General features: G+C 63.1%; 91 protein-coding genes, 5 tRNA genes, 1 other RNA gene and 1 riboswitch (1 of these 98 only partly in view). Of the genes, 60 read left to right on the top strand and 37 right to left on the bottom strand.

The genetic code is table 11. The features are described 5' to 3' along the window. Positions 1 to 47 precede the first annotated feature (47 nt). Positions 48 to 1,715 carry a methyl-accepting chemotaxis protein gene (locus G4923_RS17970; RefSeq protein ID WP_163137873.1) on the bottom strand — a complete coding sequence of 556 codons (1,668 nt, stop codon included), beginning with the start codon at positions 1,713 to 1,715 and terminating at the stop codon, positions 48 to 50. A gap of 128 nt (positions 1,716 to 1,843) precedes the next feature. Here G4923_RS17970 and G4923_RS17965 point away from each other — a divergent pair, with 128 nt between their 5' ends. The 4 genes from G4923_RS17965 to glpC all read left to right on the top strand — a co-directional run bounded on the left by G4923_RS17965 (position 1,844) and on the right by glpC (position 6,840). Further along, complete coding sequence (locus G4923_RS17965) at positions 1,844 to 2,299, top strand: YchJ family protein (protein ID WP_163137872.1); 456 nt, start codon at positions 1,844 to 1,846, stop codon at positions 2,297 to 2,299. Between the two features lie 333 nt (positions 2,300 to 2,632). Further along, a complete protein-coding gene (gene glpA, locus G4923_RS17960) occupies positions 2,633 to 4,309 on the top strand; it encodes an anaerobic glycerol-3-phosphate dehydrogenase subunit A (protein WP_163137871.1) in 1,677 nt (558 codons plus the stop codon). Beyond that, positions 4,306 to 5,586: a glycerol-3-phosphate dehydrogenase subunit GlpB gene (gene glpB / locus G4923_RS17955; RefSeq protein WP_163137870.1), complete on the top strand. Its 1,281-nt coding sequence runs from the start codon at positions 4,306 to 4,308 to the stop codon at positions 5,584 to 5,586. Before glpA ends, glpB begins: the two co-directional genes overlap by 4 nt. 51 nt (positions 5,587 to 5,637) lie before the next feature. After that, positions 5,638 to 6,840, top strand: a complete 1,203-nt coding sequence (gene glpC, locus G4923_RS17950; RefSeq protein ID WP_163137869.1) for an anaerobic glycerol-3-phosphate dehydrogenase subunit GlpC — start codon at positions 5,638 to 5,640, stop codon at positions 6,838 to 6,840. A gap of 186 nt (positions 6,841 to 7,026) precedes the next feature. Here the strand turns inward: glpC and G4923_RS17945 are convergent, their stop codons facing one another. Further along, positions 7,027 to 20,250, bottom strand: coding sequence for a retention module-containing protein (locus G4923_RS17945; protein WP_163137868.1), 13,224 nt, complete (start codon positions 20,248 to 20,250; stop codon positions 7,027 to 7,029). 738 nt (positions 20,251 to 20,988) lie between these two features. Here G4923_RS17945 and nrfA point away from each other — a divergent pair. The 12 genes from nrfA to G4923_RS17885 all read left to right on the top strand — a co-directional run bounded on the left by nrfA (position 20,989) and on the right by G4923_RS17885 (position 33,816). Next, entirely contained in the window at positions 20,989 to 22,431 is a 1,443-nt protein-coding gene (gene nrfA / locus G4923_RS17940; protein ID WP_163137867.1) for an ammonia-forming nitrite reductase cytochrome c552 subunit, read from the top strand. Between the two features lie 51 nt (positions 22,432 to 22,482). After that, positions 22,483 to 23,079, top strand: coding sequence for a cytochrome c nitrite reductase pentaheme subunit (nrfB, locus tag G4923_RS17935; protein ID WP_163137866.1), 597 nt, complete (start codon positions 22,483 to 22,485; stop codon positions 23,077 to 23,079). Then, a complete protein-coding gene (locus G4923_RS17930) occupies positions 23,076 to 23,756 on the top strand; it encodes a 4Fe-4S dicluster domain-containing protein (protein WP_163137865.1) in 681 nt (226 codons plus the stop codon). Before nrfB ends, G4923_RS17930 begins: the two co-directional genes overlap by 4 nt. Before the next feature lie 90 nt (positions 23,757 to 23,846). Further along, entirely contained in the window at positions 23,847 to 24,800 is a 954-nt protein-coding gene (gene nrfD, locus G4923_RS17925; protein ID WP_162627375.1) for a cytochrome c nitrite reductase subunit NrfD, read from the top strand. Positions 24,801 to 25,058: 258 nt separating this feature from the next. Next, positions 25,059 to 27,017 carry a heme lyase NrfEFG subunit NrfE gene (gene nrfE / locus G4923_RS17920; RefSeq protein ID WP_163137864.1) on the top strand — a complete coding sequence of 653 codons (1,959 nt, stop codon included), beginning with the start codon at positions 25,059 to 25,061 and terminating at the stop codon, positions 27,015 to 27,017. Continuing rightward, positions 27,014 to 27,568: a DsbE family thiol:disulfide interchange protein gene (locus G4923_RS17915; RefSeq protein WP_163137863.1), complete on the top strand. Its 555-nt coding sequence runs from the start codon at positions 27,014 to 27,016 to the stop codon at positions 27,566 to 27,568. Before nrfE ends, G4923_RS17915 begins: the two co-directional genes overlap by 4 nt. After that, entirely contained in the window at positions 27,565 to 28,770 is a 1,206-nt protein-coding gene (nrfF, locus tag G4923_RS17910; protein WP_163137862.1) for a heme lyase NrfEFG subunit NrfF, read from the top strand. Before G4923_RS17915 ends, nrfF begins: the two co-directional genes overlap by 4 nt. Positions 28,771 to 28,861: 91 nt before the next feature. Beyond that, on the top strand, positions 28,862 to 29,314 hold the full coding sequence (locus tag G4923_RS17905; protein ID WP_163137861.1) for an NUDIX hydrolase: 453 nt from the start codon (positions 28,862 to 28,864) through the stop codon (positions 29,312 to 29,314). Positions 29,315 to 29,666: 352 nt separating this feature from the next. Further along, positions 29,667 to 30,587 (top strand): D-alanyl-D-alanine endopeptidase, encoded by a 921-nt coding sequence (gene pbpG / locus G4923_RS17900; protein WP_139744283.1) that lies wholly within the window; start codon positions 29,667 to 29,669, stop codon positions 30,585 to 30,587. A gap of 161 nt (positions 30,588 to 30,748) precedes the next feature. Further along, a complete protein-coding gene (locus tag G4923_RS17895) occupies positions 30,749 to 30,889 on the top strand; it encodes a DUF2256 domain-containing protein (protein ID WP_163137860.1) in 141 nt (46 codons plus the stop codon). Next, positions 30,889 to 32,409 carry a cryptochrome/photolyase family protein gene (locus tag G4923_RS17890; protein WP_163137859.1) on the top strand — a complete coding sequence of 507 codons (1,521 nt, stop codon included), beginning with the start codon at positions 30,889 to 30,891 and terminating at the stop codon, positions 32,407 to 32,409. Before G4923_RS17895 ends, G4923_RS17890 begins: the two co-directional genes overlap by 1 nt. Positions 32,410 to 32,562: 153 nt before the next feature. Next, entirely contained in the window at positions 32,563 to 33,816 is a 1,254-nt protein-coding gene (locus G4923_RS17885; RefSeq protein ID WP_163137858.1) for a D-amino acid dehydrogenase, read from the top strand. Positions 33,817 to 33,870: 54 nt separating this feature from the next. Here G4923_RS17885 and G4923_RS17880 read toward each other — a convergent pair whose 3' ends face one another. Beyond that, positions 33,871 to 34,569 (bottom strand): TetR/AcrR family transcriptional regulator, encoded by a 699-nt coding sequence (locus G4923_RS17880; RefSeq protein ID WP_163137857.1) that lies wholly within the window; start codon positions 34,567 to 34,569, stop codon positions 33,871 to 33,873. Positions 34,570 to 34,752: 183 nt separating this feature from the next. On the opposite strand from G4923_RS17880, the gene G4923_RS17875 reads away from it, so the two are divergent. Next, positions 34,753 to 36,684 (top strand): amidohydrolase, encoded by a 1,932-nt coding sequence (locus G4923_RS17875; protein ID WP_163137856.1) that lies wholly within the window; start codon positions 34,753 to 34,755, stop codon positions 36,682 to 36,684. Between the two features lie 30 nt (positions 36,685 to 36,714). On the opposite strand, the gene G4923_RS17870 is transcribed toward G4923_RS17875, so the two are convergent. Next, on the bottom strand, positions 36,715 to 37,836 hold the full coding sequence (locus G4923_RS17870) for an HPP family protein (protein WP_163137855.1): 1,122 nt from the start codon (positions 37,834 to 37,836) through the stop codon (positions 36,715 to 36,717). Positions 37,837 to 38,046: 210 nt separating this feature from the next. Here G4923_RS17870 and G4923_RS17865 point away from each other — a divergent pair, with 210 nt between their 5' ends. Beyond that, complete coding sequence (locus G4923_RS17865) at positions 38,047 to 39,165, top strand: glycosyltransferase family 9 protein (RefSeq protein ID WP_163137854.1); 1,119 nt, start codon at positions 38,047 to 38,049, stop codon at positions 39,163 to 39,165. A 100-nt stretch (positions 39,166 to 39,265) separates the two neighbouring features. On the opposite strand, the gene metE is transcribed toward G4923_RS17865, so the two are convergent. Next, positions 39,266 to 41,530 (bottom strand): 5-methyltetrahydropteroyltriglutamate--homocysteine S-methyltransferase, encoded by a 2,265-nt coding sequence (gene metE, locus G4923_RS17860; protein ID WP_163137853.1) that lies wholly within the window; start codon positions 41,528 to 41,530, stop codon positions 39,266 to 39,268. A 161-nt stretch (positions 41,531 to 41,691) separates the two neighbouring features. Here metE and G4923_RS17855 point away from each other — a divergent pair, with 161 nt between their 5' ends. Continuing rightward, positions 41,692 to 42,627 (top strand): LysR substrate-binding domain-containing protein, encoded by a 936-nt coding sequence (locus G4923_RS17855; RefSeq protein ID WP_163137852.1) that lies wholly within the window; start codon positions 41,692 to 41,694, stop codon positions 42,625 to 42,627. A gap of 79 nt (positions 42,628 to 42,706) precedes the next feature. Here G4923_RS17855 and G4923_RS17850 read toward each other — a convergent pair whose 3' ends face one another. Next, positions 42,707 to 43,483 (bottom strand): siderophore ferric iron reductase, encoded by a 777-nt coding sequence (locus tag G4923_RS17850; RefSeq protein ID WP_205597171.1) that lies wholly within the window; start codon positions 43,481 to 43,483, stop codon positions 42,707 to 42,709. 65 nt (positions 43,484 to 43,548) lie between these two features. Next, positions 43,549 to 45,693 (bottom strand): TonB-dependent siderophore receptor, encoded by a 2,145-nt coding sequence (locus G4923_RS17845; RefSeq protein ID WP_163137851.1) that lies wholly within the window; start codon positions 45,691 to 45,693, stop codon positions 43,549 to 43,551. 422 nt (positions 45,694 to 46,115) lie between these two features. Between G4923_RS17845 and G4923_RS17840 the strand changes: the two genes are divergently transcribed. Beyond that, entirely contained in the window at positions 46,116 to 47,636 is a 1,521-nt protein-coding gene (locus G4923_RS17840; protein WP_163137850.1) for a sensor domain-containing diguanylate cyclase, read from the top strand. Positions 47,637 to 47,680: 44 nt separating this feature from the next. Here G4923_RS17840 and G4923_RS17835 read toward each other — a convergent pair whose 3' ends face one another. Next, positions 47,681 to 48,661, bottom strand: a complete 981-nt coding sequence (locus tag G4923_RS17835; protein WP_205597170.1) for an AraC family transcriptional regulator — start codon at positions 48,659 to 48,661, stop codon at positions 47,681 to 47,683. A gap of 186 nt (positions 48,662 to 48,847) precedes the next feature. Here G4923_RS17835 and G4923_RS17830 point away from each other — a divergent pair, with 186 nt between their 5' ends. Further along, positions 48,848 to 49,588 (top strand): SDR family oxidoreductase, encoded by a 741-nt coding sequence (locus G4923_RS17830; protein ID WP_111912918.1) that lies wholly within the window; start codon positions 48,848 to 48,850, stop codon positions 49,586 to 49,588. 85 nt (positions 49,589 to 49,673) lie between these two features. On the opposite strand, the gene G4923_RS17825 is transcribed toward G4923_RS17830, so the two are convergent. Then, positions 49,674 to 50,573, bottom strand: coding sequence for a LysR family transcriptional regulator (locus G4923_RS17825; RefSeq protein WP_163137848.1), 900 nt, complete (start codon positions 50,571 to 50,573; stop codon positions 49,674 to 49,676). A gap of 101 nt (positions 50,574 to 50,674) precedes the next feature. Between G4923_RS17825 and G4923_RS17820 the strand changes: the two genes are divergently transcribed. From G4923_RS17820 to G4923_RS17810, 3 genes are all read left to right on the top strand, one after another. Beyond that, the gene (locus G4923_RS17820) at positions 50,675 to 51,313 is read left to right on the top strand and encodes an NAD(P)-dependent oxidoreductase (protein ID WP_163137847.1); all 639 of its coding nucleotides are present in this window, start codon (positions 50,675 to 50,677) and stop codon (positions 51,311 to 51,313) included. 404 nt (positions 51,314 to 51,717) lie between these two features. Next, on the top strand, positions 51,718 to 52,746 hold the full coding sequence (locus G4923_RS17815) for an isopenicillin N synthase family dioxygenase (protein ID WP_163137846.1): 1,029 nt from the start codon (positions 51,718 to 51,720) through the stop codon (positions 52,744 to 52,746). Positions 52,747 to 52,872: 126 nt separating this feature from the next. Further along, a complete protein-coding gene (locus G4923_RS17810) occupies positions 52,873 to 54,036 on the top strand; it encodes a trans-sulfuration enzyme family protein (protein ID WP_163137845.1) in 1,164 nt (387 codons plus the stop codon). Between the two features lie 117 nt (positions 54,037 to 54,153). Here the strand turns inward: G4923_RS17810 and folD are convergent, their stop codons facing one another. Beyond that, entirely contained in the window at positions 54,154 to 55,011 is an 858-nt protein-coding gene (gene folD, locus G4923_RS17805; RefSeq protein WP_005326697.1) for a bifunctional methylenetetrahydrofolate dehydrogenase/methenyltetrahydrofolate cyclohydrolase FolD, read from the bottom strand. 203 nt (positions 55,012 to 55,214) lie between these two features. Between folD and G4923_RS17800 the strand changes: the two genes are divergently transcribed. The 4 genes from G4923_RS17800 to katG all read left to right on the top strand — a co-directional run bounded on the left by G4923_RS17800 (position 55,215) and on the right by katG (position 58,377). Beyond that, positions 55,215 to 55,291, top strand: a tRNA-Pro gene (locus G4923_RS17800). A gap of 36 nt (positions 55,292 to 55,327) precedes the next feature. Beyond that, positions 55,328 to 55,404: transfer RNA gene (locus tag G4923_RS17795), tRNA-Arg, on the top strand. A 49-nt stretch (positions 55,405 to 55,453) separates the two neighbouring features. Then, a tRNA-His gene (locus G4923_RS17790) sits at positions 55,454 to 55,529 on the top strand. A gap of 670 nt (positions 55,530 to 56,199) precedes the next feature. Continuing rightward, entirely contained in the window at positions 56,200 to 58,377 is a 2,178-nt protein-coding gene (gene katG / locus G4923_RS17785; RefSeq protein WP_163137844.1) for a catalase/peroxidase HPI, read from the top strand. A 226-nt stretch (positions 58,378 to 58,603) separates the two neighbouring features. Here katG and G4923_RS17780 read toward each other — a convergent pair. Both G4923_RS17780 and G4923_RS17775 read right to left on the bottom strand, forming a co-directional pair. Continuing rightward, positions 58,604 to 58,691: transfer RNA gene (locus G4923_RS17780), tRNA-Ser, on the bottom strand. A gap of 240 nt (positions 58,692 to 58,931) precedes the next feature. Further along, a complete protein-coding gene (locus G4923_RS17775) occupies positions 58,932 to 59,387 on the bottom strand; it encodes a type III secretion system chaperone family protein (protein WP_161507131.1) in 456 nt (151 codons plus the stop codon). Positions 59,388 to 59,546: 159 nt separating this feature from the next. Here G4923_RS17775 and G4923_RS17770 point away from each other — a divergent pair, with 159 nt between their 5' ends. Next, complete coding sequence (locus G4923_RS17770) at positions 59,547 to 60,884, top strand: flavohemoglobin expression-modulating QEGLA motif protein (protein ID WP_163137843.1); 1,338 nt, start codon at positions 59,547 to 59,549, stop codon at positions 60,882 to 60,884. A 54-nt stretch (positions 60,885 to 60,938) separates the two neighbouring features. Here G4923_RS17770 and G4923_RS17765 read toward each other — a convergent pair whose 3' ends face one another. Then, complete coding sequence (locus G4923_RS17765) at positions 60,939 to 61,520, bottom strand: thymidine kinase (protein ID WP_163137842.1); 582 nt, start codon at positions 61,518 to 61,520, stop codon at positions 60,939 to 60,941. Between the two features lie 86 nt (positions 61,521 to 61,606). Further along, positions 61,607 to 63,187 (bottom strand): Na+/H+ antiporter NhaC family protein, encoded by a 1,581-nt coding sequence (locus G4923_RS17760; protein ID WP_163137841.1) that lies wholly within the window; start codon positions 63,185 to 63,187, stop codon positions 61,607 to 61,609. Between the two features lie 85 nt (positions 63,188 to 63,272). Beyond that, positions 63,273 to 63,444: riboswitch (Lysine riboswitch) on the bottom strand. Positions 63,445 to 63,764: 320 nt separating this feature from the next. Here G4923_RS17760 and G4923_RS17755 point away from each other — a divergent pair. Further along, positions 63,765 to 64,169: an H-NS family histone-like protein gene (locus G4923_RS17755; RefSeq protein WP_163137840.1), complete on the top strand. Its 405-nt coding sequence runs from the start codon at positions 63,765 to 63,767 to the stop codon at positions 64,167 to 64,169. A gap of 71 nt (positions 64,170 to 64,240) precedes the next feature. Here the strand turns inward: G4923_RS17755 and G4923_RS17750 are convergent, their stop codons facing one another. From G4923_RS17750 to G4923_RS17730, 5 genes are all read right to left on the bottom strand, one after another. Continuing rightward, positions 64,241 to 64,804 (bottom strand): cob(I)yrinic acid a,c-diamide adenosyltransferase, encoded by a 564-nt coding sequence (locus G4923_RS17750; protein WP_106886611.1) that lies wholly within the window; start codon positions 64,802 to 64,804, stop codon positions 64,241 to 64,243. Next, positions 64,801 to 65,031: a DUF3820 family protein gene (locus G4923_RS17745; RefSeq protein ID WP_005327834.1), complete on the bottom strand. Its 231-nt coding sequence runs from the start codon at positions 65,029 to 65,031 to the stop codon at positions 64,801 to 64,803. The genes G4923_RS17750 and G4923_RS17745 overlap by 4 nt, the downstream gene beginning before the upstream one ends. 1 nt (position 65,032) lies before the next feature. Then, on the bottom strand, positions 65,033 to 65,704 hold the full coding sequence (gene queE, locus G4923_RS17740; protein ID WP_163137839.1) for a 7-carboxy-7-deazaguanine synthase QueE: 672 nt from the start codon (positions 65,702 to 65,704) through the stop codon (positions 65,033 to 65,035). A 61-nt stretch (positions 65,705 to 65,765) separates the two neighbouring features. Next, positions 65,766 to 66,455: a 7-cyano-7-deazaguanine synthase QueC gene (gene queC, locus G4923_RS17735; protein WP_234678084.1), complete on the bottom strand. Its 690-nt coding sequence runs from the start codon at positions 66,453 to 66,455 to the stop codon at positions 65,766 to 65,768. Positions 66,456 to 66,483: 28 nt separating this feature from the next. Next, a complete protein-coding gene (locus G4923_RS17730; RefSeq protein WP_205597152.1) occupies positions 66,484 to 67,128 on the bottom strand; it encodes a tRNA-uridine aminocarboxypropyltransferase in 645 nt (214 codons plus the stop codon). Between G4923_RS17730 and rrtA the strand changes: the two genes are divergently transcribed. Beyond that, the gene (gene rrtA / locus G4923_RS17725; protein ID WP_234571099.1) at positions 67,094 to 67,672 is read left to right on the top strand and encodes a rhombosortase; all 579 of its coding nucleotides are present in this window, start codon (positions 67,094 to 67,096) and stop codon (positions 67,670 to 67,672) included. The two genes, G4923_RS17730 and rrtA, sit on opposite strands and share 35 nt — an antisense overlap. A 109-nt stretch (positions 67,673 to 67,781) precedes the next feature. Here the strand turns inward: rrtA and pyrF are convergent, their stop codons facing one another. From pyrF to cmk, 6 genes are all read right to left on the bottom strand, one after another. After that, on the bottom strand, positions 67,782 to 68,480 hold the full coding sequence (gene pyrF, locus G4923_RS17720; RefSeq protein WP_163137836.1) for an orotidine-5'-phosphate decarboxylase: 699 nt from the start codon (positions 68,478 to 68,480) through the stop codon (positions 67,782 to 67,784). 151 nt (positions 68,481 to 68,631) lie between these two features. After that, a complete protein-coding gene (lapB, locus tag G4923_RS17715; protein WP_163137835.1) occupies positions 68,632 to 69,798 on the bottom strand; it encodes a lipopolysaccharide assembly protein LapB in 1,167 nt (388 codons plus the stop codon). A gap of 9 nt (positions 69,799 to 69,807) precedes the next feature. Continuing rightward, positions 69,808 to 70,092 carry a LapA family protein gene (locus G4923_RS17710; RefSeq protein WP_005327818.1) on the bottom strand — a complete coding sequence of 95 codons (285 nt, stop codon included), beginning with the start codon at positions 70,090 to 70,092 and terminating at the stop codon, positions 69,808 to 69,810. A gap of 156 nt (positions 70,093 to 70,248) precedes the next feature. Continuing rightward, entirely contained in the window at positions 70,249 to 70,533 is a 285-nt protein-coding gene (ihfB, locus tag G4923_RS17705; protein WP_005299934.1) for an integration host factor subunit beta, read from the bottom strand. 91 nt (positions 70,534 to 70,624) lie between these two features. Next, positions 70,625 to 72,295: a 30S ribosomal protein S1 gene (gene rpsA, locus G4923_RS17700; RefSeq protein ID WP_005327816.1), complete on the bottom strand. Its 1,671-nt coding sequence runs from the start codon at positions 72,293 to 72,295 to the stop codon at positions 70,625 to 70,627. Positions 72,296 to 72,388: 93 nt separating this feature from the next. Next, positions 72,389 to 73,081, bottom strand: coding sequence for a (d)CMP kinase (gene cmk / locus G4923_RS17695; protein ID WP_042649706.1), 693 nt, complete (start codon positions 73,079 to 73,081; stop codon positions 72,389 to 72,391). A 261-nt stretch (positions 73,082 to 73,342) separates the two neighbouring features. Here cmk and ribA point away from each other — a divergent pair, with 261 nt between their 5' ends. After that, a complete protein-coding gene (ribA, locus tag G4923_RS17690; protein ID WP_106886607.1) occupies positions 73,343 to 73,936 on the top strand; it encodes a GTP cyclohydrolase II in 594 nt (197 codons plus the stop codon). Between the two features lie 72 nt (positions 73,937 to 74,008). Here ribA and G4923_RS17685 read toward each other — a convergent pair whose 3' ends face one another. After that, complete coding sequence (locus tag G4923_RS17685; protein ID WP_163137834.1) at positions 74,009 to 74,920, bottom strand: LysR family transcriptional regulator; 912 nt, start codon at positions 74,918 to 74,920, stop codon at positions 74,009 to 74,011. A 93-nt stretch (positions 74,921 to 75,013) separates the two neighbouring features. Here G4923_RS17685 and G4923_RS17680 point away from each other — a divergent pair, with 93 nt between their 5' ends. Next, on the top strand, positions 75,014 to 76,234 hold the full coding sequence (locus G4923_RS17680; RefSeq protein ID WP_163137833.1) for an MFS transporter: 1,221 nt from the start codon (positions 75,014 to 75,016) through the stop codon (positions 76,232 to 76,234). A gap of 13 nt (positions 76,235 to 76,247) precedes the next feature. Here G4923_RS17680 and G4923_RS17675 read toward each other — a convergent pair whose 3' ends face one another. From G4923_RS17675 to G4923_RS17655, 5 genes are all read right to left on the bottom strand, one after another. Continuing rightward, complete coding sequence (locus tag G4923_RS17675) at positions 76,248 to 76,802, bottom strand: VOC family protein (protein ID WP_163137832.1); 555 nt, start codon at positions 76,800 to 76,802, stop codon at positions 76,248 to 76,250. Then, entirely contained in the window at positions 76,796 to 77,560 is a 765-nt protein-coding gene (locus G4923_RS17670; protein WP_025327195.1) for a hypothetical protein, read from the bottom strand. Before G4923_RS17670 ends, G4923_RS17675 begins: the two co-directional genes overlap by 7 nt. A 159-nt stretch (positions 77,561 to 77,719) precedes the next feature. Further along, positions 77,720 to 78,445 carry an oxygen-insensitive NADPH nitroreductase gene (gene nfsA, locus G4923_RS17665; RefSeq protein WP_163137831.1) on the bottom strand — a complete coding sequence of 242 codons (726 nt, stop codon included), beginning with the start codon at positions 78,443 to 78,445 and terminating at the stop codon, positions 77,720 to 77,722. A 67-nt stretch (positions 78,446 to 78,512) separates the two neighbouring features. Beyond that, positions 78,513 to 80,075, bottom strand: a complete 1,563-nt coding sequence (locus G4923_RS17660) for an AbgT family transporter (RefSeq protein WP_042650274.1) — start codon at positions 80,073 to 80,075, stop codon at positions 78,513 to 78,515. A gap of 153 nt (positions 80,076 to 80,228) precedes the next feature. Further along, positions 80,229 to 82,169 carry a putative bifunctional diguanylate cyclase/phosphodiesterase gene (locus G4923_RS17655; RefSeq protein ID WP_163137908.1) on the bottom strand — a complete coding sequence of 647 codons (1,941 nt, stop codon included), beginning with the start codon at positions 82,167 to 82,169 and terminating at the stop codon, positions 80,229 to 80,231. A gap of 169 nt (positions 82,170 to 82,338) precedes the next feature. Here G4923_RS17655 and G4923_RS17650 point away from each other — a divergent pair, with 169 nt between their 5' ends. The 4 genes from G4923_RS17650 (at position 82,339) to G4923_RS17635 (ending at position 85,672) form a co-directional block, all read left to right on the top strand. Next, positions 82,339 to 83,040 (top strand): DUF2982 domain-containing protein, encoded by a 702-nt coding sequence (locus G4923_RS17650; protein WP_111913365.1) that lies wholly within the window; start codon positions 82,339 to 82,341, stop codon positions 83,038 to 83,040. Between the two features lie 77 nt (positions 83,041 to 83,117). Next, on the top strand, positions 83,118 to 84,062 hold the full coding sequence (locus G4923_RS17645) for a LysR family transcriptional regulator (RefSeq protein WP_106886601.1): 945 nt from the start codon (positions 83,118 to 83,120) through the stop codon (positions 84,060 to 84,062). A 46-nt stretch (positions 84,063 to 84,108) separates the two neighbouring features. Continuing rightward, a complete protein-coding gene (locus G4923_RS17640; RefSeq protein WP_163137830.1) occupies positions 84,109 to 85,131 on the top strand; it encodes a response regulator in 1,023 nt (340 codons plus the stop codon). A gap of 109 nt (positions 85,132 to 85,240) precedes the next feature. Next, positions 85,241 to 85,672, top strand: a complete 432-nt coding sequence (locus G4923_RS17635) for a PAS domain-containing protein (RefSeq protein ID WP_042650276.1) — start codon at positions 85,241 to 85,243, stop codon at positions 85,670 to 85,672. 66 nt (positions 85,673 to 85,738) lie between these two features. Here the strand turns inward: G4923_RS17635 and ltaE are convergent, their stop codons facing one another. The 3 genes from ltaE to G4923_RS17620 all read right to left on the bottom strand — a co-directional run bounded on the left by ltaE (position 85,739) and on the right by G4923_RS17620 (position 88,031). Then, positions 85,739 to 86,755 carry a low-specificity L-threonine aldolase gene (gene ltaE / locus G4923_RS17630; RefSeq protein ID WP_163137829.1) on the bottom strand — a complete coding sequence of 339 codons (1,017 nt, stop codon included), beginning with the start codon at positions 86,753 to 86,755 and terminating at the stop codon, positions 85,739 to 85,741. A gap of 86 nt (positions 86,756 to 86,841) precedes the next feature. Next, positions 86,842 to 87,549, bottom strand: coding sequence for a Rossmann-fold NAD(P)-binding domain-containing protein (locus G4923_RS17625; protein WP_163137828.1), 708 nt, complete (start codon positions 87,547 to 87,549; stop codon positions 86,842 to 86,844). 74 nt (positions 87,550 to 87,623) lie between these two features. Further along, the gene (locus G4923_RS17620; RefSeq protein ID WP_025327205.1) at positions 87,624 to 88,031 is read right to left on the bottom strand and encodes a transcriptional regulator; all 408 of its coding nucleotides are present in this window, start codon (positions 88,029 to 88,031) and stop codon (positions 87,624 to 87,626) included. Positions 88,032 to 88,209: 178 nt separating this feature from the next. Between G4923_RS17620 and G4923_RS17615 the strand changes: the two genes are divergently transcribed. Further along, entirely contained in the window at positions 88,210 to 89,109 is a 900-nt protein-coding gene (locus G4923_RS17615; RefSeq protein ID WP_163137827.1) for an aldo/keto reductase, read from the top strand. Between the two features lie 76 nt (positions 89,110 to 89,185). Here G4923_RS17615 and G4923_RS17610 read toward each other — a convergent pair whose 3' ends face one another. Next, positions 89,186 to 89,464, bottom strand: coding sequence for an RNA recognition motif domain-containing protein (locus G4923_RS17610; protein WP_081805676.1), 279 nt, complete (start codon positions 89,462 to 89,464; stop codon positions 89,186 to 89,188). Between the two features lie 211 nt (positions 89,465 to 89,675). Then, complete coding sequence (locus tag G4923_RS17605) at positions 89,676 to 90,218, bottom strand: hypothetical protein (RefSeq protein ID WP_163137826.1); 543 nt, start codon at positions 90,216 to 90,218, stop codon at positions 89,676 to 89,678. 163 nt (positions 90,219 to 90,381) lie between these two features. Here G4923_RS17605 and mepA point away from each other — a divergent pair, with 163 nt between their 5' ends. The 21 genes from mepA to nuoN all read left to right on the top strand — a co-directional run bounded on the left by mepA (position 90,382) and on the right by nuoN (position 110,958). Beyond that, the gene (mepA, locus tag G4923_RS17600; RefSeq protein ID WP_163137825.1) at positions 90,382 to 91,125 is read left to right on the top strand and encodes a penicillin-insensitive murein endopeptidase; all 744 of its coding nucleotides are present in this window, start codon (positions 90,382 to 90,384) and stop codon (positions 91,123 to 91,125) included. A gap of 42 nt (positions 91,126 to 91,167) precedes the next feature. Next, complete coding sequence (locus G4923_RS17595; RefSeq protein ID WP_205597151.1) at positions 91,168 to 91,773, top strand: LemA family protein; 606 nt, start codon at positions 91,168 to 91,170, stop codon at positions 91,771 to 91,773. Beyond that, on the top strand, positions 91,770 to 92,492 hold the full coding sequence (locus G4923_RS17590) for a TPM domain-containing protein (RefSeq protein ID WP_163137823.1): 723 nt from the start codon (positions 91,770 to 91,772) through the stop codon (positions 92,490 to 92,492). Before G4923_RS17595 ends, G4923_RS17590 begins: the two co-directional genes overlap by 4 nt. Before the next feature lie 20 nt (positions 92,493 to 92,512). Beyond that, complete coding sequence (locus G4923_RS17585; RefSeq protein WP_163137822.1) at positions 92,513 to 93,130, top strand: TPM domain-containing protein; 618 nt, start codon at positions 92,513 to 92,515, stop codon at positions 93,128 to 93,130. Between the two features lie 177 nt (positions 93,131 to 93,307). After that, positions 93,308 to 93,395 (top strand) — tRNA-Ser (locus G4923_RS17580). Positions 93,396 to 93,448: 53 nt separating this feature from the next. Further along, a non-coding RNA gene (locus G4923_RS17575) (RtT sRNA) lies at positions 93,449 to 93,577 on the top strand. 510 nt (positions 93,578 to 94,087) lie between these two features. Then, positions 94,088 to 94,846, top strand: a complete 759-nt coding sequence (locus G4923_RS17570; protein WP_111912217.1) for a flagellar motor protein — start codon at positions 94,088 to 94,090, stop codon at positions 94,844 to 94,846. After that, entirely contained in the window at positions 94,824 to 95,699 is an 876-nt protein-coding gene (locus tag G4923_RS17565) for a MotB family protein (RefSeq protein WP_025327213.1), read from the top strand. The genes G4923_RS17570 and G4923_RS17565 overlap by 23 nt, the downstream gene beginning before the upstream one ends. Positions 95,700 to 95,957: 258 nt before the next feature. Further along, a complete protein-coding gene (locus tag G4923_RS17560) occupies positions 95,958 to 96,362 on the top strand; it encodes an NADH-quinone oxidoreductase subunit A (protein WP_025327214.1) in 405 nt (134 codons plus the stop codon). 29 nt (positions 96,363 to 96,391) lie between these two features. Further along, positions 96,392 to 97,066 carry a NuoB/complex I 20 kDa subunit family protein gene (locus G4923_RS17555; RefSeq protein ID WP_025327215.1) on the top strand — a complete coding sequence of 225 codons (675 nt, stop codon included), beginning with the start codon at positions 96,392 to 96,394 and terminating at the stop codon, positions 97,064 to 97,066. Between the two features lie 2 nt (positions 97,067 to 97,068). Then, a complete protein-coding gene (gene nuoC, locus G4923_RS17550; RefSeq protein WP_049832185.1) occupies positions 97,069 to 98,874 on the top strand; it encodes an NADH-quinone oxidoreductase subunit C/D in 1,806 nt (601 codons plus the stop codon). Positions 98,875 to 98,939: 65 nt separating this feature from the next. Beyond that, positions 98,940 to 99,482 carry an NADH-quinone oxidoreductase subunit NuoE gene (gene nuoE / locus G4923_RS17545; protein WP_240455366.1) on the top strand — a complete coding sequence of 181 codons (543 nt, stop codon included), beginning with the start codon at positions 98,940 to 98,942 and terminating at the stop codon, positions 99,480 to 99,482. Then, positions 99,479 to 100,846: an NADH-quinone oxidoreductase subunit NuoF gene (gene nuoF, locus G4923_RS17540; RefSeq protein WP_163137821.1), complete on the top strand. Its 1,368-nt coding sequence runs from the start codon at positions 99,479 to 99,481 to the stop codon at positions 100,844 to 100,846. Before nuoE ends, nuoF begins: the two co-directional genes overlap by 4 nt. 58 nt (positions 100,847 to 100,904) lie before the next feature. Beyond that, positions 100,905 to 103,634 carry an NADH-quinone oxidoreductase subunit NuoG gene (gene nuoG / locus G4923_RS17535; RefSeq protein ID WP_163137820.1) on the top strand — a complete coding sequence of 910 codons (2,730 nt, stop codon included), beginning with the start codon at positions 100,905 to 100,907 and terminating at the stop codon, positions 103,632 to 103,634. Continuing rightward, the gene (gene nuoH / locus G4923_RS17530) at positions 103,631 to 104,599 is read left to right on the top strand and encodes an NADH-quinone oxidoreductase subunit NuoH (RefSeq protein WP_025327220.1); all 969 of its coding nucleotides are present in this window, start codon (positions 103,631 to 103,633) and stop codon (positions 104,597 to 104,599) included. Before nuoG ends, nuoH begins: the two co-directional genes overlap by 4 nt. A gap of 7 nt (positions 104,600 to 104,606) precedes the next feature. After that, positions 104,607 to 105,149, top strand: coding sequence for an NADH-quinone oxidoreductase subunit NuoI (nuoI, locus tag G4923_RS17525; RefSeq protein ID WP_005324242.1), 543 nt, complete (start codon positions 104,607 to 104,609; stop codon positions 105,147 to 105,149). 9 nt (positions 105,150 to 105,158) lie between these two features. Then, positions 105,159 to 105,710: an NADH-quinone oxidoreductase subunit J gene (gene nuoJ, locus G4923_RS17520; RefSeq protein ID WP_163137819.1), complete on the top strand. Its 552-nt coding sequence runs from the start codon at positions 105,159 to 105,161 to the stop codon at positions 105,708 to 105,710. Continuing rightward, positions 105,707 to 106,015 (top strand): NADH-quinone oxidoreductase subunit NuoK, encoded by a 309-nt coding sequence (gene nuoK / locus G4923_RS17515; RefSeq protein ID WP_041205926.1) that lies wholly within the window; start codon positions 105,707 to 105,709, stop codon positions 106,013 to 106,015. The genes nuoJ and nuoK overlap by 4 nt, the downstream gene beginning before the upstream one ends. Further along, positions 106,012 to 107,859, top strand: coding sequence for an NADH-quinone oxidoreductase subunit L (nuoL, locus tag G4923_RS17510; RefSeq protein WP_163137818.1), 1,848 nt, complete (start codon positions 106,012 to 106,014; stop codon positions 107,857 to 107,859). The genes nuoK and nuoL overlap by 4 nt, the downstream gene beginning before the upstream one ends. 68 nt (positions 107,860 to 107,927) lie before the next feature. Next, the gene (nuoM, locus tag G4923_RS17505) at positions 107,928 to 109,445 is read left to right on the top strand and encodes an NADH-quinone oxidoreductase subunit M (RefSeq protein WP_043131693.1); all 1,518 of its coding nucleotides are present in this window, start codon (positions 107,928 to 107,930) and stop codon (positions 109,443 to 109,445) included. Between the two features lie 49 nt (positions 109,446 to 109,494). After that, the gene (gene nuoN, locus G4923_RS17500) at positions 109,495 to 110,958 is read left to right on the top strand and encodes an NADH-quinone oxidoreductase subunit NuoN (RefSeq protein WP_163137817.1); all 1,464 of its coding nucleotides are present in this window, start codon (positions 109,495 to 109,497) and stop codon (positions 110,956 to 110,958) included. A 271-nt stretch (positions 110,959 to 111,229) separates the two neighbouring features. Here nuoN and purL read toward each other — a convergent pair whose 3' ends face one another. Then, positions 111,230 to 115,123: a phosphoribosylformylglycinamidine synthase gene (purL, locus tag G4923_RS17495; protein WP_163137816.1), complete on the bottom strand. Its 3,894-nt coding sequence runs from the start codon at positions 115,121 to 115,123 to the stop codon at positions 111,230 to 111,232. Positions 115,124 to 115,272: 149 nt separating this feature from the next. Between purL and mltF the strand changes: the two genes are divergently transcribed. Next, positions 115,273 to 115,343, top strand: the 5' end (the start) of a protein-coding gene (gene mltF, locus G4923_RS17490) for a membrane-bound lytic murein transglycosylase MltF (protein WP_163137815.1). It continues 1,423 nt past the right edge of the window; the window shows 71 of its 1,494 coding nt (coding positions 1–71); it begins with the start codon at positions 115,273 to 115,275; its stop codon lies beyond the right edge, outside the window.

Here is a 115,343-nt window from a genome sequence, read left to right as displayed (position 1 = left end):
CCCCAAATTTGCCGTCTGGAAATGACGTCCAGACGGCAAAAATGTGACTAGTAACGGAAGCGGGAGACGAGTTGACGCAATTTGTCACCCGTACCGGCCAGGGCGCGGGTGGTGGTATTGGACTCCCCGGCGGCCTCGGTCAGCTCGCTGACGATCTGCTGTATGGCCACCAGGTTCTTGTTGATCTCCTCGGAGACCGCATGCTGCTCCTCGGCGGCGGTCGCTATCTGGATGTTCATGTCGTTGATGGTACTGACCGCCGTCACCATGCTGTCGAGGGAGCTGGCAATGTGGCTCGCCTCCTGCACCGTCTCCTGGCTGCGCGCCTCGCTCGCCTGCATTACCTCCACCGCCTGGCGCACGCCCCCCTGCAGCCGTTGCAGCATCTCGTTGATCTCCTTGGTGCTCTGCTGGGTGCGACCGGCCAGGGATCGCACCTCGTCCGCCACCACCGCAAAGCCGCGCCCCTGCTCACCGGCCCGGGCCGCCTCTATGGCCGCATTCAGGGCCAGCAGGTTGGTCTGGTCGGCGATGCCGCGTATCACCTCCACCACGGATCCTATCTTGCCGGTCTCCTGGGCCAGCTGCTCGATGACCCCGGAGGCGGTGTGCACCTCCTCCACCAGGCGGTTGATGCTGCCGATGGCACTGCCCACCACCTCACGGGCCGCATCGGATTCCCGCGCCGCGTCGCTGGTGGCCGTGGCTGCGTTGGAGGCGCTGGCCGCCACTTCCTGGGCGGTGGAACTCATCTCGGTCACCGCGGTGACCACCTGATCCGTCTCACGGCCATGGCCGTGCATCTGCCGGTCGGCGTGCTCGCTCAAGCTGTGCAACCTGTCCACGGCCCCCAGCAGCTGATGGCTGGTCTCCCCGACCTGGCTCACCACCGACTGGATCCGCTCCACGAAGCGGTTGAAGGCACTGGCCAGCTGGCCCACCTCGTCCTCGCTCTGCACCTTGAGGCGCCGGGTCAGATCCCCCTCACCGTCGGCGATGTCATTGAGGGCCGCCACCGCATCCGCCAGCGGCCGGGTGACCCGGTTGCCAAGCACCACTGTCACCGCCAGGGTCACCCCCAGGATCACCAGAATGAGCAGCACGCTGCTCTGCAGGGAGCCGTGCATGTTCTCCTCGCGCTCGCTGCGCAGGGCCGCCAGCTCGGTGTCGATGTCATCTATGTAGAAGCCGGTCCCCACCACCCACTGATACTTGTCGAGCACCAGGTTGAAGGAGAGCTTGGGCGCATCCCGCCCTATGGAAGGCTTGTTGGTCCAGTACTCCGAGTAGCCATCCCCCTCACGGGCCGCCTTGACTATCCCCTGAATGAGGAAGGTGCCCTTGGTATCCTTGTCCTGCCAGCGGTTCTTGCCCTCCACCTCGGGGCGGGTGGGCAGCAGCAGAGTATTGCCCTGGAAGTCGTAGACGAAGAAGTAACCGTCACTGCCATAACGCAAGGGGCGCAGGATCTCCTTCACCCGGGCACGGGCCTCCGGGCTGTCCGGCTCGGCATAGACCTTGTCGATGGCCGTCTTGGCAAGCATCAGGTAGCTGCTGAGCAGGGCCTTGCGCTCCTTGACCGCCTTGTCCCTCGCCACCACCAGCTCGGACTCCAGGTCGCTCCTGGCCACCAGGTAGTTGCTGAGGTTGACCACCAGGGCCATCAGCAGCACGGGGATGGCCCCCAGTAACAGGATCTTCTGCTTAAGTGTCATGGTGTAATCCTTTCTGCTGTTTATTCTTGATGTTCAGTTCCTACTGTATCGGCATGGGATGCTGGCCGAGGGGGGGCCGCTTTCGCTACAATCCCGCCATCTTCTATATCGACCCGATGAACCGACCCATGAGCCAATGTCCTTGCGGATCCTCTCTTTCTCTCCCCCAATGCTGCGGCGCGCTTCACGAAGGCCAAGCCGCCACCACCACCGAGCAGTTGATGCGTTCGCGCTACAGCGCCTTCGTGCTGGGGCTCGGCGACTACCTGGTCCACAGCTGGCACCCGGACTATCTGGGCCCTCTGACAGTGGAGGAGCTCTCCCGCACCGACACCCGCTGGGATGGGCTGGAGATCCTGGCCGCCCAGGGCGGCCCAGCGGATGAGAGCGGCATGGTGGAGTTCAAGGCCTGGTTTTTGGAGGGCGAAGAACGTCACTGCCTGCATGAGCGCTCCCGCTTCGTGCGTTACCAGGGGCGCTGGGTCTACACCGAGGGCGAGCAGGATCCCGTCCCTCTGCGGGTCGGTCGCAACGACCCCTGCCCCTGTGGCAGCGGCAAGAAGTTCAAGAAGTGCTGCGGCTGAGGACCTGGCCCGCGCTGCTGCAGGGCGGCCATCGCCTCCCCGCCGTCCATCAGGGGCGAGCCGCCATCTGCCCCTTCCTCTCTCTGCTCGGTTCTTTGCTCTCGACTTTCTGCTCTCGACTCTCTGCTCTATCCCGTATTCCCCTTCCCGCTTTTCTCTTTTTTGAGGTGCCGGCCCAGGTCCCGCCCTGATCGGGATGTGACTATGGTCACAGTTCGCTCATCAACCCCACCATCAGTGAGCGTTTGCGAACATTAATTTGGCCCATATCAAACATTTTAAGCCAGACAGGCGCCACACTGGCCCCATCTGGACGAGATGAGACGGGCAAGAATGAAAAGAATAACCACAGAAGTCGTCATCATAGGCGGCGGCGCCACCGGGGCCGGCATCATGCGCGATTGCGCGCTGCGCGGCATCGACTGCATCCTGCTGGAGCGGGATGACATAGCCGCAGGCACCACGGGGCGCAACCACGGCCTGCTCCATTCGGGGGCTCGCTACGCGGTGACGGATCCGGAGTCCGCCCGCGAGTGCATTCAGGAGAACCGCATCCTCAAGCGGATCGCCAGCCACTGCGTGGAGGCGACCGGCGGCCTCTTCCTCACCCTGCCGGAAGATGACATCCATTTCCAAAGTACCTTCATGGATGCCTGCGCCCTGGCGGGCATAGAGACACGCCAGCTGGATCCCCGCGAGGCGCTGCGGCTCGAACCCAACGCCAATCCGGCGATGATAGGCGCCATTCATGTGCCGGATGGCACCGTTGATCCCTTCCGCCTGGCCGCCGCAAACGTCTTGGATGCCAAAGAACATGGCGCCCGCATCTTCACCCACAGCAAGGTGCTGGGGCTGCTGCGCACTCAAGATCGGGTGCACGGGGTCAAGGCCATCAACACCCGCACCGGCGAGGCGTTCGAGGTGGAGTGCCAGGAGGTGATCAACGCCGCCGGCATCTGGGGCCAGCAAATCTGCGAATACGCCGATCTCGGCATCCGCATGTTCCCGGCCAAGGGCTCCCTGCTCATCATGGATTACCGCATCAACCAGCTGGTGCTCAACCGCGCCCGCAAGCCGGCGGATGCGGACATTCTGGTGCCGGGCGATACCATCTCCCTCATCGGCACCACGTCCAGCCGCATCGATTACAACAAGATTGATCAGCTCACCGTCGAACCCGAAGAGGTTGAGGTGCTGCTGCGCGAAGGGATCAAGCTTGCCCCCATCATGGCGCGCACCCGTCTGCTGCGTGCCTACGCCGGGGTGCGCCCCCTGGTGGCGGTGGACGGCGACGAGAGCGGCCGCAACATCAGCCGCGGCATAGTGCTGCTGGATCACAGCGATCGCGACGGTCTCAAGGGCTTCAACACCATCACCGGCGGCAAGCTGATGACCTACCGCCTGATGGCGGAGTGGGCCACCGATCTCATCGCCAACAAGCTCGGCAACTCCCGGCCCTGCCGCACCGCCGAACTCAATCTGCCCGGCTCGCGGGATCCGGAGAAGGTCTCGGCCCCCGGTCTCTCTGTGCCGGTCGAAGGCTCCGCCCAATACCGCCACGGCGAGCGGGTCATCGCCTTCTTCCGGGACAACCCCAGGGCCAACGCCCTCATCTGCGAGTGCGAGATGGTGACCGCAGGGGAAATCGAATACGCCCTGCGCGAGCTCGACGTGGACAACCTGGTGGATCTGCGTCGCCGTACCCGCCTCGGCATGGGTCCCTGTCAGGGGGAGCTGTGCGCCTACCGCGCCGCCGGTCTGATGCAGGAGTACGGCAAGGCCGATGGCCGTGAGGCCTGCGTCATGCTGCGCCAGTTCCTCGAGGAGCGTTACAAGGGGACCCGCCCCGTGCTCTGGGGGGATGCCCTGCGCGAAGCCGAGTTTACCTACTGGATCTACGAAGGGCTCTTTGGCCTGGGGGAATGGACGGCGCCCCATCTGGTGAGCGATCCCCCCTTTCCCCTCGCCCGGACCCCGTCAAGCCCATCCAGCCAAGGAGTGCAGCCATGAAATTTGACACTATCGTGATAGGCGGCGGCATGGCAGGCCTGTCGGCAGCCCTGCGTCTGGCTGAGGCGGGCCAGAAGACCCTGCTGATGGCCTCGGGCCAGAGCGCCCTGCACTTCTCTTCCGGCTCGGTGGATCTGCTGGAAAGCGAAGGCGACCCTCGCGCCGCCCTGCCCGCCTTTATGGCCGCCCATCCGGATCACCCCTACAGCAAGGTGGGGTTGACCAACATAGAGGCTAGCCTCGCGGATCTGCAGCGCCACTGCCACGAGCAGGGATTGCCCCTGTTTCGCCAGGAGCGCAACCATCAGCGGCTGACCCCCATCGGCACCCTGAAATCCACCTGGCTCTCCCCCGAGACCTGCGCCTGCGTCACAGAGGCCCCCGCCCCGGACGTCCTGCTGCTGGCGACGATCGAGGGCTTTCGCGACTTCCACCCGGCGCTGGCGGCCGCCAATCTGGCGACCCACGCGCGCTTCGCCCACTGCCGCATCCTGACCGGTGAAATTCGCCTGCCCCAGCTCGCCGCGTTCAGCCGCAATCCCCACGAGTTTCGCTCCGCCGACATCGCTCGCCTGTTTGACAAACAGCAACACGACAGGCAGGACCTGCTGACGGATCTGGCCCGCGAGATAGGCCGCATGGTGCAGGAGTGCGGCGAGCCTAGCTGCCGCCATATAGTGCTGCCCGCCTGCCTGTCGCTCGGACTGGTCGGTCCCCGCCTGGCTGAGCTGGAGGCGCGCACTGGCTGCACCATCAAGGAGGTGGCCACCATGCCGCCGTCCCTCATCGGGATGCGGATGCAGGAGGCGCTCAAGCGCCGCTTCCTGGCCCTCGGCGGCACCTTCCTCACCAGCGAGCGGGTGCTGGGCGCCCGCTACGACGGCGATCGGGTGATCGGCGTTCACAGCCAGAACGGCGACGATCAGCTGTTCGAGGCGGACCACTTCGTGCTCGCCTCCGGCAGCTTCTTCAGCCGCGGGCTGGAGTCCCGCCTTGGGGGCATTCGCGAGCCCATCTTCGACGCCGACGTCTTGAGCCTCCCCGAGCGCGACGCCTGGGCCGGTCGCCGCCTGTTCGACCACCACCCCTTCATGGGCTTCGGGGTCAAGACGGACGACCAGCTGCGAGTGCTGCGCGGCGGCAAGCCCCTTGCCAACCTCTATGGCGCCGGCAGCGTGCTGGCCCACTACGATCCCGTGCGAGAAGGTTCAGGCTCCGGGGTCGCCGTCGCCACCGGCTGGCAGGCCGCCAGTCATATCCTGGGCGCGGCCCAATGATTACTTCGTCCCATATCCCGTGTCTTCATCATCGCCGGGAGGAGAACTGACATGCTACTGGATCACGCCAATCAAACCTTCGATCAGTGCATCAAATGCACCGTCTGCACCGCCTACTGCCCGGTGGCCAAGGCCAACCCCGCCTACCCGGGCCCCAAGCAGGCCGGGCCCGACGGGGAGCGGCTGCGGATCAAGAGCCCTGAGCTCTTTGACAGCGCCCTCAAGCACTGCACCAACTGCAAGCGCTGTGAGGTGGCCTGCCCAAGCGGGGTGCGCATCGGCGACATCATCGCCAAGGCCAAGCACCAGTACAGCGGCTTCAAACCGGGGATCCGCGAGTTCGTGCTCTCCCACACCGATCTGATGGGCAGCATGTCCACCCTGATGGCGCCCGTGGTCAACTTCACCACGGGGCTCAAGCCGATGAAGCTGGCGCTGGACAAGGCGCTGGGGGTCTCCTCCCACCGCGACCTGCCCAAATATTCGCAGGGCACCTTCCGCGGCTGGTACAAGAAGCAAAAAGAGTCTCAGGCCCGCTTTGCGCGCCAGATCGCCTACTTCCACGGCTGCTACGTCAACTACAACCACCCGCAGCTTGGCAAGGAGCTGGTGCAGGTGCTCAACGCCATGAACATTGGTGTCCAGCTGCTGGAGCGGGAGAAGTGCTGCGGCGTGCCGCTCATTGCCAACGGCTTCATGGACAAGGCCAAGCAGCAGGCGGCCTTCAACATCAAGCAGATGGAGAACAGCCTGCTGGGCAACGAGATGCCGCTGCTGGCCACCTCCTCCACCTGCGGCTTCACCCTGAGGGACGAATACCCCCACCTGCTGGAACAGGACAACCGCAAGGTGCGGGATCGCATCTCCCTGGTGACCCGCTTCCTGTGGAACGAGTTCTACCGGGGCAACAAACCGGCGATGAAGCCGCTCAATCTGCACATCGCCTACCACACCCCCTGCCACATGGAGAAGATGGGGGGCGTCATCTACACCCTCGAATTGCTGCGCGCCATTCCCGGGGTCAAGGTGACCGTGCTCGACTCCCAGTGCTGCGGCATCGCCGGTACCTACGGCTTCAAGTCGGAGAACTACGAGACCAGCCAGACCATAGGTGAGGGGCTCTTTGATCAGATCAATCGCCTCTCCCCCGATCTGGTGATCACCGATTGCGAGACCTGTAAATGGCAGATCGAGATGAGCACGGCGTTCCGCTGCGAGCATCCGATCCACCTGCTGGCCCAGGCGCTGGCCTGACCGACCGGCACTCAGGTTTCAGCGGCCTGATTCAGGCCTGACCGACCCGGGTGCCCGACTGATAACAAAAAACAATCCACGCAGAGATCCGGTTACGCTGTGATCAACCCGCAGTAACAAACAGGCAGTGATAAAAAAAGAGCCGGCAATTGCCGGCTCTTTTCCATGGTGCTGTCTCCCTCAGATTCAGGGGTGCTGGATGATCAGGCTGTGCTGATCCAGCATGGACTGCAGTATGTCGTGAGAGGAGGAGCCGCTCAGGTTCCAGCCGCTCAGATCCACGTCCTTCAGGGTGATCTGCTGGGTTACCTGACCATCCCCCGCCGGGGAGACCGACAGGCTCACGTCGCTCAGCCCGCCGCTGCCTGCGGTCACAGACGCAGAGAGGTGGCCCAGCAAGCCATCCACACTGTTGTCGGTCACCCCCTTGAGCAGGTCCGCCAGATCTATCTTGTCCCCCTCCTCCGGGTGGAAGTCGGTGACGGTGTCGATGGCCGGCAAGGCCGCCGTCCCTTCATCGCCACTGCCCCACACGAAGAGATCGCTGCCCGCGCCACCGGTCAGGATGTCGTTGCCCTGACCGCCCCGGAGCATGTCATCCCCCAGGCCGCCCAGTATGCGATCGTCGCCGGTGGAGCCGAACAGCCAGTCACTCTGATCCGAGCCCAGCAGGTCATGGCCGCTCTGGCTGTGGATGTTGAGGGTCTCCTCGGCCGATCTCAGGGTGCTGCCACCCGCGCTGGATTCCGCACTCAGGGTCAGGGCATGATCCCCCGCCGTCAGACCGCTGAGGTAGAGGGGCACGGACTGATCCCCCGGCAGCAGCCAATCGCCGTTGCTGTCCGCATGACCCACGCTCTGGCCGTGCTCGTCCACCACCTGGGCGCTCCCCAGATTCTGGATGCGGATGGAGAGTTCGCCGGTTGCCGGGTTGACCACGCTGGCGCTCAGGTTGAGCGGCACCCAGGCCCCTTGCAGGGCATGGATGTCGTGGGTGCCCAGGCTGAGCTGGGGATCGTCTGCCTCTGCGGTCACCTGGATGCCAATCTGGGCGCTGTCGGTCAGGACGCCGCCCGATCCGGTATTGCCCTGATCCGAGGTGGTGATGGTCAGGTTGTCCTGTCCCCAGAAGTCCTTGGCCGGCTCGTAATGCAGGTTGCCATTGATGAGGTTGTTAAGATCATCAAGGGAGCCCACCAGGGTGATCTCGCGGCTGCCAGCCCCCTGCACCGAGACGGCGCCCGCCGCCCCGAGCAGGGTCAGCACGCCGTGCTCGACCCGCAGCACCATGGAGATGGGGGCAGTACCCGCATCCACGTCCTTCACGCTGATCCCGGAGAGGGACAGTGAACCATCTTCCTTCACCTGCATGGCGGCCGGCACCTGGGTCACAGGGGCATCGTTGACCGCCTGCACCTCGATGGGCAGCACGTCGGTGTCGACCAGGGCGCCCCCGCTGCCGGTGTTGCCCTTGTCATTGGTCACCATGGTCAGGGCATCCTGGCCATTGAAGTCCTGCTCGCCCTGATAGGTCACGCCGCCAGCCAGCAGGGCATTGATGGCATCTTGCGATCCGCTCAGCACCAGGGTATCGCTGCCGCTGCCAGTCACCGTCACCCCGCTGCCGTCCGCCAGCACCAGGGTGCCGTGCAGGACCGACAGACGCACCTCCATGGGGCTGCTGCCCGCATCCACGTCCTGTACCTGCAGGCCCTTGATGACGAAGGGGGTATCCTCCTGCGCCACCTGAGGGGTGCCCGGCAGCAGGTTGACGGGAGCATCGTTGACCGCTTGCACCTCGATGGGCAGCACGTCTGTGTCGCCGAGCGCCCCACCACTGCCGGTGTTGCCCAGATCATTGGTGACCATGGTCAGGGCGTCACTGCCATTGAAGTTGCTATTGCCCAGATAGTCGATGCCGCCACTGAGCAGGGCATTGATCTGTGCCAGGGTGCCACTGAGCAACAGGGAACCCGTGCCGTCGCCGGTCACCGTCACTCCGGCGGCATTGAGCACCGTCAAGGAGCCGTGAGTCACCGACAGACGCACCTCCATGGTGCCGCTGCCCGCGTCCACATCCTTCACCTGCAGTCCCTGGATGACGAAGGGCTTGTCCTCCTGGGCCACCTGGGGATCCGTTGGCAGCACGTTGATGGGGGCGTCGTTGACCGGGCTCACCTCCACCTGGATGGTGCCACTGACCTCGGGGCCGAGGGCGCCGTTGTCCAGGCTTTGGGCCGTTACCTTGAGATCCAGGGTGCCATTGGCATCGTTGGTCACCAGCTCCACGGCCGCCAGCTTGCCGCCCGTCGTGGTCACTTGCCAGACGCCGCCGCCCAGATCCACCACAGTGCCGGTCACCCCGCTCGGCAGACGGATCTCTGCCCCATCGGGAACCCCTTCTATGGTGACCCGCACCTGCTCCGGGCCGTTCTCGTGAACGTTGGTGGCGCTGCCGCCGGTGGCCTGGGTGTCCTTGGTCTCCAGCCCCAGGTTGAGGGTGACCACGTCCCCCTCGGTGCCGCTCGCCTTGTCCTGAATGTCGGCGATGATGACATCCCCCACCGGCTTGACGGTGACGGTGAAGCTGTCGCTGGTCTCGAGGGGCATGGTGAGCCCTTTGTCCAGGGTGAAGGCGCTCAGGGTGAGCTCCACGTTGCCGCTGAAGTTGGCGGGCGGGATCAGGGTCAGCTTGGAGAAGTCTGTGCCCACAGGCACCTGCCATACGCCACCGCCGTTGTTGACCGCCGGTGCCGACAGGGTGAAGCCGTCCGGCACGCCCTTGATCTGCAGCGCCACTATCTGCTCGGAGCCATCATTGTCGACCAGGGTCGCACCTAGCCCGCCGAGGCTGACGCTGCCATCCTCGTTGCCGCTCACATCCTTCACCGTGAGCTGGGCCGGATCATTGACCGGCAGCACCTCGAAGCTCGCATTGCCACTCCAGCTGCCGCGATCCGTCCCCGTGGTGGCACTGTCCAGAATGTCGACCTTGATGCCCAGGGGTACCTGACCGCTGAAGTGCTCCCTGGGTACGAACACCAGATCCTTGAGGCCATTGGCATCCACCACCAGGGACTGGACGGGATTCCTATTAGCATCGAGGAAATGGCCGTACTTGGCATCCACTGTCAGGGTTACCCGCTCCACCGTCTCCAGGCCGCCGTTGGCCACCGAGGGGCTGATGTCCGCGAGTTTGACCGAGAGATCGAGGTGGATCTCGGTGTCTTCCAGGTTGCTCGGCTGACCGTTCACCTCCTTCACCTGCAGGTGCAGCTCGGGCTGGCCATCTGCGCCGCCCTTGATGTCCACCTCGGGGGTGATGGAGAGGGAAACGACCTTCTCCACCGTATTGGTGTTGCCGCTCACTGTGTCGGTATTGACCAGACGCACGTTGAAGCTAAGGTCGCTGCCAGCGTAATCCTCCGGCAGGGTCAGGGTCAGCTTGTCGAGGTCACTGAGGCCACCCGGCAGCTTGATGAGGTACTCGCCGTTGACGAAGTCGAAGGTGAGCCCCTGCACGCTCACGCCGGGGGGCAGACCGGTGAGGACTATGCTGAGCTCGTCATCACCGATGTTTGCCGTCCCCAGGGTCACCATGCTCTTGAGCTGGGTGCCGAAGTTGACGCCGTGATCCTCTACCCCTGTGATGGGCTGGCTGTTGTCGAGATCGACGCCGGCCGCAAGCTGGCCAGAGTGGGTTGCACCTTTGAACTCGGCGCTGGTGGTGATCTCCCGATAAGCCGGTGCGCTGACATCCCCTTCGTTGTTGTCGCCAAGATCGATCACCTTGGCGCTGACCTTGAAGGTGGCAGTGCCGGTGAAACCATCCGGTGAACGCAGGGAGAAGCTCCCGAGGGCGCTGTTAGGCACTGTCCAGTTGCCCTGGCCGTCGTTGATCCCGCCCACCACCACGAAGCCGGGGGGCAGATCGCTGATGACCAGGTAGTCGATGACCTCATCGCTGGTCGGATCCCTGTCATCGAACACGAAGACATCTTTGAGCGGGATGTCATGACCATCCGGGCTGACCAGATCCCCACCCTGCTGCACCAGGTTGCCATCCGGTTCGACCACGGCCTGGATATCCACGTGCAGCTGACCATTGACCTCTTTGCTGACTACAACATTGGAATCCACATCCTTCTGAGTCACGGTGACATGGCTTTTGATGGTGGTGTCCCTGTCGCTGTCTTGTGGCGCCTTCACCAGCAGCTGACCGCCGCCGAGCAGGCTCTTCAGATCCGCGTCACTCAACTCCACCTTGCCGCCCGTCACGTTAAGCTGGGTCTCGGCCCCGCCCACCCGGATCCAGATCTCGTAACCCGGCTCTATGTCGGAGAGGCTGAGGTGAGTCACCTTTTCGGCGCTGTCGGTCAGGTCCGGCTGCCAGTCGAGCACGGCGAACTCATCCTCCAGACCATGGCTGGTCTTGGCATAGTCACCGGCATCGATCGCGGGCTCCACCTTGATGGTGAGCGGCACGTCGAAACGCTGGTGATCCCCGTCGTTCTCGGTCACCACCACGTGGCCGATGAGGTGGATGTCGGCGGTGCTGTTGGGGGGCGGCTGGATCTGCAGGTGGCCCAGACTCGAGACGTCGACCTGATAGGTCGGCTTGCCCTGGGCGTCGAGCCCGGCGAAGGTGAGGGTGAGCTCCTGGCCATTATCACCGAACACCTTGGCCCCTTCCGGCAAGCCTTCCAGCACCAGGTTGAGGGTTTCGGAACCATCCCTCGTCGTCTCCCCCGATTCGAGCTTGAAGTTCAGCGGCGCCTTGCCATCTTCCCCTATGGTGGTGGTGTAGCCCTTGCCATCCAGGGTCCAGCCGCTGCTGTCCAAATTAAAATGAGGCTCATCCACCACCCCGACCAGATCCACATGCAGGTTCTGGCTGCCGGTGACCTTCTCGTTGACCACTGTCTGGGTCTGACCATTGGCATCGGTCAGGGTGGCGGTGTCTTTTACCACCCCCTGGATGTTGAGATCGAAGTCGACGTTGCTGTCCTTCGGCGGCTCGAGCTTGAGCTCGCCGATGCGGGCATAGGGCACCTCGTAATAACCGTTCGCATCCAGGGTGACCGCCACGCCGCCGAGCCAGAGGGTGGCGCCGGCGGGCAGGCCGCTGATGCGCACGAACATCTGCTCGGAGCCATCAGCTGTATCCCCCAGATGGGCGAGCGCTATCTTGCTGCCCAGATCCAGCAGGCTGTCTTCCTTGCCCTGGATGTCGCGCACCGTCAGCTTGGCGTCATCCGCCTGCGGGTTGACGTTGATGATGAGATCGATGGGATCCCCAAGGGCTGTCTCCTTCCCGGTGACTACGGGGGTTTTCTCCGTGCTCACCGGCGTCACGACAAGCTTGATGTCACCGCTGTAGTCCTTGCCGGGCACGACTGTGATCTTGTTGATGTCCCCCGCAGAGACGGTATAGAGGCCGTTCGCGTCGGGCGTGAGCACCTTGCCGTTCAGGGTCAGGCTGCCCTCGCCGGACGCCCACCTGATCTGGTAGCTCAGGGTCTCTGAGCCATCGGTGTCGGTGAGCCTGGCCTGCACGTTGAGGGCGATGCCGGTGCTGTCCTCATCGGTGCTGTAGTGCTTATTCGTGCTGCCGTCATCCCAGAGCGGCTTGTCGGCAATGCCCTGCACAGTAATATCCAGGTTGCCGGTCAGCACTGAGGGTTTGCTCCCCTCGGTGACGCCGACCTGCAACTGGATCGGGAAGCGAAGCGGGTTGCCGCCATCGCTCTGGCTCGAATAGTCATGATCGGGCACAAAGGTCACGCCCTTGAGTTCGAACTTGTCGTTGGTACCGGCAACGGCTTGCATCGCCGCTGGCGGCACCTGGTACCAGGTCTTGCCACCCTGGGTGATGGTGGTGAGCGCAACACCGTTGAAATAGAAGGTGCCATGGGCATTGGCCGGGGCCTGGATCAGCAATTTCTCAACGAACTCGCCCCGATCGAAGTCGCCTATGTCCAGGTTCATGGCGATGGGAATGCCCTGGCTTGGATCCAGCGCCCCCTCATCTTCCTGCCCGGTCGCAGCAGTCACGTTAAGGAGACCAGCCTCATCCCTTATGGTCAGGGTCAGCACCCCATCATCGGTATCCCCATCACCATCCACCAGGTGGAAGTCGACCTTCTGCACCAGGGTGTTGTTGCTGTGATCTATATCCGCCCGGGCGGTGAAGCTGTAATTCCCCTCGGCGTTGATCACCAGGGTGCCTATGGTCTGCCCAGTGCTGTCTGTGACCGCAATGGTGGTGTTGCCGCTGGCGGAAATGGAGTGTTCGACCCCGTTGATGGTGACCGATTTTATCACGGCATCGTCGGCTCCCTCGCTGGCGGTAGCCAGCAGATCGCCGCTCACTTTCGCCCCCTGGTTCAGGGTCTTGCTGTAATCGTCCGCGTCAGGCACATCGTCCCGCACGCTGACGTGGCCTATCACCTCGCCGCTGAGATCCCCATCGCTGTCCAGGGCCTGCAACGGCAGCTGAATATCCAGCAGATCATCGCCCTGAGCACTGTGATCCAGATTGCCGGTCAGCTCGAAGGTATAACGGCCAGAGACATCCAGGGTCAGCTTGAAGATGAGCTTGCCCCCGCTGTCCTTGCCCAGATAGACACCCGGCTGGCTGTCGGCGCTGATGCTGACGGCCTTGCCCCCGGAGCTGAGCTGGTTGAGGGCGTTGAAGCGGGCCACATCCAGTTGCAGGGCCACCACCTTGTCGCTACCCGCATCGATGACCACCTGCCCGGTGGCTTTCTCCCCTGTACCCGCAGGGTTGGTGCCCCCGTGCTGACCAGTGCCGCCATTGAGATCCGACTCATTGACGGTGACACTCCCGATGGAGCTGATCACGGGGTTGGCGGCATCTTTGATCACTGCCGTTGTATTGCCGTTGATCACAGAGCCGTCGCTGTCGGTCACCTGGACCGGCAGGGTCAGGTTCAGCTTGTCGTCGGCGCCGTGATCCAGGTTGGTGTGCACAGTCACCTGGTAATCCAGGGTCGCCGAGCTGTGGGCCGCTATGCTGCCCGGCACGCTCGGCAGGGTCACGCTCAGCACCAGGGTGCCGCTCGCGGTCACTCCCTGGAAGCTGTGGCCATTGCTGCCCGGCACCTCCTGCCAGGTCAGGGTCTCGCCGTTGTGGGTGATGGCCTTGCCGCTGGCATCCACGACCTGACCGGAGAGAGTCAGGCGCACGTCCACCACGGGATCCGAGTCGGCGGTGATGGTCAGGGTGCCGGTGGTCTGCTGGTCGTCACCTGTCTGGTTGCTCGCGGCCCCATCGAAGCGCCCCTCGGTCAGGGTCACCCCGGTGAGGCTGAGGGTCGGCTTGTCCCCTTCCGCAACGCTGATGTTGAGGGTGCCCGAGGTGGTGTCGTTGTTGCCTGATCCCTTGTCGCTGTCGACGACGTTGACCTTGAACGGCAGCGCTGTGCTGCCACCATTGGTCTGGTGTACCCCCTCGAACAGGGTCACCTTGTAGTCAAAACCGTTGCTGGCGGCGTTATCGAGCTTGCCGCTGATTTCGACCTGCAGCACCTCGACCCGCACCCCGTTCACTTCCACATAGCCCTTGAGGATCTGGTTGCCCGGGATGCCGGCATCGCCGTCCACCAGTTCGTATTTCACGCTCTGGCCCAGGGCGGTCAGGGCCGGCTGCTCTGCGATATCGGCGAACGACACCTCGCTCACCCGATCCGAGCCCGCATCAATCTGGAACTGGCCTGTACCGGTCAGAGGGTTGCTGCCATCGAGGTTGCCCTCGTCCAGGCTCACCCCGCTGCCTGCCACGAAGCCAGGCGCATTGCCGTCCTTGATGGTCAGCGGCAACTGGGTGGAGACTCTGTCCCCGTCCTTGTCCGTGAGGGTGATGGCAAGAGGCAGGTCGAGGGACTCGCTACCCTGGTGATCCAGCTCACCGCTCAAGGTCACCTTGGTGGTGACGCTCCAGTTGCCGTTGCTGTCCACCAGATCCAGCTCGGCGCGCAGCACCTCGCGGCCGTCCGCGCTGGTGCCCACCAGATCCCCGTTGGCATCCAGGGTAAAGGTGACAGGGCTGCCGTGGCTGCTGTATTTGCCATCCAGACTGCTCTGGATCGCCGCGATATCGAACCTGAGGCTGCTCTGATCGAGGGCATCCGAGCCGTGGCTCACGGTGAAGCTCATATTGCCCACCACGGCGGCGTCGCCCTGGTTGGCCTCGGTCAGGCTGGTACCGGTCACGGCGCTGATCACCGGGTTGGCTCCATCGCCGATGGCGACGCTTAAAGAAGAGGAGACTTTGTCCCCATCACTGTCTGTGAGGGTGAAGCCCGCCTTGATCAGGCTGTCCGCACTGCCCTGATCCAGCGGCTGGTTCAGGGTGAAGACGTAGTGACCTTTCTGATCAAGCGTGAGGGTGAACACATTCTGGCCGTTGACGGCGCCGCTGATGCTGTTGCCGCTGATGCTGATGACAACTGGCTGACCGCCGCTGGTGAGCCCCTGCAGGCCCGGCTGGCTGGCATCGAAACTGATGCTGGCAAGGGGATCGCTGCCGGCGGTGATGTTGAGATCCCCGGAGAGGGTCTGGGCCGCGCTCCAGTTGCTGTCTTCGGTCAGAGTCAGGGAGACGGGGTCGACCTGGGGCAAGGCGCCGTCGGTGATCTGGATATTGAGGGTGCCGAGGTTGCTCTGGTCGCCGTCAAAGTCGGTGCCTTGCACCTGCAGCCCCAGGTTGACGCTGTTGGTGCCCACAGGTTGATCCAGCACGCCATCGAGCTTCATATGATACTTGCCATCCAAGTCCAGGGTCACGGTCAGCACCGTCTTGCCACCCGCATCCAGCAGGGTAATGGCATTGCCGTTGACCTGATAGCTGGTCGGCTTGCCGCCGCTGGTGAGACCATCCAGAGCGGGCTGGTTCCCCTCGAAGTTCAGGGACACCAGGCGATCGCTGCCCACATTGACCGGCAGTTGGCCATCCAGGCTCTGACCGGCGGCCCCTTCCTGCAGGCTGATGCCGCCGTCGATGCCGAGGCTGGGGTCGGCGGCATCGGTGATCACGGCTGTTGTATTGCCGTTGATCACAGAGCCATCGCTGTCGGTCACCTGGACCGGCAGGGTCAGGGTGAGCTTGTCGTCGGCGCCGTGATCCAGGTTGGTGTGCATAGTGACCTGGTAATCCAGGGTCGCCGAGCTGTGGGCCGCTATGCTTCCCGGCACGCTCGGCAGGGCCACGCTCAGCACCAGGGTGCCGCTCGCGGTCACTCCCTGGAAACTGTGGCCATTGCTGCCCGGCACCTCCTGCCAGGTGAGCGTCTCACCGTTGTGGGTGATGGCCTTGCCGCTGGCATCCACGACCTGACCGGAGAGGGTCAGGCGTACGTCCACCACGGGATCAGAATCCGCCTTGATGGTCAGGGTGCCGGTGGCCTGCTGGTCGTCCACCGTCTGGTTGTTTGCTGCCCCATCGAAGCGCCCTTCATTCAGGGTCACCCCGGTGAGGCTGAGGGTCGGTTTGTCCCCTTCCGCAACGCTGATGTTGAGGGTGCCCGAGGTGGTGTCGTTGTTGCCTGATCCCTTGTCGCTGTCGACGACGTTGACCTTGAACGGCAGCGCTGTGCTGCTGCCATTGGTCTGGTGTACCCCCTCGAACAGGGTCACCTTGTAGTCAAAACCGTTGCTGGCGGCGTTGTCGAGCTTGCCGCTGATTTCGACCTGCAGCACCTCGACCCGTACCCCGTTCACTTCCACATAGCCCTTGAGGATCTGGTTGCCCGGGATGCCGGCATCGCCGTCCACCAGTTCGTATTTCACGCTCTGGCCCAGGGCGGTCAGGGCCGGCTGCTCGGCGGGATCGGCGAAAGACACCTCGCTCACCCGATCCGAGCCTGCGTCCACGGTGAAGTGGCCCGTGCCGGTCAGGGGGTTGCTGCCATCGAGGTTGCCCTCGTCCAGGCTCACCCCGCTGCCTGCCACGAAGCCGGGCGCATTGCCGTCCTTGATGGTCAGCGGCAACTGGGTGGAGACTCTGTCCCCATCCTTGTCCGTGAGGGTGATGGCAAGAGGCAGGTCGAGGGACTCGCTGCCCTGGTGATCCAGCTCACCGCTCAGGGTCACCTTGGTGGTGACGCTCCAGTTGCCGTTGCTGTCCACCAAGTCCAGCTCGGCGCGCAGCACCTCGCGGCCATCCGCGCTGGTGCCCACCAGATCCCCATTGGCATCCAGGGTAAAGGTAACCGGGCTGCCGTGGCTGCTGTATTTGCCGTCCAGACTGCTCTGGATCGCCGCGATATCGAACCTGAGGCTGCTCTGATCGAGGGCATCCGAGCCGTGGTTCACGGTGAAGCTCATATTGCCCACCACGGCGGCGTCGCCCTGGTTGGCCTCGGTCAGGCTGGAGCCGGTCACGGCGCTGATCACCGGGTTGGCCCCATCGCCGATGGCGACGCTTAAAGAAGAGGAGACTTTGTCCCCATCACTGTCTGTGAGGGTGAATCCCGCCTTGATCAGGCTGTCCGCACTGCCCTGATCCAGCGGCTGGTTCAGGGTGAAGACGTAGTGACCTCTCTGATCAAGCGTGAGGGTGAACACATTCTGGCCGTTGACGGCGCCACTGATGCTGTTGCCGCTGATGCTGATGACAACTGGCTGACCGCCGCTGGTGAGCCCCTGCAGGCCCGGCTGGCTGGCATCGAAGCTGATGTTGGCAAGGGGATCGCTGCCGGCGGTGATGTTGAGATCCCCGGACAGGGTCTGGGCCGCGCTCCAGTTGCTGTCTTCGGTCAGGGTCAGAGAGACAGGGTCGACCTGGGGCAAGGCGCCGTCGGTGATCTGGATGTTGAGGGTGCCGAGGTTGCTCTGGTCGCCGTCAAAGTCGGTGCCCTGCACCTGCAGCCCCAGATTGACGCTGTTGGTGCCCACAGGTTGATCCAGCACACCGTCGAGCTGCACATGGTACTTGCCGTCCAGATCCAGGGTCACGGTCAGCACCGTCTTGCCACCCGCATCCAGCAGGGTGATGAGATTGCCGTTGACCTGATAGCTGGTCGGCTTGCCGCCGCTGGTGAGACCATCCAGGGCGGGCTGGTTCCCCTCGAAGTTCAGGGACACCAGGCGATCGCTGCCCACATTGACCGGCAGTTGGCCATCCAGGCTCTGACCCATGGCCCCTTCCTGAAGGCTGATGCCGCCGTCGATGCCGAGGCTGGGATCCATGCCGTCATTGATGGCGACCTGGAGATCGGCGCGGGTCTCGTCACCGTCTATCTCCTTGGCAGAGATGGAGAGGCCGAGGGAGAGCTGGTCGCAGCCCTGATGATCCAGCGGGCCATTGAGGGAGACGGTGACCTTGCCCTTGACGTCGCTGCCCGACTGGCTGGCGTCGAGTTCGGCTTTCAGCACCTCGACCCGGTTGCCGTTGGCATCCTGGTAATAGCCGGTCAGCAGGCGATCGCCGGTGAATTCGAAGCTGAGCACATGGCCGTCGCTGCTGAGCCCGCTGCCGCTCAGGCGAGTGAGCGTCGCGGCCTGATCGGCAAAGGCAAGGGAGTCCGCCAGCAGGGGATCGGCCTGGTGGCCGACCACGAACTCGCTCTGACCCACCACGGCGCCCTGCTGGGTGAAGCCGTCTTCCGTGAGCGAGATGGGGGCTATGGTGAAGTCCGGCGGCGTGCTGTCCACCAGTTTGACGGTGAGATTGGCGCTCACCAGATCCCCGTCGCTGTCGCGATATTCGAGGGAGAACGGCAGGCTCTGGCTGTCCTGGCCGTGATCCAGGCTCTGCTGCCAGAGGATGCGATAGCTGCCGTCATTGGCCAGGGTCAGGGTGAAGACGGTGACGCCCCCCGCGCTCGCGGTCAGGGTCTGGCCGTTTATCTGGTAGCTGAGGGCAGCGCCCTGGCTGGTCAGGCCGAGCTGCTCGAGGGCGCTCTGATCGGCGCCGAAGCTCACCTGCAGGTTGCCATCCATGCCCGCCCCCGTGTGCAGGGAGCCGGTGGCGCTCACCGGGCCCTTGGCCAGATCCGCCTCGGACAGGGTCAGGGTATCGCTCTGGCCGATGAGGGGGGCGCCATCGATCACCCGGTTCCCCGCCAGATCCGTCACCTCGGCGCGCACCTCGAAGGGGCCTTGAATGCCGGAGAGATCCAGGCCATTGAGCTGCCAGCGACCGTCGCTCCCCACCAGGGCGGCGCCGCTGTAGAGGGTCTGGCCGTTCTGGCCGATGAGGCTGATGGTGACGCGCTGGCCCGCTTCCACCTCTGTGGTGCTGCCGCTCAGGGTGACATTGTCGTGGCCCAGGATGTTCTGGGTGTCGAGATCGTCGATGTCGATGCCGGCCCGGGTATCGACGGTGACGGTCAGGGTGTCGCTGGCTCTGTTGCCGGCGATGTCCACCGAATCGACGCGAAAATCATAGGCGCCGTCGGCCATGTCACTGGGGATCTGGTATTGCCAGTTGCCGTTGCCATCCACTGTGAGCACGGTCAGAACGTTTCCGCCGAGGCTCAGGGTGACGGTGGCACCGGGCTCTCCCTTGCCTTGCAGCAGCGGCGTGGTGTCGCGGGTCAGATCGTCCACCTGGCTGGCGCCGGTGTCGCTCTCGTCACTGAGATCCAGCGTGATGGTGGTGATGGTGTCGAGCAGGGTCTGACCGGTGTCGCTGGCCCGGTTGCCGGCGGCATCCTGGGTATCGGCCACTATGGTGAGCGGACCGTCCACCAGCTTGCCGGTGACGTCACCGAAGTTGGCCTCCCAGACGAAGCCCGGCAGCACCACTGTGGTGGTGGTGAGTCGGTTACCATCCTGGTCTATCAGGGTAACGGTGACGGTCTGGCCGACCTCCACATCCTCGACAAAGCCGCGAATGATGACGCCGGTCGCCTCGTCGGCGTTGATGATGTTGTCGGTGGTCTGGGGCTCGGTGATGGTGATGCCCGCCAGGAGATCCTGATCTTCCGAATAGAGCAGCTCGTCCCCTGGCTGGGCACCCTGATGATCGGTGTCAAAGCCAGACTCCGCCAGGGTATATTCGCTGTTGAGATCCACCACCACAAAGCCGCCAGCGCTGGAGCCGACCACACCGCCACCCGTGGCGGCTGCCGCGTTACCGGCCGCGGTCTCCTCAAACAGCTCGGTCGGGTCGGCCCCCTGACGGATGGCCTCCTGCAAGCTGGCCAGCTCGGGATCCATGGCCAGGTTCGGTTCTGTCTGCGCCAGCTCGGGCTGGTCGGCGTTTGGGGTCTTCGCGGGATCGGCCAGCTCGAAACGCCCGTCCCCTTCGGTGAGCAGGCGCATTCCCGGCAGCAGCTGCATCCCCAGAGTAGCAGGGTGCAAGGAGCCATTGGCATCCATTACAAACACGGCACCCTCCACCTGGGTAACAAGAGTCGGTTTCTCTATTCGCAGCTCAGCCATACATCCTCCAACGGGTAAACACAGACAGTCCAGACCCACAAGGGTACAGGACGTCACCGTGACAGGCGGCTATTTTACCGCCTCTACGGACACAGATCCCTTCGTCATTTTCGAAAATATCGAAAGTAAATGCCGCAAACCTTCCTATTAAATTCAAAAAAGAGCTGCAATTCATGGAATAGCTCAGGATATAAGTCCGATTTTCTGCCTGAAATTAAGAATATAACCCTATTGGCACCCATTCATGCGACAGCTTCTGACCTGAACGCGCCCGACAGGCTTTCCCACTATTTCACCAGGGGAAGGCAAGACACCCCTCCCCAGCAGAAATAAAGAATAAGTATTCATTTTCGCTTGGCGGCACCCCAGGTCACAGAGGCCATTCCCCTGCTCTCCCGCCCTTTGGCACGCTCCCGCATCCCCGAGGCGATGGCCAGCCGCAGCGCATCACCATGGAGAGATGATGGGGGTAACCACCCGACTGGGCTCAATAATTCAACCTGGATCTCACTTTTTGCATTAGCCCCCCATGCCAATTGATCTAGCGCAACTCCCACAGGGATAAATGATTATCCATTTTACCCATTTGGTATTATCTCCACGAGCAAATGCATAAAAATCATTTTCTATGCAGTCATAACAATTAATCGGCCTGCCATGCCCATCGACCATGGGCACAGATGTCCACGCACCAAGATGGAACGGTCAGGCTCGGCATGGACATTTTATCTGGGAGTGATGACCGTGGGTTCACATAACAAGCCATTTCGGCCGGGTCTGGCCGCCCTGCTGCTGACTGCCCTGCTGGGCACCAGCATGCTGGCACAGGCAGACGAGGCCACCCCCGAGGGCAAGATAGAGGCGCGCAGCGAGCTGTTCGCCAAGGATCACGCCGATCAGTTCAGCAGTTGGAAAAACACCAGCGAGAGCCGGGAGCGCACCGACGCCCTGGCGGAAGATCCGCAGATGGTGGTGCTCTGGGCCGGCTACCCCTTCTCCAAGGATTACAACAAGCCCCGCGGTCACTTCTATGCCCTGACGGACGTGCGCGAGACACTGCGCACCGGGGCACCGAAAACCGCCGAAGACGGTCCCCTGCCCATGGCCTGCTGGAGCTGCAAGGGCCCGGATGTGGCCCGCGTCATCGACGAGAAAGGCGAAGATGGCTACTTCAAGGGGATGTGGGCCAAGGGCGGGCCGGAAATCGTCAATACCATAGGCTGCGCCGACTGCCACGACACCGCCTCGAAAGAGTTCAAGGAAGGGAAACCTGCCCTGCACCTCTCCCGCCCCTATGCAGACCGCGCCATGACCGCCATCGGCAAACCGTTTAAGGAGCAGGGCCGCTTCGATCAACAGTCCCAGGTGTGCGGCCAGTGCCACGTGGAGTACTACTTCAATGGCCCCACCAAGGCGGTGAAATTCCCCTGGGACAAGGGCACCACTGTCGAGCAGATGGAAGAGTACTACGACGAAATCGGCTTCGCCGACTGGACCCATGCCCTCTCCAAGACCCCCATGCTCAAAGCCCAGCACCCCGAGTACGAGACCTGGCGCGCCGGCATTCACGGCCAGAACAACGTCGCCTGCGTCGACTGCCACATGCCCAAGGTGCAGAACGAGCAGGGCAAGGTCTACACGGATCACAAGGTGGGTAACCCCTTCGATCGCTTCGAGCAGACCTGCCGCAACTGCCACACCCAGAGCAAGGAGATGCTGCAGGGGGTGGTCAAGCAGCGCAAGGATGCGGTGACCGAGATCAAATTGAAGGTCGAGAAGCAGCTGGTGCACGCCCACTTCGAGGCCAAGGCGGCCTGGGATGCCGGCGCCACCGATGCCGAGATGAAGGACATTTTGCAAGACATCCGTCACGCCCAATGGCGCTGGGACTTCTCCATCGCCTCCCACGGGGTGCAGATGCACGCCCCTGAAGTGGCGCTGCGCATGCTGGGTACCGCCCTGGACAAGGCCGCCGACGCCCGCACCAAGCTGGCTCGCCTGCTGGCGGCCAAGGGGATCAGCCACGAGATCGCCATTCCTGACATCTCCAGCAAGGAGAAGGCCCAGGCCGCCCTTGGCATGGACATGAAGCAGATGAACGGCGACAAGGCCCAGTTCCTCAAGACCACAGTCCCCGCCTGGGATGCCGAGGCCAAAGCGGCCGGACGGCTCGCACAGTAACGAGATTTGCGGGCCCGCCGAGTCGGGCCCGCAATCGGATGGAGGCTTCCTATGGGTGATTTAACGATGGATTTCTTACGACTGATGCTGATGGCGGCCATGCTGCTGACCAGCCTGCAGGGCCAGGCTGCCGAGGCGACGATCGCGCCTGCGGCCCTGCCCCAAACGCATGACGTGGCGTTCTTGCGCAGCCCCGACAAGGCCTGCACCGACTGCCACAAGGAGCAGACCGAGGGGATGCATGGCAAGCATGGTCAGGCGACCAACCCCAACAACCTAGCGCCTGTGACCTGCACCAACTGTCACGGCCAGCCCTCCCCCCAGCACAGGGAAGGGGTCAAGGACGTGATGCGCTTTAGCGACAGCTTCAATGAGAAGCAGAGCACCGGGACCTATCCCATCGCCGAGCAGAACGGGGTCTGCATGAGCTGCCACGAGCCCAAACCCCTGCGCGAGGCGCTCTGGGCCCACGACGTGCACGCCACCAAGCTCAGCTGCACCAGCTGTCACGCGCTGCACCCGGCCAAGGAACCCATGGTGGGGATAGCCGAAAAATCCCGCATCAAGATCTGCGTCGATTGCCACAGCAAGCAGCATCAAGCCAAGGTGGCCGGCCTGCAGGTCAATGCGGGCAAGGAGGCACCATGAGCTGCTCTCGTCGTGACTTTATGGCGGGGATGGGCGCGGGGGCCCTCATCATGATGACGGGGCCGACCCGCGCCCTTGCCACAACCCTCGCCCACAGCCAGACCATAGACGGGGTCCGCTATGGCATGCTCCATGACGAGACGGCCTGCATCGGCTGCACCGCCTGCATGGATGCCTGCCGGGAGGTGAACCAGGTGCCACAGGGGGTCTCGCGGCTCGAGATCCTTCGCTCCGGCCCCATAGGCACCTTCCCCGATGCCGACTACCACTTCTTTCGCAAGTCCTGCCAGCACTGCGACAACGCCCCCTGCGTCCACGTCTGCCCGACCGGCGCCTCCCATATCCGCAAGGAGGATGGCATCGTCGACGTGGCCCCGGACTTGTGCGTCGGCTGCATGTATTGCCTCGCCGCCTGCCCCTATCAGGTGCGCTTCATCAACCCGGTCACCCGGGTGGCGGACAAGTGCGATTTCTGCCGCAAGACCAATCTGGCGGCGGGCAAGGAGCCGGCCTGCGTGGCCTCCTGCCCCACCAGGGCGCTGGTGTTCGGCAATCTGGATGATCCCGATAGCCCGATTGCCAAACGGCTGGTGAAGGAGACCACCTATCGCTACAAGCAGGGGCTCGGCACCTCGCCCAAGATGTACCGCGTGCCCAAAGGGGAGATAACGTCATGACCATGCAAGCGGCATTTCATTTTTCTTCCCTTGTATGGGGATTTGTCCGATCGCCATCATCTACCGCAGTAACAGAGGGAGGAATGAACCATGTGGCATGACGCATTTCACTTCCCTTCCCTTGTCTGGGACTGGCCGATCGCTATCTATCTGTTTCTGCTCGGCATCTCCGCCGGGGCCACCAGCCTCTCTGTGCTATTGCGCCGCAAGGGGGCCGGCAGCGAGAGCGGCATCATCAAGGCGACCGCCCTGCTGGCGCCACTCTCGGTGATCCTGGGGCTCTTGATCCTCATCTTCCACCTGGCCCGCCCCTGGACCTTCTGGAAGCTGATGTTCCACTACCAGTTCGATTCTGTGATGTCCATGGGGGTCATGCTGTTCCAGCTCTATATGGCGGTGCTGTTCGCCTGGCTGGCGGTGGTGTTTCGGGCCGAGATCGAGACCCTGCGCCGTCACCTGCTGAAAGAGAAGTTCGCCTTTGTGGATGGGCTGATCGCCCTGTTGGCCCGCGTCGAGCGGCTGCTGGCGCCGCTCTTGTTGCTGCTGGCGGTGCTGCTGGGGGCCTACACCGGCTTTCTGCTCTCGGCGCTGAAGACCTATCCGCTCTTGAACAACCCTGTGCTGCCTGTGCTCTTCCTGGTTTCCGGCATCAGCTCCGGCATCGCCTCCACCATCTTGCTGGCGGTCACCCTGTTCAAGGAGCACCACCACAGCCCGGGCGTGAGCTTTGTGCATAGCTTCGAGCGCCCCGTGTTGGCGGTAGAGGTGCTGCTGCTGGTCTGCTTCTTTACCGGTCTCTACTTCGGTGGCGGTCAGAAGGAGGTGGCCATGTGGGCCGCCATCGGCAGCGGCTTCTGGGCTCAGGTGTTCTGGGTCGGGGTGGTGGGGATCGGCATGCTGTTGCCCCAGCTGCTCTCCCTGCTGGCTCCGGCCGCGCTGCGGGAGCGAAACGGCCACCTGGTGCTGGTCTGCAGCCTGACCCTGGTGGGAATACTGCTGCTGCGCTACTTCGTGCTCTATGCCGGTCAGATGACGGTTGTATAAGGGGAAATGCATGATTTGTAGCAAAAGCGACCATACGACGTCGGCTTGCAGCATGACCCTGATGGGCATGCTGCTGTCTGATGCTGCGTCATCCTCGTATGCCGGCCAGATGACGGTTGTTTAAAAGTATGATCACCAGCGCCAGCCACCCTCGGGGGACTGGCGCTGGTTTGTTTCCAAGAGTGTGGATGTTATCCCCCAGCGCCGGTGCTGTGCAGACGCTGCGGCATAACATAAACGAATGAAACTGGAGGTTGTGTGCTGGCGGAGTTCGGCTATCTCTCACTGCTGCTGGCGGCGGCACTCTCCCTGCTGCAGGGCACCCTGCCCTGGCTGGGCTTGCGCCTCGCCTCCCCGACCCTGCTGCGCTGCGCCAAGCCGCTGGCGCTGCTCAATGCCGCCCTGCTCGGGGCGGCGCTGGGGCTGCTCGCCAGCTGCTTTGCCCGGGATGACTTCACCATCAGCTATGTGGCCCAGCACGCCAACAGCGCCCTGCCCATGGGCTTCAAGCTGGCGGCCGTGTGGGGAGGCCACGAGGGCTCCATGCTGTTCTTCGTCTTTGCGCTGGCCCTCTGGGGGGCGCTGGTCGCACTCTGTTCGAAACGGGTCGATCCGCTGATCCGCGCCCGGGTGCTGGCCATCATGGGGCTGATCGTCGGTTTGTTCGCCCTCTATACCCTGATCTTCTCCAGCCCCTTTGACCGCCAATTCCCGGGGCCGCTTGAGGGGCGCGATCTCAACCCCATGCTGCAGGATATCGGCCTTATCATACACCCGCCCCTGCTCTACCTCGGCTATGTGGGCTTTGCGGTCAACTTCGCCTTCGCCATGGCGGCGCTGCACTCGGGCCGGCTGGACGGCGCCCTGGCCCACTGGAGCCGCCCCTGGGCGCTCGGCTCCTGGGTGTTTCTCACCGCCGGTATAGTACTCGGCTCCTGGTGGGCCTATTACGAACTCGGCTGGGGCGGCTGGTGGTTCTGGGATCCGGTGGAAAATGCCTCCCTGCTGCCCTGGCTGATCGGCACTGCCCTGCTCCATGCCCTCGTGGTCTGCGAGAAGCGCGGCGCCTACGGCCACGGCGTCTTGCTGCTCTCCATCTTCACCTTCGCGCTGAGCCTGCTCGGCACCTTTGTGGTGCGCTCCGGGGTGCTCACCTCGGTGCACGCCTTCGCGGTGGATCCCAATCGCGGCCTCACCCTCTTGCTGCTGCTCGGCCTGTTATTGACCACGGCACTCACCCTGTATGCCCTGCGGGCCGATACCCGTGCCCCCTACGCCCACTTCGGCTTCTGGTCAAAGGAGGGGCTGCTGGGCGCCGCCATACTGCTGCTGTCGGTGGCCTGCGCCTGCGTGCTGCTCGGCACCTTCTATCCCATGGTGTTCCAGTCCCTGCATCTGGGGTCGCTCTCGGTGGGCGCCCCCTATTTCAACGCTATTTTCGTGCCGCTGGCGCTGGCGCTGATGGCGCTCATGACCCAGATCCCGCGCCTGCGCTGGCAGGGGCTGATGGCATCCTCCCGCCTCAAGATACTGCTGCCGCCCCTGCTAGGCCTGCTGGGGGGCGGCCTGCTCAGCCTCGCTTATCGCGAGCAGGGAACCCTGGGCTGGAGCGGAATCCTCGCCAATCTGATAAGCCTCTGGCTCATCGCGAGCCTGCTGATCAATTTCTCATTCAATATCCATGGCCTGAGTGCCAACCGGCTCGGGAGCCTGCTGGCCCACCTCGGGGTGGCGGTATGCGCCCTCGGCATCGCTCAGGTGAGCCACCACAGCCAGGAGGGGGGCACAGTGCTCGCCGCCAATAAACCCTATCGCCTCGGCGCCCATGAATTTCGCTATGAGGGGAGCGAGCCGCTGATCGGCCCCAACTACACGGCCGAGCGCATCACTGTCAGCGTGCACAAGGATGGCCGGGAGGTGGCCAGGCTGGCCCCGGAGCGGCGCCACTACAGCGTGCGCACCATGAACATGAACGAACCCGGCATCCAGGGGGGCCTGTTTGGCGATCTCTACGTGGTGCTCGGCGAGAAGATGGGGCCCGATGCCTATGCCATGCGGCTGCATCATAAGCCGCTAGTGCGCTGGATCTGGCTCGGCGGCATACTGATGATGGCGGGCGGCGCCCTGCGTCTGCTGGGGCGCAAGCCGCTGCTGGCAGCCCAACCGCAGACCTCTGCACATCAAGTCGCGGGCTTGCTCCCCAAGGAGGCGCCATGAGATCCCGCCTGCGTCTCTTCCTCCCCCTGATACTGACCCTGGGCCTAGGCGCCCTGCTCTGGCTCGGCCTTGGCAAGGATCCTTACCGCCAGGACGAGGCGACCCTGGGGCGCACCCTGCCGACCTGGCAAAGCGAAAACCTGCTGGATGGGGGGATTATTGATACCGCTGAGCTAAAAGGTGAGCCCTTTGTGCTCAACGTCTGGGCCAGCTGGTGCCCGAGCTGCCGCGCCGAGCATCCTCTGCTCAGCGAGCTGGCCAAGACAGTGCCCCTCTACGGCCTCAACTATCGGGACAAGGGGGATGCCGCCCGTGTCTGGCTGGCACAGGTTGGCAATCCCTATCAGGCCGTGCTGGCGGACCCGGACGGCAAGCTGGCGCTGGAGCTCGGCGTCTACGGTACGCCGGAGACCTATCTGTTTGCCGCCGATGGCACCCTGCTCAGCCGCCACACAGGCGAGCTCACCAAGGAGGTCTGGCAGCGCCAGTTTGCGCCCCTGCTTGCCAGGGCCCGTGCACTGCCCACCCCACAGACGGAGGGGCAACCATGAAGATCCGCCCCCTCATCAACCCGTTGCTGATGGCCCTTGCCATCATGCTTGTCATGGCGCTGAGCCCGGCGGCCCTTGCCAGCGGGGTCGATACCTATCAATTCCAGCACCCGGAGCGACAGAGCCGCGCCCAGGATCTCGCCCGCGCCCTGCGCTGCCCCCAGTGCCAGAACCAAAACCTGGTGGAGTCCAACTCCCCCATAGCCCGGGATCTGCGCCTCGAGGTCTACCGCTGGGTAGACGAGGGGCAGAGCGACGAGCAGGTGATCGCCCGCATGACCAGCCGCTTTGGCGATTTCGTGCGCTACGATCCCCCCTTCAAGGGCAGCACAGCGCTGCTGTGGGGAGGGCCAGCCCTGCTCTTGTTGCTGGCGCTTGCTCGCCTGCGCGCCAGCCTGCAGCGCAAACAGCAGATTCGCATGCCGCTGATTGGCGATAAGGAGCAAGGGAACCTGGCCCAGGATCCCAGGGCCGAGCTGAACCGGCGCATCATGGCAAGGGAGCAGGCAGGTCTCTCCCCCCATGATCCCCTCTATCGGGAGCTGGCCGCCGCCCACCATGCCAATGCCACGCCCGTCGCCGAGCTGGCCCTGCGCGAGCGGCTGACCCAGGCCCCCGGCCGCAGCAGGCAGCACGCGCGCGCCCTGCTGCTGCTCGGGATAGTGGCGATAGGCACCGTTGCCGCCGGTTATGCCGCCAGCGGCCGCTATCAGGCCTGGCAGGCCTATCAGTCCCGCCCCGAGCCCCTGGCAGGGTTGAGCCCGCGGGATCTGCAGGACAAGGCGCTCGGCGCCCTGCACCAGCGGCTGCAGCGCAACCCCGCCGATCTCGAAGCCTGGGCCGAGCTCGGCCAGTTGTATCTGTATCGGGACGAGTACGACAACGCTCTGCTCGCCTACCAGCGCCTCGCCCTGCAGGAGGGGGGCGCCAGCGCCGCGACCCAGGCCGCTCAGGCAACAGTGCTCTACTACCAGGCTGGCCAGCGGCTCACCCCACAGTCGCAACGTCTGCTCGACGCCTCCTTGGCACAGGACAAGGGGGAAGTGAGCGCCCTGATGCTGCTCGCCTCCGATCACTTCCTGCACGGCCGCTACACCCAGGCTATTGCGCTGTGGCAACAGCTACTGGACGAGGAGCGCCCCCGCATCAACCGCGCCGCCCTTATCCAGGCCATTCAGACCGCCCGCATCATGGGGGGCTAACCGGGGACAGGGCTGGACGCAGAAAATGGGGCAAGGGGAGCCGAACAACCCCATAATGCAAACCGTGATTTCACGACGACAAGGTACAGGCATGATCCCCATTCGCTGCAACGCCGTCTCCGGAGTGGCGCTATCGGACATCGATGGCCAGATAAAGATACTGCTGATGAACCGGGTCAAGGGTGGCTTCTGGTGCCATGTGGCGGGCACGGTCGAGGCGGGTGAAACCGGCTGGCAGACCATAGTGCGCGAATTTGGCGAGGAGACGGGCATCAAAGTGACCGAGCTCTATAACGGCCAATATCTGGAGCAGTTTTACGACGCGGCCACCAACACCGTGATGATGGTGCCTGTGTTCGTGGTCTATTGCCCGCCCCATCAGGCTGTGACCCTCAACGACGAGCACACCGAGTACCGCTGGTGTTCGCTCGCCGAGGCCAAGGCGCTGGTGAGCTTTCCAGGGCAACAGGCGCTCTATGACCATGTCTGGCACCATTTTGTGGCGCACCGCCCCTCGCCGCTGATGAGGGTGGCGCTGCGCTGATCCGGGTCGGCTGGCATCCCCCTCGCAGCCCCTGCCGGCGCCTATCTTCCCGACACAAAGAGGATTAATGGTGCCTTCGGCCCAATGCCGCCCCGGAAGGCGCAAAAAGAGTAGCAATGATTGGTCAGAAAGGGCATATAGTGCGCCCCATGACGGGCTGAACCAGGCCAATGTGTGCGCCATGAATGGCTCATTATGAATCCCGTGAGAGGGCGCTATAGCCGTGAAATCGGTTATTTCAAGGTGAGCCATCCCATAAAATGGAAATATCGGGCCGTCAGACGTTGTGAAGCGTCAATTACCGTCATATAACTTAGCCAAATGTCCCTGTCAGTCGTAGTAGAGCCAAACCATGAACCTTCGTCCTTTTCTTCCCCTGCTGCTCGGCGCCTTCCTCCTTCCCGCCAGCATGGAAAGCGCCCATGCCAACCCGTTTTCTGCGACCTCCTCCTCCACCAACAGCCTGATAGCACCACGCACCAATCTCGCCCTGGGATCCGATGCCTTCGTGGTTGCCAACCCCAGAACCGGGGAGATCCTGGCTGAACGCAACGCCAATCGGGTGATGGCAATCGCCTCCATCACCAAGCTGATGACGGCACTGGTGGTGCTGGATGGCAACCAGCGCCTCAACGAGATGCTCACCGTCACCATGGACGATGTGGACAGGATCAAGGGCACAGGTTCCCGCCTGGCCATAGGCTCCCGCCTCAGCCGCGCCGACATGTTGCACATCGCCCTGATGTCGTCGGAAAACCGGGCCGCCTCGGCCCTGGCGAGACACTACCCCGGCGGCCGCCGCGCCTTTATCGAGGCGATGAACGCCAAGGCCCGCATGCTCGGCATGTGGAGCACCCATTTCGCCGACAGCACAGGGCTCAACCCGCGCAACGTCTCCAGCGCCCACGATCTCGCCAAGCTGGTGGCCAGCGCCTCCAGCTACCCGCTGATCCGCCAATACTCCACCACAGAGCACAGGCTGGTGCGCAACGGCAAACGCCAGATGCAGTACCACAACTCCAACCGCCTGGTGCGGGAAGGAAGCTGGCCCATCATGGTCTCCAAGACCGGCTACATCCGCGAAGCGGGTCGCTGCCTGGTGATGGACACCCGGGTCAACAATGAACCCGTGGTCATGGTGCTGCTTCACGCCAATACCACGGATGAGCGGGTGGCCGACGCCAAGAAGATCAGAACCTGGCTGGAAACCTCGGGCCGCATGACCCTGACCGCCCAGTCCACGCCCCGCACCAAGCTGTTCAGCAACCAGTAACGGTCACAGAAGGCCCCCGCACCGACAGGTGCGGGGGCCTTCTCATTGCACCTCTCTCCTCGCAAGCCGGAACGACCTCTTTCCCGTCCCACTGTGATCCCATCCTGGTTGCGCTTCGTTATGCAGGCAGAGTTCGGTCAACCCAGTGAACGAGGCGGAACATGCACCTCAAACCTCATCTACCCGAGAAAGTCTGCCCCGTCTGCCAGCGTCCCTTCACCTGGCGGCGCAAGTGGGCCCGCTGCTGGCAGGAGGTGCGCTACTGCAGCGAACGCTGCCGCCGTCAGAAGGAGCACGCCTGATGGAGCTGCGCCTCATCCTCGGGGATCAACTGAACGCCGGTCACAGCTGGTTTCGCACACCGGATCCCGCCGTCTGCTACCTGATGGCGGAGCTGCGCCAGGAGACGGACTACTGCCGCCACCATCGCCAGAAGGTGCTGGCCTTCTTTGCCGCCATGCGTGCCTTCGCCGCCGCCCTCACCAAGGCGGGTCACCGGGTCTGTTACCTGACCCTGGACGAGAGCGCCCCCTGGCCCGATTTGCCGAGCTTGCTGGCGGCCCAGATCGCCCACCATCAAGCCGAGCGCTTTGCCTGGCAGAGCCCGGACGAGTGGCGCCTTGCCAGCCAGCTTACCCAGTGGGCCGCAGGTCTTGCCATCCCGGCCCGCGAAGTGGACAGCGAGCATTTTCTCACCCCCCGGGATGGCTGGCGACGCTACCCCCACAGCCGGATGGAGTTCTTCTACCGTGCCCTGCGAAAGCAGTACAAGGTGCTGCTCGATGAGCGCGACCAGCCCCTTGGCGGGCGCTGGAACTTTGACAGCGAGAACCGCGCCAGACTGCCGGAGCGCCAGCCCATACCGGCAACCCTCACCTTTGCCAACGAGGTGAGCGACATCGATGCCATGCTGACCCGCCACGGCGTCGCCACCATTGGCACTGCGGATGCCAGCGCCCTGCCCTGGCCCGTCTCCCGGCGCCAGAGCCGCGCGCTGCTTGAACACTTCCTTGCACACTGCCTGCCCCACTTCGGCCGCTATCAGGACGCCCTGAGCGAACGGGGCTGGAGCCTGTTCCACAGCCGCCTGTCGTTTTCGATGAACAGCAAGATGCTCCATCCCCTCGAGGTGATCCGCGCCGCGCAATCCCACTGGCAGGCCAATCAGGCCACCATCACCCTGGCACAGGTGGAGGGCTTCATTCGCCAGATCCTCGGCTGGCGCGAGTTTGTCCGCGCCCTCTACTGGGAAAAGATGCCGGACTATGGTCGCGTCAATGCCCTGGGGGCCGAGCGCCCCCTGCCCGGTTTCTTCTGGAGCGGGCAGACCCGGATGGCCTGCGTGCGCCACGCGATCCAGCAGTCCCTTGATCACGCCTATGCCCACCATATCCAGCGGCTGATGGTGACCGGCAACTTTGCCCTGCTGGCGGGGATCCATCCGGATGAGGTGGATGCCTGGTATCTCGGCATCTATGTGGATGCCATCGAGTGGGTGGAGCTGCCCAACACCCGCGGCATGAGCCAGTTTGCCGATGGCGGTCTGATGGGCAGCAAGCCCTACGCCAGCAGCGGCACCTACCTGGAGCGGATGGGCCACTACTGCAAGGGGTGCCACTACGAGGTGAAGGAGCGCCGCGGGCCGGACAGTTGCCCGTTCAACAGCCTCTACTGGCACTTTTTATGGCGCCATCGGGAGAGGCTCGGCAGCCACCCTCGCCTCGCCCTGCCCTATGCCAACTGGGATGGTCAGCCAACCTCCCGGCAACAGGCAATCCTGGCGACGGCGGAGCACCATCTGCTTCACCTGGAACGACTCTGAATCGACCAGATTTCATGCCAGAAAGTGAGCAGATGACAACATTGAGAGCCAGTTAACAAAATGTGAATGGTGATAATCACCAATGATAACGACACCAGTTGAATATCCTGTGGCGGCTGATTAAGGTGGAGGCCCCAGTCAAGGAGAGACAAGATGGACATAGTGGTACTCGGTGGTGGCGTGGTCGGTGTGACCAGCGCCTGGTATCTGGCCAAAGCCGGTCACAAGGTGACCCTGCTGGAGCGGCGCGGCGGGGTGGCCCTTGAAACCAGCCATGCCAATGCGGGTCAGATCTCCCCGGGTTATGCCTCTCCCTGGGCGGCCCCCGGCATTCCCCTCAAGGCGGCCAAATGGCTGCTGCAAAAACACGCCCCCTTCACGGTGCGCCCCACCTCGGATCCCTTCCAGCTGCGCTGGATGCTGAAGATGTTCGCCAACTGCACCCCGGCAGCCTATGCGGTCAACAAGGGGCGCATGGTGCGCCTGGCCGAATACAGCCGCGACTGCATGAAGCTTTTGCGCGACGAGCTGGCGCTGGACTACGAGGGGCGCCAGCTCGGCACCCTGCAACTGTTCCGAAGCCAGGCCCAGCGCGATGCCAGCCAGCGCGACATCGAAGTGCTGGAAGAGTACGGCGTCCCCTACCAGTCCCTCGATGCCGACGGCTGTGAGGAGGTCGAACCCGCCCTGGCAAGGGTGCGCGGCAAGGTGGTGGGTGGCCTGCGCCTACCGGGGGACGAGACGGGGGACTGCTTCCGCTTCACCCAGGCCCTGGCTGACGAGGCACGGCGGCTCGGGGTGGAGTTCGTCTTCAACTGCGCCATCGACGAGGTTGAACTCGCCCAGGGGCGCGCCGTGGCGGTGCGTGCCGGCGAGCAGCGCTTCAAGGCCGACGCCATCGTCTGCGCTCTGGGCAGCTATGGCACTGGCTTCTTGCGCCCCCTCGGGATAGAGCTCCCCGTCTACCCGGTCAAGGGCTACTCCCTCACCCTGCCGATGACGGATGCCGCTGGGGCGCCGCGCAGCACTGTGTTGGATGAAACCTACAAGGTCGCCATCACCCGCTTCGATGAGCGGATCCGGGTCGGCGGCATGGCCGAACTCAGCGGCTTCAATCTGGCGCTCAACCCCAGACGCCACGACACCCTGGCCATGGTGGTGAGGGACCTCTTCCCCGAGGGGGGCGATCTCCCCCGGGCCGAGTTCTGGACCGGGCTGCGCCCCATGACCCCGGATGGCACGCCCCTGGTGGGCCCCAGCCCCATCCCGGGCCTCTGGCTCAACACAGGCCACGGCACCCTGGGCTGGACCATGGCGGCAGGCTCGGGCCAACTACTCAGCGACCTCATCTCGGGCAGCGCTCCGGCCATCAGCGACGAGGGGCTGACCCTGGCCCGATACGGCTAGCCCGCAGGGCGCAATGCCAGATGCAAGAGAGGGAGTGCCTGGCACTCCCTCTCTTTATTCATCCCTCTTCGTTGGAACTGGGCCAGCCGGTGCCAGTCCCGGCATCGACTGCCAGACCCGGGCGGGATCCGGCTCCTCAATGGCCGCCATCATCAGCTGCTCGCTCCAGCGTCTATGCAGTTGCCACAGCTGCGCCCCCGCCTCCCCCTGCCCCTTGGTGCACTGCTTGGCCACGTCCGCGGTGCGGTAGAAATAGCGCACCAGGGTGATGAGCTCGGACTCGGGCCAGCGGCAGCCAAAGTGGCGCAGCCGCTCGGACCAGAAGGCTACCTGACGCCCCTCGTGCTCCTGCTCGACCCCGTGCAGGGCGGGAATGAGATCCATCGCCTGCCACAGCGCCCCATAGCCGACGAAGCGCTCATCCAGCGCCTCCAACGCCTCGTCCAGCATCAGCAGGGTCTGCGGCCAGCTGTCGGCCTGCTCGCGGATGACCTCCTGCGCCTCGCACACCGCCGCCAACCAGTCCAGGGCCAGCCGGCAGATGATGGCCTCCTTGTTGGGAAACAGATGGTACAGCGACTTGATGCCCACCCCGGCGCGGGCGGCGATGGCGTTAGTGTTGAGGGCCGCAAACCCCTGCTCCTGCAACAGGGCCAGGGTGGCCTGCTCGATGCGGCTCGCCACCTCCTGGCTACGCAGTTGCCTGGGTTGGCGCCGCATGCACAGTTCGGCCGGCAGCACGTGTTGTGACATTCTCTTCCCCCGATGCGGTCTCCGCCCCCAAGGGGCGACTGGTTGTCATAACTACATGATGAGACAAGGTAAACACAAGTCAAAAAAAGTGCAGCAATCACTGGCATTTTTCAGAATAGCTGCAATAACCATAAGTGCTCATATCTGCAGTAAAAACTGCAATTAACCCAAGGAGAGCGCGCTATGGATAGCAAACACCCCCGTCTCAGGCTGGGCGCCATCGCCCTGCTGGTGAGTGGCCTGCTCGGCTGCCAGCAAGACAGCAGTGAGCCGCCGCCCGGCAACACCCTCTATCTCAACGGCAAGATCCACACCCAGGATGGGCAACGCAGCCAGGCCGAGGCCATGGTGGTGCAAGGGGGCAAGTTCACTTATGTGGGCTCACGCGCGGGGGCCGAGGCCTTGAAGAACAGTGCGACCCAGGTGGTGGATCTGCAAGGGAGGATGGTGCTGCCCGGCCTGCACGACAACCACATCCACCTGCTCGGCACGGTTGCGCTCGACATGTGCGATCTGGACGGCCAGAGCGTCAACCTGGATCAGCTCGCGGCCAAGGTCAGCGAGTGCCTGCCCCGCTACGCCCCGGCCCCCGGGGACTGGCTGGTGGTCAACCAGTGGTCGCCCTATGACGGCAACACCCCCACCGCCACCCATGCCACCCTGCTGGCGGCCCTGGATGCGGCGGCACCGAACAACCCGGTGATGCTGGCCGGGGTCGACGGCCATGCCGGCGGCTACAACTCACAGGCGCTAGCGCTGGCACAGGACGAAGATGGCAATGTGGTCGGCTTCAATGCCACCACCCTGGCCCCGGGCGGCGTGTTCGAGGCCTTCATCCCCTATGTGGATCTGGCGACCGGCGTGATCCGGGACGCGGCCCGCAGCGCCATTGCGGTCCCCGACACCGGGGTGCTGAGCGCGGAGGGGGAACAGGCGGAGGCCCAGTATGACAAGATACTCCCCGCCATCTCCGAGCTGATGGCGTCCCGCGGCATCACGGGGGTGCAGGATGCCTGCGCCAACGACTTCATCCGGGATCGGATGCTCAAGATGCAGGACCAGGATCTGCTGCACATGCGCGTCACCGCCGCCACCTGCTTCAACCAGGATGACTACAGCGGCAAGCTGGACATCGACGGGCACCTGGCCAAGGCGAACCAGGTGCGTGACGCCTTCGCAGGCAACCCCCTGATCAAGGCCGATGCGGTCAAGATCTTCCTCGACGGCGTGCTGGAGGGGGATCCCTTCACCAGCCCCCCCTTCCTGCCCAACGCCGGCATGCTGGAGAACTACCACAGTCCTCATCTGGCCCTGGATCCCGACAGCGGCGAGGTGAGCATCACAGCGGACAGCGAGGATGCGGGCAGCAACGGCATAGTCAACTACAAGGAGGCGGATCTGACGCGCTACGTCACTGCGCTGGATGGGGCCGGATTTGGCATCCACATGCACAGCATCGGCGATCGCAGCACCCGCGTAGCCCTCGATGCCCTGGAGGCGGCCCGCGCCAGCAACGGGGAGAGCGGCATCCCCCACACCCTGGCCCACCTGCAGGTGGTGCACCCGGACGATCAGAAACGCCTCGGCGAACTTGGCCTCTACCTCACCTTCACCTATGCCTGGACCACGCCCCAGCTTGCCTACGACATGCTGGTCAGCCCCTTCATCCAGCCAACCAGGGTGGGACAGTCCCTGAGCGAGGCCATCTACGACCCCATGGGCTATCTCCATGACGCCCTCTACCCGGTCGAGAGTTCGCGCCAGGCTGGCGCCGTGCTGGTGGCGGGCAGCGACGCCCCGGTGGACAGCCGGGACCCGCGCCCGTTCGAGAACATGGCCGCCGGCATAGTGAAGGCGGCCGGCAGCGGCGATGATTTCAGGGCCAGTCAGCGCACCTCCCTTGTCGAGATGCTGGCCGCCTACACCATCAACGGCGCCAGGGCGGTACGTCAGGAGGCGATCACCGGCTCCATCGAGGCGGGCAAGTCGGCGGACTTCATCGTGCTGGACCGGGACCTGTTCGCCCTGGTCAAGGCCGGCACGCCGGAGCAGATCGCACAGACCCGGGTCGAGCAGACGGTCTTCATGGGGGAGACCGTCTACCCCAAACCCTGAACAAAACGGGCCCCGCAAGGGGCCCGCTTCTTATGGCTCGCAGGCGGGCGCCTCCTCCGCCTGCCCGGGTTGCAGGGCCAGGGTGAAGAGGGCCGCCACCATGTCGGACTGGGTGATGATGCCCACCAGCCGCTCTCCTTCCACCACAGGCATGTGGTGCAAGCCCCCGTCGGAGAAGGCTTCTACCAGATCGTAGAGGGGTTGGTAGCGCCGCGCCGTCCGTACCTCCCGGGTCATCAGATCCGCCACCCGCAATTGCTCGAGCGCCTCCCGCCCCCTGGGCTGGCGGCTCTCCCTGTCGATCATCAGATCATGCAGGGTGATGATGCCCGCCAATCGGCCCTCTTCGTCCGCCACCGGCAACGCCTTGATCTGATGATGAGAGAGCAAATCCCAGGCCGCCATGGCTGACGCCTCTGGGGAGCTGACCACCAGATCCCGCGACATCACATCCTGACAGCGCACCGTGCCCACTCGCCCCCGCAGGGCGTGCAACTGGGCCTCCTGCAGCAGCTCCTGCAGATCCTGGCGGCTGATGTCGAGCAGCTCCCCGTGCTTGTCCAGGGCAAAGTCGATGTCCTGGGTGGCGAGCCGGGCGCTCGGCTGGGGATCCGCCGTCTGGTGACGATTGGGCGCCACCTTGCCGCCATTGGGATAACGGCGCCCCAGGGCGCGGTTGTAGAGCAGCCCCAGGCTCAGCAACAGCAGGGAGTTGAGCAGCACAGGCAGCAGCACATAACCCACCCCCAGCGCCCGGATCCCCTCGCCGCCTATGACGGCGGTCAGGGCCACGGCCCCGCCGGGCGGGTGCAGGCTGCGGGTGAGGAACATGGCGGCGATGGCCAGCATCACCGCCAGGGCCGAGGCGAGGGCCATGTCCGGCACCAGGCTGGCACTCAGTACCCCCATCAAGGCCGAGACCCCGTTGCCCACCAGGATGGACCAGGGCTGGGCCAGAGGGCTCGCCGGGGCGGCAAACAGCAGCACGGCGGAGGCTCCCATGGGGGCAATCAGCCAGTGCACCTCCAGCCCCAACCCCCACTGGCAGAGCCAGGCGGTGCCCAGCAATCCGACGAAGGCGCCGAGGGCACCGTAACAACTCTCTTTGAGGCTGGTATTGGTCGATACCGGCAAAAAATCCCTGAACTGCATCCTGCTCCCGAAGACGATAACATTTATTTCAAATGCGCAATTCTAGCCAGTAACCCCGGTCCAATACCAGCCCGCCAGGGGTTAACCACCCGGCTTATCGCCCGCTGATCCTGCCGCCACCGGCTCCACGGCACTTTTTCCTCCCTCTTAACGCTGGCTTAAGGGTCGGCTGTCACCTTGCTGCCATCCTCATGAACGGAGCCAAACGCTATGAAGACTCTCAGAGATGCCCTGCGCCGCTTCGATGGCCAGCGCCGCAGCTGGACCGCCGGGCTGGAGCGGGCCACCCTCGCCTGGCTGGCCGGACGGGGCCGCCTGCCCCCCTCACCTCAGGCGCCCCGGCGGATCCTGGTCATTCGCAGCACCCACCGCATCGGCAACAACCTCTTCCTGCTGCCCTTCCTGCAGCGGCTGAGACGGGATCACCCCACAGCCGAGATCGAGCTGGTGTGCAGCGGCGGTTCCTTGCTCCCCTTTCTCGCCGATCTGCAACTGGGGGCCATCCATCGGATCCGCTTGCAGGGCAAGCAGCTGATCGGCGCCCTTGCGGTGCTATGGCGCCTGCGCCAGCGGCACTATGACAGCGTCTATGTGCCCTTCGCCTCCAGCACGGATCACCTGATCGCCGCCTGGGTGCGGGCCGGCGAGAAGATCGGCTTTGACGACGCCAAGGGGGATGCCCTGTTCGATCAGCCCCTCCGCCCCGACAGTGGCTGCCACTACGCCCACCAGCCCCTGCAACTGCTCGGTTGCCATGGCAACCCGGCGGAGCAGATTGAGCTTGGCAGCGTGCTCCTGGCCCCCTGCCCGCCGCTGGCCGCGTTGCGGCGGGCCCACCCGGGCCACCCCCTCATCGGCTTCTTCACCGGCGCCCGCAAGGGCAAGGGGCTCTCCGCCACCCAGTGGCGGCGACTGCTCGGGGAGCTACGCCGCCACAGTCCGGATGCCCTGCTGATCCAGCTCGAAGATCCGGCTTCCCCCCAACCCCTGCTGGGGGATCTGCACTTATCCCTGGCCAGCATGAGCGAGCTGGCCCGCTTCACCCGCGGCCTCGCCCTCTTCGTCAGTTGCGACACAGGTCCCCTGCATCTGGCGGCCGCGAGCGGCGTGCCCTGCCTCGGACTCTTCACCCAGACAGACCCGGCGCGCTACGGCTGCCTCGGCGCCCAGCACCTCAATCTGGTGATCGAGGATCGCAACGCCATCCCCCTCGACGGGCGCTGGCTGGCCGAGGCGCTGGCGCGGGAGGCACCATCGCAGGGGTGGCACAGGCCGCAAAGCCCAGCACCATACCCGCAAACCGGCGCCCCCCTGCTGCTTACCCCCTGAGGGGCTTAAGGCCCTCATGCAAAAAAGAGGGAAGGCCTGCGCCTTCCCTCTCTCGTTATCTCAGTGCTCTTGCGTTGTCTGCCGAGCGGTAAGAGCCTGCTCAGGCCAGTTCGGCTCGCAGCGCCCGGGTCGCATCGACCATCACCTTGAGGGCAGCCGTGGTCTCTTCCCAGCCGCGGGTCTTGAGGCCGCAGTCCGGGTTGACCCAGAGCCGCTCGGCCGGGATCTGTCTGGCCGCCTTGCGGATCAGATCCTCAATCCAGCCCTGGCTCGGCACGTTCGGGGAGTGGATGTCGTAGACGCCCGGCCCGATCTCGTTGGGGTAGTTGAAGCGCTCGAACGCCTCGAGCAACTGCATCTGGCTGCGGCTGGTCTCTATGGTGATGACGTCCGCGTCCAGCGCCGCCACCGCCTCTATGATGAGGTTGAAGTCGCTGTAACACATGTGGGTGTGGATCTGGGTGCTGTCCACCACTGGGCTGGCGCTCAGGCGGAAGGCGCGCACCGCCCAATCCAGGTAAGCCTGATGATCCTGCTTGCGCAGGGGCAGCCCTTCGCGGATGGCCGGTTCGTCGATCTGGATGATCTTGATGCCGGCGGCTTCGAGATCTGCCACCTCGTCGCGAATGGCCAGGCCAATCTGCAGGGCGGACTGCTCGCGGCTCACGTCTTCCCGGGGGAAGGACCAGCAGAGAATAGTCACGGGCCCGGTCAGCATCCCCTTCACCGGCTTGTCGGTCAGGCTCTGGGCGAACTTGGTCCACGCCAGCGTCATCGGGGCCCCGCGGTCGATATCCCGGGTGATCACCGGCGGCTTGACGCAGCGGGAGCCATAGCTCTGCACCCAGCCGAAACGGGTGATGGCAAAGCCGTCCAGCAGCTCGCCGAAATACTCCACCATGTCGTTGCGCTCGGCCTCGCCGTGCACCAGCACGTCCAGCCCTATGGCTTCCTGGCGCTCAATCGCGTCCTTGATCTGGGCCTGGATGCCCGCCTCGTAGGCAGCGTCGTCGATGCGACCGGCCCGCCACTCCTGGCGCAGCAACCGGATGTCGGAGGTCTGCGGGAAGGAGCCGATAGTGGTGGTGGGCAAGAGCGGCAGCTTGAGATCAATGCGCTGCGCCTGTGCCCGCACCGGATAGGCGCTCTGGCGATCAAAATCGCTGTTGGTCAGGCTGGCCAGACGGGACTGCACCGCCCGCTTGTGGACCCGGCTGTCGGACTCCCGATCGACGATGGGCTGGCTGTAGGCGGTGATCTTGTCCAGATCCCCTCCGTCCAGGTAGTCAGAGAGCAGCCCCAGCTCGTAGCACTTTTGCAGGGCGAAGGCGAACCAGCTGCGGGTCTGGGGATCCAGCTCGTGCTCCAGGGTGAGATCCACCGGGCTGTGCAGCAGGGAGCAGGAAGAGGCCACCCAGAGCCGCTCACCGAGCTTGGCTTTCAGCGCTTTTAGCATCGGCGCCAGCTTGCCCAGGTTGGCACGCCAGACGTTGCGGCCGTTGATGACGCCAGCGGAAAGCACCCACTGGGCCGGCAGATGCGGCACCAGGGTCTCCAGCTGCTCGGGGGCGGCCACCAGATCCAGGTGCAGGCCATCCACCTTGAGGCTGGTGATGATGTCGCGCTGATGGGCCACCGAGCCGAAATAGGTGGTGAGCAGCAGCTTGCAGGGACCGCTCAGGCGCTCGTAGGCGTTGAGGTAGGCCAGGCGCCACTCGTCCGGCAGGTCCAGCGCCAGGGCCGGCTCGTCGATCTGCACCCATTCCACTCCCTGGGATGCCAGTTTCGCCAGGATCTCCTGATAGACGATCAGCAGGCGGTCGAGCAATTCCAGACGAGAGAAGCCGCTCTCTTTCTCCTTGCCGAGCCAGAGGTAGGAGACGGGCCCCAGCAGCACCGCCTTGACCGGCAGTCCCAGCGCCTTGGCCTCTTCGACCTCTTCAAAGAGTTGGCTCCAGCCCAGCTTGAAGCGCTGGTCGCGGCTGAACTCGGGCACCAGGTAGTGATAGTTGGTGTTGAACCACTTGGTCATCTCGGCGGCGGCGGCAGCGGGGCCGGTGGGCGCACGGCCACGGGCCACCCGGAACAGGGTGTCGAGATCGGTGTCCCCATGGCGGTGACGGACAGGCACGGCGTCCACCAGCAGGCTGGTGCCGAGCACCTGATCGTACCAGGCGAAGTCGCCCACCGGCAGCAGGTTGACCCCGGCGGTGCGCTGGGCCTGCCAGTGGCGTTCCCGCAGGCTCTTGCCCACGGCGACCAGCTCGGCCTGGGTGGTCTCGCCACGCCAGTAGGATTCCAGGGCAAATTTCAACTCGCGCTTGGCGCCGATACGGGGGAAGCCCAGGGTGTGTGCTCGTGTCATAGGTCCAATTCCTTATGCTCATTCATCTGATGGGAAACTGGATGATTTAGCCATCCAGATGTTTACACATCTAGAGTGACGAGATAAGGTGGCCTTGGCTATTGAATCCTCTTCAACTGGCTCTCAAGAAATCCTCAACTGACGCACAAAGGAGCAGTGCCATGGGTGTGCCCAACCAGTCGACCAGCCATCAGAGCACCAACGCGGGCATAGATCTCAAGCACCTGAAGACCATCAGCGCCCTGGCCGAGCAGGGTTCACTGGCGGGGGCGGCCCTCTGCCTCAACCTCACCCAGTCCGCCCTCTCCCACCAGTTGAAAGAGCTGGAGACCCGCCTCAACCTGGAGCTTTATCTGCGCAAGAGCCGCCCCCTGGTATTGACGGCGGCCGGCCAGCATCTGCTGGCCCTGGCCCGTCAGGTGCTGCCCGCCCTGGCCCAGACCGAGCGCCAGCTGCTGGCCCTGCACAGCGGCGATGCGGGCAGGCTGCACCTGGCGCTCGATTGCCACAGCTGCATCCAGTGGCTGCTGCCGCTGTTGCCGGGCTTTCGCCGCCAGTGGCCCGGGGTGGCGCTCGAGGTGGAGTCGGTGCCCGGCTTCGATGCCATCAGCGCCCTGCTCGGCGGTCAGCTCGACTTGCTGCTCACCTCGGATGTGCAGGCCCGCGGGGATCTCCACTTCGAGCCCCTGTTCGCCTTCGATCTCACCCTGGTGATGGCGCCCGATCACCCCCTCTGTCACCAGGCCCGGATAACCCCGGAGGATCTCAAACAGGAGGTGCTGCTGGTCTACCCGGTGGAGCGGGCCCGCATGGACGTGTTCAGCCGCTTCCTGCAACCCGCCGGGGTGGAGCCCGCCCGCTGCAAGCCGGTGGACAACACCTCGGTCATGCTGCAGATGGCCGCCGCCGGGCTCGGTGTCGCCGCCCTGCCGCGCTGGGCCAGCGAGGAGTTCGTGCGCCAGGGCTTGCTCGAGGCGCGCCCCCTGGGCAGCGGGATCCGCCGCCATATGTACGGGGCCGTGCGGGCCGCCGATCGGGATCAGCCCTGCCTGCAGAGCCTGTTCGAGCGCATTCGCACCCAGATGGCCGAGCAATAAAAGGGTATGAAAAAGCCGCCCCAGGGGCGGCGCTCACGCTTTCTTTTCCATGTGCCTGCTCTCTGGCACCTCAGGATCCCTAGTCGCAGCTGGCGGCCCCCTGCCGTCTCGGGCAGTTGCCACAAAGCTCCCCATCCCCTCGCCTGTAGTGCAGGCAGCAGCGCTGGCGCACATAGCCAGGGAAGGCCTCATCCCGGGGGAGCGAGGCCGGACGCCAGCCCGCCAGATGCCCGGCGGGCAGGCCGCAGGCGGCGAGCCAGAGCGGCGCATGGGCTTGGACCACCTCTGGGCTTATCTCCCCGAAGAAATCCGGCACCCGCACCAGGGCCGCCAGCAGATCGTCCGCCAGGAGCGGGCGCACGAAGCCGGGGCGTAGCCGCTGCACCTCTCCAAGCAGTGCGAACAATTCCTGCCAGTGGGCCTGCAACCGCTCACCCGCCGCCTTGATCAGGGTCTTCACCTCCCCCTTGATCATGGGCTCCGCCGGCAGGCTGAAGCCGGACACCAGCCCCTCCTGATAGCCCTGTCCCATGCGATCCAGGGCGGGCACGGCCCCCACCCGATAGACGGCCACCATGGCGAGGTAGATGGACTGCCAGCAGAGCATGCCCCAGCTGCGGGTCAGCCAGTAGGCCGCCCCCGCCTCCGGGTGCGCCTGCTGCCAGTGGCCATGCAGGGCAGCCGCAACCTCGTTCGGGGCGCCATGAGGGGGCGCCATCAGCAGAGCGGGGGACTCCCCCGCCAGCCGCCCCTTGAGGGAGGGAATGAGCCCGGCCGCCGCCGCAAACAGGGCGTCGTGATCCGCCAGCAGGGTATGCTGGCTGTGCACCGCCAGGGTGCCGAGGCCGCGAGGCAGGGCGTGCTGGCGGCCATCGGGACCCGCAGAGAGGGCATGCCCCGGCGCAGGTCCGGGGCGCAAGGTCAGAATACGTATTTGAGTCGAGCCTCCACATTGCGCTCAGCCCCGAACCAGCAGTTGTTCTGGTCGTAGCAGGAGTAGTAGGTCTTGTTAAGCAGGTTGCTGGCGCTAAGGGATGCCCCCACCCCCTTCAGGCTCGCGCTGAGGGCGGCGAGATCATAGGAGGCGGACATGTCCATCAGCAGATAATCCGGCACTGTGTCGGTGTTGGCGGCATCGAGCTGGGCCTCCCCCACGTAGCGCAAGCCGGCGCCTACCCGCATCCCCTCCAGGCTGCCGCCCGCCTGGTAGTTGCTCCACAAGGAGGCCATCTGCCTGGGCACCCAGACCGGGGTCTTGCCCTGCAAGTCTGTGGTGTCGCGGGTGATCTCCATGTCCTGGCGGGTATAGCTCAGCGCCAGATCCAGCCGGCTGGTGAGATCGGCGCGCCCTTCCAGCTCTATCCCCTTGGAGACGATTTCGCCGGTCTGCAGCTTGGGCCCGTAGACGTTGTCCGGATCCGTCACCAGGGCGTTCTCCTTGGTGATATGGAACGCCGAGATCGTGGCCGTCTTGCTCATGTCCTCGGAGAGGAACTTGAGCCCCCCCTCCCACTGGTGGCCGGTAGAGGGATCGAACGCCTTGCCGCTCTTGTCCGCCCCCGGCACCGGCTCGAAGCTCTCGGCATAGCTCACATAGGGTGACAAGCCGTAGTCCAGCTCGTAGAGGGCGCCGAGGCGGAAGGAGAGGTTGTCCTGATCGATCTGGGCCAGGGACTGGCTGGCGGCCCCCAGGTAAAGACCGCGACTGTCGGTGTCCATCCGGTAGCTGTCGTAGCGGGCGCCGCCTATGGCCACCAGCCGGTCGAGTCGCACCTGATCCTGCAGATAGACACCGGTCTGGGACTGACGGATGGTCTTGCGATCCTCATAGGAGAAGGCCAGGGCATCCGGCCGGATCTGGTTGTGGTCCGGGTTGAAGATGTCGATGGCGGGGGCAGAGTAGTCGAGGGTGTCCTGATAGAGGATACGCGCATCCAGATACTGGTAATCGACCCCGAGCAGCAGGTTGTGCTGGGCCACACCGGTCTGCACCTTGCCCGCCAGCTGGTTGTCGATGACAAAGCCCTTCGACGCCTCGTCGGTCAAATAAGCGTTGCGTGCCAGGGTGCGGTTGTCCGCCGCCAGGGCCGCGTTGTAGGTGTTGCGCTGATAGGCGGAGGCATCCATGTAGCGGGCGTTTTGCAGCACCTGCCAGTTCCCGTTGAAGTCGTGGCTCAGCTTGTAGCCGAGCAGGGTCACATCCCGGTTGTACTCGTTCCAGTTCTGGTCGCCGAGGAAGCTATCGCTGCCAAGTTGCCCCAGGGGGTTGGACTTGACCGAGCCGCTGGCCGGCACAGTGGTATAGATGCCGGCTTCGGGATCCTTCTGGTAGTAGAGGTTGAGGTTCAGCAGGGTGCGCTCGCCGAGCTGCCAGTCCAGGGAGGGTGCAAAGACGTAGCGCTCCTCCTCCGAGGTCACCGCCTGACCCTCCTTCTGGCGGGCCAGCCCCACCACACGGTAGGCGAGCTGATCGTTGATGGCCCCTGTGCTGTCGAGGGTCATCTCCTTGAGGGTGCCGGTGCCGGTCGCCAGGCTGACGCTGTGCTTGGCTTCACGCTGGGGGCGCTTGGCAATCAGGTTGACCATACCGCCCGGCGGCATGCTGCCATAGAGCACCGAAGTCGGCCCCTTGAACACCTCCAGCTGCTCTATGGCCACGGGATCTATCTGGGGTTGCAGGTTCCACTCGTTGTACTGCAGCAAGAGGCCGTCATAGAAGTTCTGGTAGTTGTCAAAGCCACGGATGTTGAACAGATCCAGCCGGTTGACCGCCCCGCCGCGCAGCTCGGTATTGACCCCGGGCACGTAGCGCAGCGCCTCGCTCACCGAGCTCACGCCACGCTGTTCCAGGGTCTCGCTCTCCACTACCGAGATGGCCTGGGGCGTCTCTATGGGGTCGAGCCGGGTCTTGGTCGCGGTGTTGCGATAGGTCTGACCCAGCACCGTCAGGGTCTCGTCGGCCAGCGCCGCGTCCTGGCTGGTGGGCGCGGCGGCCAGCACAGAGCCTGCCAACAGGGTGGAGATGGTCGCGGCGACCACGGTCAATGGGGGGTGAACAAGTTGCATCTGATCCTCGACTGCCTACTGCATGTGAATAGTAACAAATATCATTTGCATTTTATTGTTCTAATTTGCCCCGGAATTAACAATTTGGGGCATGTTGGCGGGTCAGTGACAAAGAAAGGGGGAGAGAAGGGCGCCATCTGACTTCGTGACGAGTGAAATAGAGTGCAGGGGAAGCCAAATGGAGAGGATGCGGCCTGGGGCTGGTCTGGATGCGCTTTCGCCGGGGTGGCCTCAAGGCCCCCTGCCCTGCTGGCCGAACCGGGCCGGATCAGCCCTCGCATCCGACCTTCGTTTTAGAGTTTTTGCTCTTTTTTCATCCACACCCTTGATCCGGGTCAAGCCCTGCCGACAGGGATGGCGATAGTATGCGGCCCCTTTTATCAGTCCTGTTTGAGACGATACGAGGCCAAACGATCACGCCAATGAATGACATCATCAATAAAGATCTGCACTGTCACACCCAGCTCCACGTCTCCTTCGCCGTGATAGTGCTGACCCTGCTCACCGCCCTGGTGGGGGTCAGCTGCAGCATCCAACGTGCGGCCGAGGTGAAGTATCACAAGGTGGCCGCCATGTTCGTGCACAACATGGCGACCCAGTTCATCGCGTTGCAATTCAAGCCGCTGGAGCACGTCCTCAACGAGACCGGCAGCTTTATTGACAAGCCCGCCCTGCAGGCATTCCTAGGCAACGGGCACGCCCCCCTTCGCATGACCCTGATGCAAACGTTGTCCCTCACCCCCTATGTGAAAAGCATCCTGGTCGCCGATCAGCAGGGGCATTTCAACTCTGTCCCCCACCTGCCGGTCGAGGCGGCCTTTGATGCCAGGGAGCGGCCCTGGTTCAAATCCGCTACCTCCCGCCCCCTCTTCGTCAGCTACACGGACCACTACGCCAGCAGGATTGACAAGCTGCGGACCATTTCCGTCTCCCGGCCCATAGTCGACAGGGAGGGCTTTCCCCTTGGCACCCTGGCCATGGAGCTCGATCTCGAGCAGATGAGCCACCCCCTGCGCCTGCTCAAGAGCCCCCTCAAGGGGGAGTTCTATCTCATCGCCCGTACCGGCGACACCCTGCTGCACGCCAATGTGGGCAACCTGTTTCACCGCCAGCTGGCGCCACGGCTCATCGCACAGATGACCAACGGGGCCGACCATCTCTATGACGCCGAGCACCAGACCCATGTCTACTACTACGCCTTCTCCAACCCGGACTGGTTCGCCATCTACACCGTCAGCGACGCCGAGTTCAAGGAGGCCAGCCACAGCGAATCCTATCAGTTGCAGATCGCCGTGGCGGGCTGCCTGCTGATCTGCCTGCTCTGCTGGGGCTCACTGCGCCATGCCATCAACAAGATGATCGTCGAGATCATCGCCCTGATGCGCGTCGGCCGCATCGACATGAGCAAGCCCGGAGAGCTGCTGCGCCAGGAGATCCAAAGTGCCCATCACCAGATGCAGGAGGCCGTCGCCGCCTCCAACACGGATGCCCTGACCGGCCTCTTCAATCGCCGCAGCTTCGATCAGGATCTGGCCAGCCATCTGGCTGACGGCCGCCCCTTCGCCCTCGGCATGATAGATCTGGACAACTTCAAGTCCATCAACGACCAACTGGGACACCTGGTGGGCGACAGCGTCCTCCAGGCCGTGGCGCAGGAAGGGGTGACGGTGGCCGACGGCCTGGCCAGGCTCTACCGGTACGGCGGGGAGGAGTTGGCCATCCTGATCCCGGGGGAAGACGAGGCCCAGGCACTGGCCCTGCTGGATCGCTGGCGCCTGCGGGTCCTGCAGCGTCAATGGCGAGAAGCCGGACTGGTGGTGACCTTCTCGGCGGGGCTGGGGCTGTGGCGCCATGAATCGGCCGCACAGCTGATAGCAAGGGTCGATCGGGCACTCTATCAGGCCAAGGAGGCGGGCAAGAACCGGGTTCACCCTGCGGACTGACGGGGCTGGCCGCCTGAGATCATGCAGGCGTCTCGTTGCCGAGCCTAGCGGGGCGCTATGGGCAGCCAGTACTCCATGGAGGCATCGGGCTGCTGGCCGTCAAAGCCCGGGGCATAGCGCTCCAGCTCGAAGCCATCCAACCCGCGATAGCTGGAAGAGGGCAGCCAGTGCAGGATGAACCAGTTGAGGCACTGCCCAAGCGTATCGATGGGGCCCAGGTGGCTGAGCACGGCGTACTCCTGTGCCGGCACCCTGAGGCGCGCCAGCCCGGGGCCGGGCTCGCTCCCCTCCTCTGCCGCCACCCCGGCCCAGTAAGGCAGCCGCTCCCCCGCCCCCGACACGTCCACCACCCCGAGCAGCTCGCTGGAGGACAGGCGCCCCCCCGCCTCGCGCCAGGCGCCCCAGATGGCGGGCACCGTCTGCTGAAAATCGGGCTCGCTGGCAAACAGGCCCCGGATCTCCCCCCTGACGCCGTGCAGGGCGAACCCAGGCCGGCTCTCCACCCGCACCTGCACCAGTCTGGGGGGACTGGCCAGGGGCATGGGGACCCGTACCAGGGGGGTACGCAGCCCCAGCCGCAGGCCCCGCTTGCGATAGGCCAGGGGGGAGCAGCCAAAGTGCTGCTTGAAGGCCCGGCTGAAGCTGACTTCCGAGCCAAAACCGTGGTTCAGCGCCAGATCCAGTACCCGCTGACGGCTCGAGAGCAGCGCCTCCGCCGCCAGGCTCAGCTTCAACTCGCGCACATAGTGGGCCACCGTCTGGCCGGTCTCGTGCAAGAAGACCCGCTGCAACTGCCAGCGCGACCAGCAGCTCTGCTCGGCCAGCTGCTCCAGCGACAGGGGCTGATCCAGGTGGGCGTGAATGTAGTCGAGCACTCGCTCGATGCGGGTGAAATGGGGGCGCGTCCGTGGCGCCGGGTCTGGGAAAGCGGGGGAGCTTGTCATGCTGTGGTCAGGCTCTGTGCCGGCGAAGGGGCGCATTCGCCCAAGTGGCCACATTAAACATGGCCGCCGTGCCGGGGGCAAGCCTTGTGCGGCCCCGGCAACTCCGGCGTCTGGCCGGTGGCGGCCCGGCTCCCTCTCGCAAGAGCCCTCCCCCAGGCGCCCCCCTGTCACAAAAGTGACGCCTTTCCCTGCCACATTGTTTGCAAACAATGTTGTCAATTGCCCCCAGGGGCACAGTTCAACTCGTGATATGCAGGGAGAGCCAAGATGAAGAAGATTGCCTTGATCACCGGAGCCCGGGGCGGCATCGGATCCGCCATCACCACCGCCTTGCTGGCCCAGGGGTATCGCATCATCGCCACCCACTCCAGCGTCAACAGTGCGGCGGCCCACGACTGGTACGCAGAGCAGGGCTATCACCAGGATCAGGTGCGGCTGCTGGCGCTGGACGTGGCCGACACCGCCATGTGCCGCGAGACCCTGGGCCGCCTGTTGCAGGAGGAGGGCCGGGTGGACGTGCTGGTCAACAACGCCGGCATCACCCGAGATGGCGCCTTCAAGCGGATGGCGCCGGATCAGTGGTTCGAGGTGATCCACACCAACCTGTGCAGCCTCTACAACGTAACCCAGCCGCTGTTCGACGCCATGTGCGAGCAGCGCGATGCCCGCATCATCAACATCTCCTCGGTCAACGGCCAGAAGGGGCAGTTCGGTCAGGTCAACTACTCGGCGGCCAAGGCGGGTATGCTGGGCTTCACCAAGGCGCTGGCGGCGGAAGGGGCCCGCTTCGGGGTCACGGTCAACGCCATCGCCCCCGGCTACACCGCCACCCCCATGGTGGCGGCGATCCGCAGCGACATCCTCGACAGCATCAAGGCCGACATCCCCATGCGCCGCCTCGCCAAACCGGAGGAGATAGCCGCCGCAGTGGCCTTCCTCGCCAGCGAAGCGGGGGCCTATATCACGGGGGAGACCCTGGCCATCAACGGCGGCCTTTATATGAAATAGCGCCGGGATCAAGGCGAGCGACAGAGGGCAGCTAACAGGCTGCTCTCTGTGTTTGCAAGTCGGAACGAGACAGTTGCCACCCGGCTCAGGGGCGCGCCGTTCCCCCTGGCTCGGCGAAATGGCTGCGCAGGGCGGTGATCACCCGCCGCACCTTCTCCGGGATCTCCCGCTGGGGGGTGATGGCGTGGATCTCCATGGGCGGCACCCGAAAGCCTGGCAGCAGGGCAAGCAGGCGGCCCTGGGCGAGATCCTCGCCAACCTCCCCCTCGGGTTGCAGGGAGATCCCCTGCCCCGCCAGGGCAAACTGGCGCAGGGGCAGGACGTTGTTGCAGAGCACCCTGGGTTTGAACCTCACCCTGTGCTCGCCCCCTCGCTCGTCAAGGAGCAGCAAGCCGCTCCCCAGCATGTCGCCACTGAGCCAGTCGTGAGTCGCCAGATCGGCGGGGGTGCGCGGCGTCCCCTTGCGCGCCAGGTAGGCGGGGGCGGCGCAGAGCAGCATCCGGGTCTGGCCCAGCTTGCGGGCCACCAGGGTGGAGTCCGGCAGGGAGCCGACCCGCAGCGCCACGTCGATGCGCTCGGCAATGAGATCCCGCTTCTCGTCGTCGGCGATGATCTGGATGCAGAGGCCCGGATGGGCCTGCAACAGGGGCGACAAGGCCAGCGCCAGCGGCTGGCCCGCCATGCCCACGGGCGCGGTGATCCGCACCTCCCCGAGCAGGCTGTCACGCACTTCCGAGAGGCGCAGCTCGGTCTGGTTGAGGGTCTGTTGCAGAGACTGGCACCCCTGCCACACCACCTCCCCCGCCTCGGTCAGGCTGAGGCGGCGGGTGGAGCGATGGAGCAGGATGAGGCCGAGCAGGCTCTCCAGCTGGCCTATATGCTGGCTGACCGCGGAGGGGGTCATGCCGAGGGCCTTGGCGGCCCCCGTCATGGTGCCCGCCTCCACCACGGCGGCGAAGATGGCGTAACGTCTGAGCTGATCCATTATTAATTCCAGCTTACAAGTGAATGCAATTTACAGGTGATTATTAAATCACATCCGGGGGCGTAGGATAGCCTCATTCCCACAGTGAAGGAGACGTCTCCATGAAAATTGCCCTCATAGGTGCCAGCGGTTTTGTCGGTTCAGCCATCCTCGATGAGGCCGTCAGCCGTGGCCATCACGTCACCGCCATAGTGCGCGACACAAGTAAAGTCGCCCCCCACCCGCAGATCACCACAGTGGCGGTAGATGCCCAGGACCCGCAGGCGCTGGCCGACGTGCTCAAGGGGCAGGACAGGGTGATCAGCGCCTACAACCCGGGCTGGAGTGCCCCTGATATCCATGATCAGTACCTCAAGGGCGCCAGCGCCATTGTCGAGGCAGCCAAAGCCGCCCACAGCTGGTTGCTGGTGGTCGGCGGTGCCGGCAGCCTGGAGATAGCCCCCGGCGTGCAGCTGGTGGATACCCCGGACTTCCCGACCGAGTGGAAGCAAGGGGCGCTTGCGGCCCGCGACGGTCTCACCGCCCTGCGCCGCGAAGCCGCCCTCGACTGGCGCTTCGTCTCCCCGCCGGTGTTCCTCGAACCCGGCGAGAAGCGCGGCGGCTACCGTCTAGGGGGCGATCAGGTGCTCTTTAGCGGCGACAAGCCTGCCGGGATCACAGTCGGGGATCTGGCGAACGCTGTGCTCAACGAAGCGGAACAACCGGCGCACCTGCGCCAGCGCTTCACCCTGGGTTACTGAAGAGGCTGACCGGTGCGCACCGAGCGGGCACTCGCCCTTGCTCCTTGCGCCCCACCAACAAAGGGGAGGCTGATGCCTCCCCTTTGTTCATTCGCCTCCCACGGGCACTGCGCCTTCCCTGCCCCTGACCCCAGGCGTGCTCAGGGGCAAGGCGATCGGCAGGGGCGCATTTTCTCCGTGCAATCGACAGGCGGATCCACAGCGTTCGAATTCTATTTCGACTTTTGTATATAACTAAGAATATTTTGTTGCTTCCACCTTATAACCCCGAACAGTAGCATCCCCCTCAACCCAAATGGTGCCATCGTGAGCCACGGACCCCGACGCCTGCCACGAACCACACCGCCATCTTTGTACCGGAGCCTCGGGACTGCACCCGACATCCGGCAAGTGAGGAGATGCACATGGAACATTCATCACTGCCCATCATCGACTATGCCGCGATCAATGGCACCCCCGAGGAGCGTCGCCAGATGCTGGCCAGGCTTGGCCGGGCGGCCCGCGACATCGGCTTCTTCTATCTGACAGGCCATGGTCTGAGCGAGGCGGAGCAACGGGAGACACTGGCGCTGGCGGCCCGCTTCTTCGCCCTGCCCCTGCAGGAGAAGCTGGCGGTGCAGATGGTGCACTCCCCCCACTTTCGTGGCTACAACCTGGTGAGTGCCGAGCTCACCCGGGAGCGGCCGGACAGGCGGGAGCAGTTCGACATCATGAACGAGGAGCAGGCCCTCCCCCTGGCGCAGACCGGCAAACCCTGGCAGCGGCTCACAGGCCCCAACCAGTGGCCCACGACCCTGCCCGAGATGAAGACGCAACTGCTGGACTGGCAGGAGCGGCTGAGCGACATCACCCTCACCCTGCTCGCCGCCTTTGCCGAGGTGCTGGAGCAACCGGCCGGGGTGTTCGACGAGAGCATCCAGGGCGCCCCCTATCAGCACATGAAGCTCATTCACTACCCGGGACGGGAAGCGGGAGGCAGCGGCCAGGGGGTCGGCGCCCACAAGGATCCCGGCTACCTGACCCTGGTGATGCAGGACGATCACTCGGGGCTAGAGGTGGAGACGGCGCACGGCTGGATTTCCGCACCGCCCCTGCCCGGCGCCCTGGTGGTCAACATAGGCGAGCTGCTGGAGCTTGCCTCCAACGGCTATCTCAAGGCGACCCTGCACCGGGTGCAGAGCCCGCCCCCCGGAGTCTCGCGTCTCTCCTGCGCCTTCTTTATGGCGGCGAGACTCGATGCCACAGTGCCGCTGCTCACCCTCTCCCCCGAGCTGGCGGCGCAGGCACAAGGGCCCGAGAGCGACCCGGCCAACCCCCTCTTCTATCAGGTGGGGGAAAACGTGCTCAAGGGCAGGCTGCGCTCCCATCCCGATGTGGCGGCGCGCCACTATGCTCAGCAACACAGGGTAGCGCAGGAGCCGGTACCGACCTGACGCCATCAAGGGGGATGGCAACAAGCTGCCATCCCGACCACAGGAGAGGGGCGCCGGCGCGGCCCCCTCCACAGATTTCCACACCAGAACAACAACGCCATAGCCTGGCGACCACGGAGCAAAACGATGAAATTCAAGACCATGAGCGTGCACAGCGGCCAGCGGATCGACCCCCAGACCGGCGCCCTCACCACACCGCTCTACCAGAGCAGCACCTTCAGCTACGTCAATGCCCAGGCGGGCAAGGAGCGCTTCGCAGGCCAGGCCCCGGGCTTTATCTACAGTCGCTTCGGCAACCCCACCACCGCCGAGCTGGAGCTGAAACTGGCGGCCCTGGAGGGCGCCGACGAGGCGCTGGTGGTGGCGAGCGGCATGGCGGCGGTGAGCGCCATCCTCTATGCCCTGGCCAGCAGCGGGGATGAAGTGGCCTATGTCGGCCCGCTGTACGGCGGCACAGATGCGTTCCTGAAACAGACCTTCAGCCGCGCCGGCATCACCATCACAAGTTACGACAGCGATCAGGATCTGCTGGCCAACATCAACCCCGCCACCAAGGTGATCCTGTTCGAGACCCTGACCAACCCCACCCTCAAGGTGGTGGATCCCCGGGTGGTGGTGGAAGCCGCCCGCAAGGTGGGTGCCATCAGCGTCTGTGACAACACCTTCCTCACCCCCTATCTGCTGCGCCCGCTGGAGCTGGGTATCGATCTGGTGATGCACAGCGGCACCAAGTACCTGGGCGGCCACGGCGACATCATCGCCGGTGTGGTGGCGGGCTCCCACGCGCTGATGAAGTCGGTGCGCACCGTGGCCCTCAAGCACATAGGCTCTCCCATTGGGCCACAGGAGGCCTACCTGCTGCAGCGCGGTGTCAAGACCCTGCCCCTGCGCATGGATGCCCACCTGCACAATGCCCAGAAGGTGGCAGACTTCCTCGCCGCCCACCCGGCGGTGAAGAAGGTGATCTATCCGGGCCTTGCCAGCCATCCGGGCCACGACGCCCTCGGCGCCTTCGCCAGCGGCTTTGGCGGCATGGTGAGCATAGAGCTGGAAGGGGGCTTTGCCCGCTGCGCCACACTGCTCGACAACCTGCAGCTGTTCGTGCAGGCGGTGAGCCTCGGGGATCTCGAGAGCCTGGCCTGCCATCCGGCCAGCACCACCCACGCCGCCATGGACGAGGCGAGCCGCCTCGCGGCCGGGGTCAACGACGATCTCATCCGCTTCAGCATAGGGGTGGAGGATGCCGATGATCTCATCGCCGATCTGGCGGCGGCGCTGGTCCTGATCTGACAAGGCCGCCCCTGCCCAATCGCCTCGGCAGAGCATCACGTTCGACCAGCAATAAAAAAGGGAAGGCCAGGCCTTCCCTTTCTCTCATCCATTCCCTGGTGCGGGAAGGGGCCCTGCTCAGGCGTCGTGATAATCCTGGCAGGCGCTCAGGGTGTTCTCCATCAGGCTGGCCACCGTCATGGGCCCCACGCCACCGGGCACAGGGGTGATGAAGGCGGCATGATTGCGCGCCGTTTCAAACTCCACGTCCCCCACCAGGGAGCCGTCGGCCAGGCGGTTGATCCCCACGTCGATCACCAGGGCGCCGGGCTTGACCCACTCCCCGGGGATGAAGTTCGGCTTGCCCACCGCCACCACCAGCAGATCGGCACGGCGCACCTGGGCCTCCAGATCCTGGGTGAAGCGATGGCAGGTCGTGGTGGTGCAACCCGCCAGCAGCAGCTCCAGCGTCATCGGGCGACCGACTATGTTGGAGGCACCGACCACCACAGCATGCAGACCGTGGGTCTTGACGCCAGTCGCCTCTATCAGGGTCATGATCCCCTTGGGGGTGCAGGGACGCAGCGCCGGGATGCGCTGGGCCAGACGGCCCACGTTATAGGGGTGGAAACCATCCACGTCCTTGTCGGGACGAATGCGCTCCAGCACCTGGGTGGTGTCGCAATGAGCCGGCAGGGGTAGTTGCACCAGGATGCCGTCCACCTCCGCATCCTCATTGAGCCGGTCGATCAGGGCCAGCAACTCTTCCTGGGTCGCATTGGCGCTGAGATCATAGGAGCGGGAGACAAACCCCACCTCTTCACAGGCACGACGCTTGCTGCCCACATAGACCTGGGACGCCGGATCCAGCCCCACCAGGATCACCGCCAGACCCGGTGCCCGCTTGCCCAGTGCCAACCGCTGTTGGACTTGTTCGGCGACCTGATTGCGAATCGTTTGCGCAACCTGTTTTCCATCAATGATTTTGGCAGACATCGTTCTTCACTCACCATGTGTTCAACTGCCGCGCATTGTCGCATTTTTTTGGCGCGGGTGTTAGCGGCTCTCGCCTGGCGGGCAATAAGTAGGCATTTGAATTTACTGGCGGAAAAAGTCATTGACGCTGACTTTGACGCTTGGGTATGATGCCCGCCCGTTGCCCAGTCGTACCGCCCCCGGTATGCTGGACGATGAGATTTCGGTGATTAGCGCAGCCCGGTAGCGCATCTGGTTTGGGACCAGAGGGTCAAAGGTTCGAATCCTTTATCACCGACCAGGTTCATCGAGACGTCTTGTGACGGCTCGATACAGAGCGCCCTTAGCTCAGTCGGATAGAGCAACGGCCTTCTAAGCCGTGGGTCGCAGGTTCGAATCCTGCAGGGCGCGCCATTAATGTGACTCTTCCCTCGAAGAGGAGCATTGAAGGCAGATTTCAGTGGTGGCTGTAGCTCAGTTGGTAGAGTCCCGGATTGTGATTCCGGTTGTCGTGGGTTCGAGCCCCATCAGCCACCCCATTATTGCCTGTTCGTGCTGGATCAAGCCGACAGGGGCAAGCCTGACTTGCCATGAACCGGGCATCTGATGCCCTCATCAAAACCGGCCCTGCGCCGGTTTTTTTGTGCCTGCGCCCCAGACTCACCGCCTGCCCCGACCGCTCTGCTTCCTCTTTTCTTCTCGTTGTTCCCCCTGCTCTCTCACGCTTGTCTCTTTGCTGGTCGGTCAGCGTCACGCCAACCCGCCGCGTTGCCACATCGCCTGGCCGGATCACAGAAATGATCGGAGTCATCACGGCCCCCAGCTGTATCCCTGCTCACCATGATGCAGCGCAAGCTTAAATGCCGATGGCCGTGATAAGGATAAAAACCAGACAAATGCCTTGCCTGCTTCCCTCATCAAGGGCGAGCAACCCCTTGCGCCCAGGCAGCGCTATCACGCGTGGCCGCCGCGCCTGACACCAGGGGAAGACGGGCAGAACGTAAATAGATTGTTAAACTAGATGGTCGTGATTCATCTTTTCGTAACCCATTCACTGCACAATAACGCAAAATATTGAAAATAAAGGAGTAATTGATAGCTGCCCAAGCAGCAACAGACTGATCCCCTGCCATGACCCCACACAGCGCAGTGGAAATCTTCCCATACTAGGTTGTCAGCAATGTACATGCCCTCCAAGGAGAGACTGAGATGAGTGAAGAAAGCAAATGCCCCTTCAACCACACCGCCGGCGTCGGCAGAACCAATCGTGATTGGTGGCCGAATCAGTTGCGGCTGGATCTGCTGCACCAGCATTCCCCCAGCTCCGATCCCATGGACAAAGATTTCAACTATGCCGAGGCATTCAACAGCCTCGACTACAAGGCACTCAAGAAAGATCTGGTCAAGCTAATGACAGACTCCCAGGAGTGGTGGCCGGCGGACTTCGGTCACTACGGTCCCCAGTTCATCCGCATGACCTGGCACGCCGCAGGCACCTATCGCATCACGGATGGTCGTGGCGGCGGTGGTCGTGGCCAGCAACGCTTCGCCCCCCTCAACAGCTGGCCCGACAACGTCAACATCGACAAGTCCCGCCGCCTGCTCTGGCCCATCAAGCAGAAGTACGGCAACAAGATCTCCTGGGCCGATCTGCTGATCCTCGCCGGCAACGTCGCGCTGGAGTCCATGGGCTTTAGAACCTTCGGATTTGGTGGCGGCCGCCCGGATGTGTGGGAGCCGGATCAGGACGTCAACTGGGGTGATGAAATAGCCTGGCTCGGGGTCGACCCCGATCGGGTCAAGGGCGATCGCGAGCTCGCGGCGCCCTTTGGCGCAACCCACATGGGGCTGATCTACGTCAACCCCGAAGGCCCCAATGCCAGCGGCGACTACATGGAGGCGGCCAAAGACATCCGCTCCACCTTCGGCCGCATGGCCATGAACGACGAAGAGACGGTCGCCCTCATTGCCGGTGGCCACACCTTCGGCAAGGCCCACGGCGCCGCCCCCGAATCCCACAAGGGGCCCGAGCCGGAGGCCGCACCCCTGGAAGCCCAGGGCCTCGGCTGGATGAGCGACTACGGCAGCGGCCATGGCAAGGATACCGTCTCGAGCGGGCTCGAAGTGACCTGGACCAAGACACCGGCCCTGTGGAGCAACAACTTCTTTGAAAACCTGTTCAACTACGAATGGGAGCTGACCAAGTCACCGGCAGGCGCCAAGCAGTGGGTGGCCAAGGATGCACCGGAGATCATTCCCGATGCGCATATCCCGGGCAAGTTCCACAAGCCGACCATGCTGACCACCGACCTGACCCTGCGCTTTGACCCAGAATTTGGCAAGATCTCCCGCCATTTCTACGAGGATCCGCAAGCCTTCGCCGATGCCTTTGCCCGCGCCTGGTACAAGCTGACCCACAGGGACATGGGCCCCATCGCACGCTACCTGGGACCGGAAGTGCCCAAAGAGGAGCTGATCTGGCAAGACCCCATCCCCGCCGTCAATCACCCCCTGGTCGATGACAAGGATGTGGCCGCCCTCAAGGAGAAGATCCTCGCGGCCTCCCTGACCGTCGCCGAGCTGGCATCGACCGCCTGGGCCTCTGCCGCCACCTTCCGCGGCTCTGACAAGCGGGGCGGCGCCAACGGGGCGCGCATCCGGCTAGCCCCGCAAAAAGAGTGGGCAGCAAACCAACCGGCACAGCTGGCCAAGGTGCTCAAGACCCTAGAAGGCATCCAGCAGGGGTTCAACGCCTCGGCCACCGGTGGCAAACAGGTATCCCTCGCCGATCTGATCGTGCTGGCCGGCGGCGTCGGTGTCGAGCAGGCGGCCAAACTGGCGGGCGTCACTGTGACTGTGCCCTTCGCACCGGGCCGCATGGACGCCTCCCAGGCGCAGACGGATGTCGACTCCTTTGCCGTGCTCGAACCCCTCGCCGACGGTTTTCGCAACTATCTGGGCGGTGACTACGCAGAGCTCTCGGAAGCCATGCTGGTGGACAAGGCCCAGTTGCTGACCCTCAGCGCCCCCGAGATGACGGTGCTGATCGGTGGCATGCGCGTGCTCGGCACCAACACCGGCAACTGCCACGGGGTGTTTACCGCAACGCCTGGGACCCTCTCCAACGACTTCTTCATCAACCTGCTCGACATGGGCACTGAGTGGAAACCGGCGGCAGGAGCCAAGGGCATCTACGAGGGGAGTGATCGCAAAACGGGCAAGGTCAAGTGGACCGGCACCCGCGTCGATCTGCTGTTCGGCTCTAACTCCCAGTTGCGGGCGCTGGCCGAGGTGTATGCCAGTGCGGACGGGAAAGAGAAGTTCGTGAAGGACTTCGTGGCGGCCTGGACCAAGGTGATGAACCTGGATCGCTTCGATCTCGCCTGAGGCTCACTCCCTGCATGCCGCCAGGCCTGCTTCAAGGGAAATGCGTGAGAGATGACCGGGCACCACAAGACAAAAACCCGACCATGAGGTCGGGTTTTTATGTTGGCGGCGGGTCTGGATTTAACCGGACCATCATGCCCCCTTGTCGAACCAGGGTTAGAACCGAGCCGCCCATCACCGGATAAAGTAAAAGGGCCTGTCTTGCGACAGGCCCTTTTACTTTATTTGGCGGTGAGGGAGGGATTCGAACCCTCGATACGTTGCCGTATACACACTTTCCAGGCGTGCTCCTTCAGCCACTCGGACACCTCACCAATTTGTTTCAGTCATCTGCCTGTGGCTTGCGTAGCACGCGCTGCGTGCTTTCTTGCCGATTTCATCGGCTGGCAGCCACTTGTGCACATCACCAAATTTTGGTCTGTGGTTTAACGTGTTCAGCCAACACGACATTCGCGGAGCTATTGCGCCGGAACGGGGCGTAATTTAGGGGAAAGCCCCGCCGGCGTCAACGGCTTTTTGGCTGCCGCGAACCGTTCGCACATTAAACGCGCAACTCAGTGCACAGATTCCGGTGCGACCTGGATCTCCGGCAGATTGAGGAAGCCGAGGCGTTCACATTCGGAAACCACTTCATGGGTCGCCGCCGTGGTGCTTTCGACGAACAGCAGGAACTGCTCGACGGAGAGACCCGCCTTGGTGAAGACGGTATGGCCCACGACGAGGCGCGGCAGGTTGTCATCTATGATGTCGAGGAACACCTTGAGGGACGGGTATTGCATGTTGAGACGACCCAGCTCGGCCACCAGGGGCAGCAGCGATGAGGGGCGTACCTCCAGCTCGGATGAAAACAGCAACCCTTCCTCTTCCACGAAGATCCGGCTCTCCTGGATGCCCTCGACGGACTGCAGGGAGACCATGTGGATGCCGTGGCACTGATCGCACACATAGTGCTCGATCCGGGCCTGCTGCAGCCAACGCATTATCATTTCAGAGCTGGGGATATTCATCATTTTCACGAACACAATAAGGATCAAGGGGCGCAGTCTAAACCAATTTTCCGACAACCAAAAGCGCACAGGCGGGATCACTCCTGGTCTCGCTTCTTTTTGGCAAGCGCTATGCATATACTCAGCCATTCTCGTACCGCACTCGCCTCCACAGAAGGCCCGATGACCATCCAAGAAAAGTATCGCCTGCACCTGAAATCCCTCTCGGATGAACTGCTCGCCCTGCAAAAACCCATTCGCATCCTGGATGCCATCAAATGGCCCCGCCACCTGCAGACCGAGTTTCTCGCCAAGGGCGGACGAGCGCTGCCCGCCATCGATGCCGACTTCTATCAGGCCCTTCCCCTCGATTTCGATCCCCGCAACAAATACCTGGAGCTCAAGGAGCTGAGGGACAGAATCCGCAGAAAGCTGGGGCCGCAGGATGATCTGGGCCGGATCCTGCAAGAGACGGTGGATCAGTACATGGTGGTGATCGAGATGCTGCGCCAGCGCGGGCAGCCGGACTTTCAGCGCTACAGCCAGTTGCTGTACGGCTCGGCGAGCGATCACCTGCGCGGGGATCGCAAGACTCTGAAAGAGCTGGGGGCCCGGCTGTGCGACATCTTCTCCCTGCCTGGCGCCCGCCATCTGGTGCGCCCCTACCCCAAGGAGTTCGAGGGGGAAGCGGCGGTGGCCAAACTGCAGGGCAAGCTGTCGAACTATTTCAGCGACGGCACGGTGCAAGTCAAGCTGAGCGATGGCATCGTCTCCGATGCCGCCGCCGGGGGGGATTATATCAAGCTCAGCTCCCACGCCCGCTTCTCCGAGCTGGACTTGCAGGTATTGGAGGTGCACGAGGGCTGGGTGCACGTCGGCACCACCCTCAACGGCCGCCAGCAATCCTATGCCACCTGGCTGGGTGCCGGCTCGCCGCGCATCACCGCCTGCCAGGAGGGGCTGGCTGTGCTCATTGAGACCCTCACCTTCAGCTCCTTTCCGGACAGGGCCAAGCGCATCTCGGATCGGGTGATGGCCATCGACATGGCGGAGCGCGGCGCCGACTTCATCGAGGTGTTCCGCCACTTCGTCGAGAAGGGGGCCAGCGAGCACGATGCCTACAAGATCACCCAGCGGGTGTTTAGGGGCGGCATGGTCGAGGGAGGCGCCTGCTTCACCAAGGATCTCTCCTACGTGAGAGGCTATGTGGAGACGGTCAACTTCATCCGCAGCGCCGTGCTGGAAGGGGTGCCGGAGATCCTGCCCATGCTGTTCGTCGGCAAGGTGACCCTGGACGACATCCCTGTGCTCTATCAGCACTATCTGGAGGGGCTCATCGATGCGCCCCGCTACCTGCCCCCCATGTTTCGCGATCTAACCGGTCTCTATGTCTGGTTCGGCTTCGCTTCCGGCATGTCGCTCATCGACATCGGCCGGGTACAGCAGCATTTTCGCCAGCTGTTCCACCGCCTGCCGGTGGCCGACCCCATCATAGCGCCGGTGGACATAGAGATAGACTGAGCCCTTCGTCGACAAAAAAGGGCGCCCGTGAGGCGCCCTTCTTCATGCTGTGGCTTACTTGTAAGCCCGCCCTTCCAGATAGTGCTTGCGGCAGAGCGACACATAGCGGTCGTTGTCCCCTATCTCCACCTGCTCGCCGTCACGCATTACCAACCCGGCTTCGTTCACCCGGGAGTTCATGTGTGCCTTGTTGCCACACCAGCAGATGCTCTTGAGCTCCTCGAACTTGTCGGCCAGACAGAGCAGGTGGTAGGAGCCGGGGAACAGCTCGCCGCGAAAATCTGTCTTGAGGCCGTAGGCCATGACCGGGATCTTGAGCTCATCGACGATACGGGCCAGCTGATACACCTGCTCGCGGGTCAGGAACTGCGCCTCGTCGACGATGAACACATCGATCTTCTTCTCGCCGTGGCGCGCCTTGACCATCTCGAACAGATCGCAGCTGTCACTGAACACTTCCACTTTCAGCTCCAGACCCACTCTGGCGCGGATCACCCCGACCCCGAAGCGGTCGTCGATGACCGGCGTCATGGCCAGCGGATTCATACCGCGCTCCAGATAGTTGAAATGCGCCTGGATGAGCTGGGTCGACTTGCCCGAGTTCATGGTGGCAAATTTGTAGTGCAGTGAAGCCATGGTACTGTTCCGAAACTGAATTTATGGGGCGCATGCTAACCAAAGCCCCTGCCAAAACCAAGGGGCCCGTGGGCCCCTTGTTTTATTTATGCGACCGCCAGGTCTCGCTGGAGCCGCGCTTTACGCAAATGGTAACCGGAGAAGATGATGAACCAGAGCCCGCTGACGGTGAAACCCGCCAGCACAGAGTGCATCATCCCCATCACTAGGTAACCGAGGGCGGCACCGAAGGCGATGGCGAGCGCATAGGGCAGCTGGGTCATCACGTGATCGATGTGATGGCAGCCGGCGCCTGTGGCCGACAGTATGCTGGTGCTGGAGATGGGCGAGCTGTGATCACCGAACACAGAGCCCGCCAGCACGGCGGCCAGCATCGGCAGCATCAGGCTGATGTCGCTGGCGGCCGCCATGTCACCGGCCAGCGGCAGCATGATGCCGAAGGTGCCCCAGCTGGTCCCCGTGGCAAAGGCCATGGCGCAGGAGAGGATGAAGACCACAGCCGGCAACACTTCGATCGGCAGGTTGCCGTTGGCCATGGAGGCCAGGTACTTGCCGGTCTCCACGTCGCGCACCACGGCGCCTATGGTCCAGGCGAACAGCAGTATGTTGATGGCGGGCAGCATGGCCATGATCCCCTGGGGGGCCGCCTTCATCCAGTTCTTGGCACCCAGCTTGAGGCGCATGGCCAGACCGATGGAGACCACCAGGCTGCACAGGGCGCCATAGACCAGGGAGGAGCCGACGTTGGTGTTCTCGAACGAGCCGAGCACGCTGAACGACAGGCCTTTGCCGGCCAGCACGGCGGCGCCGGAATCTATCATGAAGTAGACGGTCGCCAGGGTCAGGGTCAGGATCGGCAGCACCATGTCGATCATGCCGCCATTGCTCTCCTCCGGAGACTCCATGTCCAGGCCGATGGGACGGCCCTTGGACTCATCCCACAGCTTGCCTTCCAGCGCCCACTGCTCGTGTTGACGCATGGAGCCGATGTCGAGCTGGAAGGCAATCACCACCAGCACCATGATCAGGGTGAAGACCGCATAGAGGTTCATCGGGATCATCTCGACGAAGGCGGAGATGGGGCTCTGATCGGTCAGGCCATGGGCCGCCATTATGCCGCCCACCAGAGCGATGATGTAAGCGCCCCAGGAGGAGATGGGCATCAGCACGCAGACCGGCGCCGCGGTGGAGTCCAGCAGATAGGCCAGCTTGGCACGGGAGATCTGGAAGCGATCGGTGACCGGACGGCAGATGGCCCCCACCGACAGGCTGTGGAAGAAGTCATCGATGAAGAAGGCGAAGACCATCATGCCGGTGAGGGCCTTGGCCCCCTTGCGGGTCTTGGCGCGGCGCGCCGCCCACTCGGCGAAGGCCCGGGTCGCCCCGGAGACGCTCATCAGGCTGATGAGGCCCCCCAGCAGCAACATGAACAGGATCATGTTGACGTTGTCCCGGTTGATCGCACCGTCGACCCAGAAGATCTTGAGCACAGTGTTCAGCATGTAATGCAGGGAATCGAGGGGGGAGAACTGGTTGAGCAGCAGACTGCCGGCCACAATACCCACCCCCAGCGACACCAGGACGCGGCGGGTGATGATCGCAAGGGCGACGGCCAACAAGGGGGGAACGACGGACCAACCGGAGTCGGCGTAATGAACGATGTCCATGATCTCTTTGCACCTAAAGACAACAGGTGGAGATCTACCGAGAGGATCAAAGAAACAAAACCCAGGGCGGGCATACTCCTCAGCCCCTTCAGGTAGCGCTCCATAGTGGATGACTATGGCAGTCCTGCACCTGTTCGATGCAGAACCAGCAACCCGGTATGATGGCCTGGTCACTTCGGCGCCGACTCCTTTCATCGAGCATCGCAGGCATCACCCTCCGCTCGGTTACTCATAGGCAGCGCGCCTCTACTTAAAGGTATTCGCGGCACATTTTATCGAGCCACCGGGTGATAGCAAGTTTTTTGATTAAATTTCAAGGCTTGTGTGGCGAAAAGTGGAAAAATGGTAGTCAAATGGTTCATAAAATACGATATGGTCGATATTTTCATCTACTCAGCACTCATTCGGAAATGAACTCGCCGCAAAGAGAATAAACCGGCCGTCGTGAATAATTGCCAGACTTTATTTATCTACCTAATTAATTATTTTGGCAGACTTGACTTGATGCCAAATCCCCCTATAAATTATCGAAAAACCAGCCCTTCCCATTAATATTTCTGCTCGCGTGGTAGCCAATATGAACGAATTTTTGAAAATTCTGCTGAATATCCGTAGTCTGCGCGCAGCCTGCCGCGATTTGTCCCTGGAGCAACTGGAAGAGGGACTGCAGAAATTGTCCGAGGTGGTCGCCGAGCGCCAGCAGGATGAATCTGCCGAACGCCAGGCCCGTGAAGAACATCAGAAGAAAATTGCCGAATACGCCGAAATGTTGAAAGCCGCGGGGATAGATCCTGCTGAATTGGTGGGCACAGTTGCCACCGAAAGCACCAAGGCCAGCAAAGGCAAACGCGCTCCCCGCCCCGCCAAATATCGTTATCTGGACAATGGCGTGGAAAAAACCTGGACCGGCCAGGGCCGCATGCCCTCCACCATTGCCAAGGCAGTGGCCGAAGGCAAATCCGTGGAAGACTTTGCCATCTGATCTGAAGCACAGTCCCGCCCAATAAAAAACCTCGCCATGCGAGGTTTTTTATTGTGTCAGTGCCGGGCGTTTCAGCGCCTGTCTGCCGCCTTGACCCAGAGCACTTCCGGGGTGCCGGCAGAGACCAGCAAGTATCTGGCCACCGTGAAAAACCAGTCACTTAGCCGATTCAGATAGGGCAGGATAGCCGGGTTCACCTGCTCTTCCCGGCTCAGGCCAAGCAGCAGCCGCTCGCAGCGACGGGTCAGGGTGCGCACCACATGGGCCTGCGCCGCCGCCCGTGATCCGCTCGGCAGAATGAAATTGCGCAATACCGGCAACTGGGCGCTGTAGGCGTCAATCTGTTGCTCCAACCGCGCCGTCCAGGCCTCATTGACCTGCCACAGGGAAGCATTTTGCGCCTCGCTGGAAAACGCCAGCTCCCCGCCCAAATCAAACAGCTCTTGCTGCAGCAATATGAGTTCAGCCAATAATGCCGGCTCATTCTCGGGTATTTCGGCCATCAGCAGACCTATCTGGGAATTGAGCTCGTCAATGGCGCCATAGGTCTCGACCCGCCTGTCATCTTTTGCAAGGGAGGAGCCATCAGCCAGCCGCGTGAGGCCCTTGTCCCCTTGCCGGGTATATATTCTCATTCTGACATCCTGTTAATAATGGGAATAATCATGGATTCGAGTCCATTGAGTTTTATCTCGTACGCCAGTGCCAGGGTTTGGCCCAATGCGCCAGCCGGAAAACCGCTGCGCGCCATCCATACTAGATAGGGCTCTGGAATATCTATGATGCGTCGCCCCTGATATTTACCGTAGGGCATCTTGCCCGCCAGGGTGAGCAATACCCGCTCATCGGAGAGTCTGTCCATATCAATCGATATTCAGATATTTATGGGTCTGGATGGAGAGCCGCCAATTACGGGCGATGCAGGTCGCCATGGCCAGTTCGGTGGCCCTGGGCTTCTGGCTGATGGGCTGCAATGCTATCACCACGTCGGGACGCAGGCTGGCTGTCGCCAGCAGGGCATCGAGCTCCTCGATATGGCGCTCGGTGGCCACCGGATGCTTGATCTCGTTGGCCCGCTCCAGGGCCGACACCAGCACAGGCAAGCCCCCCTTCATGCCAATCTTGGGGGAGACGGTGACCCAGGTCTGCGCGTGGGTCAGGATCTCGCTGGTACCACTGGTTTCGATCTGCACCTGATATCCCGCCGCCAGCAGGGCCGCCGAGAGTTCGTGCAGATCGTAGAGACAGGGCTCGCCACCGGTCAACACCACATGGCGCGCCCGGTAACCCAGGGTCTCGAAGCTCCCCAGGATCTCCTCCGTGCTCATCTTGCTCCAGCCATCGGACTCGTTGGATCGGTCGAGCACCTCGCGGCGGCCCACCTCACGGGCAGGATCCACCACCCAGGTATGGCGGGTGTCGCACCAGGGGCAGCCCACCGGGCAGCCTTGCAGGCGAACGAAGATGGCGGGCACGCCGGTGAAGACGCCCTCCCCCTGGATGGTCTGGAAGATCTCGTTGATTGGGTAGTGCATCTCGGTCACGGCTTGCTGCAAAAGGCGCGGATTATACCCCAAACCCGGGAAAGAGGCAGGATCACAATCCGGTTTTCTCGCGCAAGCTGGCCATGATGCCCGCCTTGTCGCCCAGATAGCGCTGCAGGCCGCGGCTGCGCAGCTCGCAGGCGGGGCAAGTGCCGCAGCCATCCCCCTGGATGCCGTTGTAGCAGGTGAGGGTCTGCTGGCGCACCGTCTCGAGGTGGCCATAGTGATCCGCCAGCGCCCAGGTTTCCGCCTTGTCGAGCCACATCAGGGGAGTCTCGAAGCGAATGGCGCGATCCAGCCCCAGCGACACCGCCTGATTGAGGGCCTTGACGAAGTCGTCGCGGCAATCGGGATAACCGGAGAAGTCGGTCTCGCACACCCCGGTGATCAGGGTGTCGGCACCGACCTGATAGGCATAGATGGCCGCCAGGGTCAGAAACAGTATGTTGCGGCCCGGCACGAAGGTGTTGGGCAGGCCGTTGTCCTGCAGCTCACCGCTGACCGGGATGTCGTCCCGGGTCAGGGCCGAGACGGCCAGCTCACCCAGCATGGTCACATCCATCACCTTGTGGGCGGCAATCCCGATCTGCCCCGCCAGACGGCGAGCTGTCTCGATCTCTTCCCGATGACGCTGGCCATAGTCGAAGGTGATGGCGTGCACTTCATCATAGAGGGCCAGGGCCTGCACCAGGCAGGTGGTACTGTCCTGACCACCACTGAATACCACGACGGCTTTTTTCACGTTCATCACTCCTGTTTGCAATTCAGATTCAAGCGCGGCGACCTTGGGCAAAGTCATGCCACTGCCGGTTCAACTGGGTAAAGAGGTTCATCAGCGGGGCGAAGCGCTCGGGCTCCCCTTCCCACTGGGATAACAGATGGTAGCCCGCCTCCAGGGTCGACAGCGCCTCGGGAAACGGCTTCTTGCGAATGGAATATTGCCCCGCCATGGTGCCCAGCGTGATCCTCGGCAATCCCAGCAGGGCCGGGTTGCTGTGCAACATGCGATAGGCCTTGCGCCAGGTGCCATCGAGCAGGATAAAGTGCACCTCTTTGGCTTGCTCGCGGCCCTCGCGCACCTGCGCCAGGGTCAGGGCCTCATCATCGGGCCACAGCAGATAGCACTGCACCTTGGGATCGGCGAGCAGGGCATTGAGCCAGTCGGCATCGGCGAAGTGCTCCCCTACGTGAATGCGGGCATGGCTGAGGGAGGCGGCCAGCAGGACGGCCGTTCCCTTGGGGTGGGCGACCTCGCCGGGATGCTGCAGGATATGGAGCGGTGCGAGGTGGGGCACCGGCTGGATATATTCACACAGGCAGGCTTTGAGGGCTCGGGTACAGCGTGTACAGTATCGGCTCTCTCTGTCGTTGGGTTGTTTCATGTTGTCAGAAAAATCGGGGCTGCTCTGGGTCATCACGCTTTCGCTCGTCACTGCCTTGCTCTTCTTCACCGTACCTAACCACCTGCTCTCCTTCGATCGCGACCTGATCGCCCAGGGCGAAGGGTGGCGCATCATAACAGGCAATCTGGCCCACACCAACGGATGGCACCTGCTGCTCAACCTGAGCGGGCTTGCGGTGCTCTACAGCCTGTTTCGCGAATACCTGACGGGCTGGCGCCTGCCCGTGCTGCTCCTGCTGCTGGGGACGGCCGTCGGACTCGGGATCTGGTGGTGGTGCCCGCAGACCCAATGGTACATGGGGCTATCCGGCCTGCTGCACGGCCTGTTCGTGTGGGGGGCCATGCAGGATATCCGCTATCGTCGCCATTCGGGCTGGCTCATGCTGCTTGGTATCGTCATCAAGCTCGGGCTGGACTTTTACAGTGCGGGAGAGAGCCCTGTCTCTGCCCTCATTGGCGCCAGGGTGCACATAGAGTCGCACCTCATCGGCTCGGCCGCCGGCCTGTTGCTCGGTCTCTTCCCCATCGGCCTGGGTGTGCAGACCGTCAAGTCCTGATCCCCCGCAGATAAGGGCTGCCACTCATTCGCAGCAGCGCTCAGCGCCCCATCAAAACGCAACAGGCCGGATCTGCAATCCGGCCTGTTGTCATCAAGGGGTCGGCCCCTTATCGGCTGAGCTCGGCGTTGATCGCCCCCAACACGGCGGCCGGATCCGCCGCCTGGGTAATGGGTCGCCCAATCACCAGGTAGTCGGCCCCCGCCTCCACCGCCGCCAGCGGCGTCATGACCCGGCGTTGATCCCCGGCCGCCGATCCACTCGGGCGAATGCCCGGGGTCACCAGCTTGAAGTCGGTGCCGAGCAAGGCTTTCAACGCACTGGCTTCCTCGGCGGAGCAGACCACGCCGTCCAGCCCTGCCGTCTTGGCGAGGGTGGCCAGCCGGATCACCTGCTCGGCCGGGCTCACATCCAGACCCAGGGGGGCCATATCGGACTGCTCCATGCTGGTCAGCACTGTCACCCCGATCAGCAGAGGCGCCTTGTCACCATAGGGCAGCAGCGCCTCCCTGGCGGCGCGCATCATGCGTTCTCCCCCGCAGGCATGGACGTTGACCATCCAGACCCCGAGCTCGGCACTCGCCGCCACGGCCTTGGCAACCGTGTTGGGAATGTCGTGAAACTTCAGATCCAGGAACACCTCGAAGCCCTTGGCCACCAGCTGACGCACGAACTGGGGGCCAAACAGGGTAAACATCTCCTTGCCCACCTTGAGGCGGCACTCGGCCGGAGAGATCTGTTCAATGAAGGCGAAGGCATCGGCTTCGTGCTGATAATCCAGCGCGACCAGTACTTTGGGGTCTTGCATGTCACTTCCTATGGGTTGTTATGCCACATCCAGACTCGACACGGCCGACGAGCCGGTCGCAGTCTGGCATCTTGATCACTTGGGTTAGCGCCGGGTTCGGCTTGCCGCCTCCGCTCGAGGCGCGCGGGGACGGACTTTTGGTCACTAAGGGCTATTCACCATCCAGGCCACGAATAGGCTTGATGGAGCCCCACTGCCGGCAGGAGGGACACTGCCAGAACAGCGAATGGGTGGCAAAGCCGCACTGGCGGCACTTGTGGGTCGATTTTATCTTGATCTGCTCGCCGACCAGCTGCTGCAGCAGCTCCAGACTCTCCTTGGCGGGCCCCTCCTCGGCGCTGGCCAACTGGAAGCCCACCAGCTGGTAAAACCCCTTCATGGAGGGGTGGCGCCGCAGCTGACGCAGCACCAGGGCGCGGGCCTGGCTCAGGCCGTCGCGCGCCTCCACCAGATTGGCCAGGGCCAGGGTTACGCTGACACCGGCATGATCCTCCACCGCCTTCTCCAGCAGCGGGATCAGCTCCTGGGTGCGGCCAAGCTGCTGATAGCAATCGAGCAGCCTGGGCATGGCTTCGGAGGCAAAATCCATGTCCTGCTCGAACACCCGCAGCAGATCCTTGCTGGCCTCCTCGTACTTGCCCTCTTCCATCGACAGATCGGCCAATCGCAGGCTGGCCCGAGCGCAGGCAGGGTGGGCTACGAGCGCCCGCTTGAACTTGGCGATCCCCGCCCCCTTGTCACCGTCACGCAAGGCGCTCTCCGCCTGCTCGCAATAGAAATGGGAGATGGGCTCCGCCAGCTTCTTGCCCTGGAATTTCTGCAGGCGAATGGCGACCTCGATGGCCTTGTCCCAGTCACGCAGCTGTTGATGGATAATGAGCAACTGCGCCAGGGCCGTCTCTTCAAAGTCGCTGTCTTCGCACAGCTCCTTCCAGAGCGCTTCGGCCCGATCCAGCAGGCCGGCAGCCAGGAAATCCCTGGCCAGCTCCTGCAGCGCGAGCTGACGCTGCTCCCGGGTCAGCTGGCGGGCGACCAGGTTCTGGTGGATCTTGATGGCGCGATCGACCTCGCCCCGCTGACGGAACAGGTTGCCGAGGGAGAGATGGGTTTCGATGGTTTCGCTGTCGACTTCCAGCAGCTGGATGAAGAGATCCACCGCCTTGTCCGACTCGTCAGACAGCAAATAGTTGAGGCCCGCCACGTACTGGCGGGAAAACTGGTTACTCTGTTGCTGGGTGTCCTGGCGAACACTCCTGCGTCCCATGTACCAGCCATAACCGGCGGCAATCGGCAACAGCAGGAAAAGCAGTTCAAGCATCGAGGGACATTATTCCTTGGCTGGCGACCGGGCTAGCTCCAACTCACGGGATTGACGACGCATGGTGCGACTGAGGGTGCGGTTTTGCAGTTTCAAGCGCAGGAAGAGCAGACCGAACACCAGCCAGCCCAACAGGAAGCCACCGGCAAAGAAGAACCCCAGCAGCATGGAGAGGGAGAACTCCCCCTGGGCGATGAGATAGTTGAACTGCACCAGCTGGCCATTTTGCGAGCCGATGGCGAGGGTCAGTACAAACACCAGCACCAATGGGATAAGGGCCAATATACGCTTCATAAGATCTCCCTGTCTGTAGCTAATGAGAGACTGATTATCCTTAAAATCACAGGCAGACTCTAGAGCGAATGGGAAAAGACTGCGAGAAACCTGACAAATCACATATCTAAAGACGTAAAAATAAAAAAGGCATACCCAGGTATGCCATTTTCTGCATTATTCGATGATGTTCACGCGTTCGCGTAACTCTTTACCAGGCTTGAAATGCGGGACATATTTCCCGGTCAGTTCAACCTTGTCCCCTGTCTTGGGGTTGCGACCCACGCGGGGCGCACGATAGTGCAGTGAGAAACTTCCAAATCCTCGGATTTCAATCCGGTCGCCGTTTTGCAAGGTCGATGCCATCTGCTCAAGGATCTCCTTGATGGCGGCTTCGACATCTTTGGCCGGCATATGCATGCGGCTGGCAGCCAATTGTTCGATGAGATCTGATTTGGTCATAAGGTTAAATCTCCTTCCCCGATCACATGCAATTTCATTATGCCAAGATAAAAAAGGGCGGCGTGAAGCCGCCCTTTTCTTGCATCAAGGATTACTCACCCTTGGCGGCTTTGAACGCTTCCATCATGGCATTGCTGAACACAACTTCTTCTTGTTGGTTCAGGCTGTCGATGGCAACACGCTCGTCAGCCTCGTCCTTGGCACGGACAGACAGGCTTACGGTACGGTTCTTGCGATCAACACCCATGAATTTGGCTTCAACTTCGTCACCGACAGACAGCACCAGAGTGGCGTCTTCTACACGGTCACGAGCAGCGTCGGAGGCACGCAGGTAGCCTTCCACGCCGTCAGCCAGTTCGATCACGGCACCCTTGGCGTCAACCTCGGTAACCTTACCCTTCACGATAGCACCTTTCTTGTTGTCAGACAGGTACTTGTTGAACGGGTCTTCTTCGATCTGCTTGACACCCAGGGAGATGCGCTCGCGCTCCGGGTCCACTTGCAGAACAACGGCTTCGATTTCGTCGCCCTTCTTGAATTCACGTACTGCCTCTTCGCCCTGGTTGTTCCAGGAGATGTCAGACAGGTGAACCAGGCCGTCGATGCCGCCGTCCAGACCGATGAAGATACCGAAGTCAGTGATGGACTTGATCTTGCCGGAAACACGGTCGCCCTTGGCGTGAGTTTCGGCAAACAGCTGCCACGGGTTGGACTTGCACTGCTTCAGACCCAGGGAGATACGACGACGCTCTTCGTCGATGTCCAGAACCATCACGTCAACCACGTCGCCAACGTTAACAACCTTGGACGGGTGGATGTTCTTGTTGGTCCAATCCATCTCGGATACGTGTACCAGGCCTTCAACGCCTTCTTCGATTTCAACGAAGCAGCCGTAGTCGGTCAGGTTGGTCACGCGGCCAGACAGACGGGTGGTCTCCGGGTAACGCTTGGCGATAGCAACCCAGGGATCTTCGCCCAGCTGCTTCAGACCCAGGGATACACGGGTACGCTCGCGGTCGAACTTCAGAACCTTGACTGCGATCTCGTCGCCAACGTTGACGATTTCGGAAGGATGCTTAACACGCTTCCACGCCATGTCGGTGATGTGCAGCAGGCCGTCAACACCGCCCAGATCTACGAATGCACCGTAGTCGGTCAGGTTCTTGACGATACCCTTAACTTCTTGACCTTCTTGCAGGTTGGCCAGCAGGCTTTCGCGCTCGGAGGTGTTCTCGGTTTCGATCACGGCACGACGGGAAACGACAACGTTGTTGCGCTTCTGGTCCAGCTTGATGACCTTGAACTCGAGTTCTTTGTTTTCCAGGTGAGCGGTGTCACGGATCGGACGCACGTCAACCAGAGAACCCGGCAGGAAGGCACGGATGCCGTTCAGCTCAACGGTGAAACCACCCTTGACCTTGCCGTTGATGATACCGATAACGGTAGCTTGCTCTTCGTATGCCTTCTCAAGCTGCAGCCAGGCTTCGTGGCGCTTGGCTTTTTCGCGGGACAGCTTGGTTTCGCCGAAACCATCTTCGATAGAGTCCAGAGCCACGTCAACGGTGTCGCCTACGTTGATTTCCAGTTCGCCCAGGGCGTTCTTGAACTCTTCAGCAGGAATGGCAGACTCGGATTTCAGACCGGCGTCAACCAGTACAAAACCGTTCTCGATAGCAACGACGGTACCCTTGACGATGGAACCTTGACGGGTTTCAACGGCGTTCAGGGACTCTTCAAAGAGTTGAGCAAAAGATTCGATCATTGTTTGTGTCACAAATGAAACATCCACTCGCAATCCGGCACAAGCGGGGTTGTTTTAAATTATCTGCGCCATCCATGGTGCAGACGACTGACATCAGCTGGTGCTGACATCACCAAGTTGTTGCTCCGCATAGGCGAGCACCGTTGCCAGCACGTCATCTATGGTCATAGACGTTGAGTCTACCACAAGAGCATCTTCCGCGGGTTTCAGGGGGGCAACGGCGCGATTTCTGTCGCGATCGTCACGTTCCCGAATCTCGGTTAAAAGACGCTCAAAGTTAACATCAAAGCCCTTATCTTGCAACTGCTTATAGCGGCGCTGCGCCCGCTCTTCCGCGCTGGCATCGAGGAAAATCTTCACCTCGGCCTCGGGGAAAACCACAGTCCCCATGTCACGGCCATCGGCAATAAGGCCCGGCAACTGGCGGAAGGCACGCTGGCGGCGCAGCAGCGCCTCGCGCACGCGGGGGAAGACGGCGACCTTGCTGGCGGCATCGCTCACTTCCTGGGAGCGGATGGTACGGGAGACATCCTCCCCTTCCAGCACCACCTTGACCTGTCCGCCATCGACCTGGAACTGCACGTCCAGATTGGCGGCCAGGGGCACCAGCGCGGCTTCGGCGTCGAGCTCCACATCGTGGTGCAAGGCCGCCAGCGCCAGCACCCGGTAGATGGCACCGGAGTCGAGCAGGTGCCATCCCAGTTTCTCTGCCAACAGCTGGCACAGGGTGCCCTTACCGGCTCCACTCGGGCCATCAATTGTCATCACGGGGGCCATCTGAGGCATAACTTTTCTCCTGCGCACTCGGCATGTTGACTGGTTGCACACATCCCTGGCGGGATGGGGTAATGGGCGCCGATTATACCCGAATGCACCGGCGCTGGCAGTTGTCAGGGCACACAATTGCGCAAAAGTCGTCGCGATTGCGCCTATTATGACCAATCCGGTAACCCATCCCTCCTGCAAGGTTTTGTTCTTATGGTTGTTATGGACAAGGCGCGCTAAACTGGCCGCCTTTTTTAAGCAGTTGTAGTCAGGAGCAACCCTATGAGCAGCATTAGCCTGGTGGCTAAATCCAAGTTGCCAACCCCCTGGGGCACCTTCACGCTAGTTGGCTTTCAGGAAACCGGTACAGGCAAGGATCACGCCGCACTGGTGATGGGCGATATCGCGGACGGTGAGCCCGTACTGGGCCGAATTCATTCCGAATGTCTGACCGGGGACGCCCTGTTCAGCCTGCGTTGCGACTGCGGCTTCCAGCTACAGGCCGCCATGGAGAAGATCGCCAAGGCCGGTCGCGGCGTCTTGCTGTATGTCCGCCAGGAAGGTCGTGGCATAGGCCTGCTCAACAAGATCCGTGCCTATCATCTGCAGGATCAGGGCGCCGACACCGTCGAGGCCAACGTGGCACTGGGCTTTGCCGCCGACATGCGCGATTACACCATTTGTGCCGATATGCTGAAGGCCTTGGAGGTCAAGAGCCTCCGCCTGATGACCAACAACCCGCGCAAGCTGAAGGCGATGGAATCCTTTGGCATTCCGGTGGCCGAGCGCGTCCCCCTGCAGGAGGGTCGCAATCCACACAACGAGTTCTATCTCTCCACCAAGGCGAACAAGCTGGATCATCTGTTCAAGAAGTGATGGCTCGCAGCCTGGCAGCGGAATGAAAAACGCCTCCCATCGGGAGGCGTTTTTGTTGGCGTTTTCGCTGCCCTATTGATTGTCCATCAAGGCACCGTCTGGGGCTGACTCTGGATTGGCCTGTGCCAACAGGAAATCCCGCAGCGCCCGGTTGGCCATGGAGAGGGGATCTCCCCGCCGCCAGGCCACGCAGAGATCGAGGAAGATGGGCGGAGCAAAGGGGATGCCGCAAAGCGCCGTCTCCTCCTCCAGCGCCATGCGCAGGAAGGTGGTCACGGCAAACCCCTGCCGCACCACCGCTTTGAGCAGGGGGATGAGATTGCTCTCGAAGCCGATATTGGGCTCGATCCCCAAGCCCTGTGCCAGCGCCTCCATGTGCTCTCTGTGGTAGAAACCCCGCCGGAACATGGCGAGCTCCTGGCTGAAGAACTGTGGCAGCGAGACGGCGCCGGCCCCGCGCAGGGGATGCTCCTCCCCCACCACCATCAGCATCTCTTCCCGCAGCAACTGGGCTCCCTCGAGGGCCGGCGGCAAGTCGCTGGTGATAAGGATGGCCAGATCCAGGCTGCCGTCCACCATGCGACTGAGCAGCTCGCGGGTGCCCGCCTCCTCCACCCGGATCTTCAAACCGGGGTAGCTATGCTTGAAGGCCATCAGGATCGGCGGGAAGTAATAGGAGCCCATCATGTAGGGAATGCCGATGCGCACCTCCCCCCGCTCCAGTCCCTTGAGCTCGGCCATCTCCGCCTCTGCCTGGTGCATCTGCAGCAGCAGCCGCTCGGCGTGACGGCAGAGCACCTCCCCCTCAGGGGTGAGCCGCACGCTGCGATCCTGCCTGTCGAACAGGCGCAGTTCGAGCTGTTGTTCCAGCTTGGCGATGGCCATGCTGACGGCCGGTTGCGCCACGTGCAAGCCCTGGGCGGCCTTGGTGAAGGAGCCCGTGTCCCGCACCGCCAGCAGGTAACCGAGCTGTTTCAGATCCATATCAATTCCATTTATCAGACTGATAACTTAAATATATTATATTTATATAGAGCGACCCACTACTCTGCACAAAAGTCGTCGGGACAACTCCATATGATCGAAGTAGGCAGTCGCGAATGGATACGCGCCACCCTGGCCCTCAGCCTGGGCTCCTTCCTAGTATTTCTCAATCTCTATCAGACCCATCCCCTGCTGCCCCTGCTGGCACAGGTGTTCTCCGTCAGCTCCCTGTCGGCGGGATGGACCCTGGCGGGCTGCACCGCCGGGCTCGCGGGATCGCTGCTCATCTGCGCCCGCCTGGCGGACAGGTTCGGGCGTCGCCGGATCATGCTGTGGACCTTAACCTGCGCCATACTGCTTTCCCTGTGCATTCCCTGGGTGACTCGCTTCGATCTGCTGGTGTGCCTGCGCATCCTGCAGGGGGCGCTCCTGGCCGGGCTGCCTGCCACCGCCATCGCCTACATGGGAGAAGAGTTCAGCAAGCGCGCCCTGCTCTCGGCGGTGGGGGTCTATATCGCCGCCAACTCCCTCGGCGGCATCGCCGGCCGGGTGGTCGGCGGCCTGCTGGCGGGCTGGTTTGGCGACTGGCAACATACCTTCCTCGGGATCGGGCTTATCAGTCTCACCCTGCTGCCGCTGATCATCTGGTTGCTACCCGCCCAGACCCGTTTCGTGGCCGTGGTGGCGGCGCCCGGACAACTGCGCGGGGCCATCCAGAGCCACCTCGGCAACCCCTTGCTGCTGGGGGCCTATCTCATCGGCGGGCTCAACTTCATGGTGTTCCTGAACCAGTACAGCTACCTCACCTTCCTGCTGGCCAAGGCCCCCTTCTCCCTGCCGACCCAGTGGCTCGGCATGCTGTTTCTGACCTACCTCACCGGCACCCTCGCCTCCTCCCTGAGCGGCCGCTGTGCCCATCGCTTTGGGGCCCAGCGCCTGCTGCTGGCGGGGATAGCCCTGATGGCACTCGGCAGTCTCGCCCTGCTGCAGGGGACCCTTGCCGCCATCATAGGTGGCCTGCTGGTCTCGAGTTTCGGCTTCTTCCTCGCCCACGCCTGCGCCAGCGCCTGGGTCGGCCAGCATGTGGAGCACAACAGGGCGCTCGCCTCGTCGCTCTATCTGGTGGGGTATTATCTGGGGGCCAGTCTGGGGGGGCTTTACTTGCATCCCTTCTGGGAGCGGGGGGGCCTCTGGGGATTGGTGCTCGGCATCGAGCTGGTGCTCTGCGTCACCGCCGCCTTGAGCCTCTGGCTCGGCCATCTCAAGGAGCGCGCGGCGCCGCCCCTCTCCTGTCACGCCTCGTCACGCCAGTGACGGGGCCCTCAACTCACTGGCCGTCGTAATAATCCGCCGGCACCGGCACCACGGCGCCGGTGTGCAGCTCCTCGTCGATCACCTCGCTCAAAGGGCGCAGATGAAACTTGATTTGCCCCGACGGCAGCATCAGTCCCACATCAGGGTTGCGCCCGTCGTCCATGTTGGCTGTCTTGAACGCAAGCCCGGGATGCGCGGCCACCAGCGCCGGCAGTGAGGGCACCACCAGCTCTATGTGCTCCAGCCCCGCCTGATGGGCGCGGCCTGCCTTGGGGGCGGCCAGCTCGATGCAGGGGACAGTGACCTGCTGCCAGCAGACGGGCTGATGCAGGCGATAGGTGGCGATGGGGCGGCCTCCTATCATTCCCTCCACCAGCAGCACCCCATGGCGCGCCAGCGTCTCTTTCAGGGCCAGGTATTCCGGCAAGCTGGCGGCGCGGTAGCAGAGATGATCCACCACAGGGACGTCGCTCTCCCCCATGAGGGCGTGCATTTCAGTGAGCAGTTGGCAAACGAATGGGGCCATGGGCCCCAGCGTGGTATCCAGTGGATGAGACATGATCACCATTTCTTCTTGGGTTGGAACAGGACATCGAGCTCGTCCGCTTCTTTGTCCTTGATGTTTTGCAGCTCCTTCTCGCTGTGCTGCTGCAGATGCTCTTCCAGCTGGCGCATCCCCTGTCGCATGTCCTCTTCCCGCGCCAGCAGGTAAGGGTCCTTGTCGGAGACATTGGCCAGGGCGCCGAGCCCCTTGGTATAGAGCTGACGGCAGGTGCCGTACTGCCCCTGGATCTGGGCATCCATGGCCCGCTTGATCAGGTTGGCGATGTTGATCTTGAGCTGCATCAGCTCGAGGCGGCGATCTTCCTGGGCAAACCCCTGAGGGTCTATCTTGCCCTTGTTGTGCTCGACCCGCAGCACGGCCCGCATCTTCTTGGCCAGCTGCAGCATCTGGATCGCCTGACGGTCGGACTCCGGGGTCTTGAAGTGCCCCTCGTCCTGACTGCTGTAGTTCTCCTGCACGTTCTTGATCTGGGTCTGGACGTCGATGATGCGCTGCTTGACCTGGGCGTTCGGCATGACCTGCACTATGGCGCGGTAGGCATCCAGGATCCGGTGTTGCAGCAGCAGCACCATGTTCTTGGAGAAGGGCACCAGGTTGACGTTCAGCAGCACCTCCTCCGTCTCGTCCGCCACTGCCTTGTGGCGGGCGATGGCCTGGCGCTTGTCGGCTTCCGCCTTCTGTTTGTATTGCTGCACCACGTTATAGGCGATGACCAGAAACAGGAGTGCGCCAATCGACAGCAATATCAAGGTTAAAATCATAGGGTATTCACACTCCTGTCCCAATCCAATTGCGTGATCCTACAACAGCTTACCCGCATAGGGTAGCGCCCAGATCGCACCTTGCCTCACAACAACGCAAGGGAGCCGCGGCGATGGCGATGCCAGGGGCCTCATGCTCCATATCGCCCGCCGCCCCCATTACTTGAGGCAAAACCCCTTCGACTGGAGGAAGCCCAGCATGAAGGGACGCGCCTCCTTGCCAAGGATGGCCTTGATCTGTCCGCTCCAGGTCTGCACCTTGTTGTTGCTGCTGCGGGCCAGGTAGTAGTCGTGGATTTGGCTGTCGTATTGCGCCAGCAGAGCGCGATCGAGCGTCTCTGGATAGCGGTTCTCGTGCACCACCAGGGCGCGGGGCAGCCGCGGCTTCTGCTCCGGCTGCTGGGCGGGATGACCCAGGCAGAGGCCGAACAGCGGTATCACCTGATGGGGCAGTCCCAGCAGCTCGCTCACCGCCGCCGGGTTGTTGCGAATGCCGCCGATGTAGACGCCGCCAAGGCCCAGGGACTGGGCCGCCAGCAGGGCATTCTGGGCCATCAGGGCGCCGTCGATGGCGCCGATCATGAGCTGCTCCACGAAGCCGGTCTGGGCGTCCGGCACTATCTGGCTGTGGCGTTGATAGTCGGCGCAAAACAGCAGGAACTCCGCCGCCTCGGCCACGTAGGCCTGGTGTCCGGCCAGCTCGGCCAGGGTGGCGCGCAGCCCCCTGTCGGTCACCCGGATGAGGCTGTTGGCCTGGAGGAAGCTGGAGCTGGAGGCGCTCTGGGCGGCGCTCAGTATCTGATCGAGTTGCGAGGCGCTGATGGGCTCAGGGGTGAACTGACGAATGGAGCGATGGGAAAGGATGAGATCGATGGTCGGGTTCATGGTGCCTCCAAAATGAAGGTCACACTGTACCCAAAAAAAGCGAGGGGCCCAAGGCCCCTCGTCACCCTCAGGGGGCAGGATACACATAAGGAGCCTGCAGCCCGAGCGGGAAGCCCAGCGCCCAGTAGAGCAGCAGGAAGCATGTCCAGCTCACCAGGAAGGCCAGGGAATAGGGCAGCATCATGGAGACCAGGGTGCCGATGCCGGTGCTCTTCACATACTGCTGGCAATAGACCACCACCAGGGGGAAGAAGACCATCAGCGGGGTGATGATGTTGGAGGCGGAATCCCCTACCCGATAGGCGGCCTGGGTCAGCTCGGGGGAGATCCCCACCGCCATCAGCATGGGCACCAGGATGGGGCTGATGAGCGCCCACTTGGCCGAGGCCGAGCCCACCACCAGGTTGACGCTGGCGGTGAGCAGAATCATGCCGACGATGGTCACCTCCCCCGGCAGCGCCAGGGCGTGGAGCACCTCGGCGCCGGAGAGGGCCAGCAGGGTTCCCAGGTTGGAGTCACCGAACGCCTTGATGAAGAGGGCGCAGAAGAAGGCCATCACCATGTAGGAGCCCATCTTGTTCATGGTGGCGGACATGGCATCGATCACATCCTTGCCGCTCTTGAAGCTCCCCGCCACGAAACCGTAGACGATGCCGGGCAGGATGAAGAGCAGGAAGATGAGGGGCACTATGGACTTCATCACGGGTGCCGCGAAGGTGGTGAGCGATCCATCCGGTGCCCGCATCGGCGAGTCGTCCGGGGACAGGGCCAGCCCCAGCAGCACCACGGCCGCCAGCATGGCAAACCCGGCCCAGTTGAAGGCCCGGCTCTCCTGCGCGCTGTAGCGCCCCATCTCGTCGGCACTCTCCAGATCCTCGTTGAGGGGCACCTGCTTGAGGCGCGGCTCCACTATCTTCTCGGTGACAAACCAGCCCACACAGATGATCAGCAGGGAGGAGGCGCCGGTGAAGATGATGTTGCACAGGGTGTTGACCATGTAGTCGGGGTCGAGCAACTGGGCCGCCGACTGGGTGAACCCCTGCAGCAGCGCATCCCCGCCGGAGGGCAGGAAGTTGGCGGCGAAGCCGCCGGAGACCCCGGCAAAGGCCGCAGCTATGCCCGCCAGCGGATGACGGCCCGCCGCATGGAAGATGATGCCGCCAATGGGGATCACCAGCACATAGCCCGCATCTGCCGCCGTATGGCTGACGATGGCCACCAGGATCAGCATGGGGGTCAGGAAGCGCGCCGGTGTGACCTTGAGCAGCTTCTTCAGGCCGGTGTTGATGAAGCCAGACTGCTCGGCCACCCCGACCCCCAGCATGGCCACCAGCACTATGCCGAGCGGTGCAAAGCCGGTGAAGGTGGTGACCATGCTGGCGAGAAACTCGGCCAGCCCTGCCCCGGTCAACAGGTTGTTGACCACCACGGCCTCACCGGTGCGGGGATTGACCAGATCGAAGGAGAACTGGGAGCCTATCCAGGAGCCGACCCAGACGATCAGCAAGGCATAGAGGAACAACATGGCGGGATCCGGCAGCTTGTTGCCCGCCTTCTCGACCCCGTTCAGGAAGCGGTTCAACCAGCCATTGGGACTGGCCGGACGCTCGTTCACTGCGGCTTGACTCATTATGGTGATACTCCATTACCAAGGAATGAGCGCGCATACTAGCGATAACGTCTAATGAATCCCATGATATGAGACAAAAATTCGATTAATTATGTTTAATTTGGCATGTCGCGCTCCTGAAATGGGACATGCCGCACAGTGTCAGCGGTGGTATCAGGTGCTGATCAGCGGATAGTGACCAAGCTTGCAGCGGATCCCGAAGCCTGCCGCCGCCACCTCCTCCGGGGTCATGGGGGTGCTGAACAGGAACCCCTGGAAGACATGACAGCCCTGGGCCCGCAGGGCCGCCAGCTCGTGCTCGTCCTCCACCCCTTCCGCCAGGATCCCGAGCCCCAGGCTGGTGGCCATGGCCACGGTGGCTCGGATCACCGGCAGGTTCAGCCCCACCACGAAGGAGCGATCCAGCTTGATGGTGTCGATGGGCAGACGGTTGAGGTAGGCCAGGGAGGAGTAGCCGGTGCCGAAGTCGTCGATGGCGATCTTGATCCCCTGCTCGCTCAGGGCGTCGAGGATCTCGATGCAACCCTTCATGTCCAGCATCAGCACGGTTTCGGACAGCTCCAGCGTCAGCAGGCCCGCCTCGACCTCGGACTCCCTGAGCTGCTGCGCCACCTGCCCCGGCAGGGAGGCGGAGAGCTGGAAGCCGGAGAGGTTGACCGACACCGGCACCCGCACCTGCCATTGGCGCTGCCACTCCCCCATCTGGGCCAAGGCGGTGGCGAGCACCCAGCTCCCTATTTCACGGATCAGCCCCATCTCTTCGGCAAGCGGAATGAACTCCGCCGGCGAGACGTGCCCGAGCACGGGGTTGTACCAGCGCAACAGTGCCTCCAGGCCGATGAGCTTCCCCTGGGCCACGTCCACCTGGGGTTGATAGCGCAGGCTCAGCTCCCCCCGGCCGACGGCCTTGGCCAGAAACTGCTTCAGGGTCAGCTTGCGGTGCAGGCTCTGCTGCATGCTGGGGGTGAAGCGCTGCCAACGCAGGCGCCCCATCTGCTTGGCCTGGTACATGGCCATGTCGGCACGGGTGATGAGGTTGTCCCCGTCGTCCGCGTCGTCCGGATAGATGGCGATGCCGATGCTGCCGCCTATGGTGACCTCAGGCACCCCGCTCAGCTGCAGCGGTTTGCTCATCTGGGAGAGCATGAGATCAGCCACCTCCTGCGCTCGCTCGCTGGCCTGACTGAGAGGCACCAGGGCGGTGAACTCGTCCCCGCCGAGGCGCGCCAGCTCCACGTCCCGCGGGCAGATCTGCTTGAGCCGCCCGGCCACCCGCTCCAGCAGGCGATCCCCCGCCTTGTGGCCATAGTTGTCATTGACCAGCTTGAAGTTGTCCAAGTCCATGAACACCAGGGCAAAGCGCCCCCCCAGGCCGCAATAGGCCTCGAGGGACTTCATCAGGCCGTAGCGATTGAGCAGGCCGGTGAGGGAGTCGTGCCAGGCCAGGTGACGGTGTTCGAGCTCCTCGAGCTTGCGATCCGTGATGTCCCGCATGGTCAGCAAGATCCGCGCACCCTGCTGGATGTGGCGGAACTGATACTGGAACCAGCGCATCCCCTTCTGGGTCCGGCACTCCCCCTCGGCCACCACCTCCCCCACCCGGGAGAGCCGGGTGTAGAAGGCCTCGTCGTCACCGGAGAAGACCTGGGCCAGCCGGGTGATGCCGGTGCCAAAACACATGTCGAAGTGGTGGTTGCCGCTCTCGAGGGCCCCCTCGTTGTCGAACAGGCAGGCCAGGGTATCGCCAGTGGCGAGGGAGGACTCCTGATAGAGGGTGTCGGCATCGATGACCGCCTCCGTCATCATCATCTGGCGCCCGGCGAGCTGGATGCCGGAGAGGCGCAGATAGACCTGCTTCTTGACCCCCTTGGGGGAGAGGGTCCACCACTCGTTGTAACTGCGATCCTGTTGAAAATCACCGAGATAACGCTGCAACAGCAGATCGATGGCGGCGGCCATGTCGGCCGAGAAGTCGCGGGATTGCAGCTCGGCCAGGGAGCTCGCCTCCCACAACCCCAGGGCGGAGCCATTGGCCCAGTAAATGTGGTGACGCTGGATGTCATAGACCCAGATGGGCGTATGGAGCACGTCCATCGCGGTAAGCAGGCGTTCGTCTAGCGTATTCATGTTACGTGATGATTCATGCTGAAAGCTCATGGCAGAACCAGCCTGGACCCGTCTTTGGCAAACGCGTCCGTGCTGGTACAAAATCCGTTCCGACCCATAATCTGGAAACAGGCAGGTGAAAAAGGGCCGAAATCATATGAAAACGCTACATGTGATCCCCATGGTCAGAAGAAATGGGCTCACACTGGTATTGTTGGGCATGGTCATAACCATTGCTATGATTTTTATACTTTTTTTCTTTCCTGAACAACTACTAATGCCGGTCATCTTCCTCCTGCTGACTGGTCTGATGACAATTCTTGTCGGGGCGCTGAAACTGGCTGAGCCTCATTTTAGTCTCTCCCTGTGTCAGGATTGTCTGCAATATCACCATAAGTACGGTGGCTGGATCCTGAAATGGAGAAATATTCAGCGAATTGATCAACCACGTATCCATTTAGGGTGGGATCTGGTGCCCCTGCCCTACATAGGTTTGAAGATTAAGGATTACGACGATTTTTTGACGCTGATCACACCCAGGCTGGCCGTTCGCCTGCTGACCGAGCAGCGCGCCGTGCTGTTGCAGGCCATCAGCAGCGAGCGCCCCGACTGCCTCACCGGAGGCTGCGGCAGCGGGCTGCTGGGCGAGGGGCTGCTGGAGGAGAGCCGCTTTCGCTCCCCCTCAGGCCAGCAATACGATGGGGTGATCGCCATGCTGGGCAACCGCATGGCCAGACTGCGGGATCTGCTGGGTTATGATCTGCTGGTGCCGGACAACAGCCTGGACCGGCCCCCCGCCGACTTCGTCCATTTGCTCAATCAGTACCAGCGCGAGTCGAATCTAATCCAGATCAATTAAACGCCGGATTGCGCTTGCCAAGCCTGGCGACTCTTCATAAGGTCACGGGCTTGTTACAAACACCCCCTAAGCCGCTTATGAAGTACATCGAAGAGTTCTATCTGTTCGTCAAGGTGGTGCAAGAGGGCGGTTTCTCCCACGCCGCCGCCGCGCTGGGCATGCCGACCGGCACCATCAGTCGACGCATTTCACAACTGGAAGAACAGCTCGGGTGCGCCTTGCTGCACAGATCCACCCGCAAGCTGCGCCTCACCGACGAGGGGCTGCGCTATTACGAGCGCCTGTGCACGCCGCTGGCCGAAATCGAACAGGCGACCGGCGAGATCCAGGGCCAGGAGAGGGACATCAGCGGCCTCATCCGCCTCGCCGCGCCCATCGCCCTCTCCAATACCATACTGGTCGACATGCTGGCTGACTTCGGTCTGCGCTATCCCGGGGTGCAGTTCGACATCAGCCAGACCAACGATCACGCCCCTCTCTGTGATCAGGACAGGGATCTGGTGTTTTTCAACGGCGAGCTCTCCCAGACCCTGCCCAATGCCCTCTGCCTCGGTCACATCGAGTACGGCCTGTTTGCCTCCCCTCTCTATCTGGAGAAGATGGGCATCCCCTCCCACCCGGCGCAGCTGGAAGAGCACGATCTCATCTACTGCTGGCCCCACCAGCACTGGCAGCTGAGCGGGCGGGACCAGCAGACGGTGCAGGTCAAGCGGACACCACGCCTGAACGTCAACCAGACTCAGGCCGCCGTGCGGGCGGCCCGGCGCCACCTTGGCATCGTCAATGCCCCCCTGCATTATGTGCACCCCTTCCTGCAAGACGAGCAGCTGGTCGCCGTGCTGCCGGACTGGCAGTCGGGCAAGCGCCCCTTCTACATGCTCCATTGCCAGCCCCAGTTCACCCCGTTGCGTGTTAAGATGTTTGCCGATTTCGTCGAGAAATACTCCGCACGCTATCGCCATCATCAGCGGGACGATCAATTTTTGCCGGCCATGCCGCTGCCCGTTGCATCTGACGGTTGATCGCCCACACTTAGCGCAATCCTCGTTGCACAGGTCGGCTAACACTATGAATGTATTGATATGTGATGACTCGGGGTTCGCTCGCAAGCAGTTGATGCGCGCCCTGCCTGCCGGCTGGAATGTCACCCTGCATCAGGCCGCTGACGGCCTGGAAGGGGTTGAGCAGATCCTGATGGGCCACGGCGACCTGATCTTTCTCGATCTGACCATGCCGGAGATGGACGGCTATGGCGTGCTGGAGACCCTCAAGCGCGAGGGGCTGCGCAGCAAGGTGATTGTGGTCTCCGGTGACATCCAGCCGGAAGCCCACGCCCGCGTCATGGCCCTCGGGGCCCTCGATTTCATCAAGAAACCGGCCTCACCGGAGAGCCTGCTAGCCCTGCTCAGCCGCCACGGCTTGTGGCAAGCGGCTCCCCACCCGGCCGCCGCACCCGCCCTTGCCGTCGCCGGTCACGCCCCCCTCGAGAGCACCATCCAGTTCACCCCAGAGCTGCGGGATGTTTATCAGGAGCTCGCCAACGTCGCCATGGGCCAGGGGGCCGATCTGCTGGCTCGCCTGCTGGATGCCTTCGTGCTGCTGCCCATCCCCAACGTCAACGTGCTGGAGGTCTCCGAGCTGCACATGGCCCTCTCGGCCGCCGCCGAGTCGGATACCCTCTCCGCCGTCTGCCAGGGCTTCATCGGGGCCGGCATAGCCGGCGAGGCACTCCTGCTGTTTCACGATGCCAGCTTCCAGGATCTGGCACGCCTGATGAACCATCAGGGGGTGCTGGATCACAACGCCGAGCTGGAACTGCTGATGGATACCGCCAACGTCTTGATCGGGGCCTTCCTGCGCGGCTACGCCAACCAGCTCGACACCCCCTTCAGCCAGGGCCATCCCGTGGTGCTCGGTCAGCACAGGCCCATTAGGGATCTCATTCGCACCAACCAGAGTCGCTGGCGCCGCACCCTGGCCATCGAGATCAACTACCGGGTACAGGGTTATGCGGTGCAGTGCGACCTGCTGCTGCTGTTCACCGAAGACTCCATCGCCACCATGAACAACAAGATCATGCATATGCTCTAGCGGTGTTATCCCATCGTCAGCATCAATAACAAGTTCATGCATATGCTCTAACGGTTGCCAATCAGCACCTTCAGCATCAACAACACAGACTCAGGCACCAGGAGTGACCATGGAAATCCGGGAATTTCATTGGCTGATGAACATAGTCCAGAACCTGGACGTGGGGCTGGTCGTGCTCGACAAGGGCTACCGGGTTCAGGTATGGAACGGCTTCATGGAGAGCCACAGCGGCCGACTGGCCGGCGAGGTGCGGGATCAGGTGCTGTTCGACCTCTTCCCCGACGTGGACCGCGCCTGGCTGGAGCGCAAGGCGAACATGGTGTTCAAGCTCAACAACCGCGCCTTCAGCACCTGGGAGCAACGCCCCTACCTGCTGCGCTTCTCCAACTACCGCCCCATCACGGGCTCGGCACCCCACATGTACCAGAACCTGACCCTGGTGCCCCTGGCCGATTTTGGCGGCGAGGTCACCCATCTGGCCATCATGATCTACGACGCCACCGACGAGGCCATGCTGATCACGGGCCAGCGCCAGGGGTGATTCTTCGGCACAGAGACACAAGAAGGGCGCCATCAGGCGCCCTTCTTCGCTTCATGCCGATCAGGCTCAGCCGTTCAGGAACTCGGTGAAGGCATCTATCACCTCGTCGATGTCGTCATCGGTGATCTGCAGATGGGTCACCAGCCTCAGCTCCCCATAGCCGGAGAAGAGGATGCCACGCTCCTTCATGAAGCCGAGCAAGGTGGCGGGATCCCCCCGGGTCAAGCGCAGGAACACCATGTTGGTCTGCACCTCTTCCATATTGAGCGCTATGCCGGGCAAGGGGGCCAACCCCTCAGCCAGGCGTCTGGCGCGGCGATGATCGTCCGCCAGCCGGGTGACGTGCTGATCCAGGGCAAACAGGGCGGCCTGGGCCAGGATCCCCCCCTGACGCATGCCGCCCCCCAGCATCTTGCGCAGCCGTCTGGCCCGCGCGATGAAGCCATGGGAGCCCACCAGCAGGGAACCGACCGGCGCCCCCAGCCCCTTGGAGAGGCAGACGGAGATGCTGTCGAAGGGGGCTGCTATCGCCGCGACCGGCTCGCCGCTCGCCACCACCGCATTGAAGAGACGGGCCCCGTCCAGGTGCAGCAGCAAGCCGTGCTCATCCACAAAGTCGCGCATCTCGCGCAGGTAATGCAGCGGCAGCACCTTGCCATTGTGGGTATTTTCAAGGCACACCAGCCGGGTCTGGACGAAGTGGGCGTCATCGGGGGCAATGGCGGCCCGCACGTCGCTCAGGGCCAGGGTACCGTCGGCCTGCATGGAGACAGACTGCAGGGCCACCGAGCCCAGCACGGCAGAGCCCTGCGCCTCGTAGCGATAGATGTGGGAGGCAGAACCCAGCACGGCCCCTTCCCCGCGCTGGCAGTGGCTCATCATCGCCAGCAGGTTGGACATGGTGCCGGATGGCACGAACAGGGCCGCCTCTTTGCCCAGCAGTTCGGCACCTTTGTGCTCGAGCGCATTGATGCTGGGATCTTCCCCGTAGACATCATCTCCCACCTCGGCGTGCAGCATGCTCTGGCGCATGGCTTCCGTGGGTTGGGTCACGGTATCACTTCGTAAATCGATATAGCGCATGTCATCCTCCTGATGCAGGAGCATGACATTAACCAGCCGGCATCATGCTGGCAAGGGATGGGGGGCGGGAATGTGAACCCGGCGGCTCACCAGGGCAGCGGCTGGCCGTACAAGTCCACGAAGCGGCCGGAGTGCGCCAGGGTCAATGAGGCCAGGAGATCCAGCAACTGCGGCGCCACCAGGGCGGGATCCTGCAACAGGGCCGGGTCAAGCCCCTGCCGGAAGGGTTGCTGCATGGGGGTATCCATGAGCCCGGGGTGAACCGTGATGACGCCGGCGCCGGGGAAGCGTTCGGCCCACTCGGCGGCCAGGATCCTGGCCCCCATGTTGAGGGCCGCCTTGCTCATCCGGTAGCTGTAGCGCCCGACGGCCTCCAGGTTGCCCGTCCCCAGGCTGCCCGCCAGATCCGAGAGAGAGCAGAGCCACAACCGGCTCTCGGGGGTCATGAGCCGGCTCAGGCTGGCACCCAGGGCCAGGTGGGGCCAGGCATTGGCCTGCAGGCTCTCCCCAAGCCACTGGGGGCTCACCTCCTCCACCCGCCGCTCCGGCATGTGATTGAGATCGTGCAGCAGACCTATGGTGTTGATCACCACCCTCGGCAGTGTGGTGGCGTCATAGAGGGTGAACAGGGCCTCGAAGGAGAGCGGGTCCACTTCCTGCAACGGGAAATAGCAGGCGGGATCCAGCCCTTTTGGCAACTGCCTGCCCGCCAGCAACCACTCTTCGCCACGGCTGGCGAGTTCGTGGGCCAGAGCCCCCCCCAATCCGCCACTGCCCAGGATCAGATAACTCATCTGTGCGTCCTTGGATTTGTCCATTGCTTAGAGGGTATCAGAAGAATGGCGGCCTGCCGGGGACCCCGGCGGCCTCAGGCCTCTGCCAGATGACGGCCGAACTCCCGCGCCCGCGCCAGATCCAGAAAACCGTCCGCCTGCTTGTGGCTGCGCAGGAACTGGTAATAGGCGAGCAGGGTCACCAGATGCTGCTCGTCCGGCAGCGGCTGGCCGGGGAGCTTCTCCTGCACCAGCGCCCCCGCCGCCGCCAACGCGTCCCTGTCCACCACCTCGGCCTGGCGATAGAGGTAACCGCAGCCGGTGGCGAGCCACTCCAGGGAGCAGTTGGCCCCCATGGCGATCTGGTTCGCCTTGCCAAGACCGGGCTCGGCCCCTTTCAGATACTTGCGGATCAGGGCCTCACTCAGCCCCACCTTGCGGGCGAAGGCGCTGACGCTGCCCTCCCCGATCAGGCTCTGCAGCCTGGCGGCAAATCCTTCCATCACAACCCCTCCATCGTCTTTTTGGCCCGTCTCTGCGCCCGGGCCCCTGTGTCGGTCAGAACCATAGTTCGAATTCGCGAGGGGGGCATTATTGCCTTGTCCGCCAGAAGAGACCAAGATGCTGGCAGCATTGATTCTGCCTTTATTTGTCTGTCTCTTTATCCGTAGAGGAGTCACCATGTCCGTATCCCGTCTTGCCCTGCACCATCAAGGCCCCACCTTCTCCCGCCTCATCATGGGCTACTGGCGCCTGATGGAGTGGCAACTCTCCCCGGCCGCCCTGCTGGATCTGATGAAATACCACCTGGATCTCGGGGTCACCACCATAGATCACGCCGACATCTACGGCGGTTACCAGTGCGAGGAGGCCTTCGGCCAGGCCCTGCGTCTGGAGCCCTCCCTGCGCAGCCGGATGGAGATTGTCAGCAAGTGCGGCATCGCCCTCACCGCCAAGCCGGAACACGCCCTCAATCACTACAACACCAGCAAGGACCACATCGTCGCCAGCGCCGAGGCCTCCTTGCAAAAGCTCGGCACCGATCACCTGGATCTGCTGCTGATCCACCGCCCTGACCCTCTGATGAATGCCGACGAGGTGGCCGAGGCCTTCATCAGTCTCAAGCAGGCGGGCAAGATCAAGCACGCCGGTGTCTCCAACTTCACTCCCCACCAGTTCTCGCTGCTGCAATCCCGCCTGCCCTTCCCCCTAGTCACCAACCAGCTGGAGATCTCGCCGCTGCACCAGGAAGGGACGCTGGATGGCGCCCTGGATCAGTGCCAGCAACTGGGCATCAAGCCCATGGCCTGGTCCTGCCTCGGTGGCGGACGGCTGTTCAACGATCCCGCCTATGCCCCGCTGCGGGCCGAGCTCGAGCAGATCCGCCATGAAGTGGGCGCTCAGCACATAGAGCAGGTGGTCTACGCCTGGGTGATGATGCTGCCGAGCCAGCCGCTGCCGCTCATCGGCTCGGGCAAGCGGGAGCGGATCGCCGCCGCCGCGGCGGCCGAGTCCATCCAGCTCAACCGCCAGCAGTGGTTCCGCATCCGCAAGGCCGCCCTGGGTTACGATGTGCCCTGATCCCGCCGGCCACTGAGCGCGAGGCAAACAAAAACGGCATGGATTGCTCCATGCCGTTTTTCGTTATCGAGACGATTCAACGATGGCGCTGGGGGCGACCACGAGGTGCATCTGTCTTCGGTTTGGCCTGGTTGACTGTGATGGTCCGGCCACCTATTTCGGTGCCGTGCAACTCGGCGATGGCCTTCTCGGCATCCCCGTTGACAGGCATTTCAATGAAGCCAAACCCCTTGGACTGACCGGTATCGCGATCGATGATGATATCGACCTTGTCTACCTGCCCAAATTGGCTGAACACATTTGTCAGTTCGTCGGCCGTCATCCGGTACGACAGATTACCTACGTAAATCTTCATGCCATCCACTCTCGATTCAAGGTGCCTTCTCTATGCATCCACCGACCTGGAGTAAGGGCACAACCCCCCTGCCGGACCAGCCATGGCATCATACCGTGGCACTCCCTGCCTCGAGGCCCAAGTTGTTGATCTCTTGGACTATCGGAGCAGGAAAGATCAATTCGAATCAGAGGGAGTATCTGAGCTTTGCGATAAATTGTCGAGAAAATAGTCAGACTGGTTGCAGCGCGGCCAACAAGCTGCTCAGGGCGCGGCGGCTGTGCCAGGCCCGTTTAAAACCAAAGCGATAGACACCGGGGGCCACCTCATGGGTGCCTTCCCGGGTCAGCCCCAGCAAGGCGGTGGCGTCGGCCAGGGCCTCCCCATCCAGCCCCAGATCCAGGCTGAAGTCGAGCCACTGACCGTCGTGCCCCACCTTGCGATCCCGCTCTATGCCCACCAATGCCGCCCTCGGCAGGGCCAGGGCCCTGTCTTCGCCACCATTGAGCAGATAGAGGTGATGGTCGTCCCAGGCGAGCTCCGCCAACCGCCAGCGCTGCCAGTTGCGCGGCAACACCATCATCACCAGCACTATGCCGCCAAACACCAGACCGACCCAGGGCAGCAGCCCCATCTCGGGATACCCCAGCAAGAGCGCGGCCACCACAGTGCCCAGGCTCGCCAGCAACAGGCAGATCATGACCCCGTAGAAGCGCCGCGCCGGGGGCATCAGCCAGTTCACGCCCCCCCGCGATGCCAGTTCACTGACTCTCATTTCATCCTCCTCACATGATGGAAACGGCCCTGCCGCCCCGTGTTGGCCCGCATTGTGCGCGAGCCCGCCCATGGGTTGCAACCGGCGCGGCGGCGCGGATGACGACTGGCCGCCACTCTTGGTATGCTTGGGGCTGTCTGAGCCCGCCATCTTCAGGAGTCCCATGTTCGCCACTGCCCTGCTGTTCACCACCAGCGCCCTCTATGCAGAAGCCATCGGCGGCTACGCGGCCGGTTGTCTGAAAAACGGCGTATCCCTGCCGCTGACGGGACCCGGCTATCAGGTGATCCGCACCAAGCGGCTGCGCTATTACGGTCACCCCGATCTCATTCATTACCTGCAGGGCCTGGCCAACCAGACCAGGCTGGCCGGCATGCCGGATCTCTATATCGCCGATCTCGCCATGGCCCGTGGCGGCCCCTTCACCTCCGGCCATCGCAGCCACCAGACCGGCCTCGACGCCGACATCTGGTTCCGGATGGCAAACCACCCCATCAGCAAATGGGAGCAGGACGCCCCCAAGGAGTGGGCGCTGATCGATGAGCCCAGCTACAAAATGCTGCCGGGGCGCTTTGGCCCCCAGCAGCTCAATCTGCTGCGCCTCGCGGCCAGCAAGCCCGAGGTGGCGCGCATCTTCGTCAACCCCGTCATCAAGGCCGAGGTGTGCAAACGGGCGGTCGATGAACCCTGGGTCGCCAAGCTGCGCCCCTGGGTCGGCCACTTCAGCCACTTCCACGTCAGGTTGCGCTGCCCGGCGAATAGCCCGGATTGCCAGCCCCAGGCCCCCATCCCACCCGGCAATGGTTGCGATGCCGAGCTGGCCTCCTGGCTCAAGGACAAGCCCCAGTTGCCCAAGGTCTCCATGAGCTACCGTGCCCCCGTCTTACCGAAGCGTTGTGAGGGCTGACCACAAGCTGCTATGGTGAGCCGATATCCGTCAGAAATTTCAATGGAGAACAACAAGATGGCCACTTCACTCCGGCACAGGGCCACCCAGTGCCTGCTGACTTTCACCCTGCTGCTGGGATTGACCGGGTGCGGCATGAACAACATCCCCACCCTGGATGAGCAGGTCAAGGCAAGCTGGGGCCAGGTCGAGAACCAGTATCAGCGCCGCGCCGATCTCATTCCCAACCTGGTGGCCACCGTCAAGGGGTACGCCAGCCATGAGCAGGATACCCTGAAAGCGGTCACCGATGCCCGCGCCCGGGTCGGCAGCGTGCAGGTGAGCGACCCCTCCCAGCTCAAGACCTTTGAAGCGGCCCAGGATCAGCTCTCCAGCGCCCTCTCCCGCCTGATGGTGGTGGTCGAGCGCTACCCGGATCTGAAAGCGGATCAGCAGTTCCTGACCCTGCAGGCCCAGCTGGAAGGCACCGAGAATCGCATCGCGGTGGCCAGGCGCGACTACATAGAGGCGGTACGCCAGTTCAATACCGAGATCCGCACCTTCCCGGGGGTCATCTGGTCCAAGCTGCTCTATTCGGATCTCGAGGCCAAACCCAGTTTCAGCGCCAAGCCCGGTGCCGATGAGGCGCCCAAGGTCAGCTTCCAATGACCATGATGTTGCGCGCGCTGCTCCCCTTGCTGCTGCTCTGGACGGCAGCGCTGCAAGCCGCGCCGAACTTTCCGGCCCTGAGCGGACGTGTGGTGGATGAGGCGGCGCTGATGTCCCGCAAACAGGCCCACCAGCTGACCCAGCAACTGGCTGCCTTTGAAAAGCGCAGCGGTATCCAGCTGGTGGTGGTCTCCGTCGACAGCCTCGATGGGGAGACCATAGAGGAGTACGGCTACCAGCTCGGTCGCCACTGGGGCATAGGCCAGAAGGGCAAGAACAACGGCGTGCTGCTGCTGATCGCCCAGGATGAGCGCAAGGTGCGCATCGAGGTGGGCTATGGCCTGGAGGGCGCCCTGCCCGATGCCATCGCCGCCAACATCATCCAGACCCGGATCCTGCCCGCCTTCAAGCGCGGCGACATGGTGGCCGGCGTGGTGGCCGGCAGCCAGAGCATCATGAAGGCACTCGCCGGAGAGTATCAGCCGGTCGAGCAGCCGAAGAGTGACAGCGGTGGCGGCCCCTGGCTGTTTATTCTGGTGGTGATTGCGATGATAGTGCTGCACAACCTGCGTGGTGGCGGCGGTGGGCCGGGGGGACGACGTCGGGCGGCCTACATGGCCGGTGGATTTGGTGCCGGCTCCTTTGGTGGTCGCTCTGGCGGCGGATTCAGCGGTGGCGGCGGCAGTTTTGGCGGTGGCGGAGCCTCCGGTGGCTGGTAACAGGAGTAAAGAGACAAATCATGATTTCTAAACAGTTCTTCCACACGCTTCAAGCCAAGGTGCGCGAAGCGGAGCTAGAGACTGATGCTGAACTGGTCACAGTGCTGGCTCCGGCCAGCGATGGGTATCGCTACATTCCCACTCTCTGGGCGGCGCTGCTGGCCATGCTCACCCCCTTGCTGGTGTTCCAGCTCGGTTTCTGGCTCGGCTGGTACGAGATCCTGCTGGTGCAGTGGTCGGTCTGGTTGCTGCTGAGCCTGCTGTTCCACTGGACCCCCATCAAGATGCGGCTGATCCCGAAAAAGGTGCGTCAGCACAGGGCTGCACTGATGGCCCGCCTGCAATTTGTCGAGCAGGGGCTGCACCGCACCCGCGACCGGCTCGGGGTGCTGATCTTCGTCTCGGTGGCGGAGCACTATGTGGAGATCCTGGTGGATGACGGCATAGCCCAGCACATAGACAACGCGCAGTGGCAGCTGATCATCGACGACTTCGTGGTGCGTGTGCGCAACAAGGAGGTGGAGCAGGGCTTCCTCGAGTGCGTGGAGCGCACCAGCGCCATACTGACCGATGCATTTCCGGCGACCCGGGATCAAAACGAGTTGCCCGACAGCCTGATCATTTTGGACAAACCCTGAGCCGGTTTAAAAAACCGGCATTCTGTGCAAGGGATAGGCATTCGATAAAGATTCTGAAAAATAAGGGGAAAAGTGTTTGACCCCGAGTCAGCTTTCCCCTAAATTACGCCCCGTTCCAGCGCAGCAGCGCAACGAACCACGTGGCGATTGAACACGTTAAACAGCAGTCAAAAATTTGGTGAGGTGTCCGAGTGGCTGAAGGAGCACGCCTGGAAAGTGTGTATACGGCAACGTATCGAGGGTTCGAATCCCTCCCTCACCGCCAAATTGAAAGACCGACCTCAGGGTCGGTTTTTTGCATCTGGGGGCACCGCAAACCTGATGCCCATGGAGGGAGGGGGAGAACCCTCGCCGGGTTCGAGCAGAGCAGCTTGCTGCGATGAACGGCCAACGGCCGCCCCTAAGGGGTGAGCCACGCAGTGGCGAATCATCCCTCCCTCACCGCCAAATAAAGTAAAAGGGCCTGTCGCAAGACAGGCCCTTTTACTTTATCCGGTGAGGGGCGGCTCGGTTCTAACCCTGGTTCGACAAGGGGGCAGGACAGCCCCCTTGGACAGCCGCAGGGCGAGCGCCAGGGATGGCGCGAGTCAATCCCGACCCACCGCCAAATTATAAAAAACCGACCTCAGGGTCGGTTTTTTGCGTTTGAACTCCTGCGCCCCCAGAACCGAGGGGAGAAGACCGCTCTCCACCACTCCTCGCCCATCACTCTCTTTTTATCACCGACCTGTCCGCACAATCCCTTTCCACTTCACCAAGGGGCCAGGATACCCGGTTGCCCCCTTGCTGCCATGCTGGCGCCCGCCAGCCCTCATGATCCCGCGACACGGGCCGACACAGGAGGGTGGGCCCGTGCCGGTTAGCTCCCGGATATTGCTCACCGATTGTATTTCGTTTTGAAAAACTGATAGTTAAATGGCTACACTAGCCACACACAACGCATAGGGATATGGACAAATGAGTCTTATTGGTTTGCTGCTGGCCCTGGCTGCCATCCTGGGTGGCAACATCATCGAGGGGGGGCACCCCAGCGCCCTGCTCGATCTCCCCGCCTTTCTCATCGTGATCGGGGGCACAGTGGGTGCCGCCCTGACCCAATTCCCCTTCTCCGTGGTCGGCAAGACCTTCAAGCGTTTCAAGTGGCTCATCTCTCCCCTGCGCCTCGACATGCTGGAGCAGGCCCAGTTGCTGGAGACCCTGGCAGGCAATGCCCGGCGCAGCGGCATGCTGGCGCTGGAGGGGATGATCGATGACATCAAGGATCCCTTCCTGAAAAAGGGGGTGCAGATGATGGTGGATGGCTACGAGAAGACCAAGATCCACGAGGTGCTGGAAAACGAGATCGAATTCGAGCAGGAAGATCTCGAGCAGACCGTCAAATTCTACGAAGCCATGGGAGGCTACTGCCCGACCATGGGGATAGTCGGTGCCGTGTTCGGCCTGATCCATGCCATGGGGCTGCTCGATCAGCCCGACAAGCTGGGGGGCGCCATCGCAGTGGCCTTCATCGCCACCATTTACGGGGTCGGTGCCGCCAACCTGATCTTCCTGCCCTTTGGCAACCGCTACAAGGGATTCGCCCACCAGATCCGCCACTACAAGGAGATGACCCTGACCGGCATCCTCTGCATAGTGGACGGCGAGTCACAACAGCGGCTGCAAGTGACCCTTGAACCCTACCTCGGAGGTCACGGTGGCGAAAAAGAAAAAGGCTGAGGCACCGGAGAACCATGAGCGCTGGCTGGTCTCCTATGCCGACTTCATGACCCTGCTGTTTGCCCTGTTCGTGGTGCTCTACTCCTTCGCCATGGCCAAGCAGTCGGAAACCCGGGTGCTGATCCAGGGCTTTATCGAGTCTCTTGGCAAGATAGGCCTCATCTCTCTGCCCGCGGGCTCTCCCGTGATGCAAGGGGGCACCGGCATACTCGAGCCTGAGTCCAAGACCACCCCAGGTACCTCCCAGAAGGAGGAGCTGCTGGACACCCAGAGCCCGGCCGCCGCGGCCGACCCCTTCAACGAGACCATAGGCGCCTCGGAGAAGCCCAGCGCCACCGAGTCATGGCCGCACAAGACCAAGGAGCAGGATTGGGCCACGGTTACCAAGCAAAAACTGCAGCAGCAGCTCAAGAGCCAGATTGAATCCCAGGAGATCGAGGTGGAGCAGCTCGGCAGCCAGCTGGTGATCCGCATCGGCGAGAAGACCCTGTTCCCCGCCGATTCAGCCTTCCTGCAGCCCCAGTTCATCCCCCTGGTCAACAAGGTCTCCGATGTGCTGGCCGATATTCCGGGCATGGTGGTGGTCACCGGCCACACCGACAACTCCCAGGCGCCGGTGGAGCTCTATCGCAACAACTGGGAGCTGTCGGTGCTGCGGGCGGCCACCATAGTCCATACCCTGCTCACCAACCCCAAGCTGGATTCGCGCCGCGTCATCGCCCAGGGCGTGGCCGACACCCAGCCCCGCTTTGCCAACGACACCCCGGCCCATCGCCAGGCCAACCGCCGGGTGGAGATAGTGCTCTCCCAGGGCAAGGCGGCGGAGCAAGCCCTCCCCCTCCTCGCCCCCTGATGAAAAGACCCCGCCATGCGGGGTCTTTCGTTTTGTCGATTAGTTTATTTTGCAAGCGAATCAGCTGTTTTCCCCACCGCGTAAAAGCAATTGAAAATGATTCTCAAATGAGAAAATTGACCCCGCTAGCAAAACGCGATTTTCCTCCCGTTGATTAATAATTAATCCTTTGAAATGACATGTAAATCAGTATGGAACTGGCATAATACGTAGCATCCTTGTTAAGTCACATGATTAATTCGGTTAGGGAAAACTCCTATGTTTGCTGATATTGCTGTCCAGCATTGGGCCTTTGCTGTCTATGTCATTGGGGCCATCTGCATCTGCCTGACCATGATAGGCGTCGCGGCCTTGCTGGGGGGACGCGCCTATGGCCGTGCCAAAAACAGGCCCTTCGAATCCGGCATAGATTCCGTCGGCAATGCCCGTCTGCGTTTCTCCGCCAAGTTCTATCTGGTCGCCATGTTCTTCGTCATCTTCGACGTCGAAGCGCTCTATCTCTTCGCCTGGTCCGTCTCCGTTCGGGAAAGCGGCTGGGTCGGCTTTATCGAAGCCACCATCTTCATCACCCTGCTGCTGGTAGGCCTCATCTACCTGTGGCGCATCGGTGCCCTCGACTGGGCCCCGAAGAAACGCGTCCTGACTGACAAGAAGCCAGACTGATTTACCGATTATCCCTTTGAGGTTGCACCATGAAGTACACCCTGACCCGGATTGACCCGGATGCGCCCGTTGAGCGCTACCCCCAGGAACAGCGCCAGACCGTCGATGACCCGCTGGCGCAGCAGGCGACCCGCGGCATCATGATCGGGCGCCTCGAAGAGGTGCTGCAAGACACCGTCAACTGGGGCCGCAAGAACTCCCTCTGGCCCTACAACTTCGGCATCTCCTGCTGCTATGTGGAGATGTGTACCGCCTTCACCTCCCCCCATGACGTGGCCCGCTTCGGCGCCGAAGTCATCCGGGCCTCGCCCCGTCAGGCGGATTTCATGGTGATCGCCGGCACTCCCTTCATCAAGATGGCGCCTGTCATCCAGCGCCTCTATGAGCAGCTGCTCGAACCCAAGTGGGTCATCTCCATGGGCGCCTGTGCCAACTCGGGCGGCATGTATGACATCTATTCCGTGGTGCAGGGGGTGGACAAGTTCCTGCCGGTCGATGTCTACATTCCGGGCTGCCCGCCCCGTCCCGAAGCCTTCCTGCAGGCCCTGATGCTGCTGCAGGACTCCATCGGCAAGGAGCGCCGCCCCCTCTCCTGGGTGGTGGGCGATCAGGGGATCTACCGTCCCCAGATGCAGGCCGAGAAGGATCGCAAGCGGGAAGAGCGCATCCAAGTCACCAACCTGCGCACGCCGGATGAGATCTGACCATGAAACTGACTCGAGAATTCCCAAGCAACTACACCATGGCCCAGGGGCAGACGGCGGATCACGCCGATGCCCAGGTGGTCGGCGAACTCTTCGCCCACTTCGGTGCCGAGCGCTTCACGGTGCAGAGCACCCGTACCGGAGTGCCGGTGATCTGGCTCTCCCGCGATCTGCTGCTGGACGTGATGGGCTTCCTGCAAAAGCTTCCCTCCCCCTTCGTGATGCTGTTTGATCTCAGCGCCACCGACGAGCGGATGCGCAGCCATCGCCACGGCCTGCCGGGCAGCGACTTCACCGTCTTCTATCACCTCATCTCCATCGACCGTAACGCCGATGTGATGCTGAAGGTGCCGCTGATGGAGAGCGATCTGCACCTGCCCACCGTCAGCCGTCACTTCCCCAACGCCAACTGGTACGAGCGGGAAGTCTGGGATCTGATGGGCATCACCTTCGACGGTCACCCCCATCTCACCCGCATCATGATGCCAAAGAGCTGGCAGGGACACCCGCTGCGCAAGGACTACCCGGCCCGCGCCACCGAGTTCGATCCCTTCATGCTCGATGCGGTCAAGCAGGATCAGGAGCAGGACAACCTGCTGTTCAAGCCCGAAGAGTGGGGCATGGCCCGGGGCAACGAGAACGAGGACTACATGTTCCTGAACCTCGGTCCCAACCACCCCTCGGCCCACGGCGCCTTCCGCCTGGTGCTGCAGCTCGACGGGGAAGAGATCCGCGACTGCGTGCCTGACATCGGCTATCACCACCGCGGTGCCGAGAAGATGGGCGAGCGCCAGTCCTGGCACAGCTACATCCCCTACACAGACCGGGTCGAGTACTTAGGCGGGGTGATGAACAACCTGCCCTATGTGCTGGCAGTCGAGAAGCTGGCGGGGATCAAGGTTCCCAACCGGGTCGACATGATCCGGGTGATGATGGCGGAGCTGTTCCGCATCCAGAGCCACTTGCTGTTCCTTGGCACCTACATCCAGGACGTGGGGGCCATGACCCCTGTCTTCTTCACCTTCACCGACCGGCAGAAGATCTACACCATCATCGAGGCCATCACGGGCGCCCGCATGCACCCGGCCTGGTTCCGCATCGGCGGTGTGGCCCACGACCTGCCCATCGGCTGGGCCCGTCTCATCCAGGACAACCTGCTGAGCTGGCTGCCCAAGCGCCTGATGGAGTATGAGAAGGCCGCCATGCGCAACAGCATACTGCGCGGTCGTACCATAGGCGTCGCCGCCTACAACACGGCGCAGGCGCTCGCCTGGGGCACCACGGGGGGCGGTCTGCGGGCCACCGGCCTCAACTTCGACGTGCGCAAATGGCGCCCTTATTCCGGCTACGATCAGTTCGAGTTCGAGGTGCCGGTGGGCAGCAATGGGGATGCCTACGACAGAGCCACGGTGCGCATCGAGGAGATCCGCCAGAGCATGCGCATCATAGAGCAGTGCATGAAGAACATGCCGGAGGGGCCCTTCAAGGCGGATCACCCGCTCACCACGCCGCCGCCCAAAGAACGCACCCTGCAGGACATCGAGACCCTGATCACCCACTTCCTGCAAGTCTCCTGGGGCCCTGTGATGCCGGCCGCCGAGTCCTTCCAGATGATAGAGGCGACCAAGGGGATCAACAGTTACTACCTGACCAGCGACGGCTCCACCATGAGCTACCGGACCCGGATCCGGACTCCGAGCTTTGCCCACCTGCAGCAGATCCCCTCGGTGATCCGTGGCCAGATGGTGTCGGATCTCATCGTCTACCTGGGCAGTATCGATTTCGTCATGTCGGATGTGGATCGTTAAGTTCCCGCCGCGCCCACAGGAGGGCGCAACGGGACAAGAAGAATAAACGACAAAAGGTTAAGTTCATGAGCCAGCAATGTCAGTGCAAGAATACATCGTCCAACGCGGGACAGAGCGCATGCCAGAGCAAGGGGGACGGCTTCGTCCTGAGCCAGGCCGAGCGCGATGCCATAGCGCATGAGACGCACCACTACGAAGATCCCCGCGCCGCCAGCATAGAAGCGCTCAAGATAGTGCAGCAGGCCCGCGGCTGGGTACCGGACGGTGCCATCCATGCCATCGCCGCCGTGCTCGGCATCCCTGCCAGCGACGTGGAAGGGGTCGCCACCTTCTACAGCCAGATCTTCCGCCAGCCGGTAGGCCGCCACATCATCCGTGTCTGTGACAGCATGGTCTGTTACATCAACGGCCATGAGCAACTGCTGGCCGGCCTGAAAGAGGTCATGGATCTGGCCCCCGGCCAGACCTCCCCTGACGGCCGCTTCACCCTGCTGCCGGTCTGCTGCCTCGGCAACTGCGACAAGGGGCCGGCGCTGATGATAGACGACGATACCTACGGTGGGCTCGATGCCGTCAGCCTGCTCAAGACCCTGGAGGCTTATCCATGAGTTTGGCATCCTTTGGCACCGCCAACCGCATCGCCCGTGCGGCCGAGACCCATCCGCTCACCTGGCGGTTGCGGGATGACGGCCAGCCGGTCTGGCTGGACGAATACCAGAGCAAGCAGGGCTACGAAGCGGCCCGCAAGGCACTGAGTCAGATGAGCCCTGACGAGATAGTCGGCACCGTCAAGGACGCCGGCCTCAAGGGGCGCGGCGGCGCCGGCTTCTCCACCGGGGTGAAGTGGGGCCTGATGCCCAAAGACGAGAGCATGAACATCCGTTACCTGCTCTGCAACGCCGACGAGATGGAGCCGAACACCTACAAAGACCGGCTGCTGATGGAGCAGTTGCCCCACCTGCTGATCGAGGGGATGATCATCAGTGCCCGGGCCCTCAAGGCCTACCGTGGCTACATCTTCCTGCGCGGCGAGTACGTGGATGCCGCCATCCACCTGCGCCGTGCGGTGGAAGAGGCCAAGGCCGCCGGCCTGCTCGGCAAGAACATCCTGGGCTCGGGCTTTGACTTCGAGCTGTTCGTCCACACCGGCGCAGGGCGTTACATCTGCGGCGAAGAGACCGCGCTTATCAACTCCCTGGAAGGGCGCCGCGCCAACCCGCGCGCCAAGCCCCCCTTCCCCGCCGTCTCCGGCGTCTGGGGCAAGCCGACCTGCGTCAACAACGTCGAAACCCTGTGCAACGTGCCCGCCATCATAGGCAACGGCGTCGAGTGGTACCAGGGGCTGGCGCTGCCAGGCTCGGAAGATCACGGCACCAAGCTGATGGGCTTCTCCGGCAAGGTCAACAACCCGGGCCTGTGGGAGCTGCCCTTTGGCATCACAGCCCGCGAGCTGTTTGAGAACTACGCCGGTGGCATGAAGAGCGGCTATCGCCTGAAGGCCTGGCAACCGGGCGGTGCCGGCACCGGCTTCCTGTTGCCCGAGCACCTGGATGCCCAGATGTATGCCGGTGGCATCGGCAAGGTCGGCACCCGCATGGGCACCGGCCTCGCCATGGCGGTGGATGACAGCATCAACATGGTCGGACTCTTGCGCAACATGGAAGAGTTCTTCGCCCGCGAATCCTGCGGCTGGTGCACCCCCTGCCGCGACGGCCTGCCCTGGAGCGTCAAGATCCTGCGGGCCCTGGAGCGAGGCGAAGGCCAGCCCGAGGATCTCGCCACCCTGGAGCAGCTGGTCAGCTTCCTGGGGCCGGGCAAGACCTTCTGCGCCCATGCCCCCGGCGCCGTCGAGCCCCTTGGCAGTGCCATGAAGTACTTCCGGTCCGAGTTCGAGGCCGGGGTCAAGGCCCCCCATGACAATCACAAGCTGTTCAAGGGTATCCAGCCCAATCTGCTGGGCGAGCGCTGGTAATACGCCAGAACGCATCGGGCAATAGCCGATTTCACAAAACAGGTTTCAGGGAAGTTGTATGGCAACCATTCATGTAGACGGTAAAGAGTTCGAGGTAGACGGGGCAGATAACCTGCTGCAAGCCTGTCTGTCCCTGGGTCTGGACGTCCCCTATTTTTGCTGGCACCCGGCGCTCGGTAGCGTCGGCGCCTGCCGCCAGTGTGCGGTCAAACAGTATCAGAATGCCGACGACAAGCGCGGCCGCCTGGTCATGTCCTGCATGACCCCCTCCACAGATGGCACCTATATCTCCATCGAGGACGAAGAGGCGAAGGAGTTTCGCAAGACTGTGGTGGAGTGGCAGATGACCAACCACCCCCACGACTGCCCTGTGTGTGAAGAGGGTGGCGCCTGCCACCTGCAAGACATGACGGTGATGACGGGCCACAACAGCCGTCGCTACCGCTTCACCAAGCGCACCCACCAGAATCAGGATCTCGGCCCCTTCATCAACCACGAGATGAACCGCTGCATCGCCTGCTATCGCTGCGTGCGTTACTACAAGGATTACGCCGGCGGCGAGGATCTGGGTGTCTACGGCGCCCACGACAACGTCTACTTCGGCCGGGTCGAGGATGGCACCCTGGAGAGCGAGTTCTCCGGCAACCTGGTGGAGGTCTGCCCCACCGGCGTCTTCACCGACAAGACCCATTCCGAGCGCTACAACCGCAAGTGGGACATGCAGTTTGCCCCCAGCATCTGCCAGCAGTGCTCGGTCGGCTGCAACATCAGCCCGGGGGAGCGCTACGGCGAGCTGCGCCGCATCGAGAACCGCTTCCACGGCGCCCTGAACCACTACTTCCTCTGTGATCGTGGCCGCTTCGGTTACGGCTATGTCAACCAGGCCGACCGCCCGCGCCAGCCCCTGCTTCAGGATGGCAATGACAAGCTGGCCATCACGGTCGATGGCGCCCTCAACCGCGCCGCCGATGCCCTGCGCACCGCAAGCGGCATCATCGGCATCGGCTCGCCACGAGCGTCACTCGAGAGCAACTTCGCCCTGCGCGAGCTGGTGGGCGCCGCCAACTTCTACGCAGGGGTCGAGCAGAGCGAATGGGCCTGCCTGCAGAAGATGCTGCATGTCCTGCACCAGGGCGGGGTACGAACCCCCAGCCTGCGTGACATGGAAGAGGCCGACGCCGTGCTGGTGCTGGGTGAAGATGTCACCCAGACGGCCGCCCGGATCAGCCTGGCACTGCGTCAGGCAGTCAAGGGCAAGGGCCGCGAGATCGCCCGCAAGCTGAAGGTGGACCTGTGGCAGGTCGCCGCGGTGCAGACGCTCGCTCAGAATGAGCGTTATCCGCTGCTCATCACCAGCCTGGATCAGACCCGTCTCGACGACGTGGCCGCCGATACCCTGCATGCCCCTCACGCCGATCAGGCCCGCCTCGGCTTTGCCATCGCCCACCTGCTCGACGGTTCCGCCCCTGCCCCGCAGGATCTGGGCGCCGATCAGCTGGCTCAAGCGACCCGCTGGGCCGAGCTGCTTGGCAACGCCAAGAAGCCGCTCATCATCGCAGGCTCCGGTGCCCGCAGCCAGGCGCTGATCGAGGCGGCCAGCAACATAGCCCACGCCCTCAAGGGTCGTGGTCAGACCGTCGAACTGGCACTGGTGGCCCAGGAGGCCAACAGCCTGGGGCTGGCCATGCTGGCCGGCAACGCCGCTCCCCTGGAAGCCGCCCTCGAGCGCATCGAAGGGAGCGAGTCCCTTGCGCTGATCACCCTGGAGAACGATCTCTATCGCCGTGCTCCCCGCAACCGGGTCGATGCCGCCATCAAGCGCCTGCAGCATCTGCTGGTGGTGGATCATCAGGACACCCGCACCGCCCAGCAGGCCCACCTGGTGCTGCCTGCCGCCAGCTTTGCGGAGGCCGATGGCACTGTGGTGAACATGGAAGGCCGTGCCCAGCGCTTCTTCCAGGTCTATGCCCCCGCCTTCTACGACGCCGACATCCAGGTGCGCGAAGGCTGGCGCTGGCTGGCCGCGCTGCAAGGCACGCTGGACGGCAAGTCCCCGCGCTGGAGCAGCTTCGACGAGGTGAGTGCGGCCTGCGCCGCCTCTGCCCCGCTGCTGGCCACCATGGGCGAAGCCGCCCCCAATGCCGGACTGCGTATCCGCGGCATGAAGCTCGCGCGCGAGCCACACCGCTACAGCGGCCGCACCTCCATGCTGGCGGATCAGAACGTGAGCGAGCCCCGGGTGGCGCAAGACCCAGACTCCCCCTTCAACTTCTCCATGGAAGGCTACGCCGGTGCCCGCCAACCCCTGCAACAGGTGCCGTTCGCCTGGGCACCGGGCTGGAACTCCCCCTCCGCCTGGAACAAGTTCCAGGACGAGGTGGGTGGCAGCCTGCGGGCCGGCGATCCCGGTCGTCGCCTGCTGGAGCCGGGCAGCGAGTCCCTCGGCTGGTTCGACACCATTCCCGCCCCCTTCACCGCCCAGGCAGCGCTGCAAGTGGTGAGCTATGACCAGCTGTTCGGTGGCGACGAGCTCTCCGCGCGCAGCCCCGTCATCCAGGCCCGCATGGGAGACCCAGAGCTGGTGCTGAACCCGGCCGATGCCGCCCGTTTGGCCCTTCATGCCGGCAACCAGGTGGCCTTCTCCTGGGGTGGTCACCACTGGCGGCTGCGACTTCGGATCAGCGAACGGCTGGCACCGGGTCTGCTCGGCCTGCCCCTGGGCGCCCATGGTCTGCCGACCGCGCTGCACCAGGCCTATGTGACTGACTTGCAGGAGGCCATCGCATGAGCAATGAGCTGATCGATCTGTTGCTGGAGGTAGGCAAAGCCTTGATCGTGCTGGTGGGGATTGTGGGGGCTGGCGCCTTCATGAGCTTCATCGAGCGCCGTCTGCTGGCGCTCTGGCAAGACAGGTACGGCCCCAACCGGGTGGGCCCCTTCGGCCTGCTGCAACTGGCGGCCGACATGGTCAAGATGTTCTTCAAGGAGGACTGGATCCCGCCCTTCGCGGATCGCCGGATCTTCGTGCTGGCCCCCATCATCGCCTTTACCGCCTTCATCCTGGCGTTTGCGGTGGTGCCCATCACCCCCACCTGGGGCGTGGCGGATCTCAACGTGGGACTGCTCTACATCCTGGCCATAGCGGGGCTGGCGGTCTACGCCGTGCTCTTTGCCGGCTGGTCGAGCAACAACAAGTACTCCCTGCTCGGCAGCCTGCGCGCCTCGGCCCAGACCCTCTCCTACGAGGTGTTCCTCGGCCTCTCCTTGATGGGCATCGTCATCCAGACCGGCAGCTTCAACCTGCGGGATATAGTCGAAGCGCAAGCAGGATTGTGGAACGTGATCCCCCAGTTCCTGGGCTTCATCACCTTCCTGTTTGCCGGGGTTGCCGTCACCCACCGTCACCCGTTTGACCAGCCGGAGGCCGAGCAGGAGCTCGCCGACGGCTATCACATCGAGTACGCGGGTATGAAGTGGGGTCTGTTCTTCGTGGGCGAGTACATCGGCATAGTGCTGATCTCCTCCCTCATCGTGACCCTCTTCTTCGGTGGCTGGCACGGCCCCTGGTTGCCGCCCTTCATCTGGTTTGCCCTGAAGACCGCCTGTTTCATGGTGTTCTTCATCCTGCTGCGGGCCTCCCTGCCCCGCCCGCGCTTTGACCAGGTGATGTCCTTTGGCTGGAAAGTCTGCTTACCGCTTACCTTGCTCAACATGCTGGTAACCGGCGCCGTCGTGCTTATGAACGTGCAGTGAGGCACCAATGAAAATTACGAGCATTATCAAGGGTGTTGGCACCCAACTGCGCAGTCTGGGGATGGTCTTCTCCCATGCCTGGCGCCCCCGCGAGACTCTGAGCTACCCGGAGCAGCAGGTCTATGCCGCGCCCCGTTTCCGTGGTCGTATCGTGTTGACCCGGGATCCGGACGGTGACGAGCGCTGCGTGGCGTGCAACCTGTGCGCCGTGGCCTGCCCGGTCGGCTGTATCTCGCTGCAAAAAGCGGAGCGGGACGACGGTCGCTGGTACCCGGAGTTCTTCCGCATCAACTTCTCCCGCTGCATCTTCTGCGGTCTGTGTGAAGAGGCCTGCCCCACCACCGCCATCCAGCTGACGCCGGATTTCGAGATGGGCGAGTATCGCCGCCAGGATCTGGTGTACGAGAAGGAAGATCTGCTGATCAGCGGCCCCGGCAAATACCCGGACTACAACTTCTACCGCATGAGCGGGATGGCCATCGACGGCAAGCCCAAAGGGGATGCCGAGAACGAAGCCAAACCCATCGATGTCAAGAGCCTGCTGCCCTAGGAGTCAATCATGGAACTGGCATTTTATGCCGCGGCCCTGGTCGCCGTTTACAGCACGCTGCGGGTCATCAGCACCAGCAACCCCATGCATGCGCTGCTCAATCTCATCATCTCGCTCATCGCCGTGGCCATGATCTTCTTCTGCCTGGGAGCCTCCTTTGCTGGCGCCCTGCAGGTGATCGTCTACGCCGGCGCCATCATGGTGCTGTTCGTGTTCGTGGTGATGATGCTGAACCTGGGTTCATCCCAGGATCAGGAGCGCAACTGGCTCACCCCCATGACCTGGGGTGGGCCTGCCCTGCTCTCCCTCATCCTGCTCGGCTTCCTGGCCTACGGCATTCTCGGGGTCACCGGCGGTGAACTCGGGCAGACCGACGTCAGTGCGAAAGAGGTCGGCATCGCCCTGTTCGGCCCCTATGTGCTGGCGGTGGAGCTCGCCTCCATACTGCTGCTGGCGGGTCTGGTCACCGCCTATCACCTTGGCCGTGAAGACAAGAGCGGGGAAGTGCTTTCCGTCCCCAAACCCACAGCTCGCCCATCCCAGGAAGGAGGTCAGCAATGAGTGGTATCCCCATGGAGCACGGCTTGCTGCTCGCGGCAATCCTGTTCTGCATCGGTTTGTGCGGTCTGCTGATCCGCCGCAACCTGCTGTTTATCCTCATGAGTATCGAAATCATGATGAATGCGTCCGCGCTGGCGTTCGTGGTGGCGGGTAGCCGCTGGGCCCAGGCCGACGGCCAGATCATGTACATACTGGTGATTTCTCTGGCGGCAGCGGAGGCCAGTATAGGCCTCGCCCTGTTACTGCTGCTCTATCGTCGTTACCACACCCTGAACGTGGACACTGTGAGCGAGATGCGCGGATGAGCCTCCTATACTTGACTTTCCTGTTCCCCCTGCTGGGGTGGCTGCTGCTGGCCTTCTCCATCGGCCGTCTCGGCGAGCGCAGCGCGGCACTCATCGGTGTCGGCAGCATAGGCCTGTCGGCCCTGACCACAATCTGGGTCGGGTTCGACTTCCTCAATCACACCCCCGAGGGCGGCGTCTATACCCAGACCCTGTGGCAGTGGATGTCGGTGGGCGAATTCCAGCCCGCCTTCCGCCTGGCGCTGGATGGGCTGTCGCTGACCATGCTGGGGGTGGTGACAGGGGTGGGCTTCTTCATCCACCTGTTCGCCTCCTGGTACATGCGCGGGGAAGAGGGGTATTCCCGCTTCTTCACCTACACCAACCTCTTCATCGCTAGCATGCTGTTCCTGGTGCTGGCCGATGATCTGCTGTTCGTCTACCTGGGTTGGGAAGGGGTGGGGCTGTGCAGCTACCTGCTGATCGGCTTCTACTACCGCAACCCCGCCAACGGGGCGGCCGCCCTCAAGGCCTTCGTGGTGACCCGGGTCGGTGACGTCTTCCTCGCCATCGGGCTCTTCGTGCTCTACCGCGAGCTCGGCACCCTCAACATCCACGAGCTGCTGGTGCGCGCCCCCGCTATGTTTGCCGAGGGCTCCCCTGCCCTGTCGTTCGCCTGCCTGATGCTGCTCGGCGGCGCGGTCGGCAAATCCGCCCAGCTGCCCCTGCAGACCTGGCTGGCAGACGCCATGGCGGGTCCGACCCCGGTTTCGGCGCTGATCCACGCGGCCACCATGGTGACCGCTGGTGTCTACCTCATCGCCCGCACCCACGGCCTCTTCCTGCTGGCCCCGGAGATCCTCCATCTGGTGGCCCTGGTCGGTGCCATTACCCTAGTGCTGGCAGGCTTTGCCGCCCTGGTGCAGACCGACATCAAGCGGATCCTGGCTTACTCCACCATGAGCCAGATAGGCTACATGTTCCTGGCCCTGGGGGTCGGTGCCTGGGAAGGGGCCATCTTCCACCTGATGACCCACGCCTTCTTCAAGGCGCTCTTGTTCCTCTCCGCCGGGGCCGTCATAGTCGCGACCCACCACGAGCAGAACATCTTCAAGATGGGGGGCCTGCGCAAGAGCCTGCCGCTGGTCTATGCCTGCTTCCTGGTGGGGGGCTCGGCCCTGGCCGCGCTGCCGCTGGTCACCGCCGGCTTCTACAGCAAGGACGCCATCCTCTGGCAGGTGCAGGCCAGTGGCCAGAGCGCCCTGCTGTGGGCCGGTCTGGGTGGGGCCTTCCTGACCTCCCTCTACACCTTCCGCCTCATCTTCATCGCCTTCCACGGCAAGGCACAGACGCAGGCGCACAAAGGCCACGGCCTGGCCCACCAGCTGCCGCTGCTGGTGCTGCTGGTGCTCTCCACCGGTGTGGGTGCCCTGATAGTGCCGCCGCTCGCCGGAGTGCTGCCGGCAGGCCCGGGGGATCATATCGAGGAGGGCCGTCACAGCCTCGAGATCCTCTCCGGCGTCATCGCCGTGGCAGGCATTGCGCTCGCAGCCTTCCTCTTTCTCGGCGAACGTCGCCTGGCGAAGGGGATCGCCGAGAGTGCCGTCGGCCGCGCGCTCAGCACCCTCTGGTTCAATGCCTGGGGCTTTGACTGGCTGTATGACTGGATCTGGGTCAAGCCCTACCTGCTGGTGACCCGCTTGCTCGGCAAGGACCCGCTGGATCGGATGATGAACCTGCCCGCCGTGCTGGCCCAGGGGGGCCACCAGTTGCTGGCCTGGACTGTGTCCGGCAAGCTGCGCTGGTACGCCGCCTCCATGGGGATGGGCGCCGCCCTGATCCTGGCCCTGCTGCTGCTCGGCTGATCCATGAGCCCAATATGTGTGGCAGGCCCGGGGCCTGCCCGACTAGAACCTAGACGAGAGCTGATATCGTGACCTTACTCTGGATCTTGTTAATTCCTTTTATCGGCGGCTTGCTCTGCTGGCAGATGGAGCGGCTCGGCGGACAATTCGTTCGCTGGGTAGCCCTGCTCTCCATGAGCGCCTGCCTGGTGCTCTCCGGTGCCATCTGGCTGGGGGGTGACTTCTCCCTCGCGAACCCCGGCCTCCCCGTCTGGGCGGCCGAGTGGCAGCAACCCTGGATCCCCCGCTTCGGCATCTCATTGCACCTGGCGGTAGACGGCTTGTCCCTCCTGATGGTGATGCTCACCAGCTTCATCGGTGTGCTTGCCATCCTCTGTTCCTGGAAGGAAATCGTGCAGCGCATCGGCTTCTTCCACCTCAACCTGCTGTGGATCCTGGGGGGTGTGCTCGGCGTCTTCATGGCGGTGGACCTGTTCCTGTTCTTCTTCTTCTGGGAGATGATGCTGGTTCCCATGTACTTCCTGATCGCGCTCTGGGGCCACTCGGTCACCGACGGTAAATCCCGGATCAACGCGGCCACCAAGTTCTTCATCTACACCCAGGCGAGTGGCCTCATCATGCTGGTGGCCATCCTCGGGCTGGTGCTGACCCACCACGCCAGCACCGGCGTCTTCACCTTCAACTACCTCGACCTGCTCAATACCCCGATGAGCAAGGGCGTGCAGTGGCTGCTGATGCTGGGCTTCTTCATCGCCTTCGCGGTCAAGATGCCCCTGGTGCCGCTCCATGGCTGGTTGCCGGACGCCCACAGCCAGGCGCCGACCGCGGGTTCTGTGGACTTGGCGGGGATCTTGCTCAAAACCGCCGCCTACGGCCTGCTGCGCTTCACGCTGCCGCTCTTCCCGGAGGCCTCCGCCGAGTTCGCCCCCTACGCCATGCTCCTTGGCCTCTTCGGCATCGTCTACGGCGCCCTGCTGGCGTTCGCCCAGACCGACATCAAGCGTCTGGTGGCCTACACCAGCATCTCCCACATGGGCTTCGTGATGATCGCCATCTACTCCGGCAGCGAGCTGGCCCTGCAAGGGGCTGTGGTGCAGATGATAGCCCACGGCCTCTCCGCCGCCGGTCTCTTCATCCTGTGCGGCCAGCTCTACGAGCGCCTGCACACCCGGGACCTGCGCCTGATGGGCGGCCTCTGGGGTCGGCTGCGCTACCTGCCCGGCGTCATGCTGTTCTTCTCGGTGGCCTCCCTTGGCATGCCGGGCACCGGCAACTTTGTCGGCGAGTTCCTGATCCTCATCGGCAGCTTCCAGGTGGCCCCCATCATCACCATCATCGCCACCTTCGGCCTGGTGCTGGCCTCGGTCTACTCCCTCATCATGCTGCAGCGCGCCTGTTTCGGTGCCCCCAAGGACGAGAGCGTCCTCAAGGGCCTGGACAGACGGGAGCTGGCCATGATGCTGACCATAGCCGGTCTGCTGGTGCTGCTCGGTCTCTACCCGCAACCCGTGCTCGACACCGCCAGCAGCAGCCTGCTGAGCGTGCTGCACTGGTACGCGCTGCCAGCCACAGGAGCACTGCAATGATGCCCTCTGTTTCTCTCTCCCTTTCCTTGTCCACACCGGGAGCCTTGTCATGACGTTTACCGCCGCCCAACTATTGGCCCTGCTGCCCCTGTTGCTGACCACGGGGGCCATGGTCGCCCTGATGCTCGCCATCGCCTGGAAGCGCTGCGATGACACCGCCTTCGTGGTGACCATCACAGGCCTCAACCTGGCGCTCTTCTCCCTGCCCATCGTCATGGCCCAGGGGGATCAGGGGGTCACTCCCCTGCTGCAAGTGGACAGCTATGCGGTCTTCTACATGGGGCTGGTGCTCATCGGCGCCCTGGCCACCTGTACCTTCGGTCGCTCCTGGCTCAAGGGCTACCCGGACAACCGGGAAGAGTTCTACCTGCTGCTCTTGATCGCCACCGCCGGTGGCCTGGTGCTGGCGGGTTCCCGCCATCTCGCGTCACTGTTTATCGGGATCGAGATGCTGACCCTGCCCATGTTCGGTCTGGTGGGTTATGCCTATCGCGAGCGCCATTCCCTGGAGGCCAGCATCAAGTACATGGTGCTCTCCGCTGCCGCCACCGCCTTCCTGCTGTTCGGCATGGCGCTGCTCTATGCCCAGGCAGGCAGCCTGAGCTTCAGCGATCTCGGTCTGACCCTGGCCCAGAGCCCGGCTCACCACCCGCTGCTGATGGGGGGCTTTGGCCTGATGCTGGTGGGCTTTGCCTTCAAGTTGTCGCTCGCCCCCTTCCACCTCTGGACCCCGGATGTCTATGAGGGCGCCCCGGCACCTGTGGCCACCTTCCTCGCCACCGTGAGCAAGATAGCCGTGTTCTGCGTGCTGCTGCGCTTCTACCTGGCGGTGCCGGCCACCTCGGATCCCATGATCCACTGGCTGCTGGCGGCCATGGCGGTCATCTCCATCGTGGTCGGCAACCTCTTGGCGCTGATCCAGACCAACATCAAGCGGATGATGGGTTACTCCTCCATCTCCCACTTCGGCTACCTGCTGGCAGTGATAGTGGCGAGCCGCCTCGGCCAGATGCCGGTGGAAGCGGCCGGTGTCTACCTGCTGATGTACCTCTTCACCAGCCTGGGGGCCTTCGGCGTCATCAGCATGATGTCCAGCCCCTATCGCGGCAAGGATGCGGACTCCCTGCACAGCTATCGCGGCCTGTTCTGGAAGCGCCCCTACCTGACAGCCGTCATGACGGTGATGATGCTCTCCCTGGCGGGCATCCCCATGACGCTGGGCTTCATCGGCAAGTTCTACCTCATCGGGGTGACGGTCGATGCCAAGCTGTGGTGGCTCTCCGGCGCCATAGTGCTCGGCAGTGCCCTGGGCCTCTACTACTACCTGCGGGTCATGGTCACCCTCTATCTGCGGGAACCCGGCATGCAGCTGCGCGATGCCAGGGCCGACTGGGCCTTCTCCTCCGGTGGGCTTGTGGTGCTGCTCTCCGCCATCCTGGTGGTGGCGCTGGGCATCTACCCCCAGCCGGTCATCAGCCTGGTGCAGGGCTTCCAGTACGTGGTGCTGCGCTAGCACCCCGTCAGCCAAGACAACAAAACCGGCCCTCGTGGCCGGTTTTTTTATCTCGCCAGACTGCCGGGCTCAGGTATCAACCCGGCAAGGGAGCCTGGCTCACAGTGCCAACGCCCTCCCCTGTCCGCTCTCTCCCCTCAGCTCTCTCATCTTTCATCTCACTTCCCTCCGCCACCAGCCATGGACCCAAGGCTCGCAGAGCGCCTCACACGCCCATAAAAAAACCGGCCACGGAGGCCGGTTTTTGATTCTCTAGAACGTCAGCGCGGGATTAACCCAGACGCACGCGAGCGTTTCTGAACATCCGCATCCAGGCGCCATCCTCGCCCCAGTTGTCCGGGTGCCAGGAGTTCGCCACTGTGCGGAACACCCGCTCCGGGTGCGGCATCATGATAGTCGCGCGGCCGTCCGTGGTGGTGACCGCAGTGATGCCCGCCGGTGCCCCGTTCGGGTTGGCCGGGTACTGCTCGGTGACCTGGCCGCGGTTGTCCACGAAACGCAGCCCCACCAGGCCGCTCTGTTGCAGCGCGGCAAGGTGAGCGGCATCGCGCACTTCCACCCGCCCTTCCCCGTGGGAGACGGCGATGGGCATCACTGAGCCCGCCATGCCGTCGAAGAAGGCAGACGGAGAGTCCTGCACTTCCACCAGGCTGAAGCGCGCCTCGAAACGCTCGGAGCGGTTGCGCACGAAGCGTGGCCACAAGTCGGCCCCCGGGATGAGGTCGCGCAGGTTGGACATCATCTGGCAACCGTTGCACACCCCCAAGGAGAGGGTATCGCCACGCTCGAAGAAGCGCTGGAACTGTTCGCGGGCGTTGTCGTTGAACAGGATGGACTTGGCCCAGCCTTCCCCCGCCCCCAGCACGTCACCGTAGGAGAAGCCGCCACAGGCCACCAGGGTCTGGAACTCTTCCAGCTTGATGCGACCGGACAGGATGTCACTCATATGCACATCCACCGCCGCGAACCCGGCGCGGTCGAACGCCGCTGCCATCTCCACGTGGGAGTTGACCCCCTGCTCGCGCAGCACCGCCAGACGGGGGGAAACCCCGCGGGCGATATAGGGCGCGGCCACGTCCTCGGACGGGTTGTAGGTCAACCTGGCCTGCAGACCAGGGTCTGTGGCGTCCTGGCGGGCGGCATGTTCCTGATCCGCGCACTCGGGGTTGTCCCGCAGGCGCTGCATCTGCCAGCTGGTCTCGCCCCAGAGGGTGCGAAGGGCGGTGCGGCTGGCGCGGTACACTTCGGTCCCGGCACGCTGGAACAGGATGAGATCGTCTTCACGCACAGTACCCAGCACATGGGAGCAGGCCGCCAGACCGTGACCGGCCAACAGGGTCAGCACGGCTTCCTTGTCGTCGCGGCGCACCTGGATGACGGCACCCAGCTCCTCGTTGAACAGGGCAGGCAGCAGTTCGCCACCCACGCGGTCGAGCTGGATGTCGAGACCGCAGTGACCGGCGAAGGCCATCTCGGTCAGGGTGACGAAGAGGCCGCCGTCGGAGCGGTCGTGGTAGGCAATCAGCTTGCGATCCGCTACCAGCGCCTGGATGGCGTTGAAGAAGCCCTTGAGCTGGACGGGGTTGTCCAGATCCGGGGCGTTCTGACCAAGCTGGCGATAGACCTGAGCCAGGGCGGAGGCGCCGAGGCGCTGCTTGCCGTTGCCAAGGTCGATCAGGATAAGGTCGGTCTCGCCGAGATCGGTACGCAGCTGCGGCGTGACGGTATTGCGCACGTCTTCCACGCGCGCGAAGGCGGAGATGAGCAGGGAGAGCGGCGAGGTGACGCTGCGCTCTTCCCCGTCCTGCTGCCAGCGGGTCTTCATGGACATGGAGTCCTTGCCCACCGGGATTGTGATGCCAAGGGCCGGGCAGAGCTCCTCGCCCACCGCCTTGACCGCCTCATAGAGGCCGGCATCTTCCCCCGGGTGACCGGCGGCAGACATCCAGTTGGCGGAGAGCTTGACCCGCTTGAGGGAGCCAATGTGGGCCGGTGCCAGGTTGGTCAGGGCCTCGGCCACCGCCATACGGGCAGAGGCTGCGTGGGAGAGCAGTGCCACCGGAGTGCGCTCCCCCATGGACATGGCTTCGCCATGGTAGCTGTCGTAGGTGGCGGCGGTGACGGCGCAATCGGCCACCGGGATCTGCCAGGGGCCGACCATCTGGTCGCGGTTGACCAGACCGGTCACGCTGCGATCGCCAATGGTGATAAGGAAGGACTTCTCCGCCACTGTCGGCAGGCGCAGTACCCGCTCGGCCGCGTCATTCAGGGTGATGCCATCCAGTTGCAGGGCCTTGCCCTGGGCGGGCAGGGTCTGCACGTCGCGGTGCATCTTGGGCGCCTTGCCGAGCAGCACGTCCAGGGGCAGATCGATGGGCTGGTTGTCGAAATGCGCATCCGAGAGAGTGAGGTGCTTCTCTTCGGTGGCGGTGCCGATGACCGCATAGGGGGCGCGCTCACGCTCGCACAGGGCCTTGAACAGGGGCAGCTTGTCCTGGGCGACCGCCAGCACGTAACGCTCCTGGGATTCGTTGCACCAGATCTCCAGCGGGCTCATGCCCGGCTCGTCGCTGGCGATGGCGCGCAGGTCGAAGCGACCACCGCGCTCGCCGTCGTTCACCAGCTCCGGCATGGCATTGGAGAGGCCGCCGGCGCCCACATCGTGGATGAAGACGATGGGGTTGTCATCGTCCAGCTGCCAGCAGCGATCGATCACCTCCTGGCAGCGGCGCTCCATCTCGGGGTTGTCCCGCTGCACAGAGGCGAAATCGAGGTCTTCGGCAGACTGGCCGGAGGCCATGCTCGATGCCGCGCCACCACCCAGACCTATGTTCATGGCCGGGCCGCCCAGCACGATCAGGGCTGCCCCCACCGGGATCTCCCCTTTCTGGACGTGTTCGCTGCGGATGTTGCCTATGCCGCCCGCCAGCATGATGGGCTTGTGGTAACCGCGCACTTCGACGCCGTTGTGGCTCGGCACCTGCTCTTCGAAGGTACGGAAGTAGCCGAGGATGGCCGGACGACCGAATTCGTTGTTGAAGGCGGCGCCGCCAAGGGGCCCCTCCTGCATGATGTCAAAGGCGCTGACGATGCGGCTCGGCTTGCCGAAATCCTGCTCCCAGGGTTGCTCGAAACCTGGGATGCGCAGGTTGGAGACGGAGAAGCCCACCAGGCCCGCCTTGGGCTTGGCGCCACGGCCTGTCGCGCCCTCGTCGCGAATTTCGCCGCCGGAGCCGGTGGCCGCCCCCGGGAAGGGGGAGATGGCGGTCGGGTGGTTGTGAGTCTCCACCTTCATCAGGATGTCGACGCGCTCCTGGTGATACTGGTATTCGCCGCTGGCGGGGCTCGGGAAGAAGCGGCCACCCTGGCTGCCTTCCATCACGGCGGCGTTGTCTTTATAGGCAGACAGGACATGATCCGGCGTCTGCTCGAAGGTGTTCTTGATCATCTTGAACAGCGACTTGGGCTGCTGCTCACCGTCTATGGTCCAGTCGGCGTTGAAGATCTTGTGACGGCAGTGCTCGGAGTTCGCCTGGGCGAACATGTAGAGCTCGATGTCGTTGGGATTGCGACCAAGGCGGGTGAAGTTCTCCACCAGGTAGTCGATTTCGTCATCGGCGAGCGCCAGGCCCAGCTCGATGTTGGCCGAGGCCAGGGCGCTGCGGCCACCGCCCAGCACATCCACCTGGGTGAAGGGGCGCGGCTCGTGATGGGCAAACAGGGCGGCTGCCTGGCTCGGCTCATCGAACACCACCTCCATCATGCGATCGTGCAGCAGGGCTGCGACCTCGCCACGCTGGGCTGCGCTCAATTCACTCTTGGCCTGCACGTAATAGGCAATGCCGCGCTCCAGCCGCTTGACCTGGTTCAGGCCGCAGTTGTGGGCGATGTCGGTTGCTTTGGAAGACCAGGGGGAGATAGTGCCGGGGCGGGGGGTAACGAGAAACAGCTGACCGCTGGGGGTGTGTTCCGGGATGGTCGGGCCGTAGCGCAGAAGCTGGCCCAAGGTCGCTCGCTCCGGGGGCGAGAGCGGGCTCGAAAGCTCGGCAAAGTGCACATATTCGGCATAGACGTCTGCTATCTCTACTCCTCTCTGTGCGCAGCTCTGCAGCAGCTTGTGGACACGAAACTCAGACAGTGCTGGGGCACCACGCAAGATTTCCATATACCTTTCTCACCAAGTTTTAGAGTGTGGGGGGATTTGAGACGCGCGTATTATAGGGATCAGGCTCACCGCGAACAAACGTTTTTCTCATCTCCCACGATGTGACTCCCTCCACACTCTCTGGTATAAAGGTGCCTCTCTTTTGACAAATGCCGATTTTTTCAACAAGGGTACTCACCTACTTGCGCTGCATTTTTCGACTGTTTATCGGGATGTTGCT

Source organism: Aeromonas rivipollensis (assembly GCF_010974825.1).
In the GTDB taxonomy this organism is placed as follows: Bacteria; Pseudomonadota; Gammaproteobacteria; order Enterobacterales; family Aeromonadaceae; genus Aeromonas; species Aeromonas rivipollensis.
The sequence above is the reverse complement of the archived record's forward strand: the minus strand, read 5'-3'. Positions and strand labels throughout refer to the sequence as shown.

What these genes read in the sequence shown, in the direction of transcription:
- G4923_RS17875 (WP_163137856.1), top strand. Translation starts at nt 34,753, where the DNA reads ATGGATAGCAAACACCCCCGTCTCAGGCTGGGCGCCATCGCCCTGCTG.
- G4923_RS17760 (WP_163137841.1), bottom strand. Translation starts at nt 63,187, where the DNA reads ATGGACATCGTTCATTACGCCGACTCCGGTTGGTCCGTCGTTCCCCCC.
- G4923_RS17810 (WP_163137845.1), top strand. Translation starts at nt 52,873, where the DNA reads ATGAAATTCAAGACCATGAGCGTGCACAGCGGCCAGCGGATCGACCCC.
- G4923_RS17965 (WP_163137872.1), top strand. Translation starts at nt 1,844, where the DNA reads ATGAGCCAATGTCCTTGCGGATCCTCTCTTTCTCTCCCCCAATGCTGC.
- G4923_RS17615 (WP_163137827.1), top strand. Translation starts at nt 88,210, where the DNA reads ATGTCCGTATCCCGTCTTGCCCTGCACCATCAAGGCCCCACCTTCTCC.
- G4923_RS17845 (WP_163137851.1), bottom strand. Translation starts at nt 45,693, where the DNA reads ATGCAACTTGTTCACCCCCCATTGACCGTGGTCGCCGCGACCATCTCC.
- glpA (WP_163137871.1), top strand. Translation starts at nt 2,633, where the DNA reads ATGAAAAGAATAACCACAGAAGTCGTCATCATAGGCGGCGGCGCCACC.
- G4923_RS17970 (WP_163137873.1), bottom strand. Translation starts at nt 1,715, where the DNA reads ATGACACTTAAGCAGAAGATCCTGTTACTGGGGGCCATCCCCGTGCTG.
- G4923_RS17905 (WP_163137861.1), top strand. Translation starts at nt 28,862, where the DNA reads ATGATCCCCATTCGCTGCAACGCCGTCTCCGGAGTGGCGCTATCGGAC.
- nrfF (WP_163137862.1), top strand. Translation starts at nt 27,565, where the DNA reads ATGAAGATCCGCCCCCTCATCAACCCGTTGCTGATGGCCCTTGCCATC.
- folD (WP_005326697.1), bottom strand. Translation starts at nt 55,011, where the DNA reads ATGTCTGCCAAAATCATTGATGGAAAACAGGTTGCGCAAACGATTCGC.
- G4923_RS17745 (WP_005327834.1), bottom strand. Translation starts at nt 65,031, where the DNA reads ATGGACAGACTCTCCGATGAGCGGGTATTGCTCACCCTGGCGGGCAAG.
- glpC (WP_163137869.1), top strand. Translation starts at nt 5,638, where the DNA reads ATGCTACTGGATCACGCCAATCAAACCTTCGATCAGTGCATCAAATGC.
- G4923_RS17820 (WP_163137847.1), top strand. Translation starts at nt 50,675, where the DNA reads ATGAAAATTGCCCTCATAGGTGCCAGCGGTTTTGTCGGTTCAGCCATC.
- G4923_RS17755 (WP_163137840.1), top strand. Translation starts at nt 63,765, where the DNA reads ATGAACGAATTTTTGAAAATTCTGCTGAATATCCGTAGTCTGCGCGCA.
- G4923_RS17880 (WP_163137857.1), bottom strand. Translation starts at nt 34,569, where the DNA reads ATGTCACAACACGTGCTGCCGGCCGAACTGTGCATGCGGCGCCAACCC.
- cmk (WP_042649706.1), bottom strand. Translation starts at nt 73,081, where the DNA reads ATGCCTCAGATGGCCCCCGTGATGACAATTGATGGCCCGAGTGGAGCC.
- G4923_RS17870 (WP_163137855.1), bottom strand. Translation starts at nt 37,836, where the DNA reads ATGCAGTTCAGGGATTTTTTGCCGGTATCGACCAATACCAGCCTCAAA.
- nuoK (WP_041205926.1), top strand. Translation starts at nt 105,707, where the DNA reads ATGAGTGGTATCCCCATGGAGCACGGCTTGCTGCTCGCGGCAATCCTG.
- katG (WP_163137844.1), top strand. Translation starts at nt 56,200, where the DNA reads ATGAGTGAAGAAAGCAAATGCCCCTTCAACCACACCGCCGGCGTCGGC.
- ihfB (WP_005299934.1), bottom strand. Translation starts at nt 70,533, where the DNA reads ATGACCAAATCAGATCTCATCGAACAATTGGCTGCCAGCCGCATGCAT.
- G4923_RS17840 (WP_163137850.1), top strand. Translation starts at nt 46,116, where the DNA reads ATGAATGACATCATCAATAAAGATCTGCACTGTCACACCCAGCTCCAC.
- G4923_RS17685 (WP_163137834.1), bottom strand. Translation starts at nt 74,920, where the DNA reads ATGGATCTGAAACAGCTCGGTTACCTGCTGGCGGTGCGGGACACGGGC.
- rpsA (WP_005327816.1), bottom strand. Translation starts at nt 72,295, where the DNA reads ATGATCGAATCTTTTGCTCAACTCTTTGAAGAGTCCCTGAACGCCGTT.
- G4923_RS17645 (WP_106886601.1), top strand. Translation starts at nt 83,118, where the DNA reads ATGAAGTACATCGAAGAGTTCTATCTGTTCGTCAAGGTGGTGCAAGAG.
- G4923_RS17670 (WP_025327195.1), bottom strand. Translation starts at nt 77,560, where the DNA reads ATGATTTTAACCTTGATATTGCTGTCGATTGGCGCACTCCTGTTTCTG.
- G4923_RS17890 (WP_163137859.1), top strand. Translation starts at nt 30,889, where the DNA reads ATGGAGCTGCGCCTCATCCTCGGGGATCAACTGAACGCCGGTCACAGC.
- nuoJ (WP_163137819.1), top strand. Translation starts at nt 105,159, where the DNA reads ATGGAACTGGCATTTTATGCCGCGGCCCTGGTCGCCGTTTACAGCACG.
- G4923_RS17590 (WP_163137823.1), top strand. Translation starts at nt 91,770, where the DNA reads ATGACCATGATGTTGCGCGCGCTGCTCCCCTTGCTGCTGCTCTGGACG.
- G4923_RS17895 (WP_163137860.1), top strand. Translation starts at nt 30,749, where the DNA reads ATGCACCTCAAACCTCATCTACCCGAGAAAGTCTGCCCCGTCTGCCAG.
- glpB (WP_163137870.1), top strand. Translation starts at nt 4,306, where the DNA reads ATGAAATTTGACACTATCGTGATAGGCGGCGGCATGGCAGGCCTGTCG.
- G4923_RS17610 (WP_081805676.1), bottom strand. Translation starts at nt 89,464, where the DNA reads ATGAAGATTTACGTAGGTAATCTGTCGTACCGGATGACGGCCGACGAA.
- G4923_RS17625 (WP_163137828.1), bottom strand. Translation starts at nt 87,549, where the DNA reads ATGAGTTATCTGATCCTGGGCAGTGGCGGATTGGGGGGGGCTCTGGCC.
- lapB (WP_163137835.1), bottom strand. Translation starts at nt 69,798, where the DNA reads ATGCTTGAACTGCTTTTCCTGCTGTTGCCGATTGCCGCCGGTTATGGC.
- nuoI (WP_005324242.1), top strand. Translation starts at nt 104,607, where the DNA reads ATGAAAATTACGAGCATTATCAAGGGTGTTGGCACCCAACTGCGCAGT.
- G4923_RS17660 (WP_042650274.1), bottom strand. Translation starts at nt 80,075, where the DNA reads ATGAGTCAAGCCGCAGTGAACGAGCGTCCGGCCAGTCCCAATGGCTGG.
- G4923_RS17865 (WP_163137854.1), top strand. Translation starts at nt 38,047, where the DNA reads ATGAAGACTCTCAGAGATGCCCTGCGCCGCTTCGATGGCCAGCGCCGC.
- pbpG (WP_139744283.1), top strand. Translation starts at nt 29,667, where the DNA reads ATGAACCTTCGTCCTTTTCTTCCCCTGCTGCTCGGCGCCTTCCTCCTT.
- G4923_RS17885 (WP_163137858.1), top strand. Translation starts at nt 32,563, where the DNA reads ATGGACATAGTGGTACTCGGTGGTGGCGTGGTCGGTGTGACCAGCGCC.
- G4923_RS17570 (WP_111912217.1), top strand. Translation starts at nt 94,088, where the DNA reads ATGAGTCTTATTGGTTTGCTGCTGGCCCTGGCTGCCATCCTGGGTGGC.
- nrfD (WP_162627375.1), top strand. Translation starts at nt 23,847, where the DNA reads ATGTGGCATGACGCATTTCACTTCCCTTCCCTTGTCTGGGACTGGCCG.
- G4923_RS17655 (WP_163137908.1), bottom strand. Translation starts at nt 82,169, where the DNA reads ATGGACGTGCTCCATACGCCCATCTGGGTCTATGACATCCAGCGTCAC.
- G4923_RS17825 (WP_163137848.1), bottom strand. Translation starts at nt 50,573, where the DNA reads ATGGATCAGCTCAGACGTTACGCCATCTTCGCCGCCGTGGTGGAGGCG.
- G4923_RS17775 (WP_161507131.1), bottom strand. Translation starts at nt 59,387, where the DNA reads ATGATGAATATCCCCAGCTCTGAAATGATAATGCGTTGGCTGCAGCAG.
- purL (WP_163137816.1), bottom strand. Translation starts at nt 115,123, where the DNA reads ATGGAAATCTTGCGTGGTGCCCCAGCACTGTCTGAGTTTCGTGTCCAC.
- G4923_RS17830 (WP_111912918.1), top strand. Translation starts at nt 48,848, where the DNA reads ATGAAGAAGATTGCCTTGATCACCGGAGCCCGGGGCGGCATCGGATCC.
- nuoF (WP_163137821.1), top strand. Translation starts at nt 99,479, where the DNA reads ATGAGTTTGGCATCCTTTGGCACCGCCAACCGCATCGCCCGTGCGGCC.
- ribA (WP_106886607.1), top strand. Translation starts at nt 73,343, where the DNA reads ATGAGCAGCATTAGCCTGGTGGCTAAATCCAAGTTGCCAACCCCCTGG.
- nuoN (WP_163137817.1), top strand. Translation starts at nt 109,495, where the DNA reads ATGACGTTTACCGCCGCCCAACTATTGGCCCTGCTGCCCCTGTTGCTG.
- G4923_RS17640 (WP_163137830.1), top strand. Translation starts at nt 84,109, where the DNA reads ATGAATGTATTGATATGTGATGACTCGGGGTTCGCTCGCAAGCAGTTG.
- G4923_RS17770 (WP_163137843.1), top strand. Translation starts at nt 59,547, where the DNA reads ATGACCATCCAAGAAAAGTATCGCCTGCACCTGAAATCCCTCTCGGAT.
- queE (WP_163137839.1), bottom strand. Translation starts at nt 65,704, where the DNA reads ATGCACTACCCAATCAACGAGATCTTCCAGACCATCCAGGGGGAGGGC.
- G4923_RS17595 (WP_205597151.1), top strand. Translation starts at nt 91,168, where the DNA reads ATGGAGAACAACAAGATGGCCACTTCACTCCGGCACAGGGCCACCCAG.
- metE (WP_163137853.1), bottom strand. Translation starts at nt 41,530, where the DNA reads ATGACACGAGCACACACCCTGGGCTTCCCCCGTATCGGCGCCAAGCGC.
- G4923_RS17930 (WP_163137865.1), top strand. Translation starts at nt 23,076, where the DNA reads ATGAGCTGCTCTCGTCGTGACTTTATGGCGGGGATGGGCGCGGGGGCC.
- G4923_RS17650 (WP_111913365.1), top strand. Translation starts at nt 82,339, where the DNA reads ATGAAAACGCTACATGTGATCCCCATGGTCAGAAGAAATGGGCTCACA.
- G4923_RS17815 (WP_163137846.1), top strand. Translation starts at nt 51,718, where the DNA reads ATGGAACATTCATCACTGCCCATCATCGACTATGCCGCGATCAATGGC.
- G4923_RS17635 (WP_042650276.1), top strand. Translation starts at nt 85,241, where the DNA reads ATGGAAATCCGGGAATTTCATTGGCTGATGAACATAGTCCAGAACCTG.
- nuoC (WP_049832185.1), top strand. Translation starts at nt 97,069, where the DNA reads ATGAAACTGACTCGAGAATTCCCAAGCAACTACACCATGGCCCAGGGG.
- G4923_RS17585 (WP_163137822.1), top strand. Translation starts at nt 92,513, where the DNA reads ATGATTTCTAAACAGTTCTTCCACACGCTTCAAGCCAAGGTGCGCGAA.
- G4923_RS17730 (WP_205597152.1), bottom strand. Translation starts at nt 67,128, where the DNA reads ATGACCCAGAGCAGCCCCGATTTTTCTGACAACATGAAACAACCCAAC.
- G4923_RS17945 (WP_163137868.1), bottom strand. Translation starts at nt 20,250, where the DNA reads ATGGCTGAGCTGCGAATAGAGAAACCGACTCTTGTTACCCAGGTGGAG.
- G4923_RS17560 (WP_025327214.1), top strand. Translation starts at nt 95,958, where the DNA reads ATGTTTGCTGATATTGCTGTCCAGCATTGGGCCTTTGCTGTCTATGTC.
- mepA (WP_163137825.1), top strand. Translation starts at nt 90,382, where the DNA reads ATGTTCGCCACTGCCCTGCTGTTCACCACCAGCGCCCTCTATGCAGAA.
- G4923_RS17555 (WP_025327215.1), top strand. Translation starts at nt 96,392, where the DNA reads ATGAAGTACACCCTGACCCGGATTGACCCGGATGCGCCCGTTGAGCGC.
- G4923_RS17855 (WP_163137852.1), top strand. Translation starts at nt 41,692, where the DNA reads ATGGGTGTGCCCAACCAGTCGACCAGCCATCAGAGCACCAACGCGGGC.
- ltaE (WP_163137829.1), bottom strand. Translation starts at nt 86,755, where the DNA reads ATGCGCTATATCGATTTACGAAGTGATACCGTGACCCAACCCACGGAA.
- nuoG (WP_163137820.1), top strand. Translation starts at nt 100,905, where the DNA reads ATGGCAACCATTCATGTAGACGGTAAAGAGTTCGAGGTAGACGGGGCA.
- nrfA (WP_163137867.1), top strand. Translation starts at nt 20,989, where the DNA reads ATGACCGTGGGTTCACATAACAAGCCATTTCGGCCGGGTCTGGCCGCC.
- nfsA (WP_163137831.1), bottom strand. Translation starts at nt 78,445, where the DNA reads ATGAACCCGACCATCGATCTCATCCTTTCCCATCGCTCCATTCGTCAG.
- rrtA (WP_234571099.1), top strand. Translation starts at nt 67,094, where the DNA reads ATGTTGTCAGAAAAATCGGGGCTGCTCTGGGTCATCACGCTTTCGCTC.
- nrfB (WP_163137866.1), top strand. Translation starts at nt 22,483, where the DNA reads ATGGGTGATTTAACGATGGATTTCTTACGACTGATGCTGATGGCGGCC.
- G4923_RS17710 (WP_005327818.1), bottom strand. Translation starts at nt 70,092, where the DNA reads ATGAAGCGTATATTGGCCCTTATCCCATTGGTGCTGGTGTTTGTACTG.
- G4923_RS17750 (WP_106886611.1), bottom strand. Translation starts at nt 64,804, where the DNA reads ATGAGAATATATACCCGGCAAGGGGACAAGGGCCTCACGCGGCTGGCT.
- G4923_RS17675 (WP_163137832.1), bottom strand. Translation starts at nt 76,802, where the DNA reads ATGGTGATCATGTCTCATCCACTGGATACCACGCTGGGGCCCATGGCC.
- G4923_RS17765 (WP_163137842.1), bottom strand. Translation starts at nt 61,520, where the DNA reads ATGGCTTCACTGCACTACAAATTTGCCACCATGAACTCGGGCAAGTCG.
- pyrF (WP_163137836.1), bottom strand. Translation starts at nt 68,480, where the DNA reads ATGCAAGACCCCAAAGTACTGGTCGCGCTGGATTATCAGCACGAAGCC.
- nuoH (WP_025327220.1), top strand. Translation starts at nt 103,631, where the DNA reads ATGAGCAATGAGCTGATCGATCTGTTGCTGGAGGTAGGCAAAGCCTTG.
- nuoL (WP_163137818.1), top strand. Translation starts at nt 106,012, where the DNA reads ATGAGCCTCCTATACTTGACTTTCCTGTTCCCCCTGCTGGGGTGGCTG.
- nuoE (WP_240455366.1), top strand. Translation starts at nt 98,940, where the DNA reads ATGAGCCAGCAATGTCAGTGCAAGAATACATCGTCCAACGCGGGACAG.
- G4923_RS17620 (WP_025327205.1), bottom strand. Translation starts at nt 88,031, where the DNA reads ATGGAAGGATTTGCCGCCAGGCTGCAGAGCCTGATCGGGGAGGGCAGC.
- G4923_RS17915 (WP_163137863.1), top strand. Translation starts at nt 27,014, where the DNA reads ATGAGATCCCGCCTGCGTCTCTTCCTCCCCCTGATACTGACCCTGGGC.
- G4923_RS17680 (WP_163137833.1), top strand. Translation starts at nt 75,014, where the DNA reads ATGATCGAAGTAGGCAGTCGCGAATGGATACGCGCCACCCTGGCCCTC.
- G4923_RS17605 (WP_163137826.1), bottom strand. Translation starts at nt 90,218, where the DNA reads ATGAGAGTCAGTGAACTGGCATCGCGGGGGGGCGTGAACTGGCTGATG.